The 113,175-nt window shown below is 68.4% G+C and carries 118 protein-coding genes, 4 tRNA genes, 1 pseudogene and 1 riboswitch (1 of these 124 only partly in view); of the genes and pseudogenes, 23 read left to right on the top strand and 100 right to left on the bottom strand.

The window, feature by feature from the left end; genetic code table 11:
- Positions 1-851 carry the 5' portion of an ABC transporter substrate-binding protein gene (locus tag ACFHWS_RS00615; RefSeq protein WP_416551305.1) on the bottom strand. It extends 184 nt beyond the left edge of the window, so 851 of the gene's 1,035 nt are visible here — the first part of the coding sequence; its start codon is at positions 849-851; its stop codon lies beyond the left edge, outside the window.
- 303 nt (positions 852-1,154) lie between these two features.
- Between ACFHWS_RS00615 and ACFHWS_RS00610 the strand changes: the two genes are divergently transcribed.
- The 3 genes from ACFHWS_RS00610 to ACFHWS_RS00600 all read left to right on the top strand — a co-directional run bounded on the left by ACFHWS_RS00610 (position 1,155) and on the right by ACFHWS_RS00600 (position 4,447).
- Positions 1,155-1,940, top strand: coding sequence for an ABC transporter ATP-binding protein (locus ACFHWS_RS00610; RefSeq protein WP_416551304.1), 786 nt, complete (start codon positions 1,155-1,157; stop codon positions 1,938-1,940).
- A 2-nt stretch (positions 1,941-1,942) separates the two neighbouring features.
- The gene (locus tag ACFHWS_RS00605; RefSeq protein ID WP_416567419.1) at positions 1,943-2,884 is read left to right on the top strand and encodes an LLM class F420-dependent oxidoreductase; all 942 of its coding nucleotides are present in this window, start codon (positions 1,943-1,945) and stop codon (positions 2,882-2,884) included.
- A 69-nt stretch (positions 2,885-2,953) separates the two neighbouring features.
- Entirely contained in the window at positions 2,954-4,447 is a 1,494-nt protein-coding gene (locus ACFHWS_RS00600; protein WP_416567418.1) for a hypothetical protein, read from the top strand.
- A gap of 12 nt (positions 4,448-4,459) precedes the next feature.
- Here ACFHWS_RS00600 and thiC read toward each other — a convergent pair whose 3' ends face one another.
- The 7 genes from thiC to ACFHWS_RS00565 form a co-directional block, all read right to left on the bottom strand.
- On the bottom strand, positions 4,460-6,052 hold the full coding sequence (gene thiC / locus ACFHWS_RS00595) for a phosphomethylpyrimidine synthase ThiC (protein WP_416551301.1): 1,593 nt from the start codon (positions 6,050-6,052) through the stop codon (positions 4,460-4,462).
- A complete protein-coding gene (thiD, locus tag ACFHWS_RS00590; protein ID WP_416551410.1) occupies positions 6,052-6,891 on the bottom strand; it encodes a bifunctional hydroxymethylpyrimidine kinase/phosphomethylpyrimidine kinase in 840 nt (279 codons plus the stop codon). The genes thiC and thiD overlap by 1 nt, the downstream gene beginning before the upstream one ends.
- A gap of 41 nt (positions 6,892-6,932) precedes the next feature.
- Positions 6,933-7,529, bottom strand: a complete 597-nt coding sequence (locus ACFHWS_RS00585) for a thiamine phosphate synthase (RefSeq protein WP_416551300.1) — start codon at positions 7,527-7,529, stop codon at positions 6,933-6,935.
- Positions 7,526-8,296 carry a thiazole synthase gene (locus tag ACFHWS_RS00580; RefSeq protein ID WP_416551299.1) on the bottom strand — a complete coding sequence of 257 codons (771 nt, stop codon included), beginning with the start codon at positions 8,294-8,296 and terminating at the stop codon, positions 7,526-7,528. The genes ACFHWS_RS00585 and ACFHWS_RS00580 overlap by 4 nt, the downstream gene beginning before the upstream one ends.
- Positions 8,297-8,301: 5 nt before the next feature.
- Positions 8,302-8,502, bottom strand: a complete 201-nt coding sequence (gene thiS / locus ACFHWS_RS00575) for a sulfur carrier protein ThiS (RefSeq protein WP_416551298.1) — start codon at positions 8,500-8,502, stop codon at positions 8,302-8,304.
- Complete coding sequence (gene thiO, locus ACFHWS_RS00570) at positions 8,493-9,656, bottom strand: glycine oxidase ThiO (protein WP_416567417.1); 1,164 nt, start codon at positions 9,654-9,656, stop codon at positions 8,493-8,495. The genes thiS and thiO overlap by 10 nt, the downstream gene beginning before the upstream one ends.
- Entirely contained in the window at positions 9,653-10,327 is a 675-nt protein-coding gene (locus ACFHWS_RS00565; RefSeq protein WP_416567416.1) for a thiamine phosphate synthase, read from the bottom strand. Before ACFHWS_RS00565 ends, thiO begins: the two co-directional genes overlap by 4 nt.
- Positions 10,322-10,433: riboswitch (TPP riboswitch) on the bottom strand. (Overlaps the previous gene by 6 nt.)
- Before the next feature lie 534 nt (positions 10,434-10,967).
- Between ACFHWS_RS00565 and ACFHWS_RS00560 the strand changes: the two genes are divergently transcribed.
- Together ACFHWS_RS00560 and ACFHWS_RS00555 are read left to right on the top strand one after the other, a co-directional pair.
- Positions 10,968-11,708: an asparagine synthase-related protein gene (locus ACFHWS_RS00560; RefSeq protein WP_416567415.1), complete on the top strand. Its 741-nt coding sequence runs from the start codon at positions 10,968-10,970 to the stop codon at positions 11,706-11,708.
- 265 nt (positions 11,709-11,973) lie between these two features.
- Positions 11,974-12,144, top strand: a complete 171-nt coding sequence (locus ACFHWS_RS00555; protein WP_416567414.1) for a hypothetical protein — start codon at positions 11,974-11,976, stop codon at positions 12,142-12,144.
- On the opposite strand, the gene ACFHWS_RS00550 is transcribed toward ACFHWS_RS00555, so the two are convergent.
- The 6 genes from ACFHWS_RS00550 to ACFHWS_RS00525 all read right to left on the bottom strand — a co-directional run bounded on the left by ACFHWS_RS00550 (position 12,134) and on the right by ACFHWS_RS00525 (position 17,848).
- Positions 12,134-12,982 (bottom strand): GNAT family N-acetyltransferase, encoded by an 849-nt coding sequence (locus tag ACFHWS_RS00550; protein WP_416551293.1) that lies wholly within the window; start codon positions 12,980-12,982, stop codon positions 12,134-12,136. The two genes, ACFHWS_RS00555 and ACFHWS_RS00550, sit on opposite strands and share 11 nt — an antisense overlap.
- A 22-nt stretch (positions 12,983-13,004) precedes the next feature.
- On the bottom strand, positions 13,005-13,205 hold the full coding sequence (locus ACFHWS_RS00545) for a DUF397 domain-containing protein (RefSeq protein ID WP_416551292.1): 201 nt from the start codon (positions 13,203-13,205) through the stop codon (positions 13,005-13,007).
- Positions 13,202-14,077: a helix-turn-helix domain-containing protein gene (locus ACFHWS_RS00540; RefSeq protein WP_416567413.1), complete on the bottom strand. Its 876-nt coding sequence runs from the start codon at positions 14,075-14,077 to the stop codon at positions 13,202-13,204. The genes ACFHWS_RS00545 and ACFHWS_RS00540 overlap by 4 nt, the downstream gene beginning before the upstream one ends.
- 381 nt (positions 14,078-14,458) lie before the next feature.
- Positions 14,459-15,439, bottom strand: coding sequence for an aldo/keto reductase (locus ACFHWS_RS00535; protein WP_416567498.1), 981 nt, complete (start codon positions 15,437-15,439; stop codon positions 14,459-14,461).
- Between the two features lie 28 nt (positions 15,440-15,467).
- Positions 15,468-17,144, bottom strand: coding sequence for an ABC-F family ATP-binding cassette domain-containing protein (locus ACFHWS_RS00530; RefSeq protein WP_416551290.1), 1,677 nt, complete (start codon positions 17,142-17,144; stop codon positions 15,468-15,470).
- A gap of 89 nt (positions 17,145-17,233) precedes the next feature.
- Complete coding sequence (locus tag ACFHWS_RS00525) at positions 17,234-17,848, bottom strand: class I SAM-dependent methyltransferase (RefSeq protein ID WP_416551408.1); 615 nt, start codon at positions 17,846-17,848, stop codon at positions 17,234-17,236.
- Between the two features lie 651 nt (positions 17,849-18,499).
- On the opposite strand from ACFHWS_RS00525, the gene ACFHWS_RS00520 reads away from it, so the two are divergent.
- Positions 18,500-19,261 (top strand): hypothetical protein, encoded by a 762-nt coding sequence (locus ACFHWS_RS00520; protein ID WP_416567412.1) that lies wholly within the window; start codon positions 18,500-18,502, stop codon positions 19,259-19,261.
- Between the two features lie 7 nt (positions 19,262-19,268).
- On the opposite strand, the gene truA is transcribed toward ACFHWS_RS00520, so the two are convergent.
- The 55 genes from truA to ACFHWS_RS00245 form a co-directional block, all read right to left on the bottom strand.
- A complete protein-coding gene (gene truA, locus ACFHWS_RS00515) occupies positions 19,269-20,102 on the bottom strand; it encodes a tRNA pseudouridine(38-40) synthase TruA (protein ID WP_416551288.1) in 834 nt (277 codons plus the stop codon).
- A gap of 143 nt (positions 20,103-20,245) precedes the next feature.
- Positions 20,246-20,821, bottom strand: a complete 576-nt coding sequence (gene rplQ, locus ACFHWS_RS00510) for a 50S ribosomal protein L17 (RefSeq protein WP_416567411.1) — start codon at positions 20,819-20,821, stop codon at positions 20,246-20,248.
- Between the two features lie 34 nt (positions 20,822-20,855).
- A complete protein-coding gene (locus ACFHWS_RS00505) occupies positions 20,856-21,878 on the bottom strand; it encodes a DNA-directed RNA polymerase subunit alpha (protein ID WP_278173705.1) in 1,023 nt (340 codons plus the stop codon).
- 127 nt (positions 21,879-22,005) lie between these two features.
- Entirely contained in the window at positions 22,006-22,632 is a 627-nt protein-coding gene (gene rpsD / locus ACFHWS_RS00500; protein ID WP_416567410.1) for a 30S ribosomal protein S4, read from the bottom strand.
- 14 nt (positions 22,633-22,646) lie between these two features.
- Positions 22,647-23,054 carry a 30S ribosomal protein S11 gene (rpsK, locus tag ACFHWS_RS00495; protein WP_007073011.1) on the bottom strand — a complete coding sequence of 136 codons (408 nt, stop codon included), beginning with the start codon at positions 23,052-23,054 and terminating at the stop codon, positions 22,647-22,649.
- A gap of 61 nt (positions 23,055-23,115) precedes the next feature.
- Positions 23,116-23,496 carry a 30S ribosomal protein S13 gene (gene rpsM, locus ACFHWS_RS00490; RefSeq protein ID WP_123606127.1) on the bottom strand — a complete coding sequence of 127 codons (381 nt, stop codon included), beginning with the start codon at positions 23,494-23,496 and terminating at the stop codon, positions 23,116-23,118.
- Between the two features lie 242 nt (positions 23,497-23,738).
- Positions 23,739-23,852: a 50S ribosomal protein L36 gene (gene rpmJ, locus ACFHWS_RS00485; RefSeq protein ID WP_012184307.1), complete on the bottom strand. Its 114-nt coding sequence runs from the start codon at positions 23,850-23,852 to the stop codon at positions 23,739-23,741.
- A gap of 88 nt (positions 23,853-23,940) precedes the next feature.
- The gene (gene infA / locus ACFHWS_RS00480; protein WP_007073013.1) at positions 23,941-24,162 is read right to left on the bottom strand and encodes a translation initiation factor IF-1; all 222 of its coding nucleotides are present in this window, start codon (positions 24,160-24,162) and stop codon (positions 23,941-23,943) included.
- A gap of 382 nt (positions 24,163-24,544) precedes the next feature.
- The gene (locus tag ACFHWS_RS00475) at positions 24,545-25,123 is read right to left on the bottom strand and encodes a DUF1707 SHOCT-like domain-containing protein (RefSeq protein WP_416567409.1); all 579 of its coding nucleotides are present in this window, start codon (positions 25,121-25,123) and stop codon (positions 24,545-24,547) included.
- An 83-nt stretch (positions 25,124-25,206) separates the two neighbouring features.
- On the bottom strand, positions 25,207-26,055 hold the full coding sequence (map, locus tag ACFHWS_RS00470) for a type I methionyl aminopeptidase (RefSeq protein WP_416551284.1): 849 nt from the start codon (positions 26,053-26,055) through the stop codon (positions 25,207-25,209).
- A 6-nt stretch (positions 26,056-26,061) separates the two neighbouring features.
- Positions 26,062-26,715, bottom strand: a complete 654-nt coding sequence (locus ACFHWS_RS00465; protein ID WP_416551283.1) for an adenylate kinase — start codon at positions 26,713-26,715, stop codon at positions 26,062-26,064.
- On the bottom strand, positions 26,716-28,047 hold the full coding sequence (gene secY, locus ACFHWS_RS00460) for a preprotein translocase subunit SecY (protein ID WP_416551282.1): 1,332 nt from the start codon (positions 28,045-28,047) through the stop codon (positions 26,716-26,718).
- Between the two features lie 230 nt (positions 28,048-28,277).
- Positions 28,278-28,721 (bottom strand): 50S ribosomal protein L15, encoded by a 444-nt coding sequence (gene rplO / locus ACFHWS_RS00455; protein ID WP_278173697.1) that lies wholly within the window; start codon positions 28,719-28,721, stop codon positions 28,278-28,280.
- On the bottom strand, positions 28,721-28,903 hold the full coding sequence (gene rpmD, locus ACFHWS_RS00450) for a 50S ribosomal protein L30 (RefSeq protein ID WP_416551281.1): 183 nt from the start codon (positions 28,901-28,903) through the stop codon (positions 28,721-28,723). Before rpmD ends, rplO begins: the two co-directional genes overlap by 1 nt.
- Before the next feature lie 28 nt (positions 28,904-28,931).
- Positions 28,932-29,546, bottom strand: coding sequence for a 30S ribosomal protein S5 (rpsE, locus tag ACFHWS_RS00445; protein WP_123606133.1), 615 nt, complete (start codon positions 29,544-29,546; stop codon positions 28,932-28,934).
- Positions 29,547-29,615: 69 nt separating this feature from the next.
- The gene (rplR, locus tag ACFHWS_RS00440; RefSeq protein WP_416551407.1) at positions 29,616-29,999 is read right to left on the bottom strand and encodes a 50S ribosomal protein L18; all 384 of its coding nucleotides are present in this window, start codon (positions 29,997-29,999) and stop codon (positions 29,616-29,618) included.
- A gap of 64 nt (positions 30,000-30,063) precedes the next feature.
- Entirely contained in the window at positions 30,064-30,606 is a 543-nt protein-coding gene (gene rplF, locus ACFHWS_RS00435) for a 50S ribosomal protein L6 (RefSeq protein ID WP_416551280.1), read from the bottom strand.
- A gap of 17 nt (positions 30,607-30,623) precedes the next feature.
- A complete protein-coding gene (rpsH, locus tag ACFHWS_RS00430; protein ID WP_123606136.1) occupies positions 30,624-31,031 on the bottom strand; it encodes a 30S ribosomal protein S8 in 408 nt (135 codons plus the stop codon).
- A gap of 78 nt (positions 31,032-31,109) precedes the next feature.
- Positions 31,110-31,295 (bottom strand): type Z 30S ribosomal protein S14, encoded by a 186-nt coding sequence (locus ACFHWS_RS00425; RefSeq protein WP_007465272.1) that lies wholly within the window; start codon positions 31,293-31,295, stop codon positions 31,110-31,112.
- Positions 31,296-31,298: 3 nt separating this feature from the next.
- Positions 31,299-31,868 (bottom strand): 50S ribosomal protein L5, encoded by a 570-nt coding sequence (rplE, locus tag ACFHWS_RS00420; protein WP_278173693.1) that lies wholly within the window; start codon positions 31,866-31,868, stop codon positions 31,299-31,301.
- A complete protein-coding gene (rplX, locus tag ACFHWS_RS00415; RefSeq protein WP_123606138.1) occupies positions 31,868-32,188 on the bottom strand; it encodes a 50S ribosomal protein L24 in 321 nt (106 codons plus the stop codon). Before rplX ends, rplE begins: the two co-directional genes overlap by 1 nt.
- On the bottom strand, positions 32,185-32,553 hold the full coding sequence (gene rplN, locus ACFHWS_RS00410; protein WP_123606139.1) for a 50S ribosomal protein L14: 369 nt from the start codon (positions 32,551-32,553) through the stop codon (positions 32,185-32,187). Before rplN ends, rplX begins: the two co-directional genes overlap by 4 nt.
- Before the next feature lie 131 nt (positions 32,554-32,684).
- Complete coding sequence (rpsQ, locus tag ACFHWS_RS00405) at positions 32,685-32,975, bottom strand: 30S ribosomal protein S17 (protein WP_123606140.1); 291 nt, start codon at positions 32,973-32,975, stop codon at positions 32,685-32,687.
- Positions 32,972-33,208, bottom strand: a complete 237-nt coding sequence (gene rpmC / locus ACFHWS_RS00400) for a 50S ribosomal protein L29 (protein ID WP_416551279.1) — start codon at positions 33,206-33,208, stop codon at positions 32,972-32,974. The genes rpsQ and rpmC overlap by 4 nt, the downstream gene beginning before the upstream one ends.
- A complete protein-coding gene (gene rplP / locus ACFHWS_RS00395) occupies positions 33,208-33,633 on the bottom strand; it encodes a 50S ribosomal protein L16 (protein WP_123606142.1) in 426 nt (141 codons plus the stop codon). The genes rpmC and rplP overlap by 1 nt, the downstream gene beginning before the upstream one ends.
- 3 nt (positions 33,634-33,636) lie before the next feature.
- Entirely contained in the window at positions 33,637-34,503 is an 867-nt protein-coding gene (rpsC, locus tag ACFHWS_RS00390; RefSeq protein ID WP_416551278.1) for a 30S ribosomal protein S3, read from the bottom strand.
- The gene (gene rplV / locus ACFHWS_RS00385) at positions 34,503-35,042 is read right to left on the bottom strand and encodes a 50S ribosomal protein L22 (protein WP_416551277.1); all 540 of its coding nucleotides are present in this window, start codon (positions 35,040-35,042) and stop codon (positions 34,503-34,505) included. The genes rpsC and rplV overlap by 1 nt, the downstream gene beginning before the upstream one ends.
- 37 nt (positions 35,043-35,079) lie before the next feature.
- On the bottom strand, positions 35,080-35,361 hold the full coding sequence (rpsS, locus tag ACFHWS_RS00380; RefSeq protein WP_123606145.1) for a 30S ribosomal protein S19: 282 nt from the start codon (positions 35,359-35,361) through the stop codon (positions 35,080-35,082).
- 17 nt (positions 35,362-35,378) lie between these two features.
- A complete protein-coding gene (rplB, locus tag ACFHWS_RS00375) occupies positions 35,379-36,218 on the bottom strand; it encodes a 50S ribosomal protein L2 (protein WP_416551276.1) in 840 nt (279 codons plus the stop codon).
- A gap of 12 nt (positions 36,219-36,230) precedes the next feature.
- Positions 36,231-36,533, bottom strand: a complete 303-nt coding sequence (rplW, locus tag ACFHWS_RS00370) for a 50S ribosomal protein L23 (RefSeq protein WP_416551275.1) — start codon at positions 36,531-36,533, stop codon at positions 36,231-36,233.
- Complete coding sequence (gene rplD, locus ACFHWS_RS00365) at positions 36,530-37,189, bottom strand: 50S ribosomal protein L4 (protein ID WP_416551274.1); 660 nt, start codon at positions 37,187-37,189, stop codon at positions 36,530-36,532. The genes rplW and rplD overlap by 4 nt, the downstream gene beginning before the upstream one ends.
- A complete protein-coding gene (rplC, locus tag ACFHWS_RS00360; RefSeq protein WP_278173677.1) occupies positions 37,186-37,851 on the bottom strand; it encodes a 50S ribosomal protein L3 in 666 nt (221 codons plus the stop codon). The genes rplD and rplC overlap by 4 nt, the downstream gene beginning before the upstream one ends.
- 10 nt (positions 37,852-37,861) lie before the next feature.
- Entirely contained in the window at positions 37,862-38,170 is a 309-nt protein-coding gene (gene rpsJ / locus ACFHWS_RS00355) for a 30S ribosomal protein S10 (protein WP_007073037.1), read from the bottom strand.
- Between the two features lie 408 nt (positions 38,171-38,578).
- Entirely contained in the window at positions 38,579-39,772 is a 1,194-nt protein-coding gene (gene tuf / locus ACFHWS_RS00350; protein ID WP_281551894.1) for an elongation factor Tu, read from the bottom strand.
- Positions 39,773-39,959: 187 nt separating this feature from the next.
- Positions 39,960-42,056 carry an elongation factor G gene (gene fusA / locus ACFHWS_RS00345; RefSeq protein ID WP_416551273.1) on the bottom strand — a complete coding sequence of 699 codons (2,097 nt, stop codon included), beginning with the start codon at positions 42,054-42,056 and terminating at the stop codon, positions 39,960-39,962.
- A 67-nt stretch (positions 42,057-42,123) separates the two neighbouring features.
- The gene (gene rpsG / locus ACFHWS_RS00340; RefSeq protein WP_278112081.1) at positions 42,124-42,594 is read right to left on the bottom strand and encodes a 30S ribosomal protein S7; all 471 of its coding nucleotides are present in this window, start codon (positions 42,592-42,594) and stop codon (positions 42,124-42,126) included.
- Position 42,595: 1 nt separating this feature from the next.
- The gene (gene rpsL / locus ACFHWS_RS00335) at positions 42,596-42,970 is read right to left on the bottom strand and encodes a 30S ribosomal protein S12 (RefSeq protein WP_123606153.1); all 375 of its coding nucleotides are present in this window, start codon (positions 42,968-42,970) and stop codon (positions 42,596-42,598) included.
- 483 nt (positions 42,971-43,453) lie between these two features.
- Positions 43,454-43,828, bottom strand: a complete 375-nt coding sequence (locus ACFHWS_RS00330) for a hypothetical protein (protein ID WP_416551406.1) — start codon at positions 43,826-43,828, stop codon at positions 43,454-43,456.
- 196 nt (positions 43,829-44,024) lie between these two features.
- Positions 44,025-44,390, bottom strand: coding sequence for a hypothetical protein (locus tag ACFHWS_RS00325; protein ID WP_416551272.1), 366 nt, complete (start codon positions 44,388-44,390; stop codon positions 44,025-44,027).
- A gap of 82 nt (positions 44,391-44,472) precedes the next feature.
- Positions 44,473-48,360 (bottom strand): DNA-directed RNA polymerase subunit beta', encoded by a 3,888-nt coding sequence (locus ACFHWS_RS00320; RefSeq protein WP_416551271.1) that lies wholly within the window; start codon positions 48,358-48,360, stop codon positions 44,473-44,475.
- A gap of 86 nt (positions 48,361-48,446) precedes the next feature.
- The gene (locus tag ACFHWS_RS00315) at positions 48,447-51,878 is read right to left on the bottom strand and encodes a DNA-directed RNA polymerase subunit beta (RefSeq protein WP_416551270.1); all 3,432 of its coding nucleotides are present in this window, start codon (positions 51,876-51,878) and stop codon (positions 48,447-48,449) included.
- Positions 51,879-52,451: 573 nt separating this feature from the next.
- The gene (gene rplL / locus ACFHWS_RS00310; protein ID WP_416551269.1) at positions 52,452-52,838 is read right to left on the bottom strand and encodes a 50S ribosomal protein L7/L12; all 387 of its coding nucleotides are present in this window, start codon (positions 52,836-52,838) and stop codon (positions 52,452-52,454) included.
- A gap of 46 nt (positions 52,839-52,884) precedes the next feature.
- The gene (rplJ, locus tag ACFHWS_RS00305; RefSeq protein WP_416551268.1) at positions 52,885-53,427 is read right to left on the bottom strand and encodes a 50S ribosomal protein L10; all 543 of its coding nucleotides are present in this window, start codon (positions 53,425-53,427) and stop codon (positions 52,885-52,887) included.
- A gap of 336 nt (positions 53,428-53,763) precedes the next feature.
- Positions 53,764-54,480: a 50S ribosomal protein L1 gene (gene rplA, locus ACFHWS_RS00300; RefSeq protein ID WP_416567408.1), complete on the bottom strand. Its 717-nt coding sequence runs from the start codon at positions 54,478-54,480 to the stop codon at positions 53,764-53,766.
- A gap of 92 nt (positions 54,481-54,572) precedes the next feature.
- Positions 54,573-55,004 (bottom strand): 50S ribosomal protein L11, encoded by a 432-nt coding sequence (gene rplK, locus ACFHWS_RS00295; protein ID WP_278173660.1) that lies wholly within the window; start codon positions 55,002-55,004, stop codon positions 54,573-54,575.
- 239 nt (positions 55,005-55,243) lie between these two features.
- Positions 55,244-56,068, bottom strand: coding sequence for a transcription termination/antitermination protein NusG (nusG, locus tag ACFHWS_RS00290; protein WP_416567407.1), 825 nt, complete (start codon positions 56,066-56,068; stop codon positions 55,244-55,246).
- Positions 56,069-56,091: 23 nt separating this feature from the next.
- The gene (gene secE, locus ACFHWS_RS00285) at positions 56,092-56,472 is read right to left on the bottom strand and encodes a preprotein translocase subunit SecE (RefSeq protein WP_416567406.1); all 381 of its coding nucleotides are present in this window, start codon (positions 56,470-56,472) and stop codon (positions 56,092-56,094) included.
- Between the two features lie 134 nt (positions 56,473-56,606).
- Positions 56,607-56,679: transfer RNA gene (locus ACFHWS_RS00280), tRNA-Trp, on the bottom strand.
- A 156-nt stretch (positions 56,680-56,835) separates the two neighbouring features.
- Positions 56,836-57,228 carry a MaoC family dehydratase gene (locus ACFHWS_RS00275; RefSeq protein ID WP_416551263.1) on the bottom strand — a complete coding sequence of 131 codons (393 nt, stop codon included), beginning with the start codon at positions 57,226-57,228 and terminating at the stop codon, positions 56,836-56,838.
- 1 nt (position 57,229) lies between these two features.
- Positions 57,230-57,679, bottom strand: coding sequence for an FAS1-like dehydratase domain-containing protein (locus tag ACFHWS_RS00270; protein ID WP_416551262.1), 450 nt, complete (start codon positions 57,677-57,679; stop codon positions 57,230-57,232).
- 63 nt (positions 57,680-57,742) lie between these two features.
- Positions 57,743-57,910 carry a 50S ribosomal protein L33 gene (rpmG, locus tag ACFHWS_RS00265; protein ID WP_046567246.1) on the bottom strand — a complete coding sequence of 56 codons (168 nt, stop codon included), beginning with the start codon at positions 57,908-57,910 and terminating at the stop codon, positions 57,743-57,745.
- Positions 57,911-58,044: 134 nt separating this feature from the next.
- Positions 58,045-58,117: transfer RNA gene (locus ACFHWS_RS00260), tRNA-Met, on the bottom strand.
- 25 nt (positions 58,118-58,142) lie between these two features.
- Positions 58,143-58,215 (bottom strand) — tRNA-Thr (locus tag ACFHWS_RS00255).
- Between the two features lie 139 nt (positions 58,216-58,354).
- Positions 58,355-60,880: a putative bifunctional diguanylate cyclase/phosphodiesterase gene (locus ACFHWS_RS00250; RefSeq protein WP_416567405.1), complete on the bottom strand. Its 2,526-nt coding sequence runs from the start codon at positions 60,878-60,880 to the stop codon at positions 58,355-58,357.
- 28 nt (positions 60,881-60,908) lie between these two features.
- The gene (locus tag ACFHWS_RS00245; protein WP_416551260.1) at positions 60,909-61,109 is read right to left on the bottom strand and encodes a hypothetical protein; all 201 of its coding nucleotides are present in this window, start codon (positions 61,107-61,109) and stop codon (positions 60,909-60,911) included.
- Positions 61,110-61,151: 42 nt separating this feature from the next.
- Here ACFHWS_RS00245 and ACFHWS_RS00240 point away from each other — a divergent pair, with 42 nt between their 5' ends.
- The gene (locus ACFHWS_RS00240; protein WP_416551259.1) at positions 61,152-61,508 is read left to right on the top strand and encodes a hypothetical protein; all 357 of its coding nucleotides are present in this window, start codon (positions 61,152-61,154) and stop codon (positions 61,506-61,508) included.
- Between the two features lie 536 nt (positions 61,509-62,044).
- Complete coding sequence (locus tag ACFHWS_RS00235) at positions 62,045-62,641, top strand: hypothetical protein (RefSeq protein WP_416551258.1); 597 nt, start codon at positions 62,045-62,047, stop codon at positions 62,639-62,641.
- 11 nt (positions 62,642-62,652) lie between these two features.
- On the opposite strand, the gene ACFHWS_RS00230 is transcribed toward ACFHWS_RS00235, so the two are convergent.
- Entirely contained in the window at positions 62,653-63,384 is a 732-nt protein-coding gene (locus tag ACFHWS_RS00230) for a tyrosine-type recombinase/integrase (protein WP_416551257.1), read from the bottom strand.
- Between the two features lie 29 nt (positions 63,385-63,413).
- On the opposite strand from ACFHWS_RS00230, the gene ACFHWS_RS00225 reads away from it, so the two are divergent.
- Complete coding sequence (locus ACFHWS_RS00225; protein WP_416551256.1) at positions 63,414-63,605, top strand: hypothetical protein; 192 nt, start codon at positions 63,414-63,416, stop codon at positions 63,603-63,605.
- A 379-nt stretch (positions 63,606-63,984) separates the two neighbouring features.
- On the opposite strand, the gene ACFHWS_RS00220 is transcribed toward ACFHWS_RS00225, so the two are convergent.
- Positions 63,985-64,068: transfer RNA gene (locus ACFHWS_RS00220), tRNA-Tyr, on the bottom strand.
- Positions 64,069-64,233: 165 nt separating this feature from the next.
- Between ACFHWS_RS00220 and ACFHWS_RS00215 the strand changes: the two genes are divergently transcribed.
- Entirely contained in the window at positions 64,234-64,728 is a 495-nt protein-coding gene (locus ACFHWS_RS00215) for a YajQ family cyclic di-GMP-binding protein (RefSeq protein ID WP_123607343.1), read from the top strand.
- A 6-nt stretch (positions 64,729-64,734) separates the two neighbouring features.
- Here ACFHWS_RS00215 and ACFHWS_RS00210 read toward each other — a convergent pair whose 3' ends face one another.
- From ACFHWS_RS00210 to ACFHWS_RS00160, 11 genes are all read right to left on the bottom strand, one after another.
- Complete coding sequence (locus ACFHWS_RS00210) at positions 64,735-66,009, bottom strand: MFS transporter (RefSeq protein ID WP_416551255.1); 1,275 nt, start codon at positions 66,007-66,009, stop codon at positions 64,735-64,737.
- Positions 66,010-66,101: 92 nt separating this feature from the next.
- Entirely contained in the window at positions 66,102-66,989 is an 888-nt protein-coding gene (gene htpX, locus ACFHWS_RS00205) for a zinc metalloprotease HtpX (RefSeq protein WP_416551405.1), read from the bottom strand.
- A gap of 143 nt (positions 66,990-67,132) precedes the next feature.
- Positions 67,133-68,719 carry an NADH-quinone oxidoreductase subunit N gene (locus ACFHWS_RS00200; protein WP_416567404.1) on the bottom strand — a complete coding sequence of 529 codons (1,587 nt, stop codon included), beginning with the start codon at positions 68,717-68,719 and terminating at the stop codon, positions 67,133-67,135.
- Complete coding sequence (locus ACFHWS_RS00195) at positions 68,716-70,302, bottom strand: complex I subunit 4 family protein (RefSeq protein WP_416551404.1); 1,587 nt, start codon at positions 70,300-70,302, stop codon at positions 68,716-68,718. The genes ACFHWS_RS00200 and ACFHWS_RS00195 overlap by 4 nt, the downstream gene beginning before the upstream one ends.
- A gap of 16 nt (positions 70,303-70,318) precedes the next feature.
- Positions 70,319-72,208, bottom strand: coding sequence for an NADH-quinone oxidoreductase subunit L (locus ACFHWS_RS00190; RefSeq protein ID WP_416567403.1), 1,890 nt, complete (start codon positions 72,206-72,208; stop codon positions 70,319-70,321).
- On the bottom strand, positions 72,205-72,579 hold the full coding sequence (gene nuoK / locus ACFHWS_RS00185; RefSeq protein WP_416551252.1) for an NADH-quinone oxidoreductase subunit NuoK: 375 nt from the start codon (positions 72,577-72,579) through the stop codon (positions 72,205-72,207). The genes ACFHWS_RS00190 and nuoK overlap by 4 nt, the downstream gene beginning before the upstream one ends.
- Positions 72,579-73,151, bottom strand: a complete 573-nt coding sequence (locus ACFHWS_RS00180; protein WP_416551251.1) for an NADH-quinone oxidoreductase subunit J — start codon at positions 73,149-73,151, stop codon at positions 72,579-72,581. Before ACFHWS_RS00180 ends, nuoK begins: the two co-directional genes overlap by 1 nt.
- The gene (locus ACFHWS_RS00175; RefSeq protein ID WP_416567402.1) at positions 73,148-73,774 is read right to left on the bottom strand and encodes a NuoI/complex I 23 kDa subunit family protein; all 627 of its coding nucleotides are present in this window, start codon (positions 73,772-73,774) and stop codon (positions 73,148-73,150) included. Before ACFHWS_RS00175 ends, ACFHWS_RS00180 begins: the two co-directional genes overlap by 4 nt.
- A gap of 126 nt (positions 73,775-73,900) precedes the next feature.
- Positions 73,901-75,661 (bottom strand): hypothetical protein, encoded by a 1,761-nt coding sequence (locus tag ACFHWS_RS00170; RefSeq protein ID WP_416567401.1) that lies wholly within the window; start codon positions 75,659-75,661, stop codon positions 73,901-73,903.
- A complete protein-coding gene (gene nuoH / locus ACFHWS_RS00165) occupies positions 75,658-76,623 on the bottom strand; it encodes an NADH-quinone oxidoreductase subunit NuoH (protein ID WP_416567400.1) in 966 nt (321 codons plus the stop codon). The genes ACFHWS_RS00170 and nuoH overlap by 4 nt, the downstream gene beginning before the upstream one ends.
- Positions 76,623-77,333, bottom strand: a complete 711-nt coding sequence (locus ACFHWS_RS00160) for an NADH-quinone oxidoreductase subunit C (RefSeq protein WP_416567399.1) — start codon at positions 77,331-77,333, stop codon at positions 76,623-76,625. Before ACFHWS_RS00160 ends, nuoH begins: the two co-directional genes overlap by 1 nt.
- Positions 77,334-77,419: 86 nt before the next feature.
- Here ACFHWS_RS00160 and ACFHWS_RS00155 point away from each other — a divergent pair, with 86 nt between their 5' ends.
- A complete protein-coding gene (locus ACFHWS_RS00155) occupies positions 77,420-78,457 on the top strand; it encodes a glucose 1-dehydrogenase (RefSeq protein ID WP_416567398.1) in 1,038 nt (345 codons plus the stop codon).
- Positions 78,458-78,509: 52 nt separating this feature from the next.
- Here the strand turns inward: ACFHWS_RS00155 and ACFHWS_RS00150 are convergent, their stop codons facing one another.
- From ACFHWS_RS00150 to ACFHWS_RS00120, 7 genes are all read right to left on the bottom strand, one after another.
- Positions 78,510-79,718: a PQQ-binding-like beta-propeller repeat protein gene (locus ACFHWS_RS00150; protein WP_416567397.1), complete on the bottom strand. Its 1,209-nt coding sequence runs from the start codon at positions 79,716-79,718 to the stop codon at positions 78,510-78,512.
- Positions 79,719-79,804: 86 nt separating this feature from the next.
- Positions 79,805-81,613, bottom strand: coding sequence for a hypothetical protein (locus ACFHWS_RS00145; RefSeq protein ID WP_416567396.1), 1,809 nt, complete (start codon positions 81,611-81,613; stop codon positions 79,805-79,807).
- 34 nt (positions 81,614-81,647) lie between these two features.
- Positions 81,648-82,610, bottom strand: coding sequence for a hypothetical protein (locus ACFHWS_RS00140; RefSeq protein ID WP_416567395.1), 963 nt, complete (start codon positions 82,608-82,610; stop codon positions 81,648-81,650).
- Positions 82,610-82,849: a hypothetical protein gene (locus tag ACFHWS_RS00135; protein WP_416567394.1), complete on the bottom strand. Its 240-nt coding sequence runs from the start codon at positions 82,847-82,849 to the stop codon at positions 82,610-82,612. Before ACFHWS_RS00135 ends, ACFHWS_RS00140 begins: the two co-directional genes overlap by 1 nt.
- Before the next feature lie 83 nt (positions 82,850-82,932).
- A complete protein-coding gene (locus ACFHWS_RS00130; protein ID WP_416567393.1) occupies positions 82,933-83,355 on the bottom strand; it encodes a hypothetical protein in 423 nt (140 codons plus the stop codon).
- Between the two features lie 222 nt (positions 83,356-83,577).
- Positions 83,578-84,834 (bottom strand): DUF2252 domain-containing protein, encoded by a 1,257-nt coding sequence (locus ACFHWS_RS00125; RefSeq protein ID WP_416567497.1) that lies wholly within the window; start codon positions 84,832-84,834, stop codon positions 83,578-83,580.
- A gap of 111 nt (positions 84,835-84,945) precedes the next feature.
- On the bottom strand, positions 84,946-85,482 hold the full coding sequence (locus ACFHWS_RS00120; protein WP_416567496.1) for an NADH-quinone oxidoreductase subunit B: 537 nt from the start codon (positions 85,480-85,482) through the stop codon (positions 84,946-84,948).
- 239 nt (positions 85,483-85,721) lie between these two features.
- Between ACFHWS_RS00120 and ACFHWS_RS00115 the strand changes: the two genes are divergently transcribed.
- From ACFHWS_RS00115 to ACFHWS_RS00095, 5 genes are all read left to right on the top strand, one after another.
- Complete coding sequence (locus ACFHWS_RS00115; RefSeq protein ID WP_416567392.1) at positions 85,722-86,855, top strand: IS701 family transposase; 1,134 nt, start codon at positions 85,722-85,724, stop codon at positions 86,853-86,855.
- Between the two features lie 152 nt (positions 86,856-87,007).
- Positions 87,008-88,141: an IS701 family transposase gene (locus ACFHWS_RS00110; protein WP_416567495.1), complete on the top strand. Its 1,134-nt coding sequence runs from the start codon at positions 87,008-87,010 to the stop codon at positions 88,139-88,141.
- A 1,160-nt stretch (positions 88,142-89,301) separates the two neighbouring features.
- Positions 89,302-91,929 carry a hypothetical protein gene (locus ACFHWS_RS00105; protein ID WP_416567391.1) on the top strand — a complete coding sequence of 876 codons (2,628 nt, stop codon included), beginning with the start codon at positions 89,302-89,304 and terminating at the stop codon, positions 91,927-91,929.
- Complete coding sequence (locus tag ACFHWS_RS00100; protein WP_416567390.1) at positions 91,926-97,265, top strand: DEAD/DEAH box helicase; 5,340 nt, start codon at positions 91,926-91,928, stop codon at positions 97,263-97,265. The genes ACFHWS_RS00105 and ACFHWS_RS00100 overlap by 4 nt, the downstream gene beginning before the upstream one ends.
- A 419-nt stretch (positions 97,266-97,684) precedes the next feature.
- Positions 97,685-98,872 carry a DNA cytosine methyltransferase gene (locus ACFHWS_RS00095; RefSeq protein ID WP_416567389.1) on the top strand — a complete coding sequence of 396 codons (1,188 nt, stop codon included), beginning with the start codon at positions 97,685-97,687 and terminating at the stop codon, positions 98,870-98,872.
- A 248-nt stretch (positions 98,873-99,120) separates the two neighbouring features.
- Here the strand turns inward: ACFHWS_RS00095 and ACFHWS_RS00090 are convergent.
- From ACFHWS_RS00090 to ACFHWS_RS00080, 3 genes and pseudogenes are all read right to left on the bottom strand, one after another.
- Positions 99,121-99,563 (bottom strand): annotated as a pseudogene (locus ACFHWS_RS00090) (transposase); the annotation flags it as partial.
- 423 nt (positions 99,564-99,986) lie between these two features.
- Positions 99,987-100,985 carry an HNH endonuclease gene (locus ACFHWS_RS00085; RefSeq protein ID WP_416567388.1) on the bottom strand — a complete coding sequence of 333 codons (999 nt, stop codon included), beginning with the start codon at positions 100,983-100,985 and terminating at the stop codon, positions 99,987-99,989.
- Positions 100,986-101,097: 112 nt separating this feature from the next.
- The gene (locus ACFHWS_RS00080; RefSeq protein ID WP_416567387.1) at positions 101,098-101,520 is read right to left on the bottom strand and encodes a DUF4259 domain-containing protein; all 423 of its coding nucleotides are present in this window, start codon (positions 101,518-101,520) and stop codon (positions 101,098-101,100) included.
- A gap of 145 nt (positions 101,521-101,665) precedes the next feature.
- Here ACFHWS_RS00080 and ACFHWS_RS00075 point away from each other — a divergent pair, with 145 nt between their 5' ends.
- On the top strand, positions 101,666-102,955 hold the full coding sequence (locus tag ACFHWS_RS00075) for a DNA cytosine methyltransferase (protein WP_416567386.1): 1,290 nt from the start codon (positions 101,666-101,668) through the stop codon (positions 102,953-102,955).
- Entirely contained in the window at positions 102,952-103,728 is a 777-nt protein-coding gene (locus tag ACFHWS_RS00070; RefSeq protein ID WP_416567385.1) for a very short patch repair endonuclease, read from the top strand. Before ACFHWS_RS00075 ends, ACFHWS_RS00070 begins: the two co-directional genes overlap by 4 nt.
- Here the strand turns inward: ACFHWS_RS00070 and ACFHWS_RS00065 are convergent.
- From ACFHWS_RS00065 to ACFHWS_RS00040, 6 genes are all read right to left on the bottom strand, one after another.
- A complete protein-coding gene (locus ACFHWS_RS00065; protein WP_416567384.1) occupies positions 103,720-104,652 on the bottom strand; it encodes an Eco29kI family restriction endonuclease in 933 nt (310 codons plus the stop codon). The genes ACFHWS_RS00070 and ACFHWS_RS00065 overlap by 9 nt on opposite strands.
- A gap of 72 nt (positions 104,653-104,724) precedes the next feature.
- Positions 104,725-105,153: a hypothetical protein gene (locus ACFHWS_RS00060; RefSeq protein WP_416551234.1), complete on the bottom strand. Its 429-nt coding sequence runs from the start codon at positions 105,151-105,153 to the stop codon at positions 104,725-104,727.
- Positions 105,150-105,764, bottom strand: a complete 615-nt coding sequence (locus ACFHWS_RS00055; RefSeq protein WP_416567383.1) for a hypothetical protein — start codon at positions 105,762-105,764, stop codon at positions 105,150-105,152. The genes ACFHWS_RS00060 and ACFHWS_RS00055 overlap by 4 nt, the downstream gene beginning before the upstream one ends.
- 11 nt (positions 105,765-105,775) lie before the next feature.
- Positions 105,776-106,033, bottom strand: coding sequence for a hypothetical protein (locus ACFHWS_RS00050; RefSeq protein WP_416551232.1), 258 nt, complete (start codon positions 106,031-106,033; stop codon positions 105,776-105,778).
- Between the two features lie 11 nt (positions 106,034-106,044).
- On the bottom strand, positions 106,045-106,308 hold the full coding sequence (locus ACFHWS_RS00045; RefSeq protein ID WP_416551231.1) for a hypothetical protein: 264 nt from the start codon (positions 106,306-106,308) through the stop codon (positions 106,045-106,047).
- Between the two features lie 104 nt (positions 106,309-106,412).
- Positions 106,413-106,634 (bottom strand): winged helix-turn-helix domain-containing protein, encoded by a 222-nt coding sequence (locus ACFHWS_RS00040; RefSeq protein WP_416551401.1) that lies wholly within the window; start codon positions 106,632-106,634, stop codon positions 106,413-106,415.
- 357 nt (positions 106,635-106,991) lie between these two features.
- Between ACFHWS_RS00040 and ACFHWS_RS00035 the strand changes: the two genes are divergently transcribed.
- Both ACFHWS_RS00035 and ACFHWS_RS00030 read left to right on the top strand, forming a co-directional pair.
- A complete protein-coding gene (locus tag ACFHWS_RS00035; RefSeq protein WP_416567382.1) occupies positions 106,992-107,426 on the top strand; it encodes a DivIVA domain-containing protein in 435 nt (144 codons plus the stop codon).
- Positions 107,423-109,381 (top strand): hypothetical protein, encoded by a 1,959-nt coding sequence (locus ACFHWS_RS00030; RefSeq protein ID WP_416567381.1) that lies wholly within the window; start codon positions 107,423-107,425, stop codon positions 109,379-109,381. Before ACFHWS_RS00035 ends, ACFHWS_RS00030 begins: the two co-directional genes overlap by 4 nt.
- A 352-nt stretch (positions 109,382-109,733) precedes the next feature.
- Here ACFHWS_RS00030 and ACFHWS_RS00025 read toward each other — a convergent pair whose 3' ends face one another.
- A complete protein-coding gene (locus ACFHWS_RS00025; RefSeq protein WP_282233482.1) occupies positions 109,734-110,288 on the bottom strand; it encodes a hypothetical protein in 555 nt (184 codons plus the stop codon).
- A 163-nt stretch (positions 110,289-110,451) separates the two neighbouring features.
- Between ACFHWS_RS00025 and ACFHWS_RS00020 the strand changes: the two genes are divergently transcribed.
- On the top strand, positions 110,452-110,631 hold the full coding sequence (locus tag ACFHWS_RS00020) for a hypothetical protein (protein ID WP_416567380.1): 180 nt from the start codon (positions 110,452-110,454) through the stop codon (positions 110,629-110,631).
- A gap of 11 nt (positions 110,632-110,642) precedes the next feature.
- On the opposite strand, the gene ACFHWS_RS00015 is transcribed toward ACFHWS_RS00020, so the two are convergent.
- A complete protein-coding gene (locus ACFHWS_RS00015) occupies positions 110,643-111,101 on the bottom strand; it encodes a transposase domain-containing protein (protein WP_416567379.1) in 459 nt (152 codons plus the stop codon).
- A 45-nt stretch (positions 111,102-111,146) separates the two neighbouring features.
- Between ACFHWS_RS00015 and ACFHWS_RS00010 the strand changes: the two genes are divergently transcribed.
- On the top strand, positions 111,147-112,067 hold the full coding sequence (locus ACFHWS_RS00010) for an ABC transporter permease (RefSeq protein ID WP_416567378.1): 921 nt from the start codon (positions 111,147-111,149) through the stop codon (positions 112,065-112,067).
- 361 nt (positions 112,068-112,428) lie between these two features.
- The gene (locus ACFHWS_RS00005; protein ID WP_416567494.1) at positions 112,429-112,902 is read left to right on the top strand and encodes a SigE family RNA polymerase sigma factor; all 474 of its coding nucleotides are present in this window, start codon (positions 112,429-112,431) and stop codon (positions 112,900-112,902) included.
- The last annotated feature ends 273 nt before the right edge of the window (positions 112,903-113,175 follow it).

The following is a 113,175-nucleotide window of genomic DNA, read 5'->3' as shown; positions in this document are numbered from 1 at the left end:
GCGGCCGCAGCCGGGTTGGCCTCCTCCACGTTCTTGGCCATGATCTCGCCGGCCTCCTCCGGGTTGGTGATGCTGTACTCCAGGCCCTTGAGCAGTGCCGCGCTGAAGCGCTTCACCATCTCCGGGTCCTCCTCGGCGATCGCCGTCGAGGTGATCAGCACGTTGCCGTACAGGTCGGTCATGATGTCGCTGTACGGCAGCACCACGGCGGTCTTGCCCTGCGCGACGGTCTCCACAGTGGGCTTGCCGACCACGAACTGGCCGATGCCGTCCACCGACCCGGAGGCCAGGGTGCCCATCAGGGTCTGCGGGGCACCGTTGACCCACTCGACCTTGGTCTCGTCGATGCCGGCCAGCGAGGCGTAGGTCGGGAACAGGTTGCGCACCACCGAGCCGGGGGCGTCGGCGAGCGTCTTGCCCTCGAGGTCCTTGGGGGTGGTGATGCCGCTGCCGTCCAGCGCGATGATCGCGGCCATGGTGCGCTGCTGGATGCCGGCTACCACGACGAAGTCCTTCGCCTCGCCGTTGCCGTACTGCAGCAGTCCGCCGGTCATGTCAATCGGCGTGAAGTGGGCCTGTCCAGCGACGACGGTCTTGATGTTGTCGCCGGTGCCGGCGCCCGCCTTGACCTCGACGTCGAAGCCGGCCTCCTCGAAGAAGCCCTTGTCCTTGGCGACCCAGGCGTAGGAGTCCCGACCAAAGTTACCGAAGGAAGTGAGGTAAGTCACTTTCTTCAATTCCTCGGTGCCACCGGCATTCGCCTCGTCACCGTCGTCCGCGCTGCAGCCGGCAGTGACCGCAAGCGCCGCCGCGAGGGCCGTGGCGGCGATCGTACGGGTGAGCCTTGTCATGAACGTGTGTCCTTTCCAACCCGACGGCCCCTCGACGAACCCGCAGGTCGTCGAGGCGACCGGAGGGGGTAGTTGGTCCGGCGCGGCGGCCGGCCGGTGGGGGCCGGACCGGTGCCGCGGTCGCGTTGGGAAACTTCGCGGGCAACAGAGTACGAGGGAAACCTGACTAATGCGACAGCCGGGCATCGCAAACCCTGGATCGCAATCAAAAGTGTTTACCGCGCGGGTCGTGCGTGGCCGGCACGATCCGGATACTCTGTCCCCGCTTGTTGATCGACTCGGGACGAGGGAGCTGCCGGCCCCATGATCCAGCTCAGCGGAGTCGGGCGGACGTTCGCCGGTCGCTCCGGCACAGTGGAAGCACTGCGCGGCATCGACCTCTCGGTGACCGCCGGTGAGTTCGTCGCGGTCGTCGGTCGATCCGGTTGCGGCAAGTCCACCTTGCTCAGACTGATCGCCGGGCTACTCCCGACGACGGCCGGCGCGATCACCGTCGGTGGCGAGCAAGTGGTCAAGCCACGCCGGGACATCGCGATGCTCTTCCAACGTCCGGCCCTGCTGCCCTGGCGATCTGTGCTGGACAATGTCCTGTTGCCGGCGGAGATCTTCGGGCTGCGTCGCAGACAGTACCGGGCGAAAGCCCTGCAACTGCTGGAGATGGTCGGGCTGGCCGGTTTCGACAAGCGGCTGCCGCACGAGCTGTCCGGCGGCATGCAGCAGCGGGTGTCGCTGTGCCGCTCGTTGCTCGCCGAACCACAGGTGCTGCTGATGGACGAGCCGTTCTCGGCGCTGGACGCGCTGACCCGTGAGGAGCTCTCCGTCGAGCTGCAACGGATCCACATGGAACGCGCGGCGACCATCGTCTTCGTCACCCACTCGATCGACGAAGCCGTCCTGCTCGCCGACCGGGTGGTGGTGCTGAGCCCTCGACCAGGGCGGATCCGCAAGATCGTGCCGATCGACATCCCGCGTCCCCGCAGCCTGGGGCGCAACGCGCACAGCGAGGACGTGGCCCGGTGCAGTGCCGAGCTGCACGAGGTGCTGATGGAACGCGACGCACCGGCCACGGCCGGGATCGGAGGGTACTGACCATGCGGGTCAGCGTGTTCACCGAGCCGCACCGCGGCGCCAGCTACGACGACCAGCTCCGGCTGGCCCGGCTCGCCGAGGAGTCCGGGTTCGAGGGCTATCTGCGGGCCGACCACTACCAGTCGATGGGCGAGGAGCTGGCGCTGCCGGGGCCGACCGACGCCTGGCTGACCCTGGCCGCGCTGGCCCGCGAGACCACCCGGATCCGGCTCGGCACACTGGTCACCTCGGCGACCTTCCGGCTGCCCGGGCCGCTCGCTGTGATGGTCGCCCAGGTCGACCAGATGAGCGGCGGCCGGGTCGACCTCGGCATCGGGGCCGGTTGGTACGCCCGGGAGCACACCGCCTACGGTCTGCCGTTCCCGTCCGTCGGGGAACGCTTCGACCGGTTGGCCGAGCAGCTCGAGGTGATCACCGGGCTGTGGCGTACCCCGGTCGGTGACCGGTTCAGCTTTCACGGCAACCACTACCAGCTGGTCGACGCTCCGGCGCTGCCGAAGCCGGCGCAGCCGGCCGGCCCGCCGATCATCATCGGCGGACGGGGGCCGAAGCGGACCCCCGAGCTGGCTGCCCAGTTCGCCGACGAGTTCAACATGCCGTTCAAGTCGGTCGCCGAGACTGCGGCGGCCTACAAGCGAGTGACCGAGGCCTGTCTCCGGACCGGGCGCACCGAGCAGGACCGACCGCCACTGACCATGTCGGCCGGCATCGTCATCGCGATCGGGCGGACCGACGCCGAGGCGCAGCGCCGTGCGGCGCCGCTGCACGAGAAGAGCGCCCTGCCGCCGGAGGACCCGGTGATCGGCTCGCCGGCCCAGCTGGTGGACCGGATCGGGGAGTTTGCGGCGATCGGTACCAGCCGGGTGCACCTGCGGTTCATCGACCTCGCCGACCTGGACCACCTGGAGCTGGTCGCCGCCGAGGTGCTGCCCCAGCTGGGCTGACCCACCGGGCCGGCGGCCGTCGCCTCGGTCCAGGTCGACAGTGCGCGCAGCCGCCCGTAACCTCCCGGCATGGCCTTGCGGACCTGGCTCAGAGCGATCACCACAGCGTTTGGTGTGGCGGCGTTCGCCGGTGCCATCCAGCTCGGTGCCGCTTACGGTTTCCAACTGGTACGCCTGCGTCGCGACTTCGTCGGGCCGACCGCAGACTTCTGGCCGACCCAGCTGTCCTGGCTCGCCTGGTTCGCGATCGTCGCTGCCGTCGTCGGCGCGGGCGTGGCGCAACGGGTCGCCGAACAGCGTCCGGCCTGGCCCCGGCGGGTGTCGGCGGTCCGGACAGCGGTCCGCCGGGTCGTCTTGGCGCTGGTCGCCGCAATCGGTGCGGCGCTCGCCGTGGTCGGGTTGTCGGTGCTGCCGGCGCAGGCGTCGACCGGGGTCGACGATCCGGTGACGGTTACCGCCCTGATCGGCGGGATCGGGGCGGTGGTGGGTCTGCCGGCGGCGCTGGCCGCGTTGACCCATCCGGCGATGCGCTGGAACGTGCTGGTGTTCAGCGGCGCGCTCTGGCTGCTGGCGGTCGGGTCAGTTGCCCCGGATCTGTGGGCGGGTGACCCCGTCGCCGAGATCCGACCCGGGGTGCTCGAACCGGTCGTGCTCGACGTGGGTGACTCCGGTTGGCAGGTGTTCGTGCTGCTGCCGGCGCTGGCGCTGGTGCTCGGTGCGGCGGTGAGCGGGCTGGCCCGGTGGCGGGCGGCGCCGACGGTGGCCACGGCGGTGTCCGGGATGGCCGGACCGGCGGTCCTCGACGCCGCGTACCTGGCCGCCGGGGCCGGCCGCGCCGGGCCATACCAGGACGCCCCCTACTGGGCGGCGCTGCTGGCGGTGGCCGCCGGGGTCGTCGGTTCGATCACCGTGGCTGCCGTGCGGCGGCCCGGCCGACGGGTCAGCACCGCAACCGGAACGCCCGCGCCCGCGAGTGGGACGCCCGCGCCCGCCGTCGGAGTGACCGTCGGACCCGCCGATAGCTCGTCCGAGAGCCGAGAATCGGTAGTGGAAATTGCCCTATGTGAAGAGATCCCCGTCGCTTCGGCATCCGTCGGGCGGGCGTCACACCCGCCCGCAGCGGACCCACCCACACCGAGCCTGACCTCACCAGAACCGGTCCGATCAGGCTCGGTCCGATCGGGCCCGACCGCAGCGTCACCGGTGCCGGTCGCCGCGCAGTCGCATCCGGGCGACCGTCCGCCACCGGTACCTGCGGCGGTCACCCCCCGTGTCGACCCGACCCCGATCGCGCCGGGCGGGCCGCCGACACCGACTCCGACTCCGGTGACCGATGGCGCCGACCGCCCGACGCCAAAGCCGGTCGCACCACCACCGGTCGCACCGGAACCGGTCGCCGCACCGCCCACCGCACCTGCGGCCGGTCGGATTCCCCAGCCACGGTTCATGCGCCAGCGGCGGCCGGCACCTCCACCGACGTTGACCGACGAGGACGCCGAACACGTGGACTGGGTCAGCGAGTTGGGCCGGCAGCCCCGCCGGCGCGGGCGGCCGGAGCCGTAGCGGCGCCGACGATCAGGCCAACGGCAGGTAGACCCGGCCACCGGATGCGACGAATTCATCCGACTTGTCCTTCATGCCCTGCTGGGCGTACTCCTTCAGATCCTGCGTGATTTTCATCGAGCAGAACTTCGGGCCGCACATCGAGCAGAAGTGGGCCGACTTCGCCGGCTCGGCCGGCAGCGTCGCGTCGTGGTAGGACCGGGCGGTCTCCGGGTCCAGCGACAGGTTGAACTGGTCCTCCCAGCGGAACTCGAACCGCGCCTTGGACAACGCGTCGTCCCAGGCCTGCGCTCCCGGGTGTCCCTTGGCCAGGTCGGCCGCGTGCGCCGCGATCTTGTACGCGATCACTCCGGCCTTGACATCGTCGCGATCCGGCAGCCCCAGGTGCTCCTTCGGCGTAACGTAGCAAAGCATCGCGGTACCGAACATGCCGATCATCGCCGCCCCGATCGCCGACGTGATGTGGTCGTACGCTGGGGCGATGTCGGTGGTCAGCGGGCCGAGCGTGTAGAACGGCGCCTGGTGGCACAGTTCCTGCTGCAGGTCCACGTTCTCCTTGATCTTGTGCATCGGCACGTGGCCGGGGCCTTCGATCATCACCTGCACGTCGTGCTCCCACGCCACGGAGGTCAGCTCGCCCAACGTCCGCAGCTCGGCGAACTGGGCGGCGTCGTTGGCGTCGGCGATCGACCCCGGCCGCAGCCCGTCACCCAGCGAGAAGGTCACGTCGTAGCGGGCCAGGATCTCGCACAGTTCGGCGAAGTTGGTGTAGAGGAAGTTCTCCTCGTGGTGCGCCAGGCACCAGGCGGCCATGATCGACCCGCCCCGGGAAACGATCCCGGTGACTCGGTCGACCGCCAACGGCACGTACGGCAGCAGCACCCCGGCATGCACCGTCATGTAGTCGACGCCCTGCTCAGCCTGCTCGATCACGGTTTCCTGGAACACGTCCCAGCTCAGCTTGACCGGATCCCCACCGACCTTCTCCAACGCCTGGTAGATCGGCACCGTGCCGATCGGCACCGCCGAGTTGCGCACGATCGCCTCGCGGGTCTCGTGGATCCCCTTGCCGGTGGACAGGTCCATCACCGTGTCCGCGCCCCACCTGGTGGCCCAGGTCAGCTTCTCCACCTCCTCGGCCACCGACGACGAGACCGCCGAGGTGCCGATGTTGGCGTTCACCTTCACCAGAAACCGACCACCGATGATCATTGGCTCGGACTCCGGGTGGTTGACGTTGGCCGGCAGCACCGCGCGTCCGGCGGCGATTTCCTCCCGTACCACCTCGGCCGGAAGGTTCTCCCGCAGCGCGACGAACTCCATCTCCGGGGTGACGGTCCCGGCCCGGGCGTACGCCAACTGGGTGGGCCGACGCCCGTGGGCCCCGGCCACCGGGGTGCCGGCACCGCGCACCGGGGCGACGTCGCCGCGCTCGGCGATCCACCGCCCGCGCAGCGCGGCCAGCCCGACCTGCGGGTCCGACCCCGGACCCGACGTGTCGTAGAGCCGGACCGGCGGGTTGTCGCCGGTAAGGGTCACCTCCGCGAACGGCACCTGGATGTCCGGTCGCGGTCCTTGCACGTACACCTTGCGCCGAGCCTGCATCAGCGGGCCTCCTTCAGGTAGTTGCCGAAATGGTCTATCGGTCCGTGACCGGAGCCCAACCGCCAGTGCCGGGCGCCGTCGAGCGCCCGCGCGACATACTCCTTGGCGAAGACCAACGCAGCTGGTACGTCGTCGCCGAGCGCCAGCCGGGCAGCCACCGCCGCCGCGAAACTGCACCCGGTGCCGTGCGTGTTGCCGGTTTCGTGCCGCTCGCCGGCCAGCCGCCAGCCGTCGACGGCGGTGCCGACGACGTCGACCGCCGGGTCCGCCGCCGCGAGCGCGTCGGCCGAGGCCGGGTCGGTCGACGTACTGTCCGGGTCGCCACCGGTCACCACCACGAACCTCGGTCCGCCGGCGGCCAGCTCCGCAGCCGCCCGGGCCATCTCGTCGACGGTCCGCACCGGCCAGCCGACCAACGCCGAGGCCTCCGCCCGGTTCGGTGTCGCGACCAGGGCGTACGGCAGCAGCCGCTCGACCGCGCCGACCACACCGAGCCGGTGCCCGCTGGTTGAGACCAGCACCGGATCGACCACCAGGTTCGGCAGCTCCCCGGCTCGGGCCAGCGCGGCGACCGCCCCGGCGATCCGGGCCGTACCGAGCATGCCGGTCTTCACCGCGCGCACCGGCAGGTCGGCGCGGACCGCCTCGATCTGGGCGAGCACCTGCGCTGCCGGCAATTGATGGACGCTGGTGACGCCGGTGGTGTTCTGCGCGGTTACCGCAGTGATCGCGCTGGTGCCGTAGACGCCGAGCGCGGCGAAGACCTTCAGGTCCGCCTGGATGCCGGCGCCGCCGCCGGAATCGGAGCCGGCGATCGTCATCGCCACCACCGGGGTGATCCGGTCGACGGGCCTCAGCTGCTCACCTCGGCCGCCGGGCATCAGCTGCTCACCTCGGCCGGTGCGGCCGCCGCGACCAACTCCGCCACGACGGCCGCCGGGTCGGCGGCGCGCATCACCGCGCCCATCACCGCCACCCCGGCGGCTCCGGCCGCTCGACAGGTGGCAACCTGCTCCGCCGTAGTCACCCCGGCGAGGGCGATCACCGGCCGGCCGGCGGCCACTCGGACCAGGCGGGCCAGCCCGGCCGGGCCCAGCGGCGGTCCGTACCCGGGCTTGGACGCGGTCACGAAGACCGGCGACACCGTCAGGTAGTCCTCCGTGGTCAGTCGGCTGAGCTCAGCCTCGTCGTGGCAGGATCGGCCGACCAGCCCGAACGCCGGTGGCGGGTACGGTCCGGCGGCGCTCAGATGCACCGCGTCACCATCCAACGGGTCGGGGCCGGCGACGATCAACGTCCCGCCGACCGGGGCGAGGATGCCGCGCAGCCGGTCGGCCAACGCGGCGCGTTCGGCCCGGGGCAGGTCGCGTTCCCGCAGCACCACCTGTCGGAGCCCGCCGGCAACCGCCGCCGCGACCACCTCCGACAGCGGCCGGGCAGTCTGCCGGCGATCGGTGAGCAACAATATCCCGTTCACAGTTCGGGTCGCCCCTCGTCCGAAGTGGATGCCAGGGCGTGGAAACGCTTCGGGATCCGCCCGGCGCGCGCCGCCAGCCGGCCTGCGTCGATGGCGTACCGCATGGCGGTGGCCATCGCGACCGGGTCGGCGGCCCGGGTGACCGCGCTGGCCAGCAGCACCGCGTCGCAGCCGAGTTCCATCGCGAGCGCGGCGTCGGAGGCAGTGCCGACCCCCGCGTCCAGCACCACCGGGATGTCCACTGACTGACGGATCAGTCGAATGTGGTGCGGGTTGAGGATGCCCAGCCCGGAGCCGATCGGCGCACCGGCCGGCATCACCGCCGCGCAGCCGGCGTCGGCCAGCCGGCGGGCCAGCACCGGATCGTCGGTGGTGTACGGCAGCACGGTGAACCCGTCGTCGACCAGCTGCTCGGCGGCGCGCAGCAGCTCGGCGCCGTCCGGCAGCAGGGTCCGTTCGTCGCCGATGACCTCCAGCTTCACCCAGTCGGTGTCGAACGCCTCGCGGGCCAGGTGGGCGACCTTGACCGCCTCGGTGGCCGTGTAGCAGCCGGCGGTGTTCGGCAGCAGCCGTACGCCGCAGCGATCCAGCAGATCGAGCAGCCCGCCGTGCATGGTGGCGGCGCTGTCCACCCGGCGCAGCGCGACCGTGACCAGGCCGGTGCCGCTGGCCGCGATCGCCTGCTCGAGGATGTGCAGGTTGGCGGCACCGCCGGTGCCGAGGATCAGCCGGGAGTCGAAACTGTGCCCGGCGACGCTGAACGGCATCCGGCTCACCCGCCCTGCGCCGCGATCAGCACCTCGACCCGGTCGCCGTCGCACAGCTGCTCGGCCGACCAGCCGCTGCGCGGCACCACCTCACCGTTGACGGCGACGGCGACGCCGCGTGCCCGGTCGGTGACCGCCCGGACGACGTCGGCCAGCACGGTCCCGGTCGGCGCGGTCATCGGTGCCCCGTTGACGATCAACTCCACGGCTGCTCCTCCCTCGCGATCTCGCTGGTCGCGGCGGTGAACCGGGCCGGCTGGAACGGCGCCAGCGCCGGATCCGGGTCGCCCCCGGCCGCCAAATCGGCGATCAGGTCGGCGGTCACCGGGGTCAGCACGATGCCGTGCCGGTGGTGCCCGGTCGCCACCAGCGCTTCCCGGCCTGCGGTGCCGCCGGCCGAGTTGACGTCGGGCTGCTGGTGCCAGCCGAGCAGCGGCGCGTTGTCCGGGGTGCCGGGCCGGGCCGCCGCCTGCGCCTCGAGCAGCTCGTACTCGGCGATCTCCGGCAGCAGATCGGCGGCGGCGCGCAGCAACTCCAGCACCGCTCCGGCGGTGACGGTGGTGTCGCCGCGCTCCTCGACGGTGGCGCCGACGACCACCTCACCGTCGGCACGGGGCACCAGGTAGACGTGCCGGCCGTCGGCGTACCCCCGGATCACATGCCGGAACCCGACGGCGCCGGCGGGTGCCCGCAGCCGCAGAATCTGGCCTTTCACCGGGCGGACCGGCAGCCCGGTCAGCGCCGCCGATCCACAGCCGGCCGCGACAACGACGACCCGCGCGTCCAGTGCGGAAAGATCGGTGACCGGCTGCGGGACGACGGTCACCCCGGCCCGGTCCAACGCGGTGTCCAACGCCGCGACCAGCCGACGCGGGTCGACCTGGTGGTCGTCGGGCATCAGCGCGCCGCCGCGCACCCTCGGCGCCAACGCCGGTTCGCGCTCGCGCAGCGCCGTGGCGCGCAGCAGCGTGATCGGCAGGTCCAGACTCTGCTGGTACGCCCAGAGGCGATCCGCCTCGCGTCGGTCGTCGCCGGTCAGCGTGACGACCAGTGTGCCGGCGGTGCGGTAACCGATATCCTGGCCGGTGACGGCGGTCAGCTCGGCGGCGAACGCCGGCCAGCGGGCCGCCGATTCGACCAGCAGCCGGGTCAGCTCAGCCTCGCCGAAGTGCGACTCGGCGACCGGGGCGAGCATCCCGGCTGCCACCGAGGACGCCCCGGATCCGGGTGCCGGGTCGTAGAGCACGGTACGCAGCCGACGCTGGGCGCACCGCCAGGCGATGCTCATCCCGATCGGCCCGCCGCCGACCACCGCAACATCAGCCCGGCTGTCGGCGTGTCCGTTGCCCGTCGCCGTCATGCCGGCGCTCCGTTGTCGGTGCTGGTAGGCCGCTGCCGCACCGCTGCCAGCAGGTCAGCGGTGGCCCGACCCGGGTCGGCGGCTGCGGCGATCGCGCCGACCACCGCGACCCCGTGCGCCCCGGCGGCCAGCAGGTCCGGCACCCGGTCCACAGTGATCCCGGCGATCGCCACCACCGGCACGTCGACCGCAGCGGCGACGGCGGCCAGCCCGGCCGGCCCGATCGGGTCGGGCAGCCCGGTCTTGGTGCCGGTGGCGTAGCACGGCCCGACCCCGAGGTACGTCGCCCCGGCGGCGACCGCCGCCCGCCCGGTGGCCGGGTCGCGGGCTGTGGCGCCGAGGATCGCGGCCGGCCCGAGCACCCGGCGGGCGGCGTCGACCGGCAGGTCCGCCGCACCGACGTGCGCACCGGCCGCGCCGGTGGCGAGCGCGACGTGCAGCCGGTCGTTGACCAGGCAGGTCACCTGGTACGCGGCGCATTCGGCGACCGCGCGGACGGTCAGCTCGTACGCCTCCCGGTCGGACATGTCGTCCTCGACGCGGACCTGCACGACCAGGTCGGCGGTGGCGTCGGCGGCGCGGGCGGCGGCGAGCGCCACCCGCAGTACGCCGAGCGGGTCGCGCCCGGGTCGGGTGTCGGTGATCAGATGCAGTCGCCCAAGGGACGGCACGGCAACGCTCCTCCCTGCGCCGGCATTACCCGGATCAGGTTCTACGGTCGGAGGCCGCGTCAGCCTCCCTCTCAGCCCGGTGCACCGGGCTCCCGTGGGTTACTTGCCTGTTACCGTACGACGGTCTCGTCGATCCGCCAAGGGTCAATCCGAGGCAACCTTCGGTCGCTGCCCACCCCGCCGCTGTCCGCCGTGACCAGGCTCACCGCCAGCTGGGCGCCAGCAACGCGGCTGATCTTTCGGCGTGCCGTTTCGGCCTGACATTTTTCGCTGGTACTGGATATGACCTTCCACCTCTTGCAGTCGCGGAGTTACGTTCTGTTTACTTATCGACTTCGATGGGGAAGGTAGTAATGTCGGCGAAGAGCAACCGGGTGACGGCACACACGGTAAGGGCACGAAGGGCAGCAAGGCTCCTGCTGGCGAGGGCTCTCGTGGTCCGCTGGGGTTCATGGTGGACTTGGCCCGAGGTCTACGGGACCTGCTGCGCGGGTGAGGCAGCTCCGGCCCGAGTACCGGGGCCCGTCCGGTCGCGTGGAAGCTGATCCATTGGCTGTGCCGGGCCCTGGTGCTTCCGTGGAGTTAGGGCAGCTGGCCCGGCTGTTCACCGGGGTTGGGCTGGCGGGTGAGTTCCCGCCGGGTGGCTGGTGGAAGGGCGTGGACCTGGTGTGACCTGCCCCGGGTGCCCCGTGCTACCGGCCACTGCCTGGGTGAGGTATTTGACCGAGTCGTCGCCGAGATGTGCGGGGATACTGCGGCTGTCGGGGTGAACTTTTCCGGCGGGCTGGACTCTTTGGCGGTGCTGGTGGCGGTGTGCCAACTGGCCCAGGTGCGACGGGTGGTGGCGTTCACCGTCGATCTGGTCGACGACGACGATGCCAGCACCGCCGTGGCGGCGGCGGATCTGGTAGCCGATCTCGGACTGCCGGCAGACCTGGTCGTTGTCGAGCCGGATGGGGCCGGACCGGTGCCTCCATGGTCGCCGCTTGGGCCGAGGTTCGACGCGTTGCCGCGCGTCAACGCCCGGGTGAACGCCGCCGCCGCAACGGCCGGTTGTGGGGTGCTACTTTCCGGCAACGGCGCGGACGAGTTGCTGGCGGCAGGGTCGTTCGCGACAGCGCAGGTCGCTGGCCGGTGGGGTCTGCGGGGTGTCCGCCGGTATCTGGCGGACATGGCCGGCACTGCAGCCGGGCGGCTCGGGGAGGCGGTGGCGGTCGTAGCCCGAGTCCTGCCGGCCAACTGGTCGGCGCGAGGCGTACTGGGCGGCGAACTGGCCCGGGTTGTGTCGCCCGACGGTGTCGCCGTTACTGGCGACCCATCACCGGCAGGACGCACTGAGGTGGGCGGCGGGTTGGGTACGCGACCATGTCGCTGGCCATAGGCAGGCGGGGCGGTCGTGGGCGGAGGCCGACCGAGTCGACACGTTCTGGCCACGCGGGTTCCTACCGGCGGCGGGCGCCGTACCGGAGGGTTCGCCGTTCCTGCATCCGGATCTGGTCACCGCCGGCTTGGCGGCACCGATCGCATCACGCTACGACCCGCGCCCCAGGCACGCCTACCATCGAATCAAGCCTTTGGTGACCGGGCTGTTTCCGGACAACATGCGGGCTGGGCTGCCGACCCGGAAGCGGTACTACGCTACTGCGTTGACCCGGTCGGTCATGGGTCCGCTGGCCGCGCCGGTGTGCGTCGGGGCCGGGCTGCTGGATGCCGCCGCAGTCACGTCATACACAGACCCGGCAACCAGGATGATGGTGACGGCGGTGGAGTCGTGGCTGGCCGGGGCGGCAACGCGCGGGTTCGCGTTCAGTGGGTGAGCCGGTACGACCAGAGCCGGTCAACCTCGGTGAAGCCGGCCCGCTCATACATCGTGTTGGCGGCGGCCCGCGAGCGTTCCGGGTCGTCGGAGGGGGCATCGTCGTCGACGTAGAGAATCACCTGCCGTCCGCCGAGTCCCGCCAGCAGGTCCAGGGCGGACCCGAGAAGGCGGGGCCCCAGCCCTTCGCCCCGGGCGGCCGGTTCCACACCGATCCACCACAGCACCCCGACCCCGTCGACCGGGTCACCGATCGTGGCCTCGGCGACCACCTGGCCGCCACGTTCGACCTCCAGGACACGACGGTCCTCCTCCCGGCGGACTCGGCAAGAGCAGCTCGGCAGGCCGGTGGCGGGCAGGTCGCGGCACATGTACCGCCAAAGATCACTGCCGACGAAACCGCATTCGGTCAGGACGGTGTGGGTGGCCGGGCGGTGCCGCACCGGCAGCGCCTCCAGGCCGAGGCCCAGCGCGGTGGCGAAGGCGAACGCCTCCACGGTCGGGCAATCGGCCAACTCGGTCAGGGCGTGATCGAGCAGCAGTCGCACGACGGCGGGGACCTCGCGGGCGTGCAGCCACAGGATCATCCCGGCACGGTCACGTGGACGGCGGGCGAAGGCGATGACGCCGACCGGCTTGCCTGTGCCGTCAACCAGCGCCTCGGTACGCAGGTCGGACAGCTCTGCCCACCACGCCGAGTCCACCGGTGAGGTTCCGTCAATCGCGGCTTGCAGCATGGCCGGCGTGCAGGCCGGCTGGCCGGGCAACCGGTCGCCGTTGATCAACGCGACCAGCTCCGAGGTGGCGGTGGTGACCGGGGTCAGCAGTGACGTGGCCATCCTCAGCCTCCTCTCGAGTAAGTCAGCTGGTGAAGGTGCCAGCTCTCGCGGCGGCGACGAAACTCGACCAGCTCGCCGGGGCGATCACCAGCGCCGGACCAGCCGGATCCTTCGAGTCCCGCACCCCGACGACCCCACCCAGTCCGTCCGCCACCTCGACGCACTGACCCTGGTTGTTTGATCGGCTGCTCTTGCGCCAGCTAGCTCCGGAAAGATCGATCATGACTCGTACTCCTTCGCGGTCCGCCAGAAGAGGTCACGACTGGCCTGCTCGCTCAGCGCCCGGCCAGCGATGTCGGTGAAGGTCCAAGCGTACCGCTCAGCCTCATCCGGCCGATCGAGGAACAGAGCTCCTGTCAGCTCCTCCACGTAGACAGTCGTCGGCTCGTTCCCTTCTGGAAAATCAAGAAGAGTGAACGAACCGTGCGCCATCAGGCCGGCGTGCAGCCCGGCGCTGAACGGCAGCACCCGGATCGAAATGTTCGGCTGCTCCCCGGCCTGAGCCAGCCGACGCAGCTGCCCGGCCATGATCTGCCCGCTGCCAATCGGTCGACGCAGGATCGCTTCGTCGAGCACGATGTCGAACCTGGGCAGGTAGGGCTCCATCCGGGTCAGCAACCGCGCGCGACGCATCCGCATCTCGACCCTGCGCTCGATCTCCTCCGCCGGCACTTCGTACTGGTTCACGCTGAACACGGCAGTTGCGTACTCGCGGGTCTGCAGCACGCCGGAGACGAGCTCCGTATGGAATTCGCGGAGGTGGGCGGCAGCCTCCTCCAGACCGATGAACAGCTCGAACCAGGACGGGATGCTGGCGTAGTCGTGCCACCAGCCCTTCTCCTTGGTCTTCGGGGCCAGCGCGGCCAGCGCCTCGATGGTCTTCAGGTCCGCGCCGTACAGCTCGCAGAGCAGCACCACATCCTCGGCGCGGATCGGCACCTCACCGCGCTCCATCCGCAGCAGCTTGGTCGCCGACCACTCCAACTCCCGGGCCGCCGTGGTCTGCGGCACCCCGGCCAACCGCTCACGCAGCCGACGCAGCTCCCGACCGAGCTGCCGGCGGGGCACCGACGAGTTCAACAATGCTGCGGGCACGTTGCCACCTCCTGATACGCCACTCACCGACGGCTGAATGATCGACAGACGACAGTCACTATCGAGTGGACATATCTCTACCACAACGCCACGACACCGTTGCCGAACCGCTAATTGATCATTGACTGACGGCTGTCCTGAAAATCGGCACGAAGCACCGCGATCCGCAGCCGGCCTCCACTCCACGCAATGCAGGTACCCGATCATCGGCGGAAGTCCAGCCGAGGAGTCAGGATCATGGGAGGCTCAGCCGTGCCGGCACTCCCCCGGCGCGGCCGGTGACGCGAATCAGCTCGAGGGAACCGTCATTGTCGTCAAAACGGCCCCGAGACAACAATGTGGGTTCCCTCGGCGCCGTGGCGCGATCCGGTCCAGCGCCGGTCAGCTCAGCGAGCCGCCGGGGCCGGCGGGCTCCGGCAGGATCGACCGCAGTTCGGCGAGGTCGGCGGCGTCCGGCTGCCACGACCCGGCGACGGCGTTCGCCCGTACCTGCTCGGGGGTGGTCGCCCCGGCGATCACCGACGCCACGGCCGGCTGCGCGGCCAGGCCGCCGATCGCAACCGCGAGCAGCGGCACATCCCGCTTCGCGGCGTACCCGTCGAGGGCCTCGATGACGTCCCACGGCGCTCCACCGAGCCGGGCGGCGTACCGGCTGCTCTCGCCGGCCAGCCGGCTGCCCGGCGGCGGCGCCTCGCTCCGGCGGTACTTGCCGGTCAGCAGCCCGTCGGCGAGCGGGAAGTACGGCAGCAGCCCCAGGCCGAAGCGCCGGCAGGCCGGCACCACCTCCCGCTCCACCCGCCGGTCCAGCAGGTTGTACTCGTTCTGCGCACTGATGAACGGTGACAACCCGGCGGTACGCGCGACCCACGCCGCCTCGGCGATCTGCCAGCCAGCGAAGTTCGAGCAACCCACATAGCGGACCTTGCCGGCACGGACCAGGTCGTCCAGGGCCCGCAGGGTTTCCTCGACCGGGGTGACCGGGTCCGGCTCATGGAACTGGTACAGGTCGATGTGGTCGGTGCCGAGTCGACGCAGCGACGCCTCGACGGCCCGCATGATGTACCGCCGCGAGCCGCGTACCCCGTGGTCGACGCCGTTGCGGCCGGACATGTCCATGCCGAACTTGGTGGCCAGCACCACGTCGTCGCGGCGGCCGCGCAGCGCCGCCCCGAGCTGCTCCTCGGAACCGCCGTGCGGGGTGCCGTAGATGTCGGCGGTGTCGAACAGGGTGATCCCGGCGTCGATCGCCGCGTCGACCACCGCCCGGGTACCGGCGGCGTCGAGCTTGCGGCCGAAGTTGTTGCAGCCGAGCCCGACCGCCGACACCATCAGCCCCGAGTCGCCCAACCGGCGGTAGATCATCTCCGTCACACCGGCCAGCCTACGACGGTCAGCGTACGTCCCAGACCGGCTCGGGGACCTCGACCACCTCGCCGTCGCCCTGGAACAGCACGAACCGGTCGAAGGACCGGCTGAACCAACGGTCGTGAGTGACCGCGATCACCGTACCCTCGAAGGCCTTCAGCCCTTCCTCCAGCGCCTCTGCCGACGCCAGGTCCAGGTTGTCGGTCGGCTCGTCGAGCAGCAGCAGGGTGGCGCCGGACAACTCCAGCAGCAGCACCAGGAACCGGGCCTGCTGGCCGCCGGAGAGGGTGCCGAACCGCTGGTCGCCCTGGCCGGCCAGGTCGTAGCGGCTCAGCACGGCCATCGCCGCGTGCCGGTCCATCCCGTCGCGGTGGTCGTCGCCGCGCCACAGTACGTCGGCGAGGGCCTGGTCGAGCAGTTCCGGCCGGTCGTGGGTCTGCGAGAAGTGGCCGGGACGCACCCGGGCGCCGAGCCGGACCTTGCCGTCGTGGGCCACCGGGGCGAGCGTCGTGCCAGCGATCGGGCCAGCCGCCGGGTCCGGGTCGGTGCCGCCCCTGGCCAGCAACCGCAGGAAGTGCGACTTGCCGGTGCCGTTGGCGCCGAGCACCGCGACCCGGTCGCCGTACCAAATCTCCAGGTCGAACGGGTAGGTCAGCCCGTCCAGCTCCAGCTGCTCGCAGATCACCGCCCGTTTGCCGGTGCGGCCGCCGGACAGCCGCATCCGCAGCGACTGGTCCTTCGGCGGCAGCGGCGGCGGCCCGGCCTCCTCGAACTTGCGCAGCCGGGTCTGCGCGGCCTGGTACCGCGAGGCCAACCCGTCGTTGTACGCCGCCTTCTGCTTGTACATCAGCATCAGCTCGCGCAGCTTCTCGTGCTCCTCGTCCCAGCGGCGACGCTGCTCCTCCAGCCGGGCGTGCCGGGCGACCCGCGCGTCGTGCCAGCTTGCGAAGCCGCCGGGGTGGGTCCATGCGGAGCCGCCTTCGACGGCGACCACCCGATCGGCGGTCTGGGCCAGCAACTCCCGATCGTGCGAGACGTAGAGCACCGACTTGGTCGACTCGCGCAGCCGCTGCTCCAGCCACCGCTTCCCGGGTACGTCGAGGAAGTTGTCCGGCTCGTCGAGCAGCAGCACCTCGTCGGTGCCACGCAGCAGCAACTCCAACGCGAACCGTTTTTGCTGTCCACCGGAGAGTGTCCGGACGGGACGGCTATGGACCCGGTCCCACGGCAGGTCGAGCACGGCGGTGGCCACCGTGTCGAAGACGACCTCGGCCTCATAACCGCCGGCTTCGCCCCAGGCGGCGAGGGCGTTGGCGTACCCGATCTGGGTTTTCTCGGCGGCGGCCGGGGTCGCGCCCGCAGCCTCCGCAGCATGCACGGCCCGTTCGGCGGCGGCGAGCCGTTCTCCTGCGGCCCGCAGCGGCGGCGGGGCGAGCGACAACGCCAGGTCGGCGAGGGTACGGTCGTCGCCGATCATGCCGATGAACTGCCGCATCACGCCGAGCCCGCCGGAGCGGGCGACTGCTCCGGTGGCCACCGGCAGGTCACCGGCGACCATCCGCAGCAGCGTCGTCTTGCCGGCCCCGTTCGGGCCGACCAGCGCCACCTTGGCACCCTCACCGACCCGGAACGACACGTCGGCAAAAAGCTCCCGACCGTCCGGCAGGGTGTGCCCCACCGCGGCCACGTCCACGTATCCCACCCCGGCATGGTGCCTGATCGGGCCTGTCGTCGGCAGCTGAGATTCGCACCACCGGGTGAGCGACTGGCACTGGCGAACCGAAGTGGCGGTCAGTCGGCGCGGTTGGTGACCCGCAGCACCCGGTAGCCCTTCTGGCTGGCGTGCCGGTCCACCTGCCAGCCCTGCTCCCGCAGCCACTGCTGCACCGAGTCGCCGCCCAGGTAGCGGGCGATGACCAGCCAGCCGACGCCGCCCGGGGCGAGGCGGGGCAGCCAGCGGGCGAGCAGGGCGTGCAGCTCCGCCTTGCCGACCCGGATCGGCGGATTGGACCACAGCTGGGTGAAGGTGAGCTCCGGCGGCACGGTGTCCGGATCGGCCACTCGGACCCGGTCGGCGACGCCGAGCCGGTCGGCGTTGAGCAGGGTGAGTTCGCGGGCGCGCGCGTTGACGTCCACCGCGTGGACCGTGGCGGCCGGTGCCTGGTCGGCCAGCACGCAGGTGATCGGGCCGTACCCGCAGCCGAGGTCGAGGAAGGGGCCGGGGTCGGTCGGCGCGGGCAGGTCGGCCTTGCGCAACAGTACGGCGGTGCCCGGGTCGAGCCGGCCGGCGGAGAACACCCCGGCGGCTGCGGCCAGGGTGTAGTCGCGGCCGGCGACCGTGAAGTCGATCTCCGACCGTACGTCCGCGGTGCCGGGTTGCGGGCTGAAGTAGTGGTCGCCGGTCACCGGGGCATTGTCGCCCAACCTGGGTACGGCGTCGACGGCGGTCATCACGATCGAAATAGGCTTATGCCCGATCTTCAATTGATGCAAGTCTTGACCGGCAGCTCTCCCCCCAATCCATCCGTTACTCTGTGCGACATGACGTACGGGTACGAATCCGGCGCGGACCGCCGGCCGATTCGACCCGATCAATCGGTTCGGCCGCCGGGGTCCGCCGGTGAACCGCCGAGGCCACCGCGCCCCCGGCCCCAGCCGCCGCCCCGACCGCATCCCCGCGCTCAGCCTCAGCCGCATCCTGGACCGCCACGTCGGCCACCGCCTGCCGCACCGCCGCAGCGCGGTGCCGGGCCGGCACACTACGTTGTGCCACCGCCGCGTGGCTTCCCTGCGCCGCAGGCATTCCGCCCACCGCAGACTTTGCCGCCGCAGGCCGTACCGAGACCGGCGGACGGCGAACCTGCTGCGCCCGGATTGTCGTCCCGTACCGCCAGGGCGCGTCGTCAGACCGGCCGCGGGCGGCCGGGTACCGCCCCGCCGCCGGGCAGGACCCCCCGACCGCGTCGCCGCCCGACCGACGGTCCCACTGAACCTCGCGGCCGGCGACCGACCGGGCCAGCCACGGCAGGGTGGTCGTCGACGAAGCTGTGGCAGGTCGTGATCAGCGGCGTCGCCGTCCTGCTGATGCTCGGCGTCTGCGGGCTTAGCTCGTACTTCATCGTCGTCGACGAACGCAACGGACGGGCGGCGGCGGGTGCCCCGGCGGCGGCACCGGCCGTGGTCCCCCGGGACATCAGCTCCCGGCAGGCCGACCCGCAGCCGCTCACCGTTGAGGAGGTCTTCCCGACCGGTGACATCGTGATCGACCCGGCCGAGCCACCGTACCGGCTGCTGAAGACCCAGATCGAGGAGCGCTGCCGGGCGGCGGTCGCCGGCGACATCGGCACCCTGCTCGACGAGCTCGGCTGCAACCAGGTGGTCCGCGGCACGCTACGGTCACCGACCGGCGAGTACCTGATCACCACCGGGGTGTTCAACCTGGCCGACGCCTCCGGCGCGGAATGGGCACACACCCGGATCAAACCGATGGTCGACGAGGAGAAGGGCCGCTTTCAGGGCATGATCGCCGACGAGGGGACCGAGGCGATCGCGCTCTCCTCCGCCCAGGTCGGCTGGCACTCGCTCGGCCACTTCCTGATGTACTGCGTGATCGCTCGCGCCGACAGCGAACCGGTGCCCGCCGACGACCCGTACGCCCGGCAGATCCTCTTCGACATGCTGCAACTGCACCTGCAGACGAACGTACTGGAAAAGCGGGCGGTGCAGCCGGCGGCAGCGGACGACCCGGCCGGGTCCGACGGCGACGCGGCAGCCGACGCGGAGGCCGACGCGGCAGCCGGCGCGGCAGCGGCTCGGTGACCGGCCGTCAGCCGGCCGCCGGTAGCCGCAGCCGGCGGGTAACGCTGGCGCGGGCCGCGTACCCGGCCGGGTCGGTGGGGTAGCCGACCTCGACCAGGGTGAGCCCGTGCGGCGGGGCGACGGTGACCTCACTGGACCGTTCCCGCCGGGTCAGCAGGCTGCCCGGCCAGTCGACCGGCCGGCGGCCGTCGCCGACGAACAGCATCGCCCCGACCAGGCTGCGCACCATCGCCTGGCAGAACGCGTCCGCCTGTACGGTGCCGACCAGTGTCCCGTCCGCGTCCCGGCGCCAGTCCAGCCGGGTGATCTGCCGGATCGTGGTGGCATGCTCCTTACGCCGGCAGTACGCGGCGAAATCATGCTCGCCGACCAGCAGGGCGGCGGCGGCGTTCAGCGCGGCCAGGTCGAGCGGACGGGGCCAGGCAAGCGTGTCGTGCCGGCGCAGCGGCTCAGCACCGTACGGGGCGTCGGTGACCCGGTACGCGTACCGCCGGTAGGTGGCGGCGAACCGGGCCTCGAAGTCGGCCGGCACCTCGGTGACCGCCCGCACCCGGACGTCGCGGGGCAGCGTACCGGCGAACCGGCGCAGCAGCGCCCCGGACCGTTCGCTCCACACCTCGGCCGGCACGTCGAGGTGGCACACCTGGCCGGTGGCGTGCACCCCCGCGTCGGTACGCCCGGCCACGGTCAGCCCGAGTGCGACGCCTGGCCCGAACGCCCGGTCGAGTGCCTCGGTCAGCACCCCGGCGACGGTCCGCCGCTGCGGCTGCACCGCCCAGCCGGAGAAGTCGGTGCCGTCGTACGCGACATCGAGCCGCAGCCGGACGTACCCCTGCCGCACCTGATCCTCCTGTGTCGCATGGTTGCCGGAAAGGTCGCATGGTTGCCGGAAAGACGGTGGGACCCGACGCTGCTGTCGCAGCGCCGGGTCCCACCGGTTGTGCTCGTGCCGACTCAGGCCGTGTCGTCGCCTTCGGCGGCGGCTCAGGCCTTGTCGTCGCCTTCGCCGGCCGGGGCTGCCTGGGTCGCGCCCGTGTCGGTGTCACCGGAGGCCGACACCGGCGGCTCGGCGTCCTGGTCGGCCGCGGTGTCCGCGTCGGTACGCGCGGCCGGTGCCTCGTCGGCACCGGCGAGCGCCTCGACCTTGTCCTGCTGGGCGGCCGCCCGACGGTCGGCCTTGGCCGGCGCCGGGGTGGTCACCACCAGCTCCTCGACCAGCTCGATGATCGCCATCGGGGCGTTGTCGCCCTTGCGCGGTCCGGTCTTCACGATCCGGGTGTAGCCACCCGGACGGTTGGCGAACCGGGGCGCGATCTGGTCGAACAGCTCGAAGACCACGTCCTTGTCCCGCACGACGGTCAGCACCCGACGGCGCGAGTGCAGGTCGCCCCGCTTGGCCTTGGTGATCAGCTGCTCCGCGAGGGGACGCAGCCGCTTCGCCTTGGTCTCGGTGGTCTTGATCTTGCCGTACCGGAACAGCGAGGTGGCCAGGTTGGCCAGCATCATCCGCTCGTGCGCGGGGCTGCCGCCGAGGCGGGGGCCCTTGGTGGGCGTGGGCATGGTTGGTGCTCCTCAGTGGTGGCGGCAGCCGGCGTTACAGCTGCTCGGTCTCGCGGTAGTCGTCGGTGTCGTAGTCGGCTTCGCTGAAGGAGTCCACGACGTGTGCCGGGTCGAAGTTGGGCGCCGAATCCTTCAGGCCCAGCCCCATCCCGGCGAGCTTCATCTTGACCTCGTCGATCGACTTCTGACCGAAATTCCTTATATCGAGGAGGTCCGCCTCGGTCCGCCCGATCAGCTCGCCGACGCTGTTGATGCCCTCGCGCTTGAGGCAGTTGTACGACCGTACGGTCAGGTCCAGCTCCTCGATCGGCAGCGCCAGGTCAGCGGCCAGCTGGGCGTCCTGCGGCGACGGCCCGATGTCGATGCCCTCAGCGGTCTCGTCCAGCTCGCGAGCCAGACCGAACAGCTCGACCAGGGTGGAGCCGGCCGAGGCCAGCGCGGTACGCGGTCCGATCGACGCCTTGGTCTCGACGTCGATGATCAGCCGGTCGAAGTCGGTCCGCTGCTCGACCCGGGTCGCCTCCACCCGGTAGGTGACCTTGAGCACCGGCGAGTAGATCGAGTCGACCGGGATCCGGCCGATCTCGGCACCGGCCTGCTTGTTCTGCGCGGCGGTGACGTACCCGCGGCCCCGCTCGACGGTGAGCTCCATGTCGAGGCGGCCCTTGCCGTTGAGAGTGGCCAGCTTGAGGTCCGGGTTGTGCACCGAGACCCCGGCCGGCGGCTGGATGTCACCGGCGGTCACGTCACCGGGGCCCTGCTTGCGCAGGTACATGCTGACCGGCTCGTCGTGCTCGGAACTGACGCACAGCTCCTTGACGTTCATGACCAGCTCGACCACATCCTCCTTGACGCCGGGGATCGTGGTGAACTCGTGCAGCACGCCGTCGATCTTGATGCTGGTGACCGCCGCGCCCGGAATGGAGCTGAGCAGGGTACGCCGCAGCGAATTGCCGAGCGTGTAGCCGAAACCCGGCTCCAACGGCTCGATGGTGAACAGGGACCTCGTGTCGCTGATCGACTCCTCGGACAGAGTCGGCCGCTGGCTGATGAGCACGTACTTCTCCTTGGGTCGGGGCGACCGCTATATGACGCCCGTCGGTCGTGCGCCCGTCGACGGGGGCCGGGCCGGTGCCGTACGTCGGTGACGCCGGTCGACCGCGACCCCCGTCGACGGGGGTGGCTCACTTCGAGTAGAGCTCGACGATCAGCTGCTCCTGAACCTGCGTGTCGATTGTCTGACGCGCCGGCATGGAGTGCACGAGAATCTTCATCTGGCTGGGGATCGCCTCCAGCCAGGCCGGGACGGTCTTGGAACCGGCCTCGCCCTGGGCGACCAGGAACGGGGTGAGCTCCTTCGACTTCGCCCGCACCTCGACGATGTCGTGCTCCTTGACGCGGAACGAGGGGATGTCGACCTTATTTCCGTTGACCATGAAGTGCCCGTGCTTGACCAGCTGGCGCGCCATGTCCCGGGACTTGGCGTAGCCAGCCCGGTACACGACGTTGTCAATCCGGGACTCCAGGATCTGCAGCAGCACCTCACCGGTCTTCGCCTGCTTGGCCACTGCTTCCTCGTAGTAGCCGCGGAACTGCTTCTCCAGCACGCCGTACACCCGGCGGGCCTTCTGCTTCTCCCGCAGCTGGAGGAGGTACTCGGTCTCCTTGGTCCGACCACGGCCGTGCTGGCCGGGCGGGAAGGGCCGGGATTCGAACGGGCACTTCGGCCCATCGCACTTGCTGCCCTTGAGGAACAGCTTCATCTTCTCCCGCCGGCAACGGCGGCAGTCAGCACCCGTGTAACGAGCCATCTCTTCCTAACCTCTCAGACCCGGCGACGCTTCGGCGGACGGCACCCGTTGTGCGGCTGCGGCGTGACATCGGAGATCTGCCCGACCTCCAGGCCGACGGCCTGCAACGAACGGATGGCGGTCTCCCGGCCAGAGCCGGGGCCCTTGACGAAGACGTCGACCTTGCGCATGCCGTGCTCCATCGCCCGCCGGGCGGCAGCCTCGGCGGCCAGCTGCGCGGCGAACGGCGTCGACTTGCGGGAGCCCTTGAAACCGACCTGGCCGGCGGAGGCCCAGGAGATCACCGCACCGGTCGGGTCGGTAATCGAGACGATGGTGTTGTTGAAGGTGCTCTTGATGTGCGCCTGCCCGTGGGCGACGTTCTTGCGTTCCTTGCGCCGGACCTTCTTGACAGCGGCTCCAGCGCGAGCCTTCGGTGGCATGAGTTTTCTGCGCTCCTATTGAACGATCGAGGTATCCGGGCGGGCCCGGCGTCGGCCAGGACTACTTCTTGCCCGGCTTCTTCTTGCCGGCGACGGTCCGCTTCGGGCCCTTGCGGGTCCGGGCGTTGGTCCGGGTGCGCTGGCCATGCACGGGCAACCCGCGGCGGTGCCGGATGCCCTCGTAGCAGCCGATCTCCACCTTGCGGCGGATGTCTGCGGCAACCTCCCGACGCAGATCACCCTCGACCTTGAAGCTGGCCTCGATGTGATCCCGGAGCTGGACCAGCTCCTCGTCGGTGAGGTCCCGGACCCGCTTGTTCGGGTCGATGCCAGTCGCGGCAAGCGTGGCGATCGAACGGGTCCGGCCGATCCCGAAGATGTAGGTGAGCGCGATCTCCATCCGCTTCTCGCGGGGCAGATCCACGCCGACTAGACGTGCCATGTGCGGGCGTACTCCTCAAGTGGTGTGCACGGAGGTCTGAGCCCGCTCCACCCCGGCTGCCCTCGCCGACCACTCAGCTGAGTGGGCCGGCATGCCGGGCCCCGGCCTCCGACCGGGGGTTGCGCCACGGACACGGCGACATGGTCACCGGGTGCTCGCGGCTGGAACGAGCATGTGCTGTTGTGCGATCGGCCGCCTGAACCGCCCCGTCGCCGGCCCGGCTCCTGCCGGTCGGCTCGGGGTCAGCCCTGGCGCTGCTTGTGCCGGGGGTCGGTGCAGATGACCATCACCCGGCCGTGCCGGCGGATCACCCGGCACTTGTTGCAGATCCTCTTGACGCTCGGCTTGACCTTCACGGTGTGCCTTACTTCCGTTGACGCCCGGCCGCGTATGCGGTGCGGGCTTGAGGACGGACACGGGACGCCCCGGCCGGCCGTCAGGCGGTTACTTGTAGCGATAGACGATGCGCCCTCGGGTGAGGTCGTACGGCGAAAGCTCGACGACGACCCGGTCCTCGGGCAGGATGCGAATGTAGTGCTGCCGCATCTTGCCGCTGATGTGAGCCAGTACCTTGTGGCCGTTGGCGAGCTCCACCCGGAACATGGCGTTCGGTAGTGGCTCGATCACTCGACCTTCGATCTCGATGGCCCCGTCTTTTTTCGGCATGTCCTCCGCTGTCCTGACGTCGGTTGCTCGGGATCGGCTCACAACACCATTCGCGGACGGACCCGTCCGGCCTGCCGACCGTACCGATTCGTCCGCGCCAGCCGCGGCTCCAGACGTCTGACGACGGGCTCGGCCCGGGTTACGGAAACCCAGGCGACACCCGATCAGACACGGCCTGCCGAAGCGCAGAGCAGGCACGCTGGAGTGGACGCTGTGCGCCGATCTATCAGTGTACGCGGGTTGTCACGCGGACAGCAAACCGCGCGCTGCCGCAGGTCAGCATACCCGACAAAGCGGCAGGAGCAGGGAGTTTACCGGCGACCCGCCGGGCGTCGGTCAGGCCGCCGGCCGACCGCTTGGCGTCCGGTGTGCGGCCGGGTGGCTACCCCTGGCCCGGGGCCGGACCGCCGGACCCACCGGACTCGTGCTCAATCCGCTTCCGTTCCGCCTTCTCCTGCCTGGCCAACTGCTGCCGGGCCTGCTTGGCCGCACACCGCTGCGGCTCGCCCTTGATCAGGCCCAGCACGGTGGTCACCAGCAGCACCGCACCCCACGGGCCGGCCACCCAGCCCGGCCAGAAGTACAGCAGGTTTTGAGCCATGACGCAGGTCACCGCCCAGATCGCGATGGTGATCCCGACCGCCGCCCCGTACCCGTCCCACTCGTTGACCAGCCACCGGCGGGTCGCACCGGGATAGCGCCCGTCCGGGCCGGGAGTCAACTCGGCGGGCAACCCGTCGGTGACGACCGGCGCCAACTGCGAGCGTCCGGCGGCGGTCACCGGTGGCAGATCGTCGAGCAGGCCGCCCAGATCACCGTACATCTTCGCCGCATAGGCCCGCTGCAACCGCTCGTCGAACTCGGCAAGATCCAGTCGACCCTCGCTCAGCGCGTTACGCAACCGCTCGGCCACTGCCTCCCGGTCGGCGTCGGCCGCCCGCATCCCGTCCCGCCGATCCATGGCTACCAGCTTGACACCCCGGTGCCAGCCCGGCCAGACCGGCACCGGGCCGAGGGGCGGCCGGAGCCGGGGCAGGCCCCGGGTCAGCGTCGAGAATCGGCCGGCTGACGGGCGGTCACCAGATCGCCGAGCCGGGAACGCCCGCCGTCCGGCTCGGTCAACACCCAGACACCGTCCGGCAACAGCGCCATCGAATGCTCGACGTGCACCGCCATCGACCCGTCCCGGGTCACCACCGTCCAGCCGTCGGCGAGTTCGTTGGTGCGGGCCGACCCTTCGGTGATCATCGGCTCGATGGCCAACGCCATCCCCGGGACCAGGCGCGGGCCCTTGCCCGGCCGGCCGTAGTTGAGCACGTGCGGGTCCTGGTGCATCTCGGTACCGATCCCGTGGCCGCCGTAGCCCTCGACGATGCCGTACCGGCCGCCCGTGCGGATCGCCCGTTCCACCGCGTACGAGATGTCAGTGAGTCGGCCGCGGCCGCTGACCGCCCCGCGCGCCGCAGCGGCGATCCCAGCCCACAGCGCGTCCTCAGCGACCGTGATCATCCGCAGCAGCTCCGGACGTACCTCCCCGACCGGAGCGGTGAAGGCCGCGTCGCCGTGCCAGCCGTCCAGTACGGCTCCGCAGTCGACCGAGATGACGTCACCGTCGCGCAGCACCTGCCCAGCCGCCGGGATCGCGTGCACCACCTGCTCGTTGACCGAGGAGCAGATGGTCGCCGGGTAGCCGTGGTAGCCCTTGAACGACGGGACAGCGCCGGCGTCGCGGATCGTCTCCGCGGCGATGGCGTCCAGGTCGGCGGTGGAGACGCCGGGGGCGATCGCCGCCCGCATCCGGGCCAGGGCATCGGCGACCACCAGGCCGGCGGCACGCATCCGGTCGATCTGCTCCGGGGTCTTGAGCTGGATGTCCAACTGCTGGCGGCGCATCGGACGCTACCCGCCGTACGAACGCAGGGCGTCGATCGCGCGTACGGTGACGTCCTCGACCGGCCCGGTGGCGTCGATCCCGACCAGCTTGCCCTGGGCACCGTAGAAGTCGACCAGCGGCGCGGTCTTCTCGGCGTACTCCACCAGGCGATGGGCGATGGTCTCGGGCTTGTCGTCGTCGCGCTGGAACAGCTCGGCGCCGCACCGGTCACAGCGGCCCTCGGTCGCCGGCGCGTCGAACTCGACGTGCCAGATCTTGCCGCAGCCGCGACAGGTACGGCGACCGGACAGCCGCCGGATCACCTCGTCGTCGTCGACGACCAGCTCCAGCACCAGATCCAGCGCGGTGCCGAGGTCGGCCAGCAGCTTGTCCAGCGCGGCAGCCTGCGGAGTGGTCCGCGGGAAGCCGTCGAGCAGGAAGCCTTCGGCGGCGTCCGGCTCGGCCAGCCGGTCCCGGACCATGTTGATGGTCACCTCGTCCGGAACCAGCTTGCCGGCGTCCATGTATCGCTTGGCCTCGACACCCAGCGGCGTGCCCTGGGAGACGTTGGCCCGGAAGATGTCCCCGGTCGAGATCTTGGGCACGACCAGGTGAGCGGCGATGAACTCGGCCTGGGTCCCCTTCCCCGCCCCGGGGGGACCGACCAGTACCAGCCTCATCTACCGGAGGAACCCTTCGTAGTTGCGCTGCATGAGTTGGCTCTCGATCTGCTTCACGGTTTCCAGACCGACACCGACCATGATGAGCACGGCGGTGCCGCCGAACGGGAAGTTCACGTACTGGTCGCTGTCCAGCCAGATGAAGAAGAAGTTCGGCAGCACAGAGATGATGCCGAGGTAGAGCGCACCGGGGAGGGTGATCCGGCTGAGGATGAAGTCGAGGTACTCGGCCGTGGGCCGGCCCGGCCGGATGCCGGGCACGAAGCCACCGTACTTCTTCATGTTCTCCGCGACCTCGGTCGGGTTGAACGTGATCGACACGTAGAAGTACGTGAAGAAGATGATCATAAAGAAGTACGTGATGATGTAGATCGGGCTGGTCGGGTTCGCCAAGTTGTTCTGGATCCACGCCTGGACCTGACCAGGGTCGTTCGGATCGAAGAACTGCAGCCCGAGCTGCGGCAGGTAGAGCACCGACGAGGCGAAGATCACCGGGATGACCCCGGCCTGGTTGACCTTCAACGGGATGTAGGTCGAGGTGCCGCCGTACATCCGCCGGCCGATCATCCGCTTGGCGTACTGCACGGGGATCCGGCGCTGTGCCTGCTCGATGAAGACCACGGCGGTGATGACCACCAGGACCAGCACGATCACCAGACCGAACATGCCCCAGCCGTGGGTGTTCTTGATCGTCCACCCCTCGCTGGGCAGCCGTGCCGCGATCGAGGTGAAGATCAGCACCGACATGCCGTTGCCGACACCCCGGTCGGTGATCAGCTCGCCGAGCCACATCACCATGCCGGTGCCGGCGGTCATCGTGATGACCAGCACGCTGAGCGTCAGCCAGGTCGGCAGGCCGGTCCCGTCGGGGATGATCGGGTAGTCGTCGCACAGGTTGTTGAACAGCTGACCGGAGCGGGCCAACGCGACGAACGCCGAGGCCTGCAGGATACCCAGGCCCAGGGTCAGGTAACGGGTGTACTGGGTGATCTTGACCTGGCCGGACTGCCCCTCCTTGCGGAGCTGCTCCAGCCGCGGAATGACCACCGTGAGCAGCTGCAGGATGATCGACGCGGTGATGTAGGGCATGATGCCCAGCGCGAAGACGGACAGGGACAGCAACGCACCGCCGGAGAAGAGGTTCAGCAGGGTGAAGACCCCGCTGGAGTCCCCGGACTCCATGACGGTGATGCACTGCTGCACGTTGCCGTACGACACGCCTGGGCTCGGCAGCGTGGCGCCGAGCCGGTAGACCGCGACGATGAAGACCGTGAACAGCAGCTTCTTGCGCAGGTCAGGCGTGCGAAACGCACTGAGAAAGGCGGAGAGCAACTTCTTCCTCCTGCGCGAGGCGGCCGCCGGATGTTCTGGCGGGTCGGGATGGGTGCGGAGCGCCCGATATCCATGGCTGGCATCGGACTCTAACAGTCCGGCGTCGGTCTGGGCAGGCGTGCCTAGAACATACACCGGTCCCGATATTAACGGGACGGAGGCTTCACCAGTAGGCCGTGGCGCCCGTCAGTCGCGGACAACTGAGCGAGCGCCACGTCCAAGCTGGGCGTTCAGAGCTCGGTGACCGAGCCGCCAGCTGCGGTGATCTTCTCCTTGGCCGACCCGCTGAACGCGTGCGCCGACACCTGGAGAGATACACCACCGAGGTCGCCGCTGCCCAGCACCTTGACCGGCTGGCCCTTGCGGACCGCACCGGACTCGGCCAACTGCTGCGGACCGACCTCACCACCGTTCGGGAAGAGCTCCGCCAACCGGTCCAGGTTGACCACCTGGTAGACGACCTTGAACCGGTTCTTAAAGCCCTTCAGCTTCGGCAGACGCATGTGGATGGGCATCTGCCCACCCTCGAACGCCGCCGGGATGTTCTTGCGGGCCTTGGAGCCCTTGGTGCCCCGACCGGCGGTCTTGCCCTTGGAGCCCTCACCGCGGCCCACCCGGGTCTTCGCGGTCTTGGCCCCCGGCGCCGGCCGGAGGTGGTGGACCTTGATCGCCATTACTCGACCTCCTCGACCGTCACGAGGTGGTTCACGGTGAAGATCATGCCCCGGATCTCGGGCCGGTCCTCCTTGACCACCACGTCGTTGATCCGCTTCAGACCGAGCGACCGCAGCGACTCCCGCTGGTTACGCTTGGTCCCGATCCCGGACCGGACCTGGGTCACCTTGAGACGTGCCATCACAGCCGCCCTCCGTTCATCTTCGCTGTCACGCCCCTGCGCCCGCGCGGGACGCGAGCATCGCGGCTGGGGCCACGTCCTCGACCGGCAGGCCACGCCGGGTGGCGACCGCCTCCGGCGACTCCAGGCTCTTCAGCGCGGCGACCGTGGCGTGCACGATGTTGATCGGGTTCGACGAGCCGAGGCTCTTGGAGAGCACGTCGTGGATGCCCGCGCACTCCAGCACCGCACGCACCGGGCCACCGGCGATCACACCCGTACCGGCGCTCGCCGGCTTGAGCAGGACCACGCCGGCGGCGTCCTCGCCCTGCACCGGGTGCGGGATCGACGCGGCGATCCGGGGCACCTTGAAGAAGTGCTTCTTGGCCTCCTCGACGCCCTTGGCGATCGCCGCCGGCACCTCCTTGGCCTTGCCGTAACCCACGCCGACCGTGCCGTCACCGTCGCCCACGATCACCAGGGCGGTGAAGCTGAAACGCCGACCGCCCTTCACGACCTTGGCGACCCGGTTGATCGCGACGACGCGCTCCAGGTGTGGGGTCTTCTCGACGGGCGCGTTGCCGCGACCGCCCTCACGGCGGTTGTCGCGGCGACCACCTTCGTTGCCACCGGACCCGCCGCCACGACGCTGTTGACCTGGCATCAGCAGCCTTCCTTCCTACTCGTGACGGGGTTTGCTTCGATTTGCGTCTGGACAGGCATCAGACGGCCGCTAGAACTCGAGTCCGGCTTCGCGGGCGGCGTCGGCCAGCGCGGCGATCCGCCCCGCGTACCGGTTGCCCCCACGGTCGAACACGACCTTGGAGATACCTGCCGCCTTGGCCCGCTCGGCGAGCAGCGCGCCCACCTTGCCGGCCAGTTCGCTCTTGGCACCCGCGGTACCCCGCAGCGACGCGTCCATGGTCGACGCGGACGCCAGGGTGTGGCCCTTGGTGTCGTCGACGATCTGGGCGACCATGTGCTTCAGGGAACGGGTGACCACCAGGCGCGGCCGCTGCGCGGTCCCGCTGAGGTTCTTGCGCACCCGGAAGTGCCGGCGCGCCCGCCCGATGGCACGCCGCGCGGAGACGCTGCCGCCCGCCCGACGCTTCAGCAACGTAGCGCTCACTGTGCTTTCCCTCCGTTCGTGACTGCGGGGCTCGCAAGCTCGCTCCTCGCACTCACTTCTTACCGGCCTTTCCGGCCTTGCGGCGGATGACCTCGCCCTGGTACTTCACGCCCTTGCCCTTGTACGGCTCCGGCGGGCGGATCTTCCGAATGTTGGCGGCGACCTCACCGACCTGCCACTTGCTGATCCCGGCCACGTGGAACAGCGTCGGCCGCTCCACGGTGAAGGTGATCCCCTCCGGGGCCGACACCAGCACCGGGTGCGAGAACCCGAGCGCGAACTCCAGGTCCTTGCCCTTGGCGGTGACCCGGTAACCCGTACCCGCGATCTCCAGGGTCTTTCGGTAACCGTCGGTCACCCCGATGACCATGTTCGACACCAGGGTGCGGCTCAGCCCGTGCAGTTCCTTGGCCTGGCGCTCGTCGTTGGCCCGGTTGATCTGGAGCTGACCGTCCTCGGCCCGCTCAACGGTGATCGACTCGGGCAGGACGTGCGACAGCTCGCCCTTGGGGCCCTTGACCGTGATGGTCTGGCCATCGATCTTGACATCGACGCCGGCCGGCACCGGGATCGACTTACGTCCAATACGCGACATTGTTACCAGTCTCCCGATTACCAGACGAAGGCGAGGACTTCCCCGCCCACGCTCCGCTTACGGGCCTGCCGGTCGGTGAGCAGCCCCTGGGACGTCGAAATGATCGCCACGCCCAGGCCGCCGAGCACCCGGGGCAGCTCATCCGACTTGGCGTACACCCGCAGACCCGGCTTGGACACGCGCTTGATCCCGGCGAGGCTGCGCTCCCGGTTCTGGCCGTACTTCAAATCGACCACCAGCCGCCGGCCGACGGCACCCTCTGCGGGGTCCTCGACCTGCCAGGTCGAGATGTAACCCTCGGCCTTGAGGACCTCGGCGATGTTCGCCTTGACCTTCGAGTACGGCATCGTCACCCGGTCGTGGTACGCCTGGTTGGCGTTGCGCAGACGGGTCAGCATGTCTGCGATCGGGTCGGTCATCGTCATGGGTCTCGTCAACCTTTCTCGCCGGGGTTCCCGGTGGCTGTGCCACCGGGCCTACGGCGAAGACCTGTCAAGGTGGGGTTACCAGGAAGCCTTGGACACGCCGGGCAGCTCACCGCGGTGCGCCATCTCCCGGATGCAAACCCGGCAGAGGCCGAACTTGCGGTAGACCGCCTTGGGCCGCCCGCACCGCTGGCAGCGGGTGTACGCGCGCACCGAGAACTTCGGCTTCGCGGCGGCCTTGATGATCAGCGCCTTCTTGGCCATAGCTCAGTTCTCCTTGAACGGGAAGCCCAGGAGCTTGAGCAGCGCCCGGCCCTCGTCGTCGGTCTTGGCGGTGGTCACCACCGTGATGTCCATGCCCCGGGTGCGGTCGATCCGGTCCTGGTCGATCTCGTGGAACACCGACTGCTCGGTGAGCCCGAAGGTGTAGTTGCCGTTGCCGTCGAGCTTGCGACCGTCCAGCCCGCGGAAGTCCCGGATCCGGGGCAGCGCGATGGACAGCAGCCGGTCCAGGAACTCCCACATCCGGTCGCCGCGCAGGGTGACCTTCGCCCCGATTGGCATCCCCTCGCGGAGCTTGAACTGCGCGATCGACTTGGTCGCCCGACGCACCTGCGGCTTCTGACCGGTGATGGTGGCCAGGTCACGCATGGCGCCGTCGATCAGCTTGGCGTCCCGGGCGGCCTCGCCGACACCCATGTTCACGACGATCTTGACGAGCCCCGGAACCTGCATCGGGTTCGCGTACTGGAACTGCTCACGCAGTTGCGCGATGGTCTCCTCGCGGTACCGCTGCTTGAGGCGCGGCGCCGGCCTGGTCTGGGTAGCGGTGGTCATCACAGGTCCTTACCGTTGCTACGCGCGATCCGCACCTTCTGGCCGCTGTCGTCGAACCGGTAACCGACCCGGGTCGGCTTGCCGTCGGAGTCGAGCACCTGCACGTTCGAGACGTGGATCGGAGCTTCCTGGGTGACGATGCCACCGGTCTGCCCGCCGCGCTGGGTGGTCTGGATGCGGGTGTGCTTCTTGATCCGGTTCACGCCTTCGACGAGGACCTTGTCCTGCCGTGGGTAGGCCGCGATGACCTTGCCCTTGGCACCCTTGTCCTTACCGGCGATGACGACGACCGTGTCGCCCTTCTTCACCTTCACGGTCACAGCACCTCCGGCGCCAAAGAAATGATCTTCATGAACCGCTTGTCCCGCAGCTCACGCCCGACCGGGCCGAAGATGCGGGTACCGCGCGGGTCCCCACCGTCCTTGATGATGACGGCAGCGTTCTCGTCGAAGCGGATGTACGACCCGTCCGGCCGCCGCTTCTCCTTCGCGGTCCGGACCACGACGGCCTTCACCACGTCGCCCTTCTTCACGCCGGCGCCGGGAATCGCGTCCTTGACCGTCCCGACGATCACGTCGCCGATGCCTGCGTAGCGCCGACCGGAGCCACCGAGCACCCGGATGCACAGGATCTCCCGGGCACCCGTGTTGTCGGCGACACGCAGTCGCGACTCCTGCTGGATCACGTCTATCTCCTATGTCTGCCAGTCCTCCGGTCACCCGGAGCTTGGAAGAACCTGGTCCGCGCTACGCGCGGGCTGCCATCCGGACCCGACCGACCCGAACGCCGCGCGACGGCGGCGGACGGGTCGCCCGGCTACTTCGCCTTCTCGAGGATCTCGACGACCCGCCACCGCTTGGTGGCGGACAGCGGCCGGGTCTCCATCAGCAGCACCCGGTCACCGACCCCGCACGCGTTCTGCTCGTCGTGTGCCTTCAGCTTGCTGGTACGGCGCATGACCTTGCCGTACAGCCGGTGCTTGACCCGGTCCTCGACCTCGACGACGACGGTCTTTTCCATCTTGTCGCTGACCACGAGCCCTTCGCGAACCTTGCGGCGGGCCCGGACGACCGTTGCGCCCTGCTCGGGGGCGGTGTTCTCACTCATGATGCAGCCACCTCAGTCGGCGCGGCGGAGAGTCCCAACTCACGCTCACGCATGATCGTGTAGATCCGGGCGATCTCCCGACGGATGACCTGCAGCCGGCGGTTGTTGTCCAGCTGACCGGTCGCGGCCTGCACGCGGAGGTTGAACAGCTCCGCCTTGGCCTCCCGCAGCTTCGTGACCAGCTCCTGCTCGGAGAGTTCACGCAGCTCGGCGGCCGAAACGCCCGCTGCCATCAGCTTTCACCCACTTCGCGCGTCACGATGCGGCACTTCATCGGGAGCTTGTGGATCGCACGACGCATCGCCTCACGCGCGATCTGCTCGTTCGGGAAGGACATCTCGAAGAGCACCCGTCCCGGCTTGATGTTGGCGACCCACCACTCGGGCGAGCCCTTACCGGACCCCATCCGGGTCTCGGCCGGCTTCTTGGTCAGCGCCTGGTCGGGGAAGACCGTGATCCAGACCTTGCCACCACGCTTGATGTGGCGGGTCATGGCGATACGGGCCGACTCGATCTGACGGTTGGTCACATACGCCGGCTCGAGCGCCTGGATACCGAACTCGCCGAACACCACCCGGGTGCCGCCCTTGGCGGCGCCAGTACGGCTCGGGTGATGCGGCTTGCGGAAGCCCTTCGGGGGCTTGCGCGGGATCAGCATCTGTCAGCCCTCCTGCGCTGAGCTGTCCGCTCCGGCCGAAGCGGCCGGAGTGGCCGGCGCGGCATCAGCCGGCGCGGCACTGCTGGTCGTGGTCGACGGGCCACCGGAAATCCCCGCGGCGGCCGCTCGGCCGGCCTCGGTGCCACCGGCGGTCGTCCCGCTGGAGCCGGAACGCCCGCGACGGGGCCGGTCCGGCCGCTCCCGGCGGGGACGGCTGGGCGCCTCGGCCGGAGCCTCCCGCCCCGGGACCGCGTCGCCCTTGTAGATCCACACCTTGACGCCGATGCGGCCAAAGGTGGTCCGGGCCTCGAAGAAGCCGTACTCGATGTTGGCCCGCAGCGTGTGCAGCGGCACCCGACCCTCGCGGTAGAACTCGGTACGGCTCATCTCCGCACCGCCGAGCCGGCCGGAGACCTGCACCCGGATACCCTTGACAATCGGGTTCTTCATCGCCGACTGCATGGCCTTACGCATCGCCCGCCGGAAGCTGACCCGGCTGGCCAGCTGCTCGGCGACGCCCTGCGCGACCAACTGTGCGTCCGACTCGGGGCTCTTCACCTCGAGGATGTTCAGCTGCACCTGCTTGCCGGTGAGCTTTTCCAGCTTGCCCCGGATCCGGTCCGCCTCGGCGCCTTTGCGGCCGATGACGATGCCCGGGCGGGCGGTGTGGATGTCGACCCGGACCCGGTCACGGGTCCGCTCGATGTCCACCTTGGAGATGCCGGCCCGCTCGAGACCGCTGGACATCATCCGGCGAATCTTGACGTCCTCGGCGATGTAGTCCTTGTACAGCTTGTCCGCGTACCAGCGCGACTTCCAGTCGGTCGAGATGCCGAGCCGGAACCCGTGCGGGTGAACTTTCTGACCCATTACTCGGCACCCTCCGTGCTGCTCTGCTTGCCGCCGGCCGGCTCGTTCGCGGTCGTGCCGCCCTGCGCCGTGCTCTCGGTCTGCTCCACGGCCGCCGGCTGCGCGTCGGTCGGCTGGGCCTTCTTCGCGGCCTTCGCCGGCTGGGCCTTGGCCGCGCGCCGCGTCGGCTTCGCCGCGACGACGGCCTCCACCGCGATGGTGATGTGGCAGGTCCGCTTACGGATCCGGTACGCCCGGCCCTGCGCCCGTGGCCGGTACCGCTTCAGCGTCGGACCCTCGTCCACGAACGCCTCGCTGACCAGCAGCGCGTCGGGGTCCAGCTGCTCGTTGTTCTCGGCGTTGGCGATCGCGCTGGCCAGCACCTTGTACACCTGCTCACTGGCGGCCTGCGGCGCGAACTGCAGGACGGTGAGTGCCTCCTTCGCGGGCAGACCGCGGACGAGGTCGACCACCCGACGCGCCTTCATCGGCGAGATGCGCACGTACCGCGCAACCGCCCGCGCGCCCGGAAGCACCGGAGCGTCGCCCTTCACTGGCATCGCTGTAACCCCTTGATCCTCTATCCGTGCCCGCGACTCAGCGCCGACGGCTCTTGCGGTCGTCCTTCTCATGACCCTTGAAGGTGCGGGTCAGGGCAAACTCGCCGAGCTTGTGCCCGACCATCGACTCGGTGATGAACACCGGGACGTGCTTGCGCCCGTCGTGCACGGCGATCGTGTGCCCGAGCATCTCCGGGGTGATCGTCGAGCGCCGCGACCAGGTCTTGATGACGTTCTTCGAGCCCTTGTCGTTCTGCGTCTCCACCTTCTTCATCAGGTGGTCGTCGACGAACGGGCCCTTCTTCAGGCTGCGAGGCATGTGCTACCAGACTCCTTCTAGCCGCGCTTGCGGGTGGCGTAGCGGCGGCGGACGATCAGCCGGTCACTCGGCTGGCCCTTACGACGGGTCCGGCCCTCCGGCTTGCCCTTCGGGTTCACCGGGTGGCGACCACCGGAGGTCTTGCCCTCACCACCACCGTGCGGGTGGTCGACCGGGTTCATCGCGACGCCACGGACAGTCGGGCGCTTGCCCTTCCACCGCATGCGGCCCGCCTTGCCCCAGTTGATGTTTGACTGGTCGGCGTTGCCGATCTCGCCGATGGTGGCCCGGCAGCGCACGTCGACCCGGCGGATCTCGCCGGAGGGCATCCGCAGCGTCGCGTAGGCGCCCTCCCGGCCGAGCAGCTGGATGCCGGTGCCGGCCGAGCGGGCCAGCTTGGCGCCGCCACCCGGCCGCAGCTCCACACCGTGGATGGTGGAACCGACCGGGATGTTGCGCAGCGCCAGGTTGTTGCCGGGCTTGATGTCGGCGCCGGGACCGGACTCGACGGTGTCGCCCTGCTTCAGGTCCTTCGGCGCGATGATGTAGCGCTTCTCACCGTCGGCGTAGTGCAGCAGCGCGATCCGAGCGGTCCGGTTCGGGTCGTACTCGATGTGCGCGACCTTCGCCGGTACGCCGTCCTTGTCGACCCGCTTGAAGTCGATCAGCCGGTACTGGCGCTTGTGGCCACCGCCGTGGTGCCGGGCGGTGATTCGGCCGTGCGTGTTCCGACCGCCCTTCTTGGGCAGCGGCACCAGCAGCGACTTCTCCGGTGTGGACCGGGTGATCTCGACGAAGTCGGCGACGGACGAACCACGGCGGCCCGGCGTCGTCGGCTTGTACTTACGGATTGGCATTGTCTACACCCCTCAGCTGACCGGGCCGCCGAAGGCCTCGATACGGTCACCGTCGGCCAGCTTCACCATCGCCCGCTTGGTCGCCTTGCGCTGACCGAAGCCGGTACGGGTGCGCTTGCGCTTGCCTTCGCGGTTGAGCGTGTTCACGGTCAGCACGCGGACGTCGAAGATCTGCTGGATCGCGATCTTGATCTGGGTCTTGTTGGCGTCCGGGTTGACCAGGAACGTGTACCAGTTCCGGTTGAGCTCGGCGTAGCTCTTCTCCGAGACCACCGGCGCCACGATGATGTCGCGCGGGTCGGCAATCGTGCTCACTTGTCGCCCTCCTCGGTCTGCGCCGGAACACCGAGGAACTCGTCGAGAGCTCCCTTGGTGAAGACCACGTCGTCGGCGACCAGCACGTCGTACGTGTTGAGCTGACCCACCTCGATGAGGTGCACCAACGGCGTGCTGTTGCGCAGGTTGCGCAGCGACAGCCAGTTGAGCTCGTCGGTCGCGCTCAGCACGACCAGCACCCGCGTGGCGGAGCTGACCTTGCGCAGCGTGGCCAGGGCGCTCTTGGTCGACGGCTGCTCGCCGGTGACGAACGCCTCCACGACGTGCAGTTGCCCGGACCGCGCCCGGTCGGAGAGGGCACCGCGCAGCGCGGCGACCTTCATCTTCTTGGGGGTCCGCTGGCTGTAGTCACGCGGCACCGGGCCGTGCACCACGCCACCGCCGGCGAACTGCGGCGCGCGGATCGAGCCCTGCCGGGCCCGGCCGGTGCCCTTCTGCTTGTACGGCTTCTTGCCGCCGCCGGCGACCTCGCCGCGGGTCTTGGTCTTGTGGGTGCCCTGCCGCGCGGCGGCGAGCTGGGCGACCACGACCTGGTGCATCAGGGCGATGTTGGCCTGTACGTCGAAGACCTCGCCCGGCAGGTCGACGGTGCCGCTCTTGGCACCCTCGGGGTTGATCACGTCAACGGTGGTCATTTGGCGGCACCGCCCTTCTTCGCCTGCGCCTTCGCCGCGCTGCGGACCAGGATCAGCGCGCCCGCCGGGCCCGGGATCGCGCCCTTGACGAGCAGCAGGTTGCTCTCCGGGTCGACCGCCTGCACAGTGAGGTTCTGCACGGTGTAGCGCACGCTACCCATGCGACCGGCCATCTTGACGCCCTTGAAGACGCGACCCGGGGTAGCGCAGGCGCCGATCGAACCGGGCGAGCGGTGCTTGCGCTCGACACCGTGGCTGGCCCGCAGGCCGTGGAAGCCGTGCCGCTTCATGACACCGGCGAAGCCCTTGCCCTTGGTCCGGCCGGTGACGTCGACCCGGGCACCCGGCTCGAAGGTCTCGACGGTGATTTCCTGGCCCAGCTCGTACTCGCTGGCGTCCGTGGTGCGCAGCTCGACCAGGTGCCGCCGCGGCGCCACGCCGGACTTGGCGAAGTGCCCGGATTCCGGCTTGTTCACCTTGCGCGGGTCGACCGCGCCGAACGCGAGCTGGACCGCGGAGTAACCGTCCTTGTCGGCGGTCCGCACCTGGGTCACCACGCACGGGCCGGCCTGCACCACTGTCACCGGGACGACCCGGTTGTTGTCCCAGACCTGGGTCATGCCGAGCTTGGCGCCCAGGATGCCCTTCACTTGCCTGTCCATTGTCCGGTCCCTACAGCTTGATCTCGATGTCGACGCCAGCCGGCAGGTCGAGGCGCATCAGCGAATCGACCGTCTTCGGAGTCGGGTCGATGATGTCGATCAGACGCTTGTGCGTGCGCATCTCGAAGTGCTCGCGCGAGTCCTTGTACTTGTGCGGCGAACGGATGACGCAGAAACGGTTGATCTCAGTGGGCAGCGGCACCGGGCCTGCGACCTGAGCGCCGGTGCGCGTCACCGTCTCGACGATCTTCCGCGCCGAGGAGTCCACGACCTCGTGGTCATAGGCCTTGAGCCGGATGCGGATCTTTTGTCCCGCCATGGTGGCTTCTGTTCCTTCTCTCTCCGCCCGCAATGGAGCCCGCTCGCCGGAGCGGATGCCGCCGGTCGGACCCCGGCGCTGCCGTTTCATTTCGGTGTCCGACCCCCGCGGTCGGGCGTGTCGCAACCGCTGACCAGGCTCCACCCCGGGACTCCGGAGCGATCTGGCCCCACGCGGAGACGATCCCCACCGCTGAGGTCTTGGGCACCGGGCCAGGCCGGCGGCATCACCACCCCGGTCGACGAAACGGCGAAAGCCGTACGCTGCCGATCAGTGCGGGTGCCGCGGCAAATCTGCCCCGGACGCCGTGCGAGGGTGGCTGGCTGCCGGGCAGCCAGCCACCCTACGCGGACGCAACCTGACTAGTATGCCGTACCGAGGCACGGCATGGCCAATCGGGTTACCAGTTCACTTGATGATCTTGGTGACCCGGCCGGCGCCGACGGTGCGGCCACCCTCCCGGATCGCGAACTTCAGGTTCTCCTCCATGGCGATCGGCTGAATCAGCTTCACGCTCATCGAGGTGTTGTCACCGGGCATGACCATCTCGGTGCCCTCCGGCAGCGTGACCACACCGGTCACGTCGGTGGTCCGGAAGTAGAACTGCGGACGGTAGTTCTGGAAGAACGGGGTGTGCCGGCCGCCCTCCTCCTTGGAGAGGATGTAAACCGTCGCCTCGAACTCCGTGTGCGGGGTGGTGGTACCCGGCTTGATGACCACCATGCCGCGCTCGACGTCCTCGCGCTTGATACCACGCAGCAGCAGACCGACGTTCTCACCGGCCCGCGCCTCGTCGAGCAGCTTGCGGAACATTTCGATACCGGTGCAGGTGGTCTTCATCGACTTCTCACGGATGCCGACGATTTCCACCTCCTCGTTCGGCTTGAGCACGCCACGCTCGGCGCGACCGGTCACCACGGTGCCCCGACCGGTGATCGTGAAGACGTCCTCGATCGGCATCAGGAACGGCTTCTCGGTCTCCCGCTCGGGCTGCGGAATCGCGGTGTCGACCGCGTTCATCAGCTCCATGAGCTTGTCGGACCACTCTTCGTCGCCCTCCAGCGCCTTCAGCGCGGAGACCCGAACCACCGGCAGGTCGTCACCCGGGTACTCCTGGGCCGACAGCAGCTCACGGACCTCAAGCTCGACCAGCTCGAGCAGCTCCTCGTCGTCGACCATGTCGCTCTTGTTGAGCGCCACGACGATGTACGGGACGCCGACCTGACGGGCCAGCAGCACGTGCTCGCGGGTCTGCGGCATCGGGCCGTCGGTCGCCGCGACCACCAGGATCGCGCCGTCCATCTGCGCGGCACCGGTGATCATGTTCTTGATGTAGTCGGCGTGCCCGGGGCAGTCGACGTGCGCGTAGTGCCGCGCCTCGGTCTGGTACTCGACGTGCGCGATCGAGATCGTGATGCCGCGGGCCTTCTCCTCCGGCGCCTTGTCGATCTCGTCGAACGGCGTGTACGGGTTGAGGTCCGGCATCCTGTCGTGCAGGACCTTGGTGATGGCCGCCGTCAGCGTCGTCTTACCGTGGTCGATGTGACCAATGGTGCCGATGTTGACGTGCGGCTTAGTCCGCTCGAACTTCGCCTTCGCCACTGGTGTCCTCCTGTGGACTTCTTGGTTCGTACGCCCGGCGCGCCGTTCGGCGCTTAGGACTCTGTCGACAGCCTTTCCGGTCCAATGTCGGCGACCGGGAAGTGCTCGGGTCTTGCGGCGGTCACGCCTTCAGGCCCGGTATGCAATTCGCCCGAGACGGGCCGGGGAGGGTCAACTCCCCGACCCGTTACTCGCCCGTCGCCTTCGCGATGATCTCCTTCGCCACGCTCTGCGGCACTTCGGCGTAGGAGTCGAACTGCATGCTGTAGCTCGCCCGGCCCTGGGTCTTCGACCGCAGGTCGCCGACGTAGCCGAACATCTCCGACAGTGGCACCAGGGCACGGACGACGCGGGCTCCGCCGCGCTCCTCCATCGCCTGGATGATGCCACGCCGGGAGTTGAGGTCGCCGATGACGTCACCCATGTTCTCCTCTGGAGAGGTGACCTCAACGGCCATCATCGGTTCGAGCAGCGCGGGATCCGCCCGACGGGCGGCCTCCTTGAGCGCCATCGAACCAGCGATCTTGAACGCCATCTCGGACGAGTCCACCTCGTGGTACTGCCCGTCGACCAAGGTCAGCTTGACCCCGACCAGCGGGAAGCCGGCGAGGATGCCGTACTGCATGGCGTCCTGGGCACCGGCGTCGACCGACGGGATGAACTCCCGCGGCACCCGACCACCGGTCACCGCGTTGGCGAACTCGTAGGTCGGCGCCTCGTTGTCCAGCGGCAGCGGCTCCAGACTGATGATCACCCGGGCGTACTGGCCGGACCCACCGGTCTGCTTCTTGTGGGTGTACTCAACCTTTTCCACCTTCCGGCGGATGGTCTCCCGGTACGCCACCTGCGGCTTACCAATGTTGGCCTCGACGTTGAACTCGCGGCGCATCCGGTCGACCAGAATGTCCAGGTGCAGCTCGCCCATGCCGGCGATGACCGTCTGCCCGGTCTCCTCGTCGTTCTTGACGCGGAAGGTCGGGTCCTCCTCGGCCAACCGCTGGATAGCGGTGAAGAGCTTCTCCTGGTCGGCCTTTGTCTTGGGCTCGATCGCCACCTCGATGACCGGCTCCGGGAACGTCATCGACTCCAGGATGACCGGGTTCGCCGGGTCGGACAGGGTGTCGCCGGTGGTGGTCTGCTTCAGGCCCTGGACGGCGATGATGTCGCCGGCGACCGCCGTCGCCCGCTCCTCACGCTTGTTCGCGTGCATCTGGTAGATCTTGCCGATCCGCTCCTTGCGATCCTTGGTGGAGTTGATCACCTGGGACCCGGAGTCCAGCGAGCCGGAGTAGACCCGTACATAGGTCAGCTTGCCGAGGTGCCGGTCGGTCTGGATCTTGAACGCCAGGCCGGAGAACGGCTCCGTCGTTGATGGCTTCCGCAGCATCGGCGTCTCGCCGTCCGTCGCGGTGCCCTCGATCGCCGGCACGTCGAGCGGCGACGGCAAGTACTCGACCACCGCGTCCAGCATCGGCTGAACGCCCTTGTTCTTGAACGCCGAACCACACAGCACCGGGTTGCCCTTGTCGGCGAGGGTGGCCCGGCGGATCGCCGCCTTGACCTCCTCGACCGACAACTCCTCACCCTCGAGGTACTTCTCCATGATGGAGTCGTCCACGTCGGCGAGGGTCTCCAGCAGCTTCTCCCGCCACTCGGCGGCCGAGTCGGCGAGGTCGGCCGGGATCTCCTCGACCGCGTAGTCCTCGCCCTTCATCGTCTCACCACGCCAGGTCAGCGCCCGCATCTCGACCAGGTCGACGACACCGATGTGACCGCTTTCGAGGCCGATCGGGATCTGCAGCACCAGCGGGGTGGCGTTGAGTCGGTCCACCATCATCTGCACGCAGCGGAAGAAGTCGGCCCCGGTCCGGTCGAGCTTGTTGACGAAGCACATCCGGGGGACCTTGTACTTGTCCGCCTGCCGCCACACGTTCTCGGTCTGCGGCTCCACACCGGCCACGCCGTCGTAGACCGCGACCGCCCCATCGAGCACCCGCAACGACCGCTCGACCTCAACCGTGAAGTCGACGTGGCCCGGTGTGTCGATGATCTGGATCGTGTGGCCCTTCCACTCGCACTTGGTGGCGGCGGAGGTGATGGTGATGCCCCGCTCCTGCTCCTGCTCCATCCAGTCCATGACGGCAGCGCCCTCGTGGACTTCACCGATCTTGTACGTGATACCGGTGTAGAACAGGATCCGCTCAGTGGTCGTGGTCTTACCGGCATCGATGTGCGCCATGATGCCGATGTTGCGTACCTTGGCGAGCGCGTCTACGGCGGCCACTTCAATCCCTACTTCGTCTCGTCGTCGACTGTGTCTGCGCGGCTATGCCGGCGGGCATGACAGCGGCTTACCAGCGGTAGTGAGCGAAGGCCTTGTTGGACTCCGCCATCTTGTGGGTGTCCTCGCGACGCTTGACCGCCGCGCCGAGACCGTTGCTCGCGTCCAGCAGCTCGTTCATCAGCCGCTCGATCATCGTCTTCTCCCGGCGGGCCTTGGAGTACTGGACGAGCCAGCGCAGCCCGAGGGTGGTCGCCCGGGACGGGCGCACCTCGACCGGAACCTGGTACGTCGCGCCGCCGACCCGACGGCTGCGGACCTCCAGGGTCGGCTTCACGTTGTCCATGGCGCGCTTGAGGGTGACGACCGGATCGGTGCCGGACTTCTCCCGGCAACCCTCCAGGGCGCCGTAGACGATCCGCTCGGCGAGCTGACGCTTGCCTCGCAGCAGGATCTTGTTGACCAGCTGGGTCACCAGCGGGGAGTTGTACACCGGGTCCGCGACCAGGGGGCGACGCGGAGCAGGGCCCTTACGCGGCATCTCAGCTCTTCTCCTTCTTCGCGCCGTAGCGGCTGCGAGCCTGCTTGCGGTTGCGGACACCCTGGGTGTCCAGCGAACCGCGGACGATCTTGTAGCGGACGCCCGGAAGGTCCTTCACCCGGCCGCCGCGCACCAGCACGATGGAGTGCTCCTGCAGGTTGTGGCCGACGCCGGGGATGTAGGCGGTCACCTCGATCTGGCTGCTCAGCTTCACCCGAGCGACCTTGCGCAGCGCGGAGTTCGGCTTCTTGGGGGTGGTGGTGTACACACGGGTGCACACGCCACGACGCTGCGGGCTGCCCTTGAGCGCCGGCGTCTTGGTCTTGCTCGTCTTGTCCTGGCGGCCCTTACGGACCAGCTGCTGGATCGTTGGCACCGGGTTCCTTTGCTCCCTCCGGCCGCACGGGCGGCCGCACTCTTCCTCAGCCGCCCCGCAGGCCGACTCTCCTACACTCCGACCGGCCACCCACCAGGGCCCCGGCACCCGCGGTCGGGCGTGTCGCCCGCACACGGTCCCGGCCGTCAGCTGTCAACCACCGGGATCTGCACTTCGCCGTTGCGCTGCTCGATGACCATCGGCCCGGATCGGGCCGCCGGTCTGGATCGGGCGCACGCACGACTTGCCCGGGCAGGCCGGGCACAAGAGGATAGAGTACCCACCACCCGCGCGCAGGTCAAAACGGCGACACCGAACTCCTGACCCCGGCTCCGCAATCTCCGAACCCGAACCCCGGACCTCGGATCGGCCGTCTGTCTGCTCCGCCGCAGCGGACCGCTCCGGTCACCAAGTGTACCGGTTCGCCCGGGTGCCGGCCCGGCGGGCGGCGTACTGCGCACCAACCGGATGCTCCCGCGGTTGTCAGGCGGCGACCAGCAGGAGCGCGAGGGCGAAGCCGAACAGGGTCACCGCCAGCCCCGCCCCGCCGCTACTGATCCCGGCGATCGCCAGACCACGGCCGGTGAACCGTACCGCCGGCGGCGGCGCGTTCTGCCGGACCTGGCGCAGACCGAGCAGGCCCAGACCGACGGCCGCCGCTCCGAAGGCGGCGCCGAGCAGGGTGAACGCCCCGGCGGCCCAACCACCCCAGCCGCCGTCCGCGCCGGCCAGGCCCAGGCAGCCGACGGCGAGCGACACCAGCACCGAGATGACACCGGCGATCAACGACGTCACCGCCAGGCCGGACACCACCGGCGGTACCTCCAGGTGCACCAGCCCGAAACTCGTGCCGGGCACCTGCTCCACTCGCCGTGGTGACAGCCGTCCCTCCGGCGGTGGCGGCGCCACCGGTCGGGCACCGGGCGGCCCGGCCGGCGGCGCTGCGGTCCCGTACCCCGGGAACTGGGTCACCTGCGTTCCTCCTCGTCCTGCGACCGGCCCGGCCGTGGTCCGGGACCGGACGGCCCCTCGGGCCGGCCCAGTGCCGCTGCGGTCAGTCGATACCGGGGCCGAAGTCCTGCCCGACCGGACCGGTGGCCCAGTCGAAGATGCCGAGCACCAGCGCCAGGGTCAACGTCACGGCGGCGAGGAGCAGGCCCGTCCAGGCCAGGCGTTCGCCGCGGCGCAGCCAGCCCGCCCCGGTCAGGTAACCCCGCGACGAGTACGCCTCCCGGCGCGCCTGGTTGGCCAGCAGCAGCGCCACCACGGCCGGTACCACGCCGCCGACCAGCAGCCCGGTGATCACCGCGACCAGCCCGAGCGCGAAGACGGCTCCGGCCTTGGTGGACCGCACCGGATCGGGGTCCGCCGGATGCCGTGGCGTCGGGTGCGCGGCCTGGGGCACCGGGGTCACCTGCACGGTGCCAGCCTACAAGCTGAAAACGCCTGCCCCGCCGCGGTCGCGGCGGGGCAGGCGCCTGGACAGTCGTACCTGCCGTTGATCAGCGGTAGGAACCGAAATCGAAGTCGTCCAGCGGTACGGCCTGCCCGCTGGCCGGCCCGAACCCGTAGTCGGTCTCCGGGTAGCCGGTCATCGAGTAGACCTTCGCCTTCGCTTCCTCGGTCGGCTCGACCCTGATGTTGCGGTACTTGCTGATGCCGGTACCGGCCGGGATGAGCTTACCGATGATCACGTTCTCCTTGAGGCCGATCAGCGAGTCGCTGCGGGCGTTGATCGCCGCGTCGGTCAGCACCCGGGTGGTCTCCTGGAAGGAGGCCGCCGAGAGCCAGGAGTCGGTGGCCAGCGACGCCTTGGTGATGCCCATCAGCATCGGCCGACCAGCGGCGGGCTCGCCGCCTTCGGAGACGAGCCGACGGTTCTCCGACTCGAATACCGCGCGGTCAACGAGCACACCGGGCAGCAGTTCGGTGCCGCCGGAGTCGATGACCGTCACCCGCTTGAGCATCTGCCGGATGATGATCTCGATGTGCTTGTCGTGGATCAGCACACCCTGCGAGCGGTAGACCTCCTGGACCTCCTGGGTCAGGTGGACCTGGACCGCCCGCGGGCCGAGGATCCGCAGCAGTTCGTGCGGATCGATGGTGCCCTCGGTGAGCTTCTCCCCGACGGTGACGTGGTCACCGTCGTGCACCCGCAGCCGGACCCGCTTGGAGACCTTGTCGTGGACGATCTCGTCGCTGCCGTCGTCCGGGATGACGACGATCTTCCGGGACCGTTCGCCGTCCTCGATCCGCACCCGGCCCGGGGTGTCGGCGATCGGTGCCTTGCCCTTCGGCACCCGGGCCTCGAAGATCTCCTGCACCCGGGGCAGACCCTGGGTGATGTCCTCACCGGCGACACCACCGGTGTGGAAGGTCCGCATCGTCAGCTGGGTGCCCGGCTCACCGATCGACTGGGCGGCGATGATGCCGACCGCCTCGCCGATGTCCACCGTCTTGCCTGTGGGCAGCGAACGCCCGTAGCAGGCGCCGCAGACACCCAGCTTCGACTCGCAGGTAAGCACGCTGCGTACCCGCACCGTCTCGACCCCGGCGGCGACCAGCTTGTCCACCAGGATCGAGTTGAGGTCCGCGCCGCGCTCGACCACGACCTCGCCGTCGGCACCCTTGATGTCCTCGGCGAGGGTACGGGCGTGCACGCCGGTCTCGGCGAACTCGTGCACCACCAGCTTGCCGTCGAGCCGCTCACCGACCTGCATGGTGATCGCCCGGTCGGTGCCGCAGTCCTCCTCGCGGATGATGACGTCCTGCGACACGTCGACCAGTCGACGGGTCAGGTAACCGGAGTCGGCGGTCCGCAGGGCGGTGTCGGCGAGACCCTTACGGGCACCGTGGGTGGAGATGAAGTACTCCAGTACCGACAGACCCTCCCGGTAGCTCGACTTGATCGGCCGCGGGATGATTTCGCCCTTCGGGTTGGCCACCAGGCCACGGATCGCCGCGATCTGCCGCAGCTGCAGCAGGTTGCCTCGAGCACCCGAGTGGATCATCTTCCACAGCGGGTTCTCGTGCGGCAGCGAGGTCTCCAGGTCCTTGGCAATCTCGTTGGTCGCCTTGGTCCAGATCTCGATCAGCTCGCCGCGCCGCTCCTCGCCGGTCATCAGACCACGCTGGTACTGCTTGTCGATCCGGGCGGCCTCCGCCTCGTACCGCTCCAGGGTCTCCTGCTTGTGCGGCGGTGCGACGACGTCCTGCATGCCGATGGTCACACCGGACCAGGTGGCCCAGTGGTAGCCGGCCTCCTTGAGCCCGTCCAGAGTGGCGGCCAGGGCCACCTTCGGGAACCGCTCGGCCAGGTCGTTGACGATCGCCGACAGCTGGCTCTTGCGGACCTCGTAGTTGACGAACCGGTAGCCGATCGGCATGACCTCGTTGAACAGCACCCGGCCGAGGGTGGTGTCGACGATCAGCGGCTCGCCGGGCTGCCACCCCTCGGGGGCCGCCCAGCGGGACGCGCCAGCACCGTTGTCGACCTCGACCACGCCGTGCAGCCGGATCCGGACCGGCGACTGCAGGTGCAGTTCACCGTTGTCGAACGCCATCCGGGCCTCGGCGTCCGAGCTGAACACCCGACCCGCCCCCACCAGACCCTCGGTCCGGTGGGTGAGGTGGTACAGCCCGATGATCATGTCCTGGGTCGGCATGGTCACCGGCTTGCCGTCGGACGGCTTGAGAATGTTGTTCGACGACAGCATCAGGATCCGGGCCTCGGCCTGCGCCTCGGCCGACAGCGGTACGTGCACCGCCATCTGGTCACCGTCGAAGTCGGCGTTGAAGGCGGTGCAGACCAACGGGTGGATCTGGATCGCCTTGCCCTCGACCAGCTGCGGCTCGAACGCCTGGATGCCCAGCCGGTGCAGGGTCGGTGCCCGGTTGAGCAGCACCGGGTGCTCGGAGATGACCTCTTCGAGCACGTCCCACACCACCGGCCGCTGCCGCTCGACCATCCGCTTGGCCGACTTGATGTTCTGCGCGTGGTTGAGGTCGACCAGCCGCTTCATGACGAACGGCTTGAACAGCTCCAGCGCCATCTGCTTGGGCAGACCGCACTGGTGCAGCTTCAGCTTGGGACCGACGACGATGACCGATCGGCCGGAGTAGTCGACCCGCTTGCCGAGCAGGTTCTGCCGGAACCGGCCCTGCTTGCCCTTGAGCATGTCGGACAGCGACTTCAGCGGACGGTTACCCGGGCCGGTGACCGGCCGGCCGCGGCGACCGTTGTCGAACAACGCGTCGACGGCCTCCTGCAGCATCCGCTTCTCGTTGTTGACGATGATCTCGGGTGCGCCGAGGTCGATCAGCCGCTTGAGCCGGTTGTTCCGGTTGATCACCCGCCGGTACAGGTCGTTGAGGTCGCTGGTGGCGAACCGGCCACCGTCGAGCTGCACCATCGGGCGCAGGTCCGGCGGGATCACCGGTACGCAGTCGAGGACCATGCCCCCGGGCGAGTTCCGGGTGCTGAGGAACGCGGCGACCACCTTGAGCCGCTTCAAGGCCCGGATCTTGCGCTGGCCCTTGCCGCTACGGATGATTTCCCGCAGGTTGTCCGCCTCGGCGTCCAGGTCCATGTGCTGCAGCAGGGTCTTGATCGCCTCTGCGCCCATCCCGCCGGTGAAGTACTCGCCGAACCGGTCGCGCAGCTCCCGGTACAGCAGCTCGTCGGTGACCAGCTGCTTCGGCTCCAGCTTGCGGAAAGTGTCGAGCACCTCGTCGAGCCGGTCGATCTCCCGCTGCGCCCGGTCGCGGATCTGGCGCATCTCCCGCTCGCCGGACTCCTTGACCTTGCGGCGTACGTCGGCCTTGGCGCCCTCGGCCTCCAGCTCGGCCAGGTCGGCCTCCAGCTTGGCGGCCCGCTTCTCGATCTCCGAGTCGCGGCTGTTCTCCGACTGACGCTTCTCCGCGAAAATCTCGTTCTCGATCGTCGAAATGTCACGGTGGCGTGCCTCGGCGTCGACCCCGGTCACCACGTACGACGCGAAGTAAATGATCTTTTCCAGGTCCTTTGGCGCCAGGTCGAGCAGGTAGCCGAGCCGGCTCGGGACGCCCTTGAAGTACCAGATGTGGGTGACCGGAGCGGCGAGCTCGATGTGCCCCATCCGCTCACGACGGACCTTGGACCGGGTCACCTCGACGCCGCACCGCTCACAGATGATGCCCTTGAAGCGGACGCGCTTGTACTTGCCGCAGTAGCACTCCCAGTCCCGCTGCGGACCGAAGATCTTCTCGCAGAAGAGCCCGTCCTTCTCCGGCTTGAGGGTGCGGTAGTTGATCGTCTCGGGCTTCTTGACCTCGCCGTGGGACCACTGACGAATATCGTCGGCGGTGGCGAGACCGATGCGCAACTCGTCGAAGAAGTTGACGTCGAGCACGTTTCGTGTCCCCTATGTCGTCGTCGCTACTGCTGGTTCACGGGGCCCCGGTCGGCGGCCCTGGGGTCAGGGCCGCCGACCGCGCCTCACACTTCCTCGACCGAGCTCGGCTCCCGCCGGGACAGGTCGATACCGAGTTCCTCCGCGGCCCGGAACACCTCGTCGTCGGTCTCGCGCATCTCCAGAGCCACGCCGTCGCTGGACAGCACCTCGACGTTGAGGCACAGCGACTGCAGCTCCTTGAGCAGCACCTTGAACGACTCCGGGATGCCCGGCTCGGGGATGTTCTCGCCCTTGACGATCGCCTCGTAGACCTTGACCCGGCCCAGGACGTCGTCCGACTTGATGGTGAGCAGCTCCTGCAGGGCGTAGGCGGCGCCGTACGCCTGCATCGCCCAGCACTCCATCTCACCGAAGCGCTGGCCACCGAACTGCGCCTTACCGCCGAGCGGCTGCTGGGTGATCATCGAGTACGGGCCGGTCGACCGCGCGTGGATCTTGTCGTCGACCAGGTGGTTGAGCTTGAGGATGTAGATGTAGCCGACCGCGATCGCGTCCGGCAACGGCTCACCGGAGCGCCCGTCGAACAGCTGGGCCTTACCCGAGCTGCCGATCAGCTGCACGCCGTCCCGGTTGGGCAGGGTGCTGCCCAGCAGGCCGGTGATCTCCTCCTCGCGGACACCGTCGAAGACCGGGGTCGCGACGTTGGTGTCCGGCTCGGCGTCGTCCGAGCCGATGGCGCGCAGCGCGGCCTTCCACTCGGCGTCGTCGCCCTCGACCTTCCACCCGGTCTTGGCCACCCACCCGAGGTGGGTCTCCAGGATCTGGCCGATGTTCATCCGGCCCGGCACACCGAGCGGGTTGAGCACGATGTCGACCGGGGTGCCGTCGGAGAGGAACGGCATGTCCTCGACCGGCAGGATCTTGGAGATGACGCCCTTGTTGCCGTGCCGGCCGGCGAGCTTGTCGCCGTCCTGAATCTTCCGCTTCTGCGCGACGTAGACCCGGACCAGCTCGTTGACGCCGGGCGGCAACTCGTCGCCGTCGTCGCGGGAGAAGGTCCGTACGCCGATCACCGTGCCGGTCTCGCCGTGCGGCACCTTCAGCGAGGTGTCCCGGACCTCCCTGGCCTTCTCGCCGAAGATCGCCCGCAGCAGCCGCTCCTCCGGGGTCAGCTCGGTCTCGCCCTTCGGGGTGACCTTGCCGACCAGGATGTCACCGGGGACCACCTCGGCCCCGATCCGGATGATGCCGCGCTCGTCGAGGTCGGCGAGCATCTCCTCGCTGACGTTCGGGATGTCGCGGGTGATCTCCTCCGGGCCGAGCTTGGTGTCCCGGGCGTCGACCTCGTGCTCCTCGATGTGGATCGAGGTGAGCACGTCCTGCTGCACCAACCGCTGGGACAGGATGATGGCGTCCTCGTAGTTGTAACCCTCCCACGGCATGAACGCCACGAGCAGGTTGCGGCCGAGGGCCATTTCGCCGTCGTCGGTGCACGGGCCGTCTGCGATGACCTGGCCGGCCTCGACCCGGTCGCCCTCGAAGACGGTCGGCTTCTGGTTGACGCAGGAGCCGGCGTTGGAGCGACGGAACTTGTGCAGCAAATAGGTCCGGCGGTGGCCGTCGTCCTGGTGCACGGTGACGTAGTCGGCGCACAGGTCCTCGACCACGCCGCCGGACTCGGCGATCACCACGTCGCCGGCGTCAACCGCGGCACGGTACTCCATGCCGGTGCCGACCAGCGGGGACTCCGCCTTGACCAGCGGCACCGCCTGGCGCTGCATGTTCGCGCCCATCAACGCCCGGTTGGCGTCGTCGTGCTCCAGGAACGGGATCATCGCGGTGGCTACGGAGACCATCTGCCGCGGTGAGACGTCCATGTAGTCGACGGCGGCCGGCGAAACGAAGTCGACCTCACCACCCTTGCGTCGGACCAGGACCCGGTCCTCGGCGAAGGTGCCGTCTGCCATCAGCGGCGCGTTGGCCTGCGCCTTGACGAACCGGTCCTCCTCGTCCGCGGTCAGGTAGTCGATCTGGTCGGTGACCCGGCCGTCGATGACCTTGCGGTACGGGGTCTCGATGAAGCCGAACGGGTTGACCCGCCCGAAGGTGGACAACGCCCCGATCAGACCGATGTTCGGGCCTTCCGGGGTCTCGATCGGGCACATCCGGCCGTAGTGCGACGGGTGCACGTCACGGACCTCGAAGCCGGCCCGCTCCCGGGACAGACCACCCGGGCCGAGCGCGCTGAGCCGCCGACGGTGGGTCAACCCGGCCAGCGGGTTGGTCTGGTCCATGAACTGGGACAGCTGCGAGGTACCGAAGAACTCCTTGATCGCCGCCACCACCGGGCGGATGTTGATCAGGGTCTGCGGCGTGATGGCCTCGACATCCTGCGTGGTCATCCGCTCGCGGACGACCCGCTCCATCCGGGACAGGCCGACCCGTACCTGGTTCTGGATCAGCTCGCCGACGGTACGCAGCCGCCGGTTGCCGAAGTGGTCGATGTCGTCGGCTTCGTAGCCCTCCTCACCGGCGTGCAGCCGGCAGAGGTACTCGACGGTGGCGACGATGTCGTCCTCGGTGAGCGTCCCCGAGTTGATCGGGACGTCGAGGTTGAGCTTCTTGTTGAACTTGTACCGGCCGACCTTGGCGACGTCGTACCGCTTGGGGTTGAAGAACAGGTTGTCGAGCAGCGTCTGCGCGTTCTCGCGGGTCGGCGGCTCACCGGGACGGAGCTTGCGGTAGATGTCGAGCAGCGCCTCGTCCACCCCGGCGATGTGGTCCTTCTCCAGGGTGGTCATCATCAGCTCGGACCAGCCGAACCGCTCCCGGATCCGGTCGGCGGACCAACCGATGGCCTTGAGCAGGACGGTGACGGCCTGACGCCGCTTACGGTCGATGCGGACACCGACGGTGTCGCGCTTGTCGATGTCAAACTCCAGCCAGGCGCCCCGGCTCGGGATCACCTTGACGCTGGACAGGTCGCGGTCAGAGGTCTTGTCCGGCTGCTTGTCGAAGTACACGCCCGGGGACCGGACGAGCTGGCTGACCACCACGCGCTCGGTGCCGTTGATGATGAAGGTGCCCTTCGGCGTCATCATCGGGAAGTCACCCATGAACACCGTCTGGCTCTTGATCTCGCCGGTGGTGTTGTTGGTGAACTCCGCGGTGACGAAGAGCGGTGCGCAGTAGGTCAGGTCCTTCTCCTTGCACTCCTCGATCGAGGCCTTGACCTCGTCGAAGCGCGGGCTGGAGAAGGAAAGCGACATGGTGCCGGAAAAGTCCTCAATGGGACTGATCTCGTCGAGGATCTCCGCGAGGCCGGATCGTGCGTGCGGGTCGTCAGCCGACCGGCCCTGCCAAGCCTCGTTGCCCACCAGCCAGTCGAACGACTCGGTCTGGATGGAGAGAAGGTTGGGGACCTCGAGGTGTTCGGTGATCCGGCCGAATGAGATTCGGCGAGGAGCGAAAGCGCTCGACGTACGACTGGTCTTCGCAGGGCGGGAAGCTGCCAAGATGCGTCCTTCCGAGGACCGGTGCTGCAGACGGCTGTTTCGCGCGCACTCCAAAGAACCTCGGTCAAAATATCCAGGATCGGACATTCCGGGCGCGAGGCAAGTCGGAAGGCAGCGCAAACTAGCAGTGTAGCCGAGCGGCTAACCGCTGTCCAGCCCGACGCCGAAGGACGTCGCGGAGCTGGTCGGGGCGACCGGGACCGGTGCCTCCGTACCGCTCGGAACGCGGCGTTCCCACGGAGCCTGGTGGGGGCTGGCGAACACCGGGACCCCTAGACCGGTCTCCCGATCCGGCGACCCGCTGCTGGTGCCATTACCCAGCTTTGGCCGTCGCAAGCCCGTGAAACAGCTTGCTGTAGTCAGCGTGCCTGCCGGTCCGTGCCGCGTCAAGGCCTGTCGTACGGGGAGATCGCCTACTACGTCAGCCGGTTGCCGGCCGGCCGGGCAGCCCGTCGACCCGGCCAAGGGCGAAATGCCCTGATCATCGGGCAGTCGCACCGGGTGTGCGAACGGGAACGGGCGGCAACCCCCGTCGGGGATCGCCGCCCGCAACCAACCTCGGTGTGGGTCAGGTCACTTGAGGGTGACCTTGGCGCCCTCCGCCTCCAGCTTGGCCTTGGCCTTGTCGGCGGTCTCCTTGTTGGCCTTTTCCAGGACCGGCTTCGGCGCGGCCTCGACCAGGTCCTTGGCCTCCTTGAGGCCGAGGCCGGTCAGCTCCCGGACCACCTTGATGACCTGGATCTTCTTGCCGCCGTCCGCGTCGAGGATGACGTCGAACTCGTCCTTCTCCGGCTCGGCCTCGGCCGGGGCGGCGGCCGGGCCGCCGGCGGCCGCGACGGCCACCGGCGCGGCGGCGGTCACGTCGAAGGTCTCCTCGAACTGCTTCACGAACTCCGAGAGCTCGATCAGCGTCATCTCCTTGAACGCGTCGAGCAGCTCGTCGGTGCTGAGCTTCGCCATGGTCGGCTTCCTTTCGAATTGATGACGTTAACGGGGCACCGGCGGGTCAGGCCTGCGTACCCTCGGATTCGCGCTTGTCCTGCAGCGCTGCCGCCAGGCGGGCGGTCTTCGACAGCGGGGCCTGCAGCACGGCCGCGGCCTTGCTCAGGTTCGCCTTCATGCCACCGGCCAGCTTGGCCAGCAGCACCTCGCGGGACTCGAGGTCGGCCAGCTTGTTGACCTCGGTCGCGGTGATCGCGCGCCCCTCGAAGACCCCGCCCTTGATGACCAGCATCGGGTTGGCCTTGGCGAAGTCGCGCAGGCCCTTCGCGGCCTCGACCACGTCGCCGGAGACGAAGGTGAGCGCGGTAGGACCGGTGAACAGCTCGTCTAGTCCGTCGATGCCCGCGTCCGACGCGGCCCGCTTGGCCAGGGTGTTCTTCGCCACCGAGTAGGTCGCGCTCTGTCCCAGCGAACGGCGCAGCTGGATCAGCTGGGCGACGGTGAGACCCCGGTACTCGGTGAGCACCGTGGCACCCGATTCACGGAACCGTTCGGTCAGGTCGGCGACCGCGGTCGCCTTGTCGGCACGAACCGGCTTGTCCGCCATGTCCCTCCTCTCTGGTGCTCCAGGCTGGTGGACGGCCGGCGGGTGGCCGGCCGGCCGGGAAGATACCGCGCCCACGAAAAACGCCCCGGGCGCAGGGCGCACGGGGCGAGACAGCCGTCAGTTGACGGCGATGACTCATCGTCCGTTCCGCCCCTGCGCGGGCCGCCCGTGGAAACGGGACCTTCAACCGTGCCGAGGCACGGTGACCAGCGGTCTTTGGGTGTGGATACGGCAAGCGTACGGCACGGCACGGTCCGGCACCAAATCCGCCCGACACGACAGACGGTGGGGTGGGATCCGCCGGATCCCACCCCACCGTCTGTCGATCTGGACCGCTCAGCCTTCGCTGGTCGCCTCCTGCAGGTCCTTGACCACGTTCGGGTCCACCGGCACGCCCGGCCCCATGGTGGTGGTCAGCACGACCTTCCTGAGGTACTTGCCCTTGGCCGCGGACGGCTTGGCCCGCAGCACCTCGTCGAGTACGGCCGCGTAGTTGTCGATCAACTGGGCCTCGCCGAACGAGGCCTTCCCGATGATCAGATGCAGGTTGGAGTGCTTGTCCACCCGGAAGGCGATCTTGCCGCCCTTGATGTCCGAGACGGCCTTGGTCACGTCCATGGTGACCGTGCCGGTCTTCGGGTTCGGCATCAGGCCGCGCGGGCCCAGGATCCGCGCGATCCGGCCGATCTTCGCCATCTGGTCCGGAGTGGCGATCGCCGCGTCGAAGTCCAGCCAGCCGCCCTGGATCCGGGCGACCAGCTCGTCGGTGCCGACCTCGTCCGCGCCGGCGGCAACGGCCTCCTCCGCCTTCGCACCGGCGGCGAAGACGATCACCCGGGCCGTCTTGCCCGTACCGTGCGGCAGGTTGACCGTGCCGCGGACCATCTGGTCCGCCTTACGCGGGTCGATGCCGAGGCGCATCGCGACCTCGACCGTGGCGTCGAACTTCGCCGAGCTGGTCTCCTTGGCCAACTTCACCGCCTCGGCCGGGGCGTAGAGCTTCGTCCGGTCGATCTGCTCGGTGGCCTTGCGGTAGTTCTTGCTGCGCTGCATTGTCTCTGGCTCCTGTGGTCACTGGCGGGCGACGCCGTGCGCGCGCCCTCCCACGTCGGTCGGCTCCGACCCGCAGTCGCGGGTCGGGACGGTCACTCCTTGACGGTGATGCCCATCGACCGGGCGGTCCCGGTGATGATCTTCTCCGCCTGCTCGATGCTGTTCGCGTTGAGGTCGGCCATCTTCTTCTCGGCGATCTCCCGCAGCTGGGCGGTGGTCACCTGGCCGACCTTGGTGGTGTGCGGCACACCCGAGCCCTTCTGGATCCCGGCGGCCTTGAGCAGCAGCCGGGCAGCGGGCGGGGTCTTCAGCACGAAGGTGAAGGACCGGTCCTCGTACACGCTGATCTCAGCGGGCACGATGTCGCCCCGCTGGGATTCGGTCTGCGCGTTGTACGACTTGCAGAACTCCATGATGTTCACGCCGTGCTGACCCAGCGCCGGACCGACCGGCGGTGCCGGGGTGGCCTGACCCGCCGGCAACTGCAGCGTGAACGTCTTGACGAGCTTCTTCTTCGGAGGCATGTCACTTCCTGGGGCTTGATCTGGTGTTCCGCACCGGATCTGCGGGACGTCACCGGCGACTGGCCGTCGTCCGGCACGGGCTGGCGAGCCCTCGACACGCGCGCACGGTCAGGCGCGGCCCAGGGCCGACGTTCTAGGTTAGCGCAGCTGACGGCGGCAACCCCAGCTGGGGTTGCCGCCGTCGGTGCAGCAGTGGTTACGCAGGCTCCGAAAGACCCGCCGGCCCGGCTGAGCCGGAGTCAGATCTTGGCGACCTGGTTGAAGTTCAGCTCCACCGGGGTCTCCCGGCCGAAGATCGACACCAGCACCTTCAGCTTCTGCTGGTCGGCGTTGATCTCGCTGATCGTGGCCGGCAACGAGGCGAACGCGCCGTCGGTAACGGTGACCGAGTCGCCAACCTCGAAGTCCAGCACCTTGACCTCGGGCTTGGCCTTCTTGGGCTCGGCCGTCACCGCCGGGACGAGCCACTTGAGCACCTCGTTGAGCGACAACGGCGCCGGCCGGTCGGCCCGGTCGGTCGCCCCGACGAAGCCGGTGACGCCCGGAGTGTTACGCACGCAGGAGTACGACTCCGGGGTGAGGTCCATCCGGACCAGGATGTAGCCGGGAAAGACCTTGTTCTGCACCTGGAGCCGCTTGCCGTTCTTGACCTCGACCTCCTCCCGGGTCGGCACCTCGACCTGGAAGATGTACTCCTCCATGTCGAGGCTGGTGATCCGGGTCTCGAGGTTGGTCTTGACCTTGTTCTCGTAGCCGGCGTACGAGTGCACCACGTACCAGTCGCCTGGCGCGTAGCGCAGCTTCTGCCGCAACTCGGCGACCGGGTCGAACTCCTCGTCGTCGGCCTCGGCGGCAGGTTCGGCGACGTCGGTCGCGGAACTGTCCGGACTGTCCGGACTGTCCGGCCCAACGGCGGACCCGTTGGCGTCGGCCGGGGACTCGTCCTCCGCCCCGGCAGCGGGGACCGGTGGTGCGCTGGCGGCCTCAACCGACTCATCAGCCGCCGCCGTGGCCACCGTCGACTGGTCGTCGGTGACGCCGGCGGTCTCGTCGTACTCAGGCACGCTTGCTCACTTCCGTCACAAAATCAGCTGGGGTTGCCGAATACCCACAGCACACCCTTGGCGAACACGAAGTCCAGCCCGGCCACGATGGTCAGCATGACCGCGATGAACACGACCACCACGGCGGTGTAGGTCAGCAACTCCTTACGAGTCGGCCAGATGACCTTACGCAGCTCGGCGACCACTTCGCGGACGAACCGGATGATCCGCCCGAAAAACCCCACCCCGGCCTTCGCCTTCGGTCGTCCCTCCGACGACTCCGCCTTGGCCTTGCTCCGAGTGGCCGTGCCACCCTGTGCCGCCGGCTCGTCGTCGACCTCGTCCTCGACCGACGTCTCGTCGATCGACTCGTCCTCGGGGCGGTCGTCCGCGGCGTCATCGCCACGCCGGTTCCTCTCGGCCATCTCGCCCTCCGTCGCGGTGGTCGGGTCGCGCGCCAGGTCAGACGCGCTGCGTCGTGCACGTCGGCCATTCCCCTTGCGGGACGGCCGCCAACGGGGACGGCAGCCGACCCACCGGGTCGGTCAGGCCTTGGGCGCAGGGGTGACAGGACTTGAACCTGCAGCCTGCGGTTTTGGAGACCGCTGCTCTGCCAATTGAGCTACACCCCTGTGCGGGTCGGCAACCCCACCCAACCCCGCGAGGCGCAAGGCCACGCAGGACTGAACAGGGGTCACAGGCCCCACGGCGGACCAGTGTACGGGTAGAACCACCACTTTCCCAACCGGTACCGGCACCGCGCGTACCCGGGCCGGTACCACCGGCCGTCAGCGCGAGGTACGAACCAGTGCCCGGGCCTGGCTGAGCACCTTTTCGCCGACGCAGGCGGCCGTCACGTCGATCCGGGTCAACCCCTCCTCGGTGGTGCCCTTGACCACCCCGGTCACCTCGATCTCGGTGCCTTCGTCGTCGTCCGGGACCACCACCGGGCGGGTGAACCGGACCGAGTACTCGACCACCGCGTCCGCCGATCCGGCCCACTGCGTCACCGCGCGCCCGGCCAACGCCATGGTGAGCATGCCGTGGGCGATGACCCCTGGCAGGCCGACCCCGGTGGCGAACCGGTCGCTCCAGTGGATGGGGTTGAAGTCGCCGGAGGCCCCGGCGTAGCGGACGAGGTCGGCCCGGGTGACCCGGAACCGTTGCGGAGTCAGCTCCATCTCAGTCCTCCCCCCGGACGACCAGCTTCATCCAGACGGTGACCACCGGCTCACCGGTGGCTGCAGTGGCGACCTCGGTACGGACGGTCAGGAAGTCATGTCCGCCCCGGGACATGATCTCCTCGATGGTGTCGGTACACGCCAGTTCGTCGCCGGCGACCACTGGGCGGACGTACCGGAACCGCTGGTCGCCGTGCACGACCCGGCTGTAGTCGATGGCGAGATCGGGGTCGGAGATCACCCGCTCGGCCGAGGACATGGTGACCGCCACCGGGAAGGTCGGTGGTGCGACCACGTCCGGATGGCCCGCTTTGCGGGCGGCGTCCGGATCGTGGTGAACGGCATCGCTGGCCCCGATGGCGGCGGCAAACTCGCGGATCTTCTCCCGCCCCACCAGGTACGTACCGCCGGGCGGGTAACTGCGACCGACTAAGGACGGATCCATGGGCATGCGCAGAAACCTACCCGCTGGCCGGTGCCCGGACGACGTGCGGGCCGCCCGGAACGGCGATGGTCAGCGGGTCTCGCGGTGCAGCGTGTGCTTGCCGTCCCGGGGGCAGAACTTCTTCAGCTCGATGCGGTCCGGGTCGTTGCGGCGGTTCTTCCGCGTGATGTAGTTGCGCTCCTTGCACTCCACACACGCCAAAGTGATCTTTGGACGGACGTCGGTCGCCTTGGCCACGGCGGGGTGCCTTCCTCGCTATCGGAACAACTACAGCGTGCCAGCGTAGCCTGCGGCAGCGCGGACATGCAAAGCGGGCGCCTGCGGCGCCCACCCGTACTTCGTACCACCGGCCTCACCCACGAAGCCGACCGTAGCGGTGGCCGGACTTGAACCGGCGACACAACGATTATGAGCCGTTTGCTCTACCACCTGAGCTACACCGCCGTGACGGGTCCAGTGGAACCCTCTGAGCCCCCTTACGGAATCGAACCGTAGACCTTCTCCTTACCATGGAGACGCTCTGCCGACTGAGCTAAGGGGGCCGAACACCCACCCGCCAGGGCGGATGTGCACGGGTAAGAGTACACGGCCCGCCCCGCGAGGTGAAATCAGCTTGGCCCGGCCACGCCGCCGCAGGTCAGAGGCCCTGCCCGTCGCGAATCAGGCGCTACCGGTCGGCGTTCAAGGCACGGCCCGCAGCCGGCGAACCTCGCTGGACTGCAGGCTCTCCGGGTCGGCCTGGGCCTCGTACCAGGCGGCCAACCGCTCGTACGGCAACGGACGGCTGAACAGGAAGCCCTGCCCGACCTGGCAGCCGATGTCCTGCAGCAGCTCCAGGGTCAACTCGCTCTCCACCCCTTCGGCCACCACGGTCAGCCCGAACTGCTGGGACAACGTCACGACCGCGTTGACGATCGCCAGGTCCCCCGGGTCGGTTGCCATCCCCTGCACGAACGACCGGTCGACCTTCACCTCGTGCACCGGCAGCCGGCGCAGGTGCGCCAGCGAGGTGTAGCCGGTGCCGAAATCGTCGACGGACAGCCGTACCCCGAGGTCGCGCAGCCGCCGCAGGGTCGGCACCGGCCGGTCCGTACCGTCCAGCACACCGGGCTCGGCGATCTCCAGGGTGAGCAGCTCCGGAGCGACCTGCGCCTCGTCCAGCAGGGTCCGGACCAGCTCGGGAAACTCCGGATCGGTCAGGGTACGTGCGGACAGGTTGACGGCCACCGGCAACGGCTGTTGACCGACATTCCACTCCCGGCTGCGGCGCAGCCCTTCGCGCAGCACGAACTCGGTCAGCCGACCGACCTGACCGGTGTGTTCGGCGACCGCGACGAAGTCCTCCGGCGAGACCGAACCGTGGGTCGGATGCTCCCACCGGGTCAGACACTCGACCCCGACCAGCCGGCGGCCGTGCAGCGTCACCTTCGGCTGGTAGTAGACCTCCAGCTGCGTCTCATCGAGCGCGACCCGCAGGTCACCGGCGAGGCCGAGCCGGCGTACCGAACGGGACTCCAACGCCGGGTTGAACAGCTGGACGCCGCCGGGCACCGACTTCGCCGCCATTGCGGCCAGGTCCGCCCGCTGCAGCAACGTCGCGGCGTCGCTGCCGTGATCGGGGTGCACCGCGACACCGGCCACGGTGTCGACGTCCAGGGTCAACGCACCGAAGACCATCTGGTCGCGGATCTGGTCGCGGAGCTCGACCGCGAGCTGTACGGCGTACTCCGCAGCCTCCATCCGCAAGGTGACCACGAACTCGTCCCCGCCGCTGCGACCGACCAGCGCCGCCGACGGGGCGCTGGCCCGCAGCCGCCGGGCGACCTCGGCCAGGACCTTGTCGCCGGCCGCGTGGCCGAGCGACTCGTTGACCTGCCGCAGCCCGGCGACGTCGAAGAGCAGGACGGCAACCACTTCACCCGGGGTCCGGATGGCCACCGACTCGTCAAGCGCGGCGGTCAGCCGGCGGCGGTTGGCCAGCCGGGTCAACCCGTCGTGGGCCGCGTCGTAGCGCAGCCGGTCGACCAGGCGCGAATTCTCCACGGCGACTGCGGCGTGCACGGCGATCGCTTCGAGTAGCCGCAGGTCACCGGGCACGAAGTGGGAGATGTCCCCGAGCCGGCCGGATACCTCCAGGCAGCCGATCACCAGGGAGCCGGCTCGTAGCGGCACCACGACGGCGTCCTTCGTGCCCCATTGACGAAGTGCCTTATCGAACGGGCTGTCGCCGAACTTCGCCCCGACGGCCAGCGAACTCCCGGTCTCGAAGACGTGTTCGCGGATCGATTCCGGGGCACCGACCGTGTCAACCAGCCCCTGTCCGTCGGCGGTCGCGGACAGCAGCACCTCGGGATAACGCCCCTGTTTCGGCAGCCAGAGTGTCGCGTACTCGGACTGCAGCACCTCGCGGACCCGCTTGAGCAGTACGTCGACGATCGTCCCGTCGTGCGGCGTGTCGGCGATCGCCCGGGTCAACGCGTAGATCTCGGAGAGGGTGCGGTTCTGCCGCAGTGACTTCGCGTACGACCGGTAGGCCAGCACGAAGAAGGTGATCAGCGCGACCAGCAGGATCAGCGCCCAGTCGCTCTGCGCCAGCAGGATCAGCACCACCAGACCAAAAGTGATGTTGATGGATGCGACGACCAGGGCGGGGACCGTCGTGGTGGTGAGTTCCTTGGTGGACAGCCGGCCCTGGGCCAGGGTGATCACCACGAGCACGGCGACCAGGGTGATGATCTGGCAGGCGATCATCGCCCCGACCAGCGTCAACCAGGTACGCGGCTCGGCGGCGTCGAGCACGTCGGCGTTGACGACGATCGCGGTGGCGATGGACGTGCTGGCGGCCACGTTCGCCACGTTGAACCACAACTTGACGGGCGGCTGCCGCCGGCTCAGATGACCGACCACGGCGGCCAGCACCCGACCGATGATCAGAGTGAGTGGCGGCAGGAAGAACAGACCCAGCAAGAACGGGATCTCACCGATGTTCAGGGTGAACGACTGCCGGCGTACCTCGAACAGCAGGATTGCCGCGTGCGCGGCGAGGAACAGCCCGAAGAACAGCAGGCCCAGCGGCCAATCTCCGGTCGGATTGGGGTGGTTGATGGCCAAGGCCACAGAGATGAGTACGGCTATCAGAGCGAGTGGCCCGGTTACGAACCAGGCCCGCCTGGAAGAATGCCGTGAGATCGCCTGTGGCCTTGGCACTCGATCCCCTTGGTGTCGGATGCGGCGATCAGGTCCAGCTGAAGTCGTAGAGCGAGAGCCGCGAATCCACCATGGCGTCGAAGCCGTACTTGTCCACCGGGGAAACCACAGGCACTTCGTCACCGACCGTAACCCAGGCTTGGGCAGCCTGGGCGGCGGTCCCAGCGGTGAACGAGACAGCAATCCCGAGTGCGGCGACCGCGACGACCCTGCCGAGCCGGCGGCCCATCGTGTGTCCACGCATGTTACAGACTCCCGTCCAAGGAGGCGAATGAGTTACGCGAATGAGGGGCAGAGTCCCGATGGTGCCACACCGGACCGCACCAACGGTAGGTTGACGCGGCCGGCCTGCACCTTCAGCACCGCCCATCCTAGCCAATCGGACGAGGAGAACCTTAGCGGCAGCTTTGCCCTGCGGCTTTCGTCCCGCTGCTGCTCCAGCCGGGTGATCCGGCTCGACGACAGCCGGTGGCGCCGCGAAGAGGATTGGCGGGCACGAACACTAGGCAAACCCCGCACTGAGCGACGCGACTGGGTGAATATCATGACCGACATGCCGGATTTATTACGAATCAACGAGGGAAGTGATTTGTTGCTCTTTTATGCAACTAAAATTCGGGATAGATGATCAACTGGCCGAGTCATCAGCCAGCCGACAACAGACCATCGCAGGGTCTCGACGCTAAGCCCTGCCGGCCACTCGATGGCGCCCTTTTCGGTCACGGCTCGGTGTCGGTGGCTACTCACCAGTTCGGTAATCGCAGCCCAAACGGTGTACTGCGGCCAAGAACACCACCAGTCGGATCGACAGCGCCGGCGGGCGCGACCAGTTGATGCACCTCTCTCCTGCCGACTGGGAGCACCCGGGCCTGTCGTTGGTTCCCAACATCCGCCGCACCTTGGGGTCCGGAGCCTTGGTCCTGGGAGCCAGGGACGGCTGGATCTGGCCGGACCGGGCGGGACGACTCGCCGCCCGTACGACAACAGCCCTTGACCTGTTGGTGCAGGTCAAGGGCTGTTGGTGCGCCTGGTGGCGGGTAGAGGATTCGAACCTCTGTAGCTTTCGCGACGGATTTACAGTGTGCTGACGATCCCGGCCCTCATCCGGCCGCTGACCTGGCGCTTCGTGCCGCCCGGCCCACGTGGATCGCCGCAGTACCCGCCATGTACCCGCAGCCGCGCGCGATCAGGTGCCGCCAAAATCCGGATGACCTTCGGGACCTGGCCGCCGACGATGAACGGGTGGACCCCCAGCGAGCACGCCAGCACCTAGCCGACACTGCCGCGATCTGGTCTGTCGGCGCTACCGGCGCCACAGACGTGATCGACGCCGCGTGCGCGTGCCTGCTCGCTGGTCTGGACACGCCGACGCTCCGGATCCTCGCCGGCATCACGCCGACCCGAGGCAACGAAAGCGACGAGTTGCGCCGCTGGCTCGAAGGCGCGCTCACGGAACTCTCCCTGACCTACTACCGGGAAGGGAGCCGGGCAGGCGAGGAGGAAGCCCTGAGGGTCATGGCCCGTCGGCTGCTCGCCGGGACCATCGGACCGCGCGACCTCACATCCTGGGCGTACGGCTTCATCACGCACGAGGGCACTCCCCTGGCCGCTGAGCTGATCAACCTTGGCAACTCCTACGAGTACGTAGACGCCATCTACGAGGGGCACCGGCAGCCCCGCGCCGAAGTCGAGGAGATCGACGCAGCTGTCACCGCTGAGGCTCGCCGCCTGATCAGCGACGCCCCAGCCGAGAGCGGCTGAACCCCGGACACTCATCCGAGCGCGCCGCCGATCTTGTCGTGCATGCCGTCTTCCCCGCCGTCGACGCAGTTGGCGTACACCCGGAGCAGGACCGCGACACCGTGGCCGAGACGCCGGGCGACCTCGGTCGGTGGTACCCCGGCGTTCAGCCAGAGGGAGGCCGCCGCGTGACGAAGGTCATACGGGCGGCGGACCAGCGGCGAGGCGACCTGTTCCTCTGTCAGCGCCTTCTCACGCGCGAGCTTCCACCACCGGTCGTACACCGACTCGGACAATGGCCCACCGTGCAGCCCGTGGAAGAGCCGCCCATCGCGCGCCGCACCGTACCGGCGCAGGTGCAGGCAGAGCAGTTCGACCTGTTGCGGAGGAATCGAGACGGTACGCGTCTCTTTGTCCGCCCGATGCTTGAGCCCACGCCGCTCGTGAGGCTGCCCGTCGTCGGTCCAGTGCGAGCCGGCACGCGGCGAGGTACCCGCCAACGTCACCCGACCCCACCCGTACTCGATCTTCTCGTGATCACACGACCGCCCCGGCTGGACGGTGACCGCGTCGACCAGGTCCACGCCGCAGCCGACGCACCGACCCGGCAGCACGCAGTCCGCCCGCCGCAGGTCCGCCGCCTCAGCCGGGCGCATCCCCGCGTAGTAGAGACAGCCGAAGAACGCGACCACCCGGTCAGCCCGGTTGCCGAGAGACTTCACCGCCTCCAGCAGCGCCGCCACCTGGGCCGGATTGGCGACCACCCGACGGTCGATCGGTTACCGTGCCGGGCATGGCAGATCCGATCGTGTTGCGGCTCGACCCCGCGACCGTCGAGGACCTTCGAAACGTGCTCTACGACCTGGGCGAGCACCAGGCCGCCGGCAGGCCGATCCCTCACATGGACGGCGAGACCAGCGAACGACTCGGCACGCTCCTCAGAGACCTTGACATCATGCTGGGCGGGTCCGGCAGGTTCTCCTAGGCGACCCAGGCAAGACGGGACGGAAGCCGGCAGGGCTGGCCGCCGTCGAGGTCGGGGCTTCCGGCTGCCGCGCCGGTCCAAGAACGGGACCGGCTTGCCCCCGAGCTTTCCGCTGACGGCCCTTACCGCCGCGCCCCACCGTCCCAGTCACCCCGCACCCGTACGGCGTCCGTAGGCACTCCAGGACCGACCCGCCGCCCCCAGAGACCCCGCCCAGGCCCCTCGCCGGCCAGGTCCACGACCAAGATCGTTGTACCCGCCATGTACCCGTGAACCGCCATAGACGGCCGGATCTGGCCGGACCGGGCGGGACGCCGCGCCGGCCCGTACGACAACAGCCCTTGACCTGTTGGTGCAGGTCAAGGGCTGTTGGTGCGCCTGGTGGCGGGTAGAGGATTCGAACCTCTGTAGCTTTCGCGACGGATTTACAGTCCGCTCCCATTGGCCGCTCGGGCAACCCGCCAGGGCGTGCCGCCTCGTCACGCGGGGCGACGCAGGAAAGGATAGCGGCATGCCGGGGCTCTCCCGCAACCGGGTACCGTCAGCGGGAGTCAACTGTCCGGCAACGACCGATACACCGTCCGAGACCCGCGCACCGTCCGAGACCCGCACTGGCAGGGAGCAGACCATGGCAGCCAACCCGTCGTTCGACATCGTGAGCAAGGTCGACCGGCAGGAGATCGACAACGCCCTCCGGCAGACCGAGAAGGAGCTGTCCACCCGCTTCGACTTCCGTGGCACTGGCGCTGAGATCACCTGGTCCGGCGAGGAGGCCGTGACGTTGCAGGCGGAGACCGAGGAGCGGGTCAAGGCCAGCCTGGACGTGTTCAAGGAGAAGCTGGTCAAGCGGAACATCTCGCTCAAGTCGCTGGACGCCGGTGACCCACGCTCGTCGGGCAAGACCTACAAGATCGACTGCAAGGTCATCCAGGGCATCGAGTCGGACAAGGCCAAGGCGATCAGCAAGAAGATTCGCGACGACGGGCCCAAGGGTGTCCAGGCACAGATCCAGGGCGACCAGCTCCGGGTCACCGCCAAGAAGAAGGACGACCTGCAGGCGGTCATCGCCCTGCTCAAGCAGGAGGACTTCGGCATCGCCCTGCAGTTCACCAACTACCGCTGACCCGGCTCAGGCCGGATCGCCGAGCAGGGCTCGGTCCAGGTCGACCGACGCACGGGCCTCGGCCCGGCTGATCGGACCGGCCGGCCAGCCGGCCAGCAGCGCAGCCAGGGCGAGCGCGGCGGCGGCGAACAGGAACGCCGCCGCCGGGCCACCAACGCGGTCCACGAGCACCCCGGCGACCGCGCCGCCGGCCGCGCTGGCACCGACCGCCATGGTGGTCACCCAGGTGTACGCCTCGTTCAGCATGCTGACCGGGGCGATCCGGCCGACCATGGTGTTCTCGACGGTCAGCGCCGGGGCGATCACGGCGCCGCCGAGCGTCAGTGCCACGCCCAGGGCCAGCGGGTGCGGCATCACCGCGTACACGACGAAGCTGGCGGCGACCCCGGCGAGCAGCCAGGCGAACTGCCGGGAGGCGTCGACCGCCGGTCGGCGGATACCGAAGTAGATCCCGCCGGTGGCGCTACCGACGGCCCAGACCGCCAGCAGTACGCCGGCGAGGCTGCCGCCGTCGTCGTTGGCGCCCAGGTAGTTGGAGGCGTACGCGGGTACCGCCACGCCGGCCGTACCGAAGCCGATGCCCAGCCCGCCGACGCAGGCGAGCAACGCCGGGAAGCCGGGCACCCGCAGCGGGCCGAGACCCCGGGCGTGACCTTCCCGCAGGTGGGGTCGCCAGCCGCGCATCGCCCTACCGAGGGCAACCACGGTGGTGCCGGCCAGGGTGAGTACGGCCGCGGCGACCAGTGCGGCCGCGGCGTCGGCGATCACGACGAGCCCGGCGACGAGCAGCGGGCCGATTACGAACACCACCTCGAAGATGGTGGTCTCGGCGGCGAGCGCGGTGTTGCGCAGCGGGTACCGGCCGCTGGCCGGGCTGGTCAGGTTGTTCCAGGCGCCCCGGATCGCGGCGCTGAGCGGCGGATAGCTGGCACCGGCGAGGCCGGACACCAGGAACACGGCCAGGATCGAGCCGCCGCTGCGGGTGGCGAACAGCAGGGCGATCAGGGCGACCGGGTGGGCGATCCCGGTGGCCAGCAGCACCGGGCTCGGGCCGAGCCGGTCGGCGATCCGCCCGGCGACCGGGCTGAGGGCCGCACCGGCGAGGGCGTAGACGCCGCCGGCGATCGCGGCGAGTGAGTACCGGCCGGTGGAGTCGCTGATCACCAGCAGCAGGGCGAGCGGGGTCATGCCGATGCTGAGCCGGCCGATGACGCCTGGAATCAGCAGGGTGGGTCCGCCGGGGATGCGCCAGACGGCAACGTACTTCCGCAATCCGGACACTGTTCCGTTCCCTTCACCCTGACCCGCTGACGGCCCCGCACCCCACCGCATTATGTCCGGTACGGGGTGCGAGGCCGCTCACATAGGCGAGTTCACAACCGGCGTTGCACTGGGCCGCCGGCACCGGCGTACGCCAGCTGCTCCAGCCGGGCCACCCGCTGCTCCATCGGCGGGTGGGTGGAGAACAGCGCGGCGAACCCGCCCTTGCGCAGCGGGTTGTCGATCATCAGGTGGGCCGAGCTGGCCAGCTGGCCCTCGGCCGGCAGCGGCATGCGCTGCGTACCCATGTGGATCTTGCGTAGCGCGCTGGCCAGCGCGAGCGGGTCGCGGGTCAGTGCGGCGCCGGAAGCGTCCGCCTGGTACTCGCGGTTGCGGCTGATCGCCAGCTGGATGATCGACGCGGCCAGCGGGCCGAGGATCAGCATGGCGAGCAGCGCCGCCGGGTTCGCGCCCTCGTCGTCGTCCCCGCCGCCGAGCGGCAGGAACCAGGCAAGGTGGGCCAGCATGGTGACGATGCTGGCGAGCGACGCCGCGACGCTGGAGATCAGGATGTCCCGGTTGTAGACGTGGGACAGTTCGTGCCCGATCACCCCGCGCAGCTCGCGGTAGTCGAGGATCTGCACGATCCCCTGGGTGACGCAGACCGCCGCGTTGGCCGGGTTACGCCCGGTCGCGAACGCGTTGGGCTGCATGGTCGGGCTGACGTAGAGCCGGGGCATCGGCTGCCCGGCCTCGGCGGCCAACTCCCGGACCATCTGGTGCAGCGCCGGAAACTGCGCTTCGCTGACCGGCTGGGCCCGCATCGAGCGCAGCGCGATCTTGTCGGACCAGAAGTAGGTGCCGGCGTTCATCGCCAGCGAGACTCCGACGGCGATCATCAAGCCGCCGCTGCCGCCGAACCAGTAGCCAACGCCGAGGATCATGGCGGTGAGCAGGCCGAGCAGGGCTGCCGTCTTGAGACCGTTGTGGTGGCTGTGCACGTTCACTCCCTCTCCACCGGGTCGTCTGGAGGACCCCACGGCAGGTGCAACGCTCACGTACCCACAGCGCATCCCGCAATAGCTGAGAATTAGCTGTCAATCAAGACCTGGCGGGCATGTTTCACTCATTCAGAAACTCTCACTCAGCCCGCGACGACGCCAAAGACCACCTGTGGTGCGAATCCGAGCAGAACAGCCAGAACGGTCGCGACGGCGAGCGTCGCCACCACCGGCCACGCCACCGCGCCACCAGGTGCCGGTGGCGGTGTCGACTTCGGCGCCGGCTCCCGGGCGTACAGCGTGGCGCTGACCCGCAGGTAGTAGACCAGGCCGAGGACCGCATTCGCCGCGACCACCAACGCCAGCCAGCCGGCCCCGCCGACCAGCAGCGACCGGACCACCGCCACCTTGGCGAACAACCCGGCCAGGCCCGGCGGCAGACCAGCCAGCCCGATCAACGCCAGCGTCAGCGCCGCACCGACCCACGGCCGACGGCGGGCCGCGCCCGCATACGCGGCGATCGGACCGCCGTCGCCGGCCGCCGGCCGCAACGCCACCACCGCAGCGAAGGCGGCCAGCTCCAACAACACGAAGAAGACGGTGTACGCGAAGACCGCCGCGACGGCCACCGCCTGCTCCTCGACACCCCGACCGGCCACCCCGGCGGCCGCCGCCAGCGGCACCAGGATGTAGCCGGCCTGCGCGATCGACGACCAGGCCAGCAGCCGCACCATCCGCCGCTGCCGCAACGCGACCAGGTTGCCGACCGTCATGGTCGCCACCGCCAGCACCGCCAGCACCGGCCCGGACGCGGCCAGCTGCGGGGTGAGCCCTTCGGTCACCACCGCGACGATCGCCACCACGCCGCCGAGCTTCGACGCGGTCGACAGGTACGCGGCGACCGGCAGCGGCGCACCGTCGTAGGTCTTCGGTGCCCAGGCGTGCAGCGGCACCGCCGCCACCTTGAACGCCAGGCCGGTCAGCAGCAGCACCACACCGACCCGGGCCAGCCGGGCCTGCCCGTCGGCCGAGCCGCCGACGACCGTACCGGCCGGTTCGGCCAGGCCGCTGGCGCCGGCGAGCAGGTCGAGGTGCACCGCGCCGTACGCGGCGTACAGCAACGCGACGCCGAGCAGCGCCACCGCCGTGGACACCACGCTGACCACGAAGAAGCTCACCGCCGACTCGGCCGAGGCGGCCCGCTGCCGGCGCAGCCCGACCAGGATGTACAGCGGCAGGGTGAGCGTCTCCACCGCCACGACCAGGGTGATCAGGTCTCCGGCGGCGCCGAGCACCACCCCGCCGGTCATCGAGCAGACCAGCAGGAAGCAGTACTCGCCGGCCGGCACCGCACCGGAGTTCAGCAGCGGCGCGGACAGCGCGAGCACGCCGGCGGTAAGTGCGGCGAACAGCAGCGCGACCAGGGCGGCCCGGCTGTCGGCGACGTACGAGCAGGCGAACCCACCGTCAACGAGCCCGCCGCCGGGCAGTCCGCCCTCGGCAGGTACGCCGGACGGCGTACCGCAGAACGTGGCCCGCGCCGGATGCGCCAGCGCCACCAGCGCGGCGAGGCCGACCCCGGCGGCACCGGCGACAGCGGTCGCCCCGGTGACCGCCCGCCGGCCGACGAACAGGTCGGCCAGCAGCACCGCGACCGCCGTCGCCGCCGCCAGGTACGCCGGCAGCAGCGCCAGGTGGTCGATCGTCTGTGCGGCAGTCCCGTCGGTCACCGGATCACCTCCAGCAGGATCGTGACCGGCGACTCGGCGACGCCGAGCACCAGCGCCGGTACCAGCCCGATGGCCAGCGCCAGCAGCACCAGCGGTGCCCAGGCCAGCGCCTCGGGCCGGCTGATCGCCGGGGCGGGCGTCACGGCCCGGACCGCCGGGCCGGCCGGGCCGTGGGTGACCCGGCGCAGCATCCGCAGCAGGTACGCGGCGGTCAGCGCCGCGCCGACCGCCGCCACCACGGCCAGCGTCGTCCACAGTGCCCCACCGCGCTGCCAGGCGGCGACGACAGCGAACGCCTCACCCCAGAAGCCGGCCAGGCCGGGCAGGCCGAGGGAGGCGATCGCCGCGTAGCCGAGCAGCCCGGACAGCGCCGGGGAGCGTTCCCGCAGTCCGCCGAGACCCGCCAGCTCGCCGGTGTGGTAGCGGTCCTTGACCGCTCCGGCGAGGAAGAACAGCAGGCCGGTGATGACGCCGTGGGCGATGTTGCCGATCAGCGCGGCCTGGATGCCGGTGGCGCTCAGCGTGGCGATGCCGAGCAGTACGAACCCCATGTGTCCGACGCTGGAGTAGGCGATCAGCCGTTTCAGCTCGGTCTGCGCCAGGCACACCAGGGAGCCGACGATGATCGCGGCGACGGCGAGGGCACCGAGCACCGGGGCGGCCCAGCGGGCTCCTTCGGGGGCGACGCCGACGGCGACCCGGATCAGCCCGTACGTGCCCATTTTGAGCAGCACCCCGGCGAGGATCACGCTGCCGACGGTGGGTGCCTGGCTGTGCGCGTCGGGCAGCCAACTGTGCAGCGGCCACAGCGGTGCCTTGACCGCGAAGGCCAGCGCCAGCAGCGTGAACGCGAAAAGCTGGGTGCCCCGGCCGAGTCCGTCGCCGCCGGTGAGCACGGTCAGGTCGGCGGTGCCGGCGGCGGTCGTCACGGTCACCACGCCGACCAGCAGCAGCACCGACCCGGCCAGGGTGTAGACGGCGAACTTGGTCGCCGCCCGCCGGTGCGCGCCGTCGGCCCGGTCGCCGCCATCGGCGGTACGGCCGCCGCCGCCCCAGCCGGCGATGATCGCGTACATCGGCAGCAGCACGACCTCGAAGAAGACGAAGAACAGCACCAGGTCGAGGGCGAGGAAGGTGCCGACGATGCCGACCTCGACGACCAGCAGCAACGCGACCAACGCCCGCCCGTTGCGACCCTGCGGGGCGCGCCAGACGGTGTACGCGCAGCAGAGCAGGGTCAGCCCGGTGGTGAGCAGCACCAGCGGGTACGAGATCCCGTCGACGCCGAGGTGGAACCGCAGGTCCAGGGCCGGCACCCAGGGCAGGTCGAGCTGATGCCAGGGCAGCACCCCGGGCGGGCCGTCCAGCGGTGGACCGTACGCGAACCAGCCGACCCCGGTCGGATCCCCCAGCAACGGCAGGCTGACCAGGAACGTCACCGCCGCGAAGACAGTGCCGGTGATCCGGCCGGCCCGGTCGCCGCCGACCGGCAGGGCGAGCAGCAGCGCGCCGAGAGCCGGCACGACCAGCACGGCCAGCAGGGCGAACTGCCCGACGGTCCACCCGTCGTCGGCGTACGTCATCATCGGCGGCCCCCGCTCATCCCGCGCTCCCCAGGGCGACGGCGGCGGTCGCCAACCCGATCAGCAGTACGCCGGCGAGGACCATGGTGACCGCCCGGGGCAGCGGGGCGGTGTGCCGGCGGCGCAGCCAGTCGCCCAGCCCGGTCACCGCCCGGCCGGTGCCGGTGACCGCGCCGTCGACGCCGGACTCGTCGCCGACCCGGGCCGCGGCGGCGAGCGCCGTCACCGGGCGGACCACCACGGCCCGCTGCACCGCGTCGAGCCAGAACGCCGCCGCGAACGCCGGCCGCAGCGGGCCGAGCACCCGCGCCGGGTCGGCGGCCGGGTCACGTCGGTGCAGCCACACCGCCGCGCCGACGCCGACGGCCAGCAGCAGCACCGGCAGCACCAGATCGGGACCGAAGTGGACCAGCTCGTCCGGCGGGGCACCGAGCCAGCCGGTGAAGGTGGGGCTGAACGCGGCCAGGCCGAGCAGCCCGGCCGGCACGGCCAGGGCCAGCACCGGCCAGCGCATCAACGCCGGCGGGTCGTGCGGGTGCACGCCGGCGGGCACCCGGGACGGCCCGAGGAAGGTACGCAGCAGCAGCCGGGTGGCGTACCCGGCGGTGACCGCCACCCCGACGAGCCCGGCGGTCCAGACCAGCCAGCCCAGCCACGCCGGCACCGGCCCGTCGCCGGGGTGGCGGGCGGCTTCGGCGGCCGCGTACAGCACGCTCTCCTTGCTCCAGAAGCCGGCCAGCGGCGGCAGCCCGGCGAGCGCGCCGAGCCCGACGGCGGTGGCGGCGAAGGTGACCGGCATCGGCCGGCGCAGCCCGCCCATCGCCGACATCAGGTTGCTGCCGACGGCGTGGATCACGCAGCCGGCGGCGAGGAACAGCAGCGCCTTGAACGCGGCGTGGGTGAGCAGGTGGAACAGGGCGGCCGGTGGGGAGCCGACGGCCAACGCGCCGGTCATGTAGCCCAGCTGGGAGACGGTCGACCAGGCCAGTACCCGTTTGATGTCGTCGGCGGCGGTGGCCGCGAACGCGCCGAGCAGCAGGGTGACGACGCCGAGCACGCCGAGCAGTATCAGCGCGGCCGGGGCGGCGACGAAGACCGGGTAGAGCCGGGTCACCACGTAGACCCCGGCGGCGACCATGGTGGCGGCGTGGATCAGCGCGGAGATCGGCGTCGGGCCGGCCATCGCGTCCGGTAGCCAGGTGTGCAGCGGGAACTGGGCGCTCTTGCCGGCCACCCCGGCGAGCAGCAGCAGCGCCGCCGTGGTGACCGTGGCCGGCGGGTAGTCGTGGGCGAGCACCTCGGCGATTTGGAAGCTGCCGGCACCGATGCCGAGCACCGCGATGCCGAGCAGGAATCCGACGTCACCGACCCGGGTCACCAGGAACGCCTTCATGGCCGCCGCCGGTGCCTCGGGCAGCCGCCGGTCGTGCGCGATCAGCAGGTACGAGCAGGCGCCCATCACCTCCCAGCCGACCAGCAGCATGATCAGGTCACCGGCGACGACGACCAGCAGCATCGCGGCGGTGAACAGGCTGACCTGGGCGGCGTACGCCGGGTAGCGGTCGTCGCCGGCCAGGTAGGCGACGGAGTACAGCTGTACGGCGAGCGCGACCGCGCCGACCGCGACGGCGACCAGGGCGGCGGGGCCGTCCAGCCGTACGCCGAAGGTGACCGCCAGCCCGCCGACGTCGACCCACGACCGGGACTGCTCGACGGTCGGTGCCCCGCTGGCCAGCAGCGCGACGGCGACGGCCAGCGCGGCGGCGGCACCGCCGACGCCGAGCCCGGCGGCGACCCGCCGTCGGGTGGCGGGCAGCGGGTCGGGTCGCAGGCTGACCAGCAGGCCGACCAGGGCGGCCACGAACGGTACGGCGGGCAGCAGGTGGCCCAGGGTCGACCCGGTCACCCGGTCACCTCCTGCCGCTCGGCGACGCTGCCGGTTTGTTGGTCTGCGTCGAGCGGCCCGGCTGCGTCACCGGCGAGCGGCACGTCGTCGACGACCACGCTGGCCCGCAGCCGGTACAGGTGCAGCACGATGGCCAGCCCGACACCCACCTCGGCGGCGGCGATCACGATGATGAACAGGGCGAACGTCTGCCCGGTGTACGGCAGTGCGGCGCGTACCGTGGTGTCGGCGGTGACCAGGACCAGGTTGACGGCGTTGAGCATCAGCTCGACCGACATCAGCAGCAGGACGGCGTTGCGGCGGCGCAGCACGCCGTACAGGCCGAGCCCGAACAGCGCGGCGGCGACGAGGTACGGGATGACCGGGCGCATCAGCCGCGCCCGCCCGGCTCGGGCCGTTCAGCCTGCCCGGCCTGCTCGGGCTGTGCGCCGACGTCGGGGCTCGGCGCCGCGCCGACGTCGGGGCGGGACAGCACGATCGCGCCGATCAGCGCGGACAGCAGCAGCACCGACAGCACCTCGAACGGCAGCACCCAGCTACCGAAGACGGCTTCACCGAGCCGGTCGGCGGTGCCGGCGTCGGGCAGGTCGACGCGCGACCAGCGGTACGCGTCGACGAACAGCGCGGCCAGCCCCAGCCCGGCCCCGCCGCCGATCAGCGCGGCCGGCCAGCCGGGCCGGTCCAGGTCGGTGGCGGCACCGATCGGTGCGCGGGTGAGCATCACCGCGAACAGCAGCAGCACCACGACCGCGCCGACGTAGATCAGCACCTGCACCCAGGCGACCAGTTCGGCGGTCAGCACCAGGTACAGGCCGGCGACGGCACCGAGGCAGCCGACCAGGTAGAGACCGGCGCGGACGATGTGCCGGGTGGTCACCACCAGGGCGGCGGCACCGACGGCGACCGCGCCGAGGGCGAGCAGCAGCACGTCCGTACCGGTCACGTGGTCGCCCCACGGGCAGGCCGACCGGGTGCGGGTCGGCCGGGTGCGGGTCGGCCGGGTGCGGCGGCCTTGCGGGCGGCGGCGGTCTCCTCCTTGGCTGGTTCGCCGTTCGGGTCGTGCGCCGGTGGCGGCGGTACGCTCGCCATCCACTCGCCGAGGTGTTCCTTGTCGTGCAGCAGGTTCCGGATGTCGTACTCGGCGTACTCGAACTCGGGCGACCAGTAGAGCGCGTCGAACGGGCAGACCTCGACGCAGATGCCGCAGTACATGCAGAGCGAGAAGTCGATGTCGAACCGGTCGAGGACGTTGCGCTGCCGGGCCCGGGCCGCCCCCGGCACCTGCACCTCCTCCTTGTGTGAGTCGATGTAGATGCACCAGTCGGGGCATTCGCGGGCGCAGAGCATGCAGACCGTGCAGTTCTCGGCCAGCAGCGCGATGACCCCACGGGAGCGGGGCGGCAGGTCGGGGGCGACGTCCGGGTACTGCTGGGTGTGGGCCGGGGAGACCATCGTCTTGAAGGTCGTCGCCAGACCTTTCAGCAGCCCTTCGCCGTGGCCGCCGCTGTGTCCGGTCGCGCCGTGTCCGGTCGCGCCGTGTCCGGTGTCGTGCTCGTCGCCGCTCATGCCGGTCGTCCGCCGCGTCGGTCCATGCGCCTCATCCTGCCGAATCCGTGCCGGGCACGCGAGCACCTGATCTCCGTTGCCTTCGATCTCCGCTGTTTCCGGTCTCCGTCGCCGATTGCCACGCTGTCACCAGCGGCCGAGGCAGGCGTGTTCCGGATCCGGTGCGACGACCGGCGGCTGCGGGTCCGGGCCGGCGGTCAGATCGACCAGCACCCAGGCCGCCGTGGACGTCGACCAGCGGTCGGCGGGGAAGTCGCGGATCTCCACGATGGTGCCGTACTCGGCGAACTCGGCGGCGACCCGGGTCACGTAGTCGTCCGGCGCGCTGCTCAGGTTGCGGCCGTGCACGTACCAGACCCGGTCGGCGTCACCGAGCCACTCACCGAACGCCTGCGGGTCGCATTTGTCGTGACCGGACGGGTACAGCCGCACGGTACGCGGCGCCAGGTCGTGCTGCGGCCCGTACCAGACCACCATCCGGTAGCTGAACCAGTAGAACAGCACGACGTCGCCGGGCCGGGCCCGGTCGGCCACGTCGGTGAGCGCGGCGGGTCCGGCGTCCTTCATCCGTGGGTCGATCGCCTGCCGGTACGCCGCGACGGCCGCCGGGTGGGCGATCACCGGCAGCACGGCGGCGGCCACCAGCAGTGCCAGGGACGCCACCGCCACCCGGCCGACCCGCCGCACCCCGGTGCCAACGGGCGAAGTCAGCCCGGCGCTGGCGCGCAGGGCCAGCCGGACGCCGCCGTCCAGGCCGGCGACGACCAGGATCACCGTCGGGGCGATCAGCCAGGTCGCCACCCGGTCGGCGAGCGGCAGACCACGGGCCGCCGCGGCGGCCACCGCCACCAGCAGGGTCCCGCCGAGCATCGCCGCCCACAGCGGCCGGCGCCGCCAGATCAGCACGGCGACGCCGGCCACGGCGAACAGCAGGACCAGCAGCGGTTGCCGCCAGTCCAGGGTCACCGTGACGAAGCTGGACCACATCCGGGGCAGCCAGGCGAGGATCTCCACCGGCCCGGAGCCGGCCGGTGGGGTGCCGTCGGCGAAGTAGTCGGACTGGCCGGGCATGAACGGGAACCGGCGGCGGCGGTGGATCAGATAGCCGGCGAAGGCGACCGCCGGCGCGGAGCCGGCGAGCAGGACCACCGCGTCGGTCCAGCGGCGGCGCAGGGCGAGCAGCAGGGTCATCCCGGCGACGGCACCGGCGAGCACCAGCACCGCGGTCAGGCTGATGAAGACGGCGACCAAGGTGGCCGCCGCCCAGCCGACCGGGAGCAGCCAGCGGCACCGGCCTCGGCGGTGCCCGACCGAGGCCAGGTACCGGTCGCCGAGCAGCAGCACCGCCAGGGCGACCGCCGACTCGACGGCGTACTGCTTGAGCTCGCCGACGTAGGTCAGGATCATCGGCGCGGCGGCGATCAGCGCGGTCGCGGCGACCGCCGCCCACCACCCGGCCACCCGGCGGGTGATGATCGCGGTCAGCGCCAGGACGGCCAGCATGCCGGCCAGCGACGGCAGCCGCAGCACCCGTTCGCCGTCGCCGAACGCCCACCACAGGGTCTTTTCCAGCCAGAGCCAGCCGACCGGGGCGACCTGCTGGAACTCCATCCCCCGGGTCAGTTCGAGGAAGGTGCGGCGCAGGTTGATGGCGATGGCGGTCTCGTCGTTCCACAGCCAGTTGCCGGCGGCCCAGACCATGATCTGCCCGGCGGCGCCGGCGGCCAGGGTCACGGCGAGGGCGACCCGGGCCGGCCAACGCAGCCGGTGCCGAGCCAGCTGGCGCAGCCGGTGCCGGGGCGTCCGCCCGGTGCTGGCCGACGGCGATCCGTCGGGCTGGTCGACCCGACCGTCCACACGCTCCTGGGTGGACGTGACGCCGGTCATCCGATGGTCACCTTCACCCCTGCGGTGAGCACCAGCTGGGCCAGGGCAAGCGGCACCAGCACCAGCCAGCACAACCGTTGCAGCTGGTCCTCGCGCAGCCGGGGGAACGACACCCGCAGCCAGATGATCACGAACGCGACGGCGAAGACCTTCAGCAGCGTCCACAGCCAGCCGAGCTGTTCGACGCCGAACGGCCCCTGCCAGCCGCCGAGGAACAGCACGGTGGTCAGCGCGGCGATGACGACGATGCCGGCGTACTCGGCGAGCAGGAAGAACGCGAACCGCAGCCCGGTGTACTCGGTCAGGTAGCCGAAGACCAGCTCGGAGTCGGCGATCGGCATGTCGAACGGTGGGCGGCGGATCTCGGCCATGCCGGCGAGGAAGAACACGATCAGGGCGGGTGCCTGCCAGAGCAGCCACCAGGGCCGCCACGCTTCGACGATGCCGGACAGCGACAGGGTGCCGGCAGCCATCGCGATGCTGGCGGCGGCGAGCACCAGCGGCAACTCGTAGGCGAGCAGCTGGGCGGCGCCGCGCAGCCCGCCGAGCAGGCTGTACTTGTTGGCCGACGCCCAGGCGGCCATCAGCACGGCGACGACGCCGACGCCCATCACGGCCAGGACGAAGAACAGGCCGACGTCGAGCGGTTGGCCGACGAGGTCGCCCGGCCCGAGCGGGATGACGAGCAGGACCAGCAGGTACGGCACCAGGGCGATCGCCGGGGCGAGCCGGAACACCGGCCGGTCGGCGGCGCGCGGGGTGATGTCCTCCTTCTGCACGAACTTGACGCCGTCGGCGATGAGTTGCGCCCAGCCGTGGAAGCCTCCGGCGTACATCGGGCCGAGCCGGCCCTGCATGTGCGCCATCGCCTTGTGTTCCAGCTGCCCGACGAGCAGCGGCAGGGTGAGGAACGCGACGACGACGGCACCGACCCGGATCGTCAACTCCAGCCAGAGCGGCATCAGGGCGTACCCCCGTCGGGTCGGCCGTCGTCGGGGCCGGCGTCGCGCGCGGGCCGCGTACCGCCGTCGGGGTCGGCGTCGGGCGCGGACCTGGCGGCCTGCGGACCCCATTCGGTCGGCAGCGGTACGCCCGGTGGCCGCATCGGGGCCCGCCGGGCTCCCCCGCCGCCGCCGGCCGGTTCGCCCGGCTCCTTTGCGCCCGGCCACGGCTTGGCGACCCGGGCGGCGAGGACGAACTCCTTGCGCAGCGGGTGGCCTTCGAACTCGGGGGGCAGCAGCAGCGGGGTGAGGGCGGGGTGGCCGACGAAGTGGACGCCGAACATCTCGTGGGTTTCCCGCTCGTGCCAGTCGGCGCCGGGGAAGACGTCGACCACGGACAGCAGTTCGGGGCGTTCGCGCGGCACCCGGGTGCGCAGCAGCAGACCGTGCCGGTGCCGGGTGGACCACAGGTGGGCGACGACCGCGAAGCCGTCGTCGAGCTCGTCGACGGCGGAGAGCCAGTCGAAGAAGTCGCAGGCCAGGTCGGTGTCGTCGCGGGCGGCGGCGAGCGCGGCCGGCCAGCTGTCGGCCGGTACGTCGACGGTGGCCCGGGCGTACCGGTCGCCGCCGCCGGAGACCGTGGCGGTGACCTGCGCGGCCTCCGCCTCCGCCTCAGTCGCCGGCCGGCCGAGCAGGCTGACCAGGTGCGCGCCGATCTCCTCGGGGGTCATGGGTCTGATCCTAAGGGCGCGGGTGGGGCGCGAGCGGGTCCGACATTTCCCGTGTAGGTCCGGACCTGCGGGGAAACACCCCTGGCATGCGTGCGCTGACTGTCACCCCGGGCAAGGCCGACTCGTTGCGGCTCGTCGACGACGCGCCGGAGCCGTCACCCGACGAGGGTGAGGTGCTGGTCGAGGCGGTCGCGGTCGGCATCTGCGGCACCGACGGGGAGATCCTCGCCGGTGACTACGGCGAACCGCCGCCGGGCCGGGACACGCTGGTCCTCGGCCACGAGTCGCTGGGCCGGGTGATCGAGGACCCGAGTGGGACGACGCGGCCGGGTGACCTGGTCGCCGGGATCGTCCGGCGGCCCGACCCGGTGCCGTGCCGGTACTGCGCGGCCGGCGAGTGGGACATGTGCACCAACGGGCGGTACACCGAGTGCGGGATCAAGGGGATCGACGGGTTCGCCCGGCAGCGGTGGCGGGTGCCGGCCGAGTACGCCGTACCGCTGCGGCCGGAGCTGGGGCTGGCCGGGGTGCTGCTGGAGCCGACCAGTGTGGTCGCGAAGGCCTGGGACCACGTCGACCGGATCGGCGCCCGTGGCTTCTGGGCGCCGCAGCGGGTGCTGGTCACCGGGGCCGGACCGATCGGGCTGCTGGCGGCGCTGCTGAGCGTGCAGCGCGGTCTGGAGACGCATGTGCTGGCCCGGGGCACGTCGGGGCCGAAGCCGGAGCTGGCCCGCAGGCTGGGTGCGACGTACCACGCGGTGCCGGTGGAGGAGCTGGACTTCGACCCGGACATCATCATCGAATGCACCGGCGCGCCGCCGGTGGTGCGTGAGGTGTTCAACAGGTTGGCGCCGAACGGCATCGGCTGTCTGACCGGGATCAACGCCCACGCCCACCACACCGAGCTGGACCTCAACGAGTTGAACCGGTGCCTGGTGTTGAAGAACAACGTCATCTTCGGCACGGTCAACGCCAACCGCCGGCACTGGCAGCAGGCCGCCGACGCGCTGGCCCGCGCCGACAACGACTGGCTGACGAGCATGATCACCCACCGGTACGGTCTGGACGACTACCAGCTGGCGTACGCCGAGGAGGAAGGCATCAAGACGGTCATCGAGTTCTGACCGGTCCACTCGTCGGGCCGGCGGGCCGTCGCTCCGGGCCGAGGACGGGCTGTCAGGCCCAGGGCAGGTCGGCGTTGGTCAGCTCCCGGTCGGCCGATCCCGGCGGGTACGACGACCGCTGGACCCGGGCCGAGAGGCGACGCCACGCACCGGCCCCGGTGGCCGGGTCGACCGCAGCAACGTGCCGTTCGCCGCCGACGTGGAGCAGGTCGTCGGCGACGGTCAACGCGTCGATCCGGCCGACCGGCAGCCTCCGCCACCAGCTCACCTCGCGGCGGTCCCGGTGGAACGCGACCAGCAGCCCATGGATGCCGCCGACGTGCAGCAGGTCGTCGGAGACGGCGATGCTGAGCGCCGGTACGCCGATCCGCCAGACGCGCCGCACCGCACCGGTGTCCCGGCCCATCAGGTGGACGTCGCCGTTGCGGCTGGGCACGTGGATCTCCTGCTCGGCGAGCACCGGCCGGTCGACCTGTTCACCGGCGAACGCCGCCGCCCCGGTCGGCCCGGCGAACGGGAGCAGCCCGGACCGGATCGGCAGCCCCATCTTCGGCCGGATCTGCGTCGACCAGGCCGTGTCTCCGGTGTCGCTGCGGAGCACGATGAACCGCCCCTTGCCGTCGCCGACGCAGACCAGGTCACCGCCGACGGTCAGGGTGGCACCGCCGCCGTCGTCGACCTGGACGCCCCAGGCTTCGGCGCCGGTGGACCGGTCGAAGGCCATGATCAGGTATCCGCCGTCGAGCGCCGTGTCCGGTCGGCGGATCCGGGCGATCGCGTACACGTGGTCGTCGACCGCCGGTTGGTCGAAGCTGGCCCGCCACGGCCCGGTCGCCGTCGGCGGCGGCACCGTCCACCGCACCTGCCCGTCGGCCGGGTCGAGGCAGGTCAGACCGTCGCGGTCGGTGACGACGATGTCCGAGCCGTCGGCGGCGAGCCCGGTGACGCTGGTGCCGACGAGCGGGTACGTCCACCGCTGGGTGCCGTCGGCGGCGGCCAGCCCGAGCACCGTGTCCGCCCAGCCGGACCCGCCGAGGGAGGCGGTGACGGCCAGGGTGTCACCGGCGAGCACCGGCGGCAGCGGCGGAAAGTGCGGGTTCGGCTTCGGCTCGCCCCGCCGGGCCCGCCACCGTGGCCGGCCGCTGCCGGCGTCGAGGGTGTGGACGTGTCCGTCCTCGCCGGCGACGTGGACGAGTCCACCGGCCACCAGTGGGGCGCTCAGCAACTCTGTCGATTCGAACCGCCAACCGGGTCGGGCCACCACTCGACGGTAGCCCGGTCACGCCACCGTCCGTCGCCAGTAGCCGGTGTGGTCGCCCTGATCCACGCCGTCCTGGCTGATCCGGCTCAGGCGGGCTTGAACAGATTCCCGTAGCCGTACGGCGGGGTCAGGACGAGCCAGTCGCCTTGAAAACCGAACCGGAACTGGCTGCCGACCTGGGCACCCTGGCCGTCGCTGGCGGCCACTTCCGCGATCGCGGAGTTGCGGGTGGCGAGGATTATCTTCAGCTGGACGGTGGACATCCGCACCGGGTCGGACCACCGGTCAACCAGGTACGTCGCCTCGGCGCTGCCGTCCGGGCGCACTTCGAGCAGGCCGTCCTCCTGGCTGCGCCACGCCCCGACGAAGGCGGTGACGTCCGGCGGCTCCGCCGAAGGCGGCGGCTCCTGCATCAGGTCCGGAAACAGAGGCTGCAGCTCCTGCGGGTCCAGGCCGAAGTAGACGAGGTCGGCGGGGCGGAACCGGCCGTCCCATCCGGTGGAGAGCGCCCGGGTGTGCCAGCTCGCCCCGATCGCGGCGAACAGCACCGCCTGGCGTGGGCGGTCGGGGTGCGCGGTGTCGGTGAACTGGACGTGGGCGTACCCGTCCTGGCAGTTGACCGACGTGACGTCGGGCTCGTCGATCAGCGTCGGGGCCTGGTCGGCGAAGAGTTGTTCAGTGCACGGCGGCGGGGTCGTCCGTACCGCCATGGCGGGGTCCTCGCCGGTTGCCGGCGGCACCGTCACCATCGGCTCCCGGTCGGTGGCGACCGGAATCTGCCGCTGCGCGTCCTGCACGACGAGGCGACGACCGCGGTCGAGGATGATCTGTGTCTCCGGGTCGATCTGCCGGATCCATTCGGCGCCTCGGAGGCTGTCCAGGCGCTCCCACTGGCCGTCGGTCAGCCGCCACAAGGTCACCGGCCTGGCCCGCCGGTGGTCGGGGTTGCCCCGGTCCAGCCGGTCGGTCCGGCAGAAGAACGGCCGGACCAGGGCGTACAGCTCGCCGTCGGCTCCCCACCACAGGTCGGTGACGCGCGTGCCGTCGTCGGGGCCGTGTTCGATGGCGAAACCCGATGTCCTGGTCAGCTGCCCGGACTCGGGGTCGAGCAGTGACACGCCAGCAGACTGGCAGGAGTGGAACTCGCCCTCCTCGACCGGTCGGATGACCGGAGCGTCGAACGCGAACACCGTGGCACCGTCGACCGTGCCGGTTGCGGCGTCGAACGGGGCGCTGTCGGAATCACCGGCCACCGTCCGCGCCACCCCGTCGCGGCTGATCAGCTGCAGGTTGCCGGTCCCCCGGCTCGGTGCGACGAGGACGACGTCCGGCACGGCGGCGATCACCCGGTATCCGTGGTCCGGATCGGGGGTCGGCGGCAGGCCCCGTACCGGGGTGGTGCTCGGTGGTTCCTCCGGGGCTGCCAGGTCCAAAATTTGCAGGTCTGCCTGTTGGTTCCGTTGGTCCAGGTAGGCCACGCTGCTGCCGCCGGCGGCGACCGGGGTGCCCTCGTTGGGGCAGTTCGGGCAGTCGACGGTGTGCTGTCCACCGGTGGCGACGTCCACCACCAGGATCCGGTGCCGCTCGCGATCCTCGCTGCTGGAGATGGCGTACGCGTAGGCGGCGTCGGCGGTGAACCTGGGGCGGCCCAGCGACCAGCCGTCCCCGGCCGGCATGGTCACGGCCGGGCGGCTGCCGCGCATCAGGGTCAGCGATTCGCCGTCGGTCACGGCGAACAGCCCGCTGCCGATCGGCTGCCGCCCCGCCCCGTCGGGGTCGGAGCCGGCCGGGCCGAATCTGGTCCAGACGACATGGGCGGTCGCGCCCACGATGGCGGCGAGCACGACCGACGCCGCGACGAGGCGTACGGTGCCGCGCCGGCCCGCCCGGCTCACCGGTCCGCCTCCGGAGTCGACCCCGCGTCCCAGCTCATCGGTCTTCGTCCGGGCAGAGGAACGGCGCGGTCTGCCGGTGCAGTCGCGGCGGCTGGTCGTGCACACACCACACGTAGCTCTCCGTACGTGGCAGGCGGGTCAGGTCGTCACCGAGGTAACCGGAGTTGGTGCTGAACGGCCGGTCGTCGCGGCCGTCCCGCAGCCGGTAGGTCCGCTGCTCTCCGTCGACGAGCAGGTGTACGACGAGCTCCCAGTCGTACCAGCCGCCGCGGGCCTCCAGCCGGACCGTGATGTACGGCTTCCGGTCGCCGGCGCGCAGCTCGATCGGTTGCGGTGACGTCCAGAACATGTGTACGTAGTGGGCTGGCACCTCGGTGGGCACACCGGTTTCCAGCCCGTCCAGGGTCCGGGCGTCGCCGGCCCGGGAGGGCGTGTCACCGGGCACGTCAACGAGCGGAAGCTGCCCCTCGTCGGGAACCTTCTGGGTGGCCGAGCAGGCGATCGCCCGGCTCTCGAACGGGTCACGTCGGTCCAGCCGTACCACTTCGACCTTGGTGGCAGTGACGGTCACGTCGTCGGTCGGCGCCCAGAGGTTGACCTGGACCTGGCTGCCGCCGACGTCGATCGCGCCCCGGGTCCGCATCCAGGCGTGCAGGTCGCCGCAGGTGCTGATTCCGGCTGGTGGATCGGGTGGCTCGGCGAGGCTGGGGAAGGCGACGAGTGCCGCGTCGCCGGGCAGTCCGAAGTCGTCCACTGTGCTGGTGGCGGTGACGTCGAGTTGCGGGCCGTCGGACTCCGCCGTTGACGGGGCGTCAGACGAGGCCGTCGGTGGGGCGTCGGACTCCGCCGTCGGTGGCGCGTCGGACTCGGCCGCAGGAGTGGCCTCGGCCTCAGGCTCGGACTCGGACTCGGACCAGTTGCCGGTGCAGGCGATGAGGAGCGTCGCCAGGCCGAACGCGGCGACGGCGAGTGCTCGGCGGCTCCTCAACCGGGCCACTACCGACTCCTGCACTGGCCTGGGGACCGTTCGTACCAGCCGTCCTCTTTCTGCCAGTCGTGGTCGAACTCGTGCTTTCCGGCCCGGACGAGGTAGGTCTGGTAGTCGTCGGCGTAGCCGCTGATGGTGAACGGCGAGCCGTTGTCGTCGATGACGAGCGTGGCTGGCTCGCCGTCGACCGTGTATCTGACTTCGAGGTGCCACTCCGCCCATCGACCGGGCGGCGGGCGTGCGGTCACCACCAGGCTGTGGGTCTCGTTCTTGGCCAGCGTGATATCTCCGTTTGACAGGAAGTAGGAGGAGCCGGTCCCTCGACCGTTCGCTACTCGCGCGACCGGGTCCTGGTCACCGAGGTTGATTTCGACGACGGTGACCTCCCGGTGCCCTCTGAGTACTCGCAGAAGAGGCTGCCGTCCCACGCTGGCTGGCTGTCCACCACCCGGCCCCGGATGCTGTTGATCCGCACCTGGCGCTCCCGGGGGTTGGTGAACTCGATGCGGGTCACGTGGCTGCCGACCTGCACACCGCCCTCGGCCAGCACCCACTTGTGGAAGTCCGGCCCGGCCTGCGGCATCGCCGCCTCCTGCTCGGCCGTCACATCTGCCGGCAGGGCCCAGGCGTCGTCGATCGCCGTCGTTGGGAAGTGACGCTCCAAGGTGTACGCCAGGTGCGCCCCGCCATGGGCCCGGTCGACCAGACCGAGGAGAGACTCCCTGGTCAGCACTGCGGCCACTACCGCGCCCACTACCGCCGTGACGACCGTCAGGACCACTGCGTTTCTCAGGCCGCTACCGGAACGATCGGTCCTGCCGCCACCCCGCCGGGCCGGGATCTGCCTGGATCTTCTCGCCACGGTAGCCCTTCATCCATCCGTGTCCGTGCCGACACTGTCCAGGATGGCAGCCCCGGCCCAACGGCACGGTCGGCGACCTGACAATTCGATCTTGCTGTTACCGAGCACCCGGCGCTACACCCAGGGCAGTTGGCCGTTGCGGAACAGGTCGACGAAGATCCGGTGATCGGTGCGGGCGCGGGCACCGTACGCGTGGGCGAAGTCGACCAGGCCCGCGACGAAGCCGGCCTCGTCGGTGTCAATCGCCGCGACGATCGCCTCCTCGGTCGAGTAGTCGACCAGGTCGTGGCTGGACTCGTCGTCGGCGACCGAGTGCATCCGAGCCACCGAGTGGGCCAGGTCGGTGACGACGCCGGTCAACTCGTCCTGTTCGTTGACGTCGGACCAGTCCAGGTCGGCGGCGTACGGCGACACCTCAGCGACCAGCTGGCCGACGCCGGCCAGCTCGGTGAAGCCGAGCCACGGGTCGGCGTGCGCCTGCAGCGCCCGCTGCGACTCGGCGGTCCGGTGGCCCTGGTGCCGGAAGTACGCCCGGACGCCTTCGTCGTGGACGTGCCGGGCGACGGCCGGGACCTGGGCCTGCTTCATATAGACGACGACGTCGTTCTCCAGCGCCTGGGTGTGGCCTTCGAGCAGGATGCTGTACGACGGCAGCCCGGCCGAGCCGATGCCGACGCCCTTGCGTAGCACGATGTCCTTGATCTGGGCGGCGACGGCGCGACCACCGCCGGCCCGGTGCGGCAACGTGGCCAGGTAGTCGCCGAACGCGGCGGTCACCGCGGCCCGGGTGTCGTCGTCGACCTCGTACACCCCGTCGCGGATGATGAACCGCCGCTCGTAGTCGTTGATGGTGGTGAGGTTCTCCAGCAGGCCGACACGGGTGTTGAGCCGGGCCTCCTGCAGCACGTGGCGCAGCACCCCGTCGGCGTTGGCCAGGGTGATCGAGCCGATCGCCTCCTCGCCGCCGGCGACGATGGCCCGCAGCTCGGCCAGGTAGGCGGTGGCGAAGGTGCGTACCAGGGTGCCGATGATCTCGTCGGAGAGCGCCTTGGCGTAGCCAATCAGGGCGACGCTGGCGGCGAAGCGGCGCAGGTCCCAGATGAACGGGCCGACGTACGCCTCGTCGAAGTCGTTGACGTTGAAGACCAGCTCGCCGGAGCCGTTCATGTAGGTGCCGAAGTTCTCGGCGTGCAGGTCGCCGTGGATCCAGACCCGGCTGGTCTGCTTGTCGCAGAAGCTGTCGTCGTTGAACGGCCCGTCGGGCTCGGTCTGGTCGGCGTAGAACAGGCAGGCGGTGCCCCGGTAGAACGCGAACGGGCTGGCGGCCATCTTGCGGAACTTGCGGCGGAAGGCGGCCGGGTCCACCGCCATCAGCTCGCCGAACTCGGCGGTCAGGATGTCGACGATCTGCGTCGCGCGCTGAGAATCACTCACGTTGGCGCAGGCTACCGCGCTTCAGCAACCGCGCCGCTGAGCGCCGGGTCAGCCCGGTGGCTTGACGACCGGTGCGGTGAGCCGGTCGACCGGCGAGGCGAGCGGGTCGGGCCGGTGCACGCCGCCGATGCCGGACCGCTCGGCTGCGATCTTGTCCTGCAGCCGCAGGATGCCGTGCAGCAGCGCTTCGGGCCGGGGCGGGCAGCCGGGCACGTACACGTCGACGGGGATCAGCTGGTCGACGCCCTTGGTCACCGAGTACGAGTCCCAGTACGGGCCGCCGCAGTTGGAGCAGGCACCGAAGGAGATGACGTACTTGGGCTCGGGCATCTGGTCGTAGAGCCGCTTGATCGCCGGCGCCATCTTGTCGGTGACGGTGCCGGAGACGACCATCAGGTCGGCCTGGCGCGGCCCGTGGGCGAACGGGATGACACCGAGCCGGATGAAGTCGTGCCGGCCCATGCTGGTGGCGATGAACTCGATCGCGCAGCAGGCCAGGCCGAAGTTGAACACCCACAGCGAGTAGCGGCGACCCCAGTTCAGCACGAACCGGATCGGCTCACCGAGCACCGCCGGCACCTGCACCACCCCCTCGGCCGCCACGCGTACGTCGCCCCAAGTCAACCACACCAGTTGTACGGAAACAGTCGCCTCTGGCCGGCCTACATCGATCACTCTTCAGGCTCAGCGTCCTGCGCCAAAGATTTGCCTACAAATCGGGCAAGTGACTCGATGATCTCGTAGGAAGTCATGGTCCAGGTGAACGGTCTCGGGTTGGTATTCCATTCGACGATCCAGGAGGGTGTGGCGAGCTGGCGAGCCAGGTGCGGGGGTACGCGGCAGCCGGGTTGGACACCGCTTCCGGCCGCCGCCGGCGGCGGCGTGTGCTAGCGGTCGGGGCGTTGGACGAGACCGGACAGCCGAAGCAGGGCACGGCGACTTCTGGGATGAAACGGCAGTACATGGGATGCGCCGGTCGGGTCGCCAACGGCATCAACACCGTGCACCTGGCCTACGTGCGGGAACGGACCGGCCACGCCCTGGTCGCCGCGCGGCAGTGGATCCCCGCCGAGCAGATCACCGACCCGGCCACCGCCGCGCGGACGGGCCTGCCGGCGGACACGGAGTTCCCCACGAAGGGCCAACTCGCGATCGACCTGTGCACCCACGCGTACACCGACGAGCTGACCTTCGACGTCATCTGCGGCGACGAGGTGTACGGCAACTGCACCGACCTGAGGGAGTTCCTCGAACAACGTGGGCAGGCGTACGTGCTGCGGGTCGCCTCCACGTTCATGGTCCGGACGCCGTCGGGTGACAGGTCGACCAGCGCGCAAGCCGTTGACCTTCTGGTCGGTGGGGCCGGTCGGGGCTGGCAGGTCCGCTCGGCCGGCACGGGGTCGAAGGGACACCGCTGGTACGCGTGGGCGTGGATCGCCACCGCCTCACCCCGCCACCACCTCCTCGTCCGCCGTCACCTGGCCACCGGCGAACTGGCGTTCCACTACTGCTACGTGCCCGAGGGTCAGCCGGCGGTCGTGTCGCGGCTGGTCCGCGCCGCCGGGCTGCGGTGGCCGGTCGAGGAATGCTTCGAGTTCGGCAAGGACCACCTCGGCCTGGACCAGTGCCAGGCCCGCCTGCACGGGGCGATCGCCCGGCACACCGTGCTGGTCATGGCCGCCCTCGCGGTCTGCGCGGTCACCGCCGCGCAGTTACGCCACCGCACCGACAGCCAGGCACCCCCACCGACCACACCCGACCAGCCGCCACCGGCCGAACCCGGACTGATCCCGCTGACCGTGCCCGAGATCGGACGACTCCTCGCCGACGCCCTTCACCGCCCACAACCACCCGACCACGCCATCGACTGGCTCACCTGCCGACGCCGACACCAGGCCCGCGCCCGCTGGCACCACCAACGCACCCGACTCAACCGCGAATACGCCCTGGTCAACTAGCAATGGCGGCTGCCGTACTAACTCGGTGTCGGAGGCATACACATCTTCGACGGTCGTGGCCGACTCGACAACCATCGCCCTATTAGTACTGCAACGGCGGGTCGTTGCTTCGGCTGCTGATCGTTCGTTGGTTGGCTGTGGTGGATGCGCAGGTGGTCGGGTCGTGGGATGCCGGGTTGGAGGAGTTGTTCTTCCGGTTCGCGCATCGGTTTGAGCGGGTGGAGCCCCGGCGGCGGGCGTGGGCGTATGTGCGGGGGTTGTTGGCGCCGTTGGAGCGGCGGAACGGGTGGACTCTCGCGGAGCAGGCTGGGCATGTGTCGCCGGACGGGTTGCAGGGCATGCTGTGCAGCGCGGCGTGGGACCGGGACGCGGTCCGCGATGACGTGCGCGACTACGTCGTGGAGCGGATCGGCGATCCGGCCGGGGTGCTTGTCGCCGATGAGACCGGGTTCATCAAGAAGGGCCGCGCCTCGGCGGGAGTCCAGAGGCAGTACTCGGGCACGGCGGGCAAGACCGAGAACTGTCAGATCGGCACGTTCCTGTGCTACGCCACGGCGCGGGGTCGGGCGTTGATCGACCGGGAGTTGTACCTGCCGAAGTCGTGGACCGATGACCGGGACCGGCGCCGGGCGGCGGCGATCCCGGAAGAGGTGGGGTTCGCCACGAAGCCGCAGCAGGCACAGGCCATGGTGGAGCGGGCGATCGCGGCGCGGGTGCCGTTCTCGTGGTTCACGGCGGACGAGGCCTACGGGCAGAACCCGGGCCTGCGGGGCTGGCTGGAGGATCAGGACATCGCCTATGTGATGGCCACCCGCTGTGACGACGAGGTGCCCTCCGGACTGCACACCACCCTGCGTGTCGATGAGCTGGTCGCGAGGGTGCGTGCGGGCGCGTGGCAGCGCCTGTCGTGCGGCGATGGCGCGCGCGGGCCACGCCGCTACGACTGGGCCCGGGTACCGATCCGGCGCACCTTCGCCCACGGCCGCCGCGGCTGGGTCCTCGCCCGACGCTCGATCAGCGACCCTGGCGAGATCGCCTACTACGTCTGCTTCGGCCGACGCGGCACCCGACTGCGTGAGTTGGTGCGGGTCGCCGGCGGTCGCTGGTCGGTGGAGGAGTCGTTCCAGACCGCGAAGAACGAGGTCGGCCTGGACCAGTACCAGGTCCGCCGCTACGACGCCTGGTACGCCCACGTCACCCTCGCGATGGCCGCCGCCGCGTTCCTCGTCGTCACCCGCGCCGCCGAGGCCGCAAAGGGGGCACCACCCCAAGCGAGCGCGGCCTGATCCCGCTGAGCAGCAACGAGGTCCGCCGTCTGTTCGCCCACCTCGTCCTCATCGGGCGTACCGCAGCTGATCACGTGCTGCACTGGTCAACCTGGCGCCGCCGTCGGCAAGCTCAAGCGAAAGCCTCCCACTACCGCAAACGATTCGAACCGCCATAAGTCACGACCCGCCGTTGCAGTATTAGGAGATTCGGTACCCACCGCACCCACGGCACACGCCGCAACGACACCCTCACCTGAGGTAACCGGAGTCAGGAAAGCTTCAGCCGATCCTACGGAACGCAGGGGCACTTTCGAACGAAACGCCGCGCCTTTCTGAACGCTCGGGCCGCCGGATCGTAGGTTCCGTCAGCCACGGCTGACGGCTCGTCCAGTGTAGCGATGACGACTAAGGGGTCCCGCCGCAAGGGTTCCTGACGGTAAGGTCCCAGAGCCACCACTGAAGAGGCAGGTGGGATGCACCGTCAACCAGTCAGATTCCCCACCCAGAGGAGGCCCGATCGGATACCCACAGCAGCACAGGCGACGCCGCCCACCCTCGCGGCCTCCGACTAGATCTACTCCACAGACAGTGCAGCCCCGGGACTCTGCGGAAGCCCTCGACCGCCGGCATGATCGGCTCCCATGTTGATCGTCTCCGGTCAGGCCAGGCACCGGGCGTCCTGAAAGTCGGAAGGAAAGTCTACGCAGCCTACTCCAGGAGGCAGACCGGAGGCGGGTATGAACCTAGTTGATTGGAACACAAAGCTTTTTGAGCACTTCCGCTCAAATGGGCGGCAAGGCTACAGACTCTACCTGTATGTTGATCGGGATCTCCTTGCAAGGATATCAGACCTGCCGCCCGAGGAAGCAGTCAACGATTTCTGCGCCGCATTTCGTTCCTCAATAGGAAATCAGCCATTCCATCGAGGAGTCCAGGACGCGTTATCCTGGCGTAGGTCAGGATTCATTGGCGATCCACCATTTGTAGCGCATCTTGCTATGACAGTCCTTGCAGTCACAGAGGAGCCGACCGGCGCTAGCCATGGAATCTACCCTTGCCAGAATCGACTCCTCGGACTACCGGAGCTGGCTTCGGAACCACCCGGCTACGGCGACGATGTCCCGATACTCTGGAACCTTTGGAACCAGTGGCTGGACGGCCCCGGAAGCATCCATGGCGTGAAGACGGCGCAGGCGCATCAACGTTGGTCACTCCAGGGATGGGCACGCAGCCAAGGACTAGTGCGCCACCTGGACCGCCACCACATCATTACCTACTTGACGAATTCCGGCGGCAAAGGATCGTTCGACAGATTCCTAGCATGGCTTAGAACTCATCAGATAGACCTATGGCAGCGTTTTCAATATGAGCCGGCGCTGGGAATCCTCCGAAGCGTATTCGAGGAAGAAGCCAGCCGCTGGATTCCGGGCACCAGACCGACACAGGCTCAGGCGGGCAGCCGCGGCCTCTTGCATTACGACGAGTGGACGAACACTTTCAGTGGTGCGGTTCCGGTGGACAAGACAATAGCTGGCTCGATGGTAGACCTAGGCCATGAGCGACTTTACCTCGTTGAGGAGTCCGACAGTCTGCTCTGGATCGACTCTTCGACATCGACCGAAGTGATGCTACGCCACGGATTCGAGCACGAGTTAACCGATAGTCTCACCTATCGTTTCGGTGGCGAGGAAATCTACGTCATGCGAAACGATCCACTCGTTGACGGTCTTCTACAGACCCGGACCTGCACTCAGCTCGACGTGGTAGAGATCTTGGTGCGCCAGGACTGGCTACCTCGCGTCCAGTCTTCTCTCGGCGCCACCGGCCAGGACCCGAGCGTACGTCCATCCGGACTCACGAACTGGGTATGGGTTAGTAAGGTAGAACTCAGTCCCCTCAATCACTCGCTCCTCGAACGCTTACGCTTGAGATTCCCTACAGAAGCCGATAAACGAGGACTGGCACTACAAGGTGGTCTCCGCCTACAGGCAAGCACCTATCTCGTCGGCGGCGAGCCAGACCTATTCTGTGAGTACAGTCAGCAGATTGAATTGAAGGTAGACGACAAGAGAATACCCGTCACACCAAAGCTGAGTCGATTGGCTCTTCTCGACCTAGTCCTTGCACCCGGACTTCATCGCATTGAGACCCCGACCGAGCAACTCTCATTCAAGACCGTTGGGTACGTGCATGAAACAGCGGTGTCTGGTGGCATCTCGATACCAATTTGGCAACACCCCAACGCTTTCACCTTCGGATCACCGATGCGCGATTGCACGACAGATCTATCCCTCGCCGGCGCATCCTTGGATGGCGCCGAAGTGGCGCACCCGCTCCTAATCAGGCGAGCTCCGCTATCCGAGATCCTCCTAATCACCGATGACGGCAAGGTCTTCGAAGCCCGGCAAGACACTCCATTATGGCTGCGCACACTTTCCCTGGAACCACCTGCGGTGGACGCAATTACCGCGATTCACTCCACTTCCTCACGTGTAGCGTGTCTAGCTATTCGGAATCGCCGTACGAACAGGACGCAGGGAATCGCCGTACCGCCGACAACACAGCAAGTATCAGGAGGCACAGAAGCTGAACTGCGCCCGGACGTGATCCCGTATTTGGTAACGAATCTGGACTCGTGGTCCTGGGTCGGGAAGCCCCATCGTCAAATTCGTCGAATTCTGGCAAGAGCAATCCAAACACGCCCCGCACGGCGTGCCCGGTCGACCTTCTCCAAACAGATCGCAGCTCCCGCGAGAGACGACGTTCTCGATAAGCCACTCCTCAACAACCCATTCGATGAGGTGCTGACGTGGATCTCTGAGCGGGAAGAGGGACGGGTCCCGGTTGAGGCATTTGCAACCACATGGGGCTGGTCCTGCGAACGCCATGGACTTCGCGCAATGGCGTTCCGATGGCGTCAGGCGTTGCGAATTCTCGAGGACCTCGGACACGTCGAGCGTGACTACAACACCAGACAGGTCGGAGTTGCGCCTGCGACCCTCGCCTCGCTACCCGCATCCTGCGGCCTACACATCCTGACCGGTTCGCGGCCGCTCAGACTCATCGAGCGCCTCGGCGATCCGGATGACCGCGATCCACTCGTGGCTGAGGCAACCTCGTCGTGGACGGTGCACGTACGCACTCCCTTGCAACCGAACGGCTGCCCGGCTGGACCTCAAGCAGTGTATATAGAGTGGGACCCAGCACGCCGCGAAAGCGTGCGCCTCGGCCTACAGAATCTAGGTGTCAAACTAACCGGTGCGGTCGCAGACACGCTGCTGGCTATGCAACCGAGTATCAAGCAAGTAGATCTGCTTGGCGACCGGCTGAGCATGTCACCCAGCCGCGAAATGTGGGCACGCGAATCCGCCGCCAGTGGGTCCTCGGCGTGGGTACCGGTTGATTCGGATGGCGTAGCAGGACTCTACCGCTACCGGCTTCGCCACAAGAGCGTCTTCGCGTGGCGGGCGAGCGTCGACTCCGAACTCGTTCAGGTAGAGTTCGCGATCGGCGAGTGGCTTCGCTGCTCCGCAGAGGGGAAGAACCGCATGATCCTCAGCGACAAAGGCGCCTTTCGGCTTCTAGCGGTACCAGCAGACGTACCACTCCCGAAGCTACTCGCCCGATCACTCACACTCCGCAGTGGCCTACCGCCCCGTCGGGCAGCGTCCCGCACCAGAGGCTCCGATTTTCTGGTCTACGAGAACGTCGATTCATACAGCGCCCATCAGGTCTCTCGAATTCTGATGCAGACCCTAGTCCCGACTGACATCGTTAAAATATTGAAGGTGAGAGCCGAGTCGTGACCTTTTCTGCCCTGACCCTCGACAGGCTCCAGCAATATCTCGAGGAGGCATTTCTACGCTACTACGAGACAGCGTACGAGCTGCGAGAAAGGACCCTGGCTCAGGAACGTCGTCAGCTTCTAAGTCGACGCAGCACCGTTTTTATCGACCCGCACATAGAGCTAATGCCTTCGTACCCATTGTCAGATTCATCAATGGCCGAGATTCTCAACAGCCTCGGCCTGCCAGAGGCAGGCGAACTGGTGAGCGCCGGGCTGCTTCCGCACATATCGCCTTGGCGGCACCAGGAGGAGGCGCTCCGAGCCTCGTTGGCTGGCCATGACGTCCTCGTCGGCACCGGGACCGGCTCCGGCAAGACTGAGGCGTTTCTCCTTCCTGTTCTCGCCCGGCTTGTACGTGAGTCCCGTACCTGGAAGGCGCCCTCAACGACGCAAGGCGTCGTCCCGTGGTGGCATAAGAAAGAAGCTTTTCAGGCGCAGCGAAGCGGCGAAAGCGGTCGGCTCGCAGGCATTCGAGCACTTCTTCTCTATCCAATGAATGCCCTTGTCGAGGATCAGATGGTCCGCCTTCGCGCAGCTCTCGACTCGCCCGCCGCACGTCACTGGCTAGCACAAAACCGGCCAGGCCACCGTTTCTACTTCGGCCGCTACACTGGACGTACCCCTCTGCCGGGAACACGGCAGACCGCAACACCGACTAAGGTCCAGCGTCTCGCAATGCTTATGCGCAATGCAGAGGCTCGCCATCAGCGCCTTCTGCACGGTGTCGCAAAGGGTGATATTGACGAGTCCTGGCGCTATTTTCTGCCATCTTTAGACGGTGCCGAAATGCGCTCTCGGTGGGACATGCAAGAACACGTCCCGGACATCCTCATCACCAACTACAGCATGCTGTCAATCGCGTTGTCCCGGTCAGATGAGGCTCCGATGATCGAGGCGACTCGCCGATGGCTAGATGCTTCGCCGACACACCAATTCAGTTTGGTCATCGACGAGCTTCATATGTACCGAGGCACCGCTGGAACTGAAGTCGCGTACCTACTCAGGCGGCTCATGGCCGCGCTCGGGCTAGACAGCCGGCCAGACCAACTCCGGGTGATCGGAACCTCGGCGAGCATCCAGGACGACGTGGATGGGCATACCTTTCTCCGCGAATTCTTCGCACGTCACAGCGGATCATCTTTTACCTTTGTCAAGGCAGCACACAGGATCCCGGAGGGCGACGACGATTTGCGTGCCCTGACACCTGAACTACTTACGGGTCAGCTAACCGTTGAAAAGCTTCCTACCGATGAATCGGTGAGTCGGGCAATCACTATGGCAATGACTGAGGGTGGCGTATTTCGTCCGCGCTCGATAGCCACAGTAGCCGAAAGGGTGTTCCCCGACGCCTCTCCGGACCGGGCACGGAAGGCTTTCGATCAGCTCTCAGTTCTACTAGAACAGCAATCCTCTCCAGCGGTGAGGCTAAGAGGCCACTTCTTCGTCCGCACGCTCCAGGGCCTCTGGGCCTGCACTGATCCCGATTGTTCCGAGGTGCCGGATCACCTCCGTTCGCCCGAACGCCTCATTGGCGCACTTTACGCGATACAAAGGTTCACATGTGAATGCGGATCCCGCGTTCTGGAACTACTTTACTGCCAATCGTGCGGGGAAAGCATGCTCGGCGGCTACGTCGCACACTCCTCCGGCAGAGAGTTTCTTGTCTCTTCTAGCGCCTCTCTTAGCGAGCTTCCTGACCGGACTCCAGCTGGACGGAATGGTCAAAACTATCGCGTATACTGGCCCACGGACCGGGAGCCGGTTGGCACTACCCAGTGGCAGCGCATGGGTACGAAGACGGCAGCTGACTTGAGCGCGCCCAAGTATCTAATGAAATTTGTTAAGGCCAGGCTTTCCCCGGGTACCGGAATGCTAGAACGGAACCCTAGGCAGCAACGTACCGGTTTTGTGTACACTCTAACCGCAAACGGCGCCGAAGACAGGATGCCTGCCTACCCCACAATTTGCCCATCGTGTGGGGATGACTGGGAGTGGGTACAGAAGAGCAAACGCGTCGAGAACCGCCAGCGATCTCGATCCCCCATTCGGACACAGGGTGTTGGTTTCGACCGGGCGAATCAGGTGCTGACCGGCGCACTGAAGCGTCGACTGAAATCGCACCTCGTCACCTTCTCCGACAGCAGACAGGGCGCTGCACGGGTAGCGGCCAATCTTGAACTCGCGCATTATCTCGACATCATCCGGGCGATGCTGTTCAAGACCTTGCAGGAAAGATCGGCAGATGGCTGGACTCTCCGGAACCTGCTCGCTGGAAACTCCGGCGCTAGCACCGATAAGCTGTTGGAACGCCTTCAGGCTACGGCTCCGAACGCTGCGGTGGCGATCATGAAGAAGTTACTCGGCTCCACTCTCACAATCGCCGACGAGCGAGCGTTGCAGGGGGCGATAGATTCGCTGGATGGACGGCCTAGCCTAGTCGACATCGTCAATCAGCTCCAGCCGAAGTTGCTCGATCTCGGGATCAATCCCGGAGGTCCGGCGCCCTCCTTGAATAGGCCACCTAATAGTCCGCCATGGACGAGCTTGTTCGACTGGGATCTCCACCCTATTCATGATCGTGGTGTCAACCTAGACGCCGAGGGATCGAGTCTCCTCGACAAGATTAAGCGTGCACTTGCCGAGCAAGTAGTTAAGACGGTTTTCGCCGGTGGCGACCGTGATACCGAGTCACTCGGTATGGCACACGTTGTTCCCGCATCTGCCATCCGTGTTGGATCACTTGAACCGACGGTAGCTCATCAATTTGCATGCTCTGTGCTGCGGGTCCTAGGGCGCCGCAGGAGGCTTCCCTGGACGACCGACGCCGAAAATGGCTGGCCAAGACAGTTGATCAATTACGCCGAGGCGGTGGCGGATATGCATCACTGCGGTCTCGATGGCGAGGGCCTAGTCGATGCGGTGGGTCACGGGGTCAAGGCTGGCCAGGAGTCCGGATTCCGAATCGACCCCCGTGAGATGCGAATAGCCCTGGTTGATAATCCTCAGTTCTGGCGGTGTACGATATGCCGCACAAAACACCTTCATCCGAGCGCCGGCATCTGTACTACCTGCTTCAGGAGGCTACCAGTCGAACCGGAGCCGGCCGATACCACAGCTGAAGATTACTATGCCTGGCTGGTCAATCAGCCGGGTGGCGCTACCCGGTTCCACTGCGAAGAACTTACAGGGCAGACAGATCCGCTCGAGGCTCAAGCCCGACAGGCGCGGTTTCAGGGCGTGTTTCTGTCGGGGACAGAGGTTAGGCGAGTAGACGAGATTGACATCTTGTCGGTCACGACCACGATGGAGGCCGGTGTAGATATCGGTGCATTGCGTGGTGTTGTCATGGCAAACATGCCTCCTCAGCGTTTTAACTACCAGCAACGTGTCGGCCGTGCCGGGCGTCGGAGCGAGCATCTCGCAATCGCGCTCACCGTATGCCGTGGTGCTCGCAGTCATGACGAACACTACTTCGCCAACCCGGCAGCGATCACCGGCGATGATCCGCCTCAGCCGTTTCTAGATATGCGATCCCGACCGATCCTGACTCGTGCGTTCACAGCCGAAGTACTAACTCGGGCTTTCAGGAAAGCTTCTGCCAGGGTCGCCTTCGACGGTGGCCGGAGTGTGCACGGCGAATTCGGTTCAGCCCATGAGTGGCTGAACCACTCCGACCTGGCAGAGACCGTTCGCGAGGTCCTCACCGATGAGCGCGATACCTGGGCTGCAATCGGCCAGAGTCTGATCTTCGCGACCCGGATAAGTCCGTCAACGGCAGACGAGTTAGCCGATTGGGCGGCGGATAAGCTACCTAGTGAGATCACCACGATCGCCGGTAAAGCACGGGTGCCGGCGCTAGCCGAAGCTCTCGCCCAGGCTGGTCTCCTACCCATGTTCGGCTTCCCGACGCAGATGAGAGTCCTTTACACCGACCGACCGAAGAGTTGGGAGGAACCCAGCACCCTGGATCGCGACGCCGGGATTGCTATCTCCGAATTCGCTCCGGGCTCCGAGTTAGTGAAGGACAAATCTATCCACACCGCAGTCGGCGTCGTCGCCTACATGCAGCGGCCGGACGGCGCATGGCTCGAGAGTCCCGATGACCCACTCGGGCCGCTGTGGACGGCTGGAATGTGCCAATCCTGTCTAGGCATCGCCACGACCCATGCCGAGAAGTGCCCCCACTGCGGCGCCGTGGCCCCGGACTTTACACAGGTTGCGCTGGCGGAGCCTCTTGGATACCGGACTTCATATCGGCCTCGCGACTACGAGCAGTTGGGTGACCCGACGGCCCGTGCGTCACAGCCTCGGCTGGCAATGGACGATGTGGAATACAGAAAGCACGCTAACGCTCTTATCCGGTCGGCAACAGGAGAGATCATCTCCGTCAACGACAACAATGGCGATCTGTACTCGTTTAGCCCTGCGACTATTACCAACGGGAATGGCTCGCGAGATGCTCATGGCCTGGTCGAGGTCAATCAAATTACCGACCAGGACCGCCTGCATCGAGCCAGGCTTTGGGGTCATGAACCTGTTGGACCGGGACGACAACCGGTCGCTCTCGCAGCTCGCAGACACACCGATGTTCTCGTTGTTGGCATCGACCGGCTAGAGCCCGGGGTTGTGATAAATCCCCAGGAACCCGCTGGACGGGGCGCCTGGGCGTCGCTGGGCTATCTGCTACGTGATTCTGCGGCCAAGTGGCTGGACATCGGCCCAGAGGAAATTCAGGTCGGCGTACATCCGAGACGGCGCGGCGAGCGGCTTGCCGGTGAGCTATTCATGGCAGATAGCCTCGAGAACGGCGCCGGCTACGCAGTTCGGCTCGCGGACAAGTTCGGCATCCTGCTTGAAGAGGCCGATTCCTATGCCAAGGGCCTCATCGATCACGGCGGCCGGCCCTGTGATTCAAGCTGCCATAGGTGCCTGCGTGACTACAGCAACCGGTCGTGGCATCCACTTCTTGACTGGCGCCTGGCACTCGACCTGCTAGACCTGCTTTGTGGCCGCTCTCTCGAGTTGGACCGGCAGCGCAAGCGAGACTTGGCTGCTGCCGAGAAGTTCGCCCGCGACTTCAGCCTTACCATGGTGGATGCTGAGGTTCCCGTGATCTCTAGAGACGGACAGCGAACGATGGCGATCTTGCACCCGTTCGAGGACCGGTCTGGCAATTCCGCGAATGATCGAGTAGCACGTCTACGCAGGCGCCACAACGGAATTATCTTGGCAACTTCGTACGAACTCTTAAGAACTCCCGGGGCCCTGATTGGACAGCTAATTGCCCGGCAATAATATTGCTTTCTCGCTGCGTTGTTCGTTGGATTCGAGGCCCACGAACAACGCAGTGCATACAGCCTTCATCAGAGGTTTGCCTGCTATTTGAGGCTATCGCGATGGTACCCCGGCCCCAAATCCTTGTTGTCAGTCACGGCTAGCTCTGATCGGGACGACAAAGTTTGGAAACTGCAATATCCTGACTTTCTCTGGCACGGACATGGACACTCCTACTCCGCGCGAGGCGAGGACCCACACTTCTACCGGTCCCCGCTCTCCGCTGCAGGCCCTATAACGACTTGTCATCCTTGAGGTTTAGGTGCTTGACATCAGTGGTCCAACCCGCTGAGCTCTAGGTGCACACACCACTAACGAGCAGATACCCACCGACCGGAAAGTACCTCGTGAACTTGCCAGACTTGCCCAGGCTGACTGTCTTGTCACTCTTCACCGGCACCGGAGGGCTGGACTGCGGATTTGAGGCTGCCGGGCTAGAGACGGTTGGTTGCGTCGAGGTCGATCGCCTCTGTCGCCGGTCACTTGAAGAGAACCGTCCGAGCTGGAAGCTTCTCAACCCCGCTGACGTCCTCCTAGCAGCGGAGTTCCTACGCCCGTCGGACCTTGGGCTAACCCAAGGGGAACTCGACGTGCTGGCTGGCGGACCACCCTGCCAGCCGTTCTCCGTCGCGGGTCAATGGACAAGCAGCGGACGGAGGGGGATGGACGACGAGCGAGCACGAACCGTTGTTGCCATGCTCGACCTAGTTGAGACGTTCCTGCCAAGAGCAGTAGTTATTGAGAACGTGGCTGGATTTCTACGGGGCGCAGTATCAGCATTGCCCTTCATCGAGAACCGAATAGGTAGAATCAACAGACTGCATCGAACTAACTACCAACTACACGCAAGAGTCGTCGATGCTGCGGACTACGGCGTTCCGCAGCATCGCAGACGCGTCATCGCGGTTGCGACCCGGGAAGGCGTCCCATTCGTCATGCCAGAACCGACATTCACCGAGAGGAGAATCACGTCCTGGGACGCAATCGGCGACCTCAACGAGGCGGTACTGCCTGAGTGTAAAGGCGGCTGGACCGATCTTCTTCCCTCAATTCCCGAGGGCGCAAATTATCAGTACTTGACCGCACGAGGTGGCGGAAGTGAGCTATTTGGATACCGCACAAGGTACTGGTCATTTTTACTTAAGCTCGCTAAGAACCTGCCATCTTGGACTCTGCCTGCGAGCCCCGGTCCATCAACAGGACCTTTCCATTGGTGCAACCGACCGTTGTCAGTCCGCGAACAGATGCGACTACAGAGTTTCCCAGACGACTGGCACCCGGTTGGCAGCTATCGGGAGCAGGTGAGGCAGATCGGCAACGCGACACCCCCGCTCCTCGGCGAGATAATTGGTCGCGCACTCATATCTCAAGTCCTCGTGCCAGGCGCTACCTACACGAGAGACGCAACGCTTTTACGACCACGTCTCGATGCTATCCCAATGGCTGTACCGCCAGTGCCGATTCCCCCCCACTTTGAGGCTATGATTGGGGAGAAGCCTGCTCACCTTGGAACCGGAAGGGGACCTGCGCCACGGCGAATGTCCCGTTATGAGATTGAGGTTGATTGACTTAAGGCTATTAATGACTGCTATCTACAACCTCGGTATGAGCACCCCGCTTAATGTGCCCGACGCCCGTGATTCGCGTCACTCTACTCAAAGGCCTATCGACTCAATCGACCAGGGCTCAGCCCAGGAGACCACGGTACTCGGATGCTGCGGAGCTGGCTGCCCGCACGAGGTTTTCCGCTTCCGTTAGCCGCCGCTTTCAAATTAACGGCTGATCCTGGTTGTTGAAATGGGCAGAGGTTGGCCGGGGTGAGCCGGCCCTCGAAGGCGATCTGAAACGCGTTGAGAGGTGCCTTCGAGCGGATGGTCCACCTGCGGCGGCCGTTGCCGGTTGGGTCCAGGCTCATCAACGCCATGTACACGCGCTTGAGCGCGGCCTGCTCGTTGGGGAAGTGCCCGCGGGCGCGGACGGCCTTGCGGATCCGGATGTTGACGGACTCGATCGCGTTCGTCGAGCAGATGACCTTGCGGATCTCCACGTCGAACGCGAGAAACGGCACGAACTCGGCCCAGGCGTTCTCCCACAGCTGCACGATCGCCGGATACTTCCGCCCCAGGCCTCGGCGAACTCCAGAAACCGCTCTATCGCCGCGTCCTCCGTCGGCGCGGTGTAGACCGGCTTGAGCGCCTTGGCGATCTTCCCCCAGTCCTGCCATGCCGCGTAGCGGCACGAGTTGCGCAGCAGGTGGAGCCGTCGAGAAACAACTTGTTGCTTTCGGGTAGGTGCCTACAGCGGCGGCGTACGTAGCAGCTTGGTCACCGGGGCCATCTTGTCGGTGATGAGCTGTGCCGATTCCACGACAAGCGTCGGTCCGGTCCAAGCAGAGCGATCGCCGGTGGCTTCACGTTCTCGTCGAGGTCGCCGGACTCGGCGCCGTCGAGTATCGCAAGCGCCTACCGCAAGGCCAGCGCGTTGGACAACCGCAGCCACGCTCGGCAACCCGATCAGCAACGCAGTCCCGTGTCGGCGGCCAGTGAATACTGGTCAGGAAGACCGTTGACAGTCCCGCCTCAACTGCCAGAGGTTGTCGGGACGGCTATCATCGCCCACGTCAGCGCCAGGCGTGAGCGCACGGCACAGATCGCCGACAACCACCGCCCGTGCAGTCGGAGGTCAGTGCGTCGCTTCCTCGAAGATGTACTGGCGGTGCCACGCCAGATACTTGGCGCGCGGAGGTTTCGCACCATTTGGTAGGAGCAGCCACTCGGCCAGCGGTGGCCGCCCGAAGGCCGCTCGCGTCGCTGGGTCCGTCTCGACCGCTGTGGCGAGCGCTGGCTTGACATGGATGCGCAGTCCACCGTTGACGGTCATCAGTCCGGTGTCGAACGCGACGTCGTGCGTCGGGCAGGCGGTCAAGCCGTTGCGCGTGTCGAGCCGCTCGGCATGATTGCACGCCCGCCATGGCTTGATGTGGCTAGCGACGAGCATCCGCGCTGCTCGCTTCTCCGGAAGCGAGACCGAGAGGCCGCAGAAGACGCACTGATGCCCGTGGTTGCGCAGCACTTCGCTGGCGAACCGGTGCTGGCCGACGCGAACGGCCGCCATCAGCAGGCGTTCCGTCGTCCGCTCGTCCAAGTCGGCTCGGGAGGCGCGCCACACATCCACTGCCGGGCGAACGGCGGCGGCGACGTCCGTCTCGTCCAGCTCACGCTGGCCGAGCAGAAGTAGATCGTCCTCGTCGTCAGCCAGGCCGAGGAAGTCAGGCAAAGCCTCCGGGCCAATGCCGACGCTGCGAGCGGCGGTGAGCAGGAGCCGATAGACAGCGCCGAGCTGTCCGGGCTCGGCGAGCAGCCGCGAGGCCACCTCGACTTCGTGCTTCGCCCCGTTGCGTCGACTTCCGTCGAGGTTCGCCATCTTGGCCAGGACGCTGCTGTTCGGTCTCCGAAACAGGCGTGCGAGCGTGGGAACCGGTTCGACTGCCCGGTGAGCCGTGGAGCCCCCGTACTGACGGTGATTGACAAGAAGGCTTGCGGCGAGGCAGGTGAGCGTCTCGACCGGCAGGAAGACAACCTGCCTGCTGCCTTCGGCAACCGGCTTCCGGTTGAGGATCGAACGCCACTGCTCGCAAGCTGCGGTCAACCGGAGGTTGAGGTAATCGTGCAGGTCAGGCACCGGTCCTCCTCGCCTTAGTCAGACTGGCAGCGGTAACGTCAGCATGGAGACAAGCGGTTCCGCGAAGAGAGCAGCTGGTACGGGCTGCGGCAGTCGAATCGCCGCAGGCCCGTCAGATGTCGACGGAGTTCAGGCCGCGTCGAAGCTGCTCTACGACCGCGATCGCTTCCTCCTCCTCGATGTCGTCATGCCGCTGTAGACGCCAAGCGGATCCGGGAGCGAGCGCGGCGTCGAGTGCGCGCGCGGCCAATTCCCGCAGCTCAGGGCTGGCCTGGATATACTCCCGCCCCGCCAGGAAGCGAGGGCTGTACGCCGACGCGGAGACCGGCTTGCCGGTGAGCGCCTGGAGGACCACGGCCGCAGCGGCGATAGCGCGAGCAGCGTCCTCCGCAGTTCCGACGCCGACGGGCGACGTCAGCTTCGCGAGTGCCGCGCGCGTCAGCTCGGCACGCTGGTCAGGATCAGCGCACTCCAGTTCGGCGCACCACTCCACCGCCTCGTCGTTGTCGAACGGACCGAACTGCCAGGTCGCCATTGTTTCTCCCTCGAACGCCTGTAGACCCAACCACATATCGGCGGGTGGCCCAGCAGGGGTGTCCCGTACGCGCCCGCCTCGATCACACCGACCTCTCCGGCGAGCCGGACTTCCAAGATCTACAACTCCGCGGTATAGTTCTGCCATGTTTGATCTGCCAGAAGAGCCAACCGGGGACCGCACGTCGGTGGAGCTCTTCGCCGGCGGCGGCGGTCTGGCCATGGCCGTCCACGGAGCGGGCTTCCGCCCCCTTCTGGTCAACGAGATGGTCCGGTACGCCTGTGACACGTTGAAGCTCAACGCCGCCACGACGCGCGGCGAGGTTGAGTGGATCCCGACACGCCAGGATCGGTGGCCGCTGATCGAGGGTGACGTACGCGAGGTCGACTTCGGCTACCTGTGGGATCGCGTCGATCTCCTCGCGGGAGGTCCTCCCTGCCAGCCCTTCAGCCTGGGTGGCGTCGCCAAGGGTGATGAGGACAAGCGCAACATGTTCCCGGAGATGTTCCGCGCGATCCGGGAGATCCAGCCCAAAGCCGTGATCTGCGAAAATGTGCGCGGGCTGCTCCGTCCATCGTTCCGTCCCTACTTCGACTACATCGTGCGGGAGCTGCAGCTCCCCTTCGAGGAGCGCGATGAGGCGGCGTCCTGGCAGGAACACGACGAGATCCTCCGTCGCAGGCTCGGGGAGACACCGTCCGACCCGAAGCGGCGCTACCAGGTTCGTACCTTCCCGGTGAACGCCGCTGACTACGGAGTGCCACAGATCCGCAACAGGATCATCCTGGTGGCTTTTAGGTCCGATCTCGGGGTCGACATCGAACGGTTCGAGCGGTCGGTCAGGCCGACGCATTCGGAGTCCGCCCTGGCCCGGACGATGCTGGATGGGACCTACTGGGATCGGCATCCAGGAGTGCCCAGCCATGTCCGCCGACGCGTCATGTCGCGGCTGTCCGGTGCGATCACCATCGCTGACGGCACTCTCCCCTGGCGCACGCTACGTGACGCGATCGCTGGCGCCGATGGCCAGCCGCCCCTACCTCCGGTGCCCTGGGATCGACTCGACCGACAGGAACATCTGCTGGGCGGGGTTACCGACCACATCGGCTGGCCCGGTGCACGGATCTACGCCGGCCACACTCCGAACGAGCTCGACCGGCCGGCGAAGACCGTCAAGGCTGGCGTGCACGGCGTACCCGGTGGGGAGTCCGTCATGCTGACGGACGATCTAGACCCCTCGGCGGACGCCTACCGACACCGATACATGACCGTACGGGAGACAGCTCGGGTGATGACGTTCCCCGACGACTGGAAGCTCGCTGGGCCTCGCGGTGAGCAGATGCGACAGCTCGGCAACGCCGTCCCCGTGGTTCTCGGCGAGTTCTTCGCCCGCAAGATTGCCGACGCGCTTGACGAGGCCGACCAGCAGCCATGACCGAGGATCTCCAACAGTCCGATCATCGTTGGGCCGACAAGCTCCCGAGCGCACGTGCGTGGAAGGGCCGAAAGGGTCGGAGTCGGCAGTCGGTCGTCGCCGAGCAGGATCGCGCCGCCGGCGGACACGACCGGCGATGGGTGGATCTTGGCGACGGGCGCTGGGCCCGCGCGTCGGTGGAGCTCAAGCTGCTGCCCAAATCCAGGCGAATCCGTGCGTATCTCCGTTGGTCCGACCGCGGCAAGTCTCCCGCCCGCTACCTGGGCGAGGTCAGTCACGCCACCAGGGCAGAAAACCTCGCCGAGGGTTGGCGGCTCGCCTGGTCGCGTGAGCTGCTGGCGGTGAAGGAGACCGCAAGCGACACGTCCTGGGCGTCGAGCCCAGCCGTCCAGGCGATCATGCGGGCCAACAAGGGACGTGACACCCGCCCCGAGAGGAAGGTTCGCTCACTCCTTCACAAGGCTGGCCTGCGGTACCGGGTCAACTTCCGGCCTGTCCCATCGGTCCGCCGCACTGCCGACATCGCGTTCCCACGAGTCCGCGTCGCCGTGTTCATCGACGGCTGCTTCTGGCACGGTTGCCCCGATCACCACCGGCCATCACAGCGCAACGCTCAGTTCTGGCGGGAGAAGATCGAGGGCAACCGGGTACGCGATCGAGAAACCGACCGAATCCTTGCCGAAGCTGGCTGGACGGCAATTCGCGTCTGGGAACACGAGGACCCGAGCGAGGCCGCCGACCGAGTCATGGCCGCTGTGGCACGGTTAGGGTGAGAGTCCGGGACGATCCTGATCAGCCTCAAGCGCAGACTCATCTTCGACAGGAATTTCGTCATCCGTAGCGGTCGTGAAGCTACCCTGTGCGATCTGACCAAGATCACTCAAAAAGTCCGCAAGGATCGACTCAAGCGTCCGATGCGGCGGCAGTCGAGATAGATGCTCAGTAATTTCGCTCCTAATCTGGCTCTCCGACTTTTGATCGTCAACCAGGCTGTCAGCCCAGCGCCTGCCAGGGTGGAGGGTATCCCATGGCGATCGCTTGTTTGCCCGAGTTTTTGAACTGTCTCCGTGCTTGCCGATTCCGAAGCAGATCCTCATTTCGCTGTTCCAGATCGGCTTGAAAAAGTTGATCAGATACTGCTCGGCTGCGCGCTGGTAACCCGTCTGCACTATCAAAAATCGACAGTCAAAATCCTCGGCTCGCAGGGTTGAAGTTGCTTTTGCGACACTCTTCCGATGTTCGTTGAGTCGGTCGAACAAACTCGTCCCTTGATCGACGGCGTTCTTTGCCTCGGCACTCTTTGGATCAGCTTTGCCGACGTAGATTGGCTGTTCGGTATTGGCGAGAACAGAATACGCGTCGAAGGGCCCCTTGTAATAGAGCGCATAGACACCGGCGCCGTAAAAGGGCCGGAGCTTGGTCAAGGGGTGACGGGGCTGGGCAATCGTCGTGAGCGCCACAACGCGGCCGGTCGTCTCCGGCGCGCTGGGGTCGAAGATGCTACTCGGCCGCAGGGTCGGGTCAAGGCGGCTGACGGCAAGTTCGAGGCGAGCCGCCTCCGCCGCCAGAGCCTCGCGCAGCGAGTTCCGAATGTTGACCCTGTCCGGAAGGGTAGCAGTCTCCAGCTCGTCGACCAGCGCCGCGAGTTGCTTGACTATGCTTTGGCCGCGATTGTTGCGATTCTTTGGAAGTGGCACGGTCCGAGGCTACCCCAACCTGATGCGACATCGTGACCCCTGCGCCTCGTGCCTCGACGCCCGCCCCACCGATCAGGATTGCGTTGCGAACTCGGTTGCCTCGGCGAGTATCTCGTCTAGCTCCGCGTCGGACAGGTCGCCCTCAGAGAAGATTTTGTACATCGTTGCAGCCTGAATTTTTGTGACCATCTCTGGTGTCAGGTCATAATCGACAGCCGGGTCAAGAACCGACCTGATCAACGCTTCCGCGCCAGTCGGATCAACATCTGGGCCACCATGGCTCAAGTCCTCGCGCAGCGCGGCGACGAATCTAATGATCTCACCGGCAGGAGCATCCTCGCTGAATCTGCGGTCGACGGCGATGAAGAACAGGGAGGCAAGGAAGCGCGGAAACCCGTCCCAGCCGTCTCGGTCCAGCCTGGCTTCGATCTCGTCGTTCAGATCGCTTTCTCCTCGGACCAGGGTACGGATATACATAGGCAACTCGGGATGCAGGGTCATTGCGACCGCTTCCTTTCTCGGCGTTTCTTTGCACCTTGCCAGATAGACCTAGCAGCAACCGCCATTGCGCCGGCTGCCATTGCAGCAGCTGTGATCGGATTGTCCACCTCGACACGGTCAACGCCGTGCGCAGGCTCGACTTTCACAGGGTTTGAGCTGGTCGCACCCGGCGGCTCCGGAAGACTCTTGAAGATCGCCTTGGCATGCGTCTCGGTATTCGCGAACGCATCCTGAATGTCATCTGCCTTCTGAACTTGACGATTCCAGAAGGCATCCTGCCGACGGCGTCGACGATCAGAGTCCGACAACAGCGACTCGCCCGAGGGCATACCCGACGGCTCGTTGAAGCCGGCAGCAGGTGCGACTCTTGCGAAGTACGCCTGGTAGTGCCGCTGCGCTCGATCGAGTAGATTGGCATATCTACCTGCTTTGGCTGCGGCCGTTTGTGCTTCCGACGCCGCACGACTGATGTTCGGGTTAGCGGACCCCTCGGACAGCTGGAAATACAACTTGTAGGCTTCGTCAAAGTCCGCCTTGGCCCTCATCGCCGTCACAGCGGCTTCAGCCAACTGGTCCTTGGCGCGTCGCATTTGCGCAATGACCTGCTCCATGCCGGCTGACATCAGAGCGCGTCCCGGTAGGCGTTGGCCAGCTCGACTGCAGCGTTGACCCTGCTGAGCACCCGGTCGACCTCATCCTCAGCCGCCTTGAGGGCCGCTGCTGCCTTCTCGATATCATCATCGGCGCTGTCCTGCACCGTGTGCAGCGCCAGGGCGCTACCTTGCGCGCCCGTCCCGGTGGCCTCCTCGAAACCTGCCTTCCCCTGCATCATCAGGATCCTGGCACGGTTGAGGTCACTCTTGATGTCATCGACGGTCATGTCAGCGGCGCTCAGCCAAGCAAACTGCTGTAGTTGCGGGTCGCCTCGCCGGCACCATGGACAAGGGATGTCGCATCATTGAGGAGCTTCTTGCTCTGCTCGCAGCGGCTGATCGCCTCGCCAATGGTGGGGTGACCGGTGCCCGCCGCAGCGGCGCGCAGGTTGGCGATCATGCGATCGAGAGCGTCGACCGCTGACCGAATCTGCTGGACGGTGGCATTGCCGTGCTGACCTGCTTGCGCCAGCCCTGCCTTGACTTCCTGGATGCTGGACATGTTGCCGCCTCCCGAGGTCCCGCTTGGCTTTCGCCGCGCCGGTCGAGCCTATCGAAGCCGGCCATCCTGCTTCCGGCCCTGTCGTCGACAGTGTCAGGAAGCAGTCACTTCGGTTCGGCGACGTAAACGCCGACTCCAGGCAGGGTTTCGGTGAGACCCTTCGCCCGCAGGTTCTGCATCGCACGGTCGATGACAGGCGGGGTCACCTCGTAGTGCTCGATCAACTCCCGTCTGCTGGGCAGCTTCGATCCAGGCGCGAACTCGCCCGCCCGGATGCGTTCTTCCAGGTCATCAGCGATCTGCTCGTATCGGTAACGCGGTGGCAAGGTGCTCCCCTCCGGTCGGCACCAAAAAGTCAACCACCCAAATCTCGCCCTTGACTAGCCAACGCAAGCTATGGCACCTTGATCCTCGCCTCCCTCCGGTCGGCAAACCTGGCAGGGACGCAGAGGAGCACCCAGACCGCCACGGGTGCTCCGGTCGGGGCGGTCAGCGGGTCACGCCGTTGGGCGTCCCGGCCCCGAAGGTTTGCCCTGGTCGCCGTACTGCCGAGGAGGGCTGCGGCGATCGGGGTGGGGGTGGCCCCGCCGGTTCGGCAAGCGGCAGGGCCACCCCCGTCCAGACACACCCACGGCACCGCGAGACCCGAACACCAGCAGCGAAGGAATGGGGAGGAACACGTGATGCGAGAGCTCTGGCGACGCTGGCGGCTGCGCCGGCAACGCCGCACAATGGCCGGCACGCCACCGCGTGACTGGCCGAACGGCAGCGGTGTCTACCGCGTACCCGTCGATGGTCGTGGCCGTAACCAGCGGCCCGCCGCGTACCGGCCGATCCGGCCCTGGCAGATCCGCGCCCACCGCTTCCCGACCGTCACCCGCAAGGCGCACGGACCCGGCCTCGACCCCGGCGAAGTCGCCGCCTTCCTCGAACGGGTCGCCCACGACCTCGGCGTCGTCTACGCCGAGCTTGACCGCACCTACGAGCAGAACGACCGGATCAAGGACGCGCTGCGCCGCTGGCAGACCAGCCAGGCCCGCGCCGCGCAGGCCACCGTCAACCTGCCCGCCTGGACCGGCGCCGGCACCACCACCAGCGCGTACGCGGGGCAGTCGTGACCCACCACCCGACCCCACACCACACTGTCACCGTCGTCAGCTGCCCCCGCTGCGACGGCAGCCCCGCCGCAGCGTGCCCGCGCTGCGGCGGGGCGGGCAAACGCCGCGCCCAGTTCGTGCTCACCGTCGCCAACATCGACACCGCCGCCGTCGCGTCGGCGAACGTCGTACCCGGCGCGGTCACCCCGACCCGCACCGACGACGGCCGCTTCTGGTGCCTCGACCTGGCACCCGTCGTCGGCGACCTCGCCGCCCGGGTCGGCGCCGCCCACGTCTACGACCCCGAACTGCCCGGCGAACCGATTTTCGCCCCGTGGGCGGAGCTGCCCGCCGGCTGGCAACCCGACCTGCCCGACCACCAACGGCACGCCCTCGAAGCCGGGCCGATCGCCGGCGAAGGCTACGAACCATGGCGGATCTGGTACGGCCGCACCGCCGCCCCACCACCACCCGACCCGGCCCGCCGCCTCGGCGAACTCTGCGAAACCGCCGAACTGCTCTGCCTCGACCTGGTCGTCGAAGCCCGCCGCGACCCACTCGCCCCCGACAGTGACCGCTTCCGCTGGGACGTCCGCTTCGAACTGCCCGGCAGCCCGGTCCCCACCGGCACCGGCCGCTACGGCAGCTTCGCCGAGGCCGCCACCCGGGTCAGTGTCGCCCGCGCCTGCTACCAGCTGGTCGACCGCGGCCAGCACGCCCCCGCCCACTACGTGACCCCGCGCCCGGCCAGCGGCATCAGCCTCGGCCCGCCACCGGTCGACGTCGACCAGCTCGAACGCCGCATCGTCGCCGACTGCACCGCGCTGCTCACCGGCGAGCCGACCCCCGGCGCGCACGCCATCTGGCGCGACGGCCGCTGGTGGCACACCACCCTCCGCGACGCCAACACCGGCACCGGCTCCGGCGGGCGGCCGGCCCGCTCCTGGCAGCCACCCCCACCATCGTGGCAGGGACCGCCGATCCCGCACCGGCGCTGCCCCGACTGCACCCACCTGCCGCACTGGGAAGACTGCGACTGCGAAACGATCGGTGGCTGCCGCACCTGCGGCGGCAGCCACCGCATCTATCAGGGTGCGACCGTCACCATCGCCGCCGGTCGCCGCCGGGTCCGGCACCTCAACTGGCCACCCCTCGGCGGTACGCCGCCAGCCGCACCGCCCTGGATCGGCTACCACCCGGGCGGCAAAGCCATCCACCAGCTCCCGCCGGAGTACCAGCTCACCCACCAGCTGACCGAGCTCGGCCTCGACCCGACCGAGCTGGCCACCCTCGACGGCCTCACCATGCACCTACGCGACCACGAGCTGCTGCACGGCTACGCCACCGTGCACCGGCCCGGCAGCGACCCGGTCACGGCGTACCTCGAAAATGTCACCAACGGGCACCCCGGCGGCCGGATCCTGCTGCGCGCCAGCCCACCGAAGGTGCCGCCCCTGGCCACAGTGGTCAAACTGGCGTACGCCCTCGGCCTGGCCCTGGTCGTCAGCGTCGCCGACCACCGCCGCAACGACGGCATCCCGTACCAGGTGCAGGGCCTGCGGTGGGGGATCCGCTTCGCCCCACCCGACACCACCCGCCGCCTCGACCGCTGGGATCCCGGGGCACATCAGCCCAGCCTGCCGAAGGCGATCGCGCAGGCCCTGGAGTACCTCCCCAACGCCACCGACCAGACCGTGCCCACCGACCCGACCACCCCGATCCCGGTGCCGACCAACCTCCACAACGGCGCAGGTGAGCCCGACGGCGCAGGCGATGCCCAGCCCGGCAACGGCCTACCCGACCCGGTGCCAGCGCTCACCGCGCTCGCCACCTACCACCCCGGCACCGCCGTCACCGTCCTGCTCGCTCCACAGCGATGCGAAGTCCACCTGCCCGACGGCCCACACCACACCAGGCTGATCGCCACCGCCGCCACCCTCGACGGAGCAGTCACCGCCGTGACGGCCGACATCTGACCCGACGCCGCCGGTTCGGCGCCCGGCGATAGTTGGCACCGGGACGATTGATCCCCCATCTCGGGAGGAGGGCGGGTCAACGCCTACGTAAGGCGGAACCCGCCCTCATCCCATTGCGGTGAATGTCACTTATTGAGGCGGCGGGGCCGCCGCCGTAGCCGGCTCGGCCGGTACGAGGCGATACCCTTCGGAAGGCGAGGGTCGTAGGCGGGCACGAGCCGCGGAGCATCTTCCGGCTCGGGAGCACGACGCGCCCGACGAGCGAGTCTCGCGACGAAGTCGCCAAGCCCACGAAGCACGTAGGCTAGATAGGCGGTCGACCGTGCCATACGCCTCCTTCGGACGATCCGACTCAGTCGCAGTTGATGCGTAGGTAGTTGAGCGACTGTACGGACTGGCTGTACGCGCCGAACTGAGCATAGCCCGTGGTGACCACTCGGAAGTCGTGTGTTCCGGTGCCAGCGCACTCGTAGTAGTCCCACAGCTCCTGCCACGGGTCGTACTCCCAGTTACCCGACGCGGAGGACATGGTCTCCCATCCGTACCACCGGCTTCGCTGGATTTTCACATCGACCTTGGCGGGCGTGTACCCGCTGCCGGAGCAGGACTGCCACCCGTTGCCCGAGAGGTAGGTGCCGTTGTGGTCGATGTCCGATGCGTAGACGGTGCAGATCCAGTCGGCCAGCGTGTCGACCCCACCAGAGCCGCTGGTGTTCGTCGATGTGTGTGGGACTGGTGCTTCCCTGGTCGGGAGATCGTTGTCCCATGCGGGAACGTGCGTGGCGACTGAGGCGTGGGTGGGCGCGTCAGCGCCGCCACTGGGCGCGGCTACTGCCACGGTGGGCGTCAGACCGAGAGCGATGAAAGCCGCAGCTAACGCACCGGCCAGAAATCCCCTTGTCCTCATTTCTCTCCTTTCGGACAGGACGGGTATCGGGGAAGGGCGACTATGGCGGTTCCTCGCCGCAGTCGCTCCATGATCGTCGCTTTCCGAAAGTTGTGGTCGATCGATGTCTGGGAGTATTTAACGACGTTGGTTGTGGCAGCCCCGTTGCGAGGATGCTCCACAGGTGAGCTTGTTCACTGCGTTGTACGTCGCGGGCGCGATGACCACCGAGTCCCCCGGTGGCAAGGTCCGCCGGCCGTCGCCGTCCATGGGCCTGGTAGGCGCCGCGTACGGGGTTGCCGGTCAGCTCGGTGACGGCGGAGACGTCGATGACGTCGAGTGGGTCAGGCGCTTCGCACTCTAAGCTCGATGTCACTAATACCGCCGTCGATAGGCATTGCGGGGGTGGGCGGTGTGTCCAGTGCGCGATCGCGTCGCAGGCCGCCGCTGTACAGGCTGATCGTGTGAGGCGGGAGGGGGTACCGTCAGACCTGACGACGCGCCGGGAGGTAGAGGCCCTGTCCGCTCCGTGTCGGCCAGGTCGAACACGGTGCCGTCGATCGCGGTGACCAGCAGACCGAACGCGTACGACTCGGGCCCGAACATCGGTGTGGACCGAGCGCCGGTGGTGAACACCTGCTGGTGCACCGCCGCGGGGAGTCTGCCCCGGGCCTTCGACACCGCCGCTGCGGTCGGGGTGCTCTCCACCCGGGTCCGGGGGATCCGTGCGGTCACCACCGACGTGCTCTCCCGCCGGAACAGGCACAGCCCGAGCACGATCATCACCGTGACCGCCCCGGTCAGCACCCGCCGCCGGGCGTCGACGTGCCCCACTAGAGCCTCGACCCGTCGTGGCAGGGGCCGGAGGGCCTGACCCGATTGCGTCAACTGAACGGTGTCGAGGCAGCCGGACACCGACTGGTGCTCGGTGAGCCTCTGATTGCACGCGCCCCCGGTGCCGTCGGCATCGCTACGAATATGATCGGCGCAGATCCGCAGGCAGTAGCCGTCGTGACGCCAAGACTGCTAGCCGGCCGCCACTTCGACGAGTTCCACCAACGTCACTCTGTACCCGTGGTGTCGCTGCCTATCTCGGTGGCCGATCGCCTACATATCGGCCGCATCGGTGTCGCCGTCTATATTGCGGATCGCGCATTTACCGTAATCGGAATCTTCGACGATGTGGAGCGTCGGCCGGAGACGCTACTATCGGTGCTTATGCCGGCCTCGGTCGCGGAATCCCTGGTCGACCGGCAAGATGTAAATGTGGATCGGGATGTCGTCATCGCTACCGCTCCGGGTGCTGCACAATTGATCGGTACCCAGGCAGCGCTGGCGCTCTGGCCACAGGCACCGTTCTCACTGCAGGTCGTCGCACCGCCGGACCCACAAATGCTGCGCCGCGAGGTCGAGGCCAGCGTCAGCCGGTCCGGCCTGATCATCAGCGTTGTGGCGCTCGCAATTGGTGCCCTTACGATCGGCAACTCCGCCGCTGCCGCGATCACCGCACGGACTGCGGAGATCGGCCTACGCCGGTCCGTCGGTGCCCGGCCTCGGCACATTCTCGCTCAGCTACTGGCCGAGACAACGGCACTCGGCGGCTTCGGTGGCGTGGTCGGCGCAGTCGTCGGCGTTGTGATTACTATAGGTGTTTCCCTAGGGAACTCCTGGCAACCTGTCATCGATCTGCAGGCCGCGTTTGCGGCTTCGGCCGTCAGTGCGGCAGCCGGTCTACTCGCCGGATTCTGGCCGGCAGTGCGGGCGATGCAGGTCCAGCCGGTGTCCGCCCTCCAAAGGTGAACTGGGGTTGACCCGGTTTGACGGATAGGGTCAGCACGTCGATCCCACGCCACCTTGCTTGCTGACCTACGGGAGCAGGCCCTAGCTGGTACTTGGCCTGGATTCATGTAGTCCAGGGTGGAATGGCAACGGTGAGTGCTACACCAGCCCTCGATCCCCTCGAAGATCGCCGCCCGTGCGGCGGCTGGCGTCGGCTCGCCCGGCGGTCCAACAGTTCCGTCTTGGCTGGAGCAAGATGCATCGGGTCGAGGATGCTGCTACCAGCGATGGCGGGCTCAGCCACATCCGGACCTGCCGTGGTCAACAGATCGGCCCCGTGACCGCGTTTGAAGCGGTAGACACTCGGAGGGATACCAGAGCGATGACGTTCGAGGATTATGTGGTGGCGCGTGGTCCAGCGCTGGTTCGCCTGGCGCGGCTGCTCACCGGTGACTCCCATCGCGCGGAGGACTTGGTACAGGAAGCCCTCGGTCGAGCGTACGCCCGATGGTGGTCGATCAGCCGGATGGACCGGCCGGACGTCTACGTGCGGCGAATCTTGATAAACGTGAACTCGTCCTGGTGGCGACGCCGGTCCAGCCACGAGACACCGGTGACGTCGGAGCTGATGACCGCCGCGCTCGACCGCTCGGCCGCAGGCCGGGTAGGCAGCGACCTGAGCACCGCCGCCGCAGAACGCGACGCGATGTGGCGGCTCATCGCAGCCCTCCCGCCACGACAACGGACTGTCCTGGTGCTCCGCTACTACGAGGATCTGGACGACGGCACAATCGCCGAGATCCTCGACTGTACTAAGCCTCGATCCACCGACGCGGTTCGTCTTGAGCTCGGTTGAGTAGTTTCGGTATTGGGTGGTTTCGGGGCGTGGCTGGATCGCCGATTACGTGGTCGGCTTGCTCCGGGTGTTGTCGTTCGGGGGTTGGGGCGGGGGTTCGTGGCTTGTGGTCGGGCCGCCTGGTCGCGCGTCGGTGTTGCTGTGGTCAGCCGGGTCGTGCCTGGATGGTGGTGAACAGGTTGTCGAACGCGGCCTGCCAGGGCCAGTGCTCAGGTAGGTGCAGGTGGATGGTGCGGGCCCGGTGCGCGAGGCGGGCGGCGACGGTGATGATGC

It is taken from the genome of Micromonospora sp. LOL_013 (assembly GCF_048060315.1).
Lineage (GTDB): Bacteria > Actinomycetota > Actinomycetes > Mycobacteriales > Micromonosporaceae > Micromonospora_E.
The sequence above is the reverse complement of the archived record's forward strand: the minus strand, read 5'-3'. Positions and strand labels throughout refer to the sequence as shown.

Excerpts from the sequence above, each read along its gene's own strand:
- rplD (WP_416551274.1), bottom strand. The coding sequence starts at position 37,189 with ATGACCACCGTTGACGTGATCAACCCCGAGGGTGCCAAGAGCGGCACC.
- ACFHWS_RS00545 (WP_416551292.1), bottom strand. The coding sequence starts at position 13,205 with ATGATCGATCTTTCCGGAGCTAGCTGGCGCAAGAGCAGCCGATCAAAC.
- ACFHWS_RS00025 (WP_282233482.1), bottom strand. The coding sequence starts at position 110,288 with ATGAGGACAAGGGGATTTCTGGCCGGTGCGTTAGCTGCGGCTTTCATC.
- rpmD (WP_416551281.1), bottom strand. The coding sequence starts at position 28,903 with ATGGCACGTCTCAAGGTGACCCAGGTCCGGTCCGGGATCGGGACCAAG.
- ACFHWS_RS00155 (WP_416567398.1), top strand. The coding sequence starts at position 77,420 with ATGCGTGCGCTGACTGTCACCCCGGGCAAGGCCGACTCGTTGCGGCTC.
- ACFHWS_RS00465 (WP_416551283.1), bottom strand. The coding sequence starts at position 26,715 with ATGAGGCTGGTACTGGTCGGTCCCCCCGGGGCGGGGAAGGGGACCCAG.
- ACFHWS_RS00045 (WP_416551231.1), bottom strand. The coding sequence starts at position 106,308 with ATGTCCAGCATCCAGGAAGTCAAGGCAGGGCTGGCGCAAGCAGGTCAG.
- ACFHWS_RS00005 (WP_416567494.1), top strand. The coding sequence starts at position 112,429 with ATGACGTTCGAGGATTATGTGGTGGCGCGTGGTCCAGCGCTGGTTCGC.
- ACFHWS_RS00175 (WP_416567402.1), bottom strand. The coding sequence starts at position 73,774 with ATGAGCGGCGACGAGCACGACACCGGACACGGCGCGACCGGACACGGC.
- nuoK (WP_416551252.1), bottom strand. The coding sequence starts at position 72,579 with ATGCGCCCGGTCATCCCGTACCTCGTCGCCGCCGCGCTGTTCGGGCTC.
- ACFHWS_RS00535 (WP_416567498.1), bottom strand. The coding sequence starts at position 15,439 with ATGATCTACCGCCGGTTGGGCGACTCGGGGCTGATGGTGTCGGCGGTC.
- rplC (WP_278173677.1), bottom strand. The coding sequence starts at position 37,851 with ATGGACAGGCAAGTGAAGGGCATCCTGGGCGCCAAGCTCGGCATGACC.
- rplB (WP_416551276.1), bottom strand. The coding sequence starts at position 36,218 with ATGCCAATCCGTAAGTACAAGCCGACGACGCCGGGCCGCCGTGGTTCG.
- ACFHWS_RS00060 (WP_416551234.1), bottom strand. The coding sequence starts at position 105,153 with ATGACCCTGCATCCCGAGTTGCCTATGTATATCCGTACCCTGGTCCGA.
- rpsK (WP_007073011.1), bottom strand. The coding sequence starts at position 23,054 with ATGCCACCGAAGGCTCGCGCTGGAGCCGCTGTCAAGAAGGTCCGGCGC.
- thiO (WP_416567417.1), bottom strand. The coding sequence starts at position 9,656 with ATGACGGCGACGGGCAACGGACACGCCGACAGCCGGGCTGATGTTGCG.
- ACFHWS_RS00425 (WP_007465272.1), bottom strand. The coding sequence starts at position 31,295 with ATGGCCAAGAAGGCGCTGATCATCAAGGCCGCCGCGAAGCCGAAGTTC.
- rplA (WP_416567408.1), bottom strand. The coding sequence starts at position 54,480 with ATGCAGCGCAGCAAGAACTACCGCAAGGCCACCGAGCAGATCGACCGG.
- rpsC (WP_416551278.1), bottom strand. The coding sequence starts at position 34,503 with ATGGGTCAGAAAGTTCACCCGCACGGGTTCCGGCTCGGCATCTCGACC.
- ACFHWS_RS00240 (WP_416551259.1), top strand. The coding sequence starts at position 61,152 with ATGAGTTACGCGAATGAGGGGCAGAGTCCCGATGGTGCCACACCGGAC.
- infA (WP_007073013.1), bottom strand. The coding sequence starts at position 24,162 with ATGCCGAAAAAAGACGGGGCCATCGAGATCGAAGGTCGAGTGATCGAG.
- rplO (WP_278173697.1), bottom strand. The coding sequence starts at position 28,721 with ATGGCGATCAAGGTCCACCACCTCCGGCCGGCGCCGGGGGCCAAGACC.
- rplJ (WP_416551268.1), bottom strand. The coding sequence starts at position 53,427 with ATGGCGGACAAGCCGGTTCGTGCCGACAAGGCGACCGCGGTCGCCGAC.
- rplF (WP_416551280.1), bottom strand. The coding sequence starts at position 30,606 with ATGTCGCGTATTGGACGTAAGTCGATCCCGGTGCCGGCCGGCGTCGAT.
- ACFHWS_RS00475 (WP_416567409.1), bottom strand. The coding sequence starts at position 25,123 with ATGGATCGGCGGGACGGGATGCGGGCGGCCGACGCCGACCGGGAGGCA.
- ACFHWS_RS00235 (WP_416551258.1), top strand. The coding sequence starts at position 62,045 with ATGTACCCGCAGCCGCGCGCGATCAGGTGCCGCCAAAATCCGGATGAC.
- rpsQ (WP_123606140.1), bottom strand. The coding sequence starts at position 32,975 with ATGAGTGAGAACACCGCCCCCGAGCAGGGCGCAACGGTCGTCCGGGCC.
- rpsM (WP_123606127.1), bottom strand. The coding sequence starts at position 23,496 with ATGGCACGTCTAGTCGGCGTGGATCTGCCCCGCGAGAAGCGGATGGAG.
- ACFHWS_RS00050 (WP_416551232.1), bottom strand. The coding sequence starts at position 106,033 with ATGACCGTCGATGACATCAAGAGTGACCTCAACCGTGCCAGGATCCTG.
- ACFHWS_RS00610 (WP_416551304.1), top strand. The coding sequence starts at position 1,155 with ATGATCCAGCTCAGCGGAGTCGGGCGGACGTTCGCCGGTCGCTCCGGC.
- rplP (WP_123606142.1), bottom strand. The coding sequence starts at position 33,633 with ATGCTGATCCCGCGCAAGCCCCCGAAGGGCTTCCGCAAGCCGCATCAC.
- rpsH (WP_123606136.1), bottom strand. The coding sequence starts at position 31,031 with ATGACGATGACCGACCCGATCGCAGACATGCTGACCCGTCTGCGCAAC.
- ACFHWS_RS00270 (WP_416551262.1), bottom strand. The coding sequence starts at position 57,679 with ATGCCCATGGATCCGTCCTTAGTCGGTCGCAGTTACCCGCCCGGCGGT.
- ACFHWS_RS00075 (WP_416567386.1), top strand. The coding sequence starts at position 101,666 with ATGTTTGATCTGCCAGAAGAGCCAACCGGGGACCGCACGTCGGTGGAG.
- ACFHWS_RS00125 (WP_416567497.1), bottom strand. The coding sequence starts at position 84,834 with ATGGCGGTGGACCCGGCCGCCTTCCGCCGCAAGTTCCGCAAGATGGCC.
- rpsS (WP_123606145.1), bottom strand. The coding sequence starts at position 35,361 with ATGCCTCGCAGCCTGAAGAAGGGCCCGTTCGTCGACGACCACCTGATG.
- ACFHWS_RS00550 (WP_416551293.1), bottom strand. The coding sequence starts at position 12,982 with ATGGCCACGTCACTGCTGACCCCGGTCACCACCGCCACCTCGGAGCTG.
- rplE (WP_278173693.1), bottom strand. The coding sequence starts at position 31,868 with ATGACCACCGCTACCCAGACCAGGCCGGCGCCGCGCCTCAAGCAGCGG.
- rplL (WP_416551269.1), bottom strand. The coding sequence starts at position 52,838 with ATGGCGAAGCTCAGCACCGACGAGCTGCTCGACGCGTTCAAGGAGATG.
- ACFHWS_RS00170 (WP_416567401.1), bottom strand. The coding sequence starts at position 75,661 with ATGACCGGCGTCACGTCCACCCAGGAGCGTGTGGACGGTCGGGTCGAC.
- ACFHWS_RS00070 (WP_416567385.1), top strand. The coding sequence starts at position 102,952 with ATGACCGAGGATCTCCAACAGTCCGATCATCGTTGGGCCGACAAGCTC.
- ACFHWS_RS00215 (WP_123607343.1), top strand. The coding sequence starts at position 64,234 with ATGGCAGCCAACCCGTCGTTCGACATCGTGAGCAAGGTCGACCGGCAG.
- ACFHWS_RS00160 (WP_416567399.1), bottom strand. The coding sequence starts at position 77,333 with ATGACCCCCGAGGAGATCGGCGCGCACCTGGTCAGCCTGCTCGGCCGG.
- rplK (WP_278173660.1), bottom strand. The coding sequence starts at position 55,004 with ATGCCTCCGAAGAAGAAGCTCGTCAAGACGTTCACGCTGCAGTTGCCG.
- ACFHWS_RS00035 (WP_416567382.1), top strand. The coding sequence starts at position 106,992 with ATGCGAGAGCTCTGGCGACGCTGGCGGCTGCGCCGGCAACGCCGCACA.
- ACFHWS_RS00055 (WP_416567383.1), bottom strand. The coding sequence starts at position 105,764 with ATGGAGCAGGTCATTGCGCAAATGCGACGCGCCAAGGACCAGTTGGCT.
- nuoH (WP_416567400.1), bottom strand. The coding sequence starts at position 76,623 with ATGCCGCTCTGGCTGGAGTTGACGATCCGGGTCGGTGCCGTCGTCGTC.
- rplV (WP_416551277.1), bottom strand. The coding sequence starts at position 35,042 with ATGCCAGTGAAGGGCGACGCTCCGGTGCTTCCGGGCGCGCGGGCGGTT.
- ACFHWS_RS00605 (WP_416567419.1), top strand. The coding sequence starts at position 1,943 with ATGCGGGTCAGCGTGTTCACCGAGCCGCACCGCGGCGCCAGCTACGAC.
- rplQ (WP_416567411.1), bottom strand. The coding sequence starts at position 20,821 with ATGCCCACGCCCACCAAGGGCCCCCGCCTCGGCGGCAGCCCCGCGCAC.
- ACFHWS_RS00225 (WP_416551256.1), top strand. The coding sequence starts at position 63,414 with ATGGCAGATCCGATCGTGTTGCGGCTCGACCCCGCGACCGTCGAGGAC.
- ACFHWS_RS00600 (WP_416567418.1), top strand. The coding sequence starts at position 2,954 with ATGGCCTTGCGGACCTGGCTCAGAGCGATCACCACAGCGTTTGGTGTG.
- ACFHWS_RS00580 (WP_416551299.1), bottom strand. The coding sequence starts at position 8,296 with ATGCCGTTCAGCGTCGCCGGGCACAGTTTCGACTCCCGGCTGATCCTC.
- ACFHWS_RS00275 (WP_416551263.1), bottom strand. The coding sequence starts at position 57,228 with ATGGAGCTGACTCCGCAACGGTTCCGGGTCACCCGGGCCGACCTCGTC.
- ACFHWS_RS00195 (WP_416551404.1), bottom strand. The coding sequence starts at position 70,302 with ATGACGTACGCCGACGACGGGTGGACCGTCGGGCAGTTCGCCCTGCTG.
- ACFHWS_RS00080 (WP_416567387.1), bottom strand. The coding sequence starts at position 101,520 with ATGGCGACCTGGCAGTTCGGTCCGTTCGACAACGACGAGGCGGTGGAG.
- secE (WP_416567406.1), bottom strand. The coding sequence starts at position 56,472 with ATGGCCGAGAGGAACCGGCGTGGCGATGACGCCGCGGACGACCGCCCC.
- rpsJ (WP_007073037.1), bottom strand. The coding sequence starts at position 38,170 with ATGGCGGGACAAAAGATCCGCATCCGGCTCAAGGCCTATGACCACGAG.
- map (WP_416551284.1), bottom strand. The coding sequence starts at position 26,055 with ATGCGCCGCCAGCAGTTGGACATCCAGCTCAAGACCCCGGAGCAGATC.
- thiC (WP_416551301.1), bottom strand. The coding sequence starts at position 6,052 with ATGCAGGCTCGGCGCAAGGTGTACGTGCAAGGACCGCGACCGGACATC.
- rpmC (WP_416551279.1), bottom strand. The coding sequence starts at position 33,208 with ATGGCAGCGGGCGTTTCGGCCGCCGAGCTGCGTGAACTCTCCGAGCAG.
- rpsG (WP_278112081.1), bottom strand. The coding sequence starts at position 42,594 with ATGCCGCGTAAGGGCCCTGCTCCGCGTCGCCCCCTGGTCGCGGACCCG.
- ACFHWS_RS00245 (WP_416551260.1), bottom strand. The coding sequence starts at position 61,109 with ATGGGCCGCCGGCTCGGCAGGGTCGTCGCGGTCGCCGCACTCGGGATT.
- rpsE (WP_123606133.1), bottom strand. The coding sequence starts at position 29,546 with ATGCCAGGTCAACAGCGTCGTGGCGGCGGGTCCGGTGGCAACGAAGGT.
- rpsD (WP_416567410.1), bottom strand. The coding sequence starts at position 22,632 with ATGGCTCGTTACACGGGTGCTGACTGCCGCCGTTGCCGGCGGGAGAAG.